The following is a 111,249-nucleotide window of genomic DNA, read 5'->3' as shown; positions in this document are numbered from 1 at the left end:
CGGGGGGCGGCGCGGCGGCGGCCGGGGTCCGCTGGCTCCGCGAACCGGACGGCGGCCGGCCGCTGCCCGAGCCGCTCACCCTCCTGGAAGCGCTGACGGACGCCTGCGCCGAGCTGGCCCGGGCCGAGCGGCAGAGCGGGTCACTCACCCACGGCTGAGGTCACCCCGGTGATCCGGCTCGGTACGGTGATGTCGCCCTGACCGGCCGCCGGTACGAGGGCGGCGTGCATGGCGACCCGTACCAGCGTCACCGACGTCTCGGCGCTGCCCTCCATGAGCGCCTCCACCAGCGGATCGACCACCGGAGTCTCGCCCTCCGCCATCGTCTGCTTCTCGTGGTGCCGGGTCGCGAAGAACACCAGCGCGCCGCCGTCCGTGTCGCGCAGCGCGAGCGGGGCGAAGTCCGGCTCGGTGGGCACCGAGTCCTGGTACTGCATGGCGAAGGCCGGGTTGTTGTTGGACTCCTCACGGCGCTCGACGGCGCCGGTGGTGTACGTGCCGTCCTCGAACGGCCCGGCCTTGGAGCCGAGGAAGTCGTTGTACGTCTCGCTCAGCAGCGCGGGCGGCAGCACGAGCCCGGCATCGTCGTCCTTGTCCGCGGAAATGGGGATGTCCTCGACGAACCCGTCCTCGTCCACGGCGAACTCCGGCACGGCGGACGGCTCCAGCACGGTCAGATACGACGCCAGCCAGTCCTCCTCCAGCCCGCCCCGGGTGAACACCATCAGCCAGCGGTTGTCCCCGCTGCGATTGGTCGCGGTGTCGGCGACGAAGAACTTCGGCCAGCCGGCCTGCTGGGGTATGAGGAACCGGGTGTCGGTGAGCTCCAGCGGCTCGAAGTCCGGGTTCCCGCCCGGGGTCACCTCGCCGCGCGCCACCAGACCGGCGTGATCGATCTGGCCCAGCGGGCCGTTCTCGATCGTCTCGTTCAGCTCGGCGTCATAGGCGGCGTTGGACTCGTTGCTCACCTCGACGAAGTGATCGAGCGCTTCCGCCGCCTCCTCCTGTGAGGCGGCCGGCACGATGGCGGTCTCCCCGTGCACCGTGACACAACCCGACACGGAAGCGGCCGTGGCCACCGCCATGACCACGCCCACGGCGGTCCTGGCCACCCGCGCTCGCACCCGCATGGTTGACGCCCTCCCCATACCTTCTTGCTTTGGCCCAGGCATCGTAACCGTGCCCGCAGGCAGCCCTCGCATGGGAGGATGCGAACCATGGCGGGGACCAGGACCTTCACGGCGGCGTTACGGGAACTGCGCACCGCGCAGAAGTCCGCGAAGGGCGTCTCGCTCTACTCCCGCCACGTCAACCGCCCGCTGGGCCGTGTCCTGGCCGCGGCGGCGTTCCGCACCGGCCGCACCCCCAACCAGGTCACGCTGCTGTCGGCCCTGGTGAGCTACGCCGCCCTGGCGGCGGTCGCCCTGTACCCGCCGTCGTGGGCCCTGGCGGCTTTCGTCTACCCGGGCCTGGTCCTGGGCTTCGCCCTGGACTCGGCGGACGGCCAACTGGCCCGTCTACGCGGCGAGTCGAGCGCGGTGGGGGAGTGGCTTGACCACGTGGTCGACGCCGCGAAGATCACGGCGCTGCACGCGGTCGTCCTGATCACCTTCTACCGCCACTTCGACCTCCCGGCCGAGGGCTGGCTGCTGCTGCCGCTGCTGTTCCAACTGGCGGCGGTGGTGATCTTCTTCGCGGGCCTGCTGCGGGAGAAACTGAAACCGAAGCGGACGGGCGAGCCCGCACAGCCGCCGTCCCCGATACGGTCGGTGGCCCTCCTCCCGGTGGACTACGGCGTACTGTGCGCCCTGTTCCTGCTGCTGGGCGACGAAACCGCCTTCCGACTGGGCTATCTGACGCTGTGCGCCGCGTATGTCCTGTTCTGTGCGGCCTTCCTGACGAAGTGGTACCGCGAACTCCGCTAAGCGGCTTCGGCTTCGGCGTCGGGCCACACGACGTACACGGACTGCTGCCGCATGAACGCCATGAGGTCGGCGGCGGACTCGGGCGAGTCACTGACGATCCGATCCCGGATGCCCTCCTCGACCACCTCCGTGGGCCCGGTGGGAAACGCCAACCCCCACCCCACCACGGAGACCCGGGCGGTGCCGCTGTCATAGGACTCCTCGACCAGTGCGTACATCCTGGGAGCGGACGCTCGGACGAAGGCGTGCAACTTCTCGTCGTAGGGGTCATCGCCAAGCTCGATGCCGTGCTGAGTCACCATGTACTCCCATCAGCCGAAGTGTGATCAGGACGACACTGACGGTAGACCATAATCATGCGACGGCGCAAGGTTATGGTGAGGAGCCTGGATTCAACCACCCGAAGGGAACCGGCAGATGCCACCGAGGAGTCAGCCGACCGCGAGGCAGCAGCGCTTGGGCACCGAGTTGCGGAAGTTGCGTGAGACATCCGGTCTCTCGGCCAAGGAGGCAGCTGGACTGCTGGGGACGAACCCGATTCAGATGAGTCACATGGAATCCGGGCGGTCAGGGGTGAGCGAGGAACGCCTGCGCCGCATGGCGGGGCTGTACGCCTGCCAGGACCGGAAGTTGGTGGACGCCCTCGTGGTGATGGCGGGGGAAGGCGGGCGAGGTTGGTGGGATGCCTACCGTGAGGTTCTCTCGCCCGGTTCGCTGGACCTGGCCGAGCTCGAACATCGTGCCGCCTATCTGCACCTCGTGCAGATCGCGCACGTACCTGGGTTGCTGCAAACCGAAGCTCACGCACGGGCGAGTTTCGCCTACGCGGTCCCGGAACTGGAACCGGGCGAGTTGGACGCCCGGGTGGCCCACCGCATGCAGCGGCAGGTGTTCTTCGAGCGTGATCCCTTCCCGGATGTCGTGGCCATCATCCACGAGGCTGCCCTGCGCATAAGAGTCGGCGGCTCGGAGGTCGCGCGCAAGCAGCTGAGGCACCTGTGTGCGTGCTCGGAGTCGGGGCGGGCCGAGATCCGGGTCATCCCGTTCGAGGCGGACGCTTTCGCCGGAGCCGGTGCCACCATGTACTACGCGGGTGGCCTGGTGCCGCAACTGGATACCGTCCAACTGGACACACCGCACGGCATCGTCTTTCTCGACGCGCTCTCGCAGCTCGCGCGCTATCGGACCCTCTTCGACAGGCTGAGAGAAGACGCACTCGATGTGATTGAGTCGCGGGACCGCATGAGACAGATCGAGCGAGAACTGTGAGGCGATCACCATGCCTGCTGCAACAGGCTGGCAAAAATCAAGCTTCTCGGGCAACGGCCCCGACAACGAGTGCCTGGAGATAGCGACAACCGCCCTCTCCGGTACGCCTCTGCACCTGCGCGAAAGCGACGAACCCGAGGTGGTCCTGACAGCTCGGCGCCCCGCGTTGAGCGCCCTGCTCCTGGCGATCAAAGCCGGCCGCCTGCCCGCCTGATCGGGCGGGCGAGCGGCCTCGGCTACGGCTGCTCGGTCAGCGAGCCCAGCAGCCGGGCCGCGTGGTGGCGCAGGGGGGTGACCAGCTGCGGATGGTCGCCGAGTTCGGCCCGGCGGACGAGCGGGCGCCGCGTCGCACCTCCCCAACGCTGTCGGCGATGTGGACCGAGGTTGGCGAAGACTTCCATCCTGACATTTTCCGGTGATCTCCAGCCAGGCACGGCCTCCCGCCCCTCGGCTTCAGAAGGAGATGGCTGCCCCTTTTCGTGCATGGGGAACGCCTGTTGGTCGGAGGTCAGCGGGCCCCGCCGCCGCCCACCGCCACGGCGTTGGCCGCCACGATCACCGTGATGGCCGCCCAGGACCACACGTCCAGGTGCTGGTTCAGGACCAGCAGGCCGATCAGGGCGGCGAAGACCGGGTTGACGCTCATGAAGATGCCGAAGAAGTGGGGCGGGACGCGGCGCAGGGCCAGCAGGTCGGCCAGCAGGGGGACCGCCGAGCAGAGGATGCCCGCCGTCAGCGCGTACAACAGGGCGTGCGGGGTGGGCTCGCGCAGGCACAGGATCGTCACGCCCACGGGTATGTACAGCAGGCCGGACACCGCCGCCGCTGCCGCCGAGCCCTCCAGGCCCGGTATCCGTCGGCCCACCGTGCGGTTCAGCAGGATGTAGCAGGCCCAGCACACCGCGGCCACCAGGCCCAGGGCGATCCCGGCGTAGTCGGTGCTCGGGCGCGGGCGGACCAGGACGACCACCGCGGCCGTCGCGACCAGCGCGCACACCAGGTCCGTCCGGCGGCGCGAGGCGAGCAGCGCCACCGTCAGCGGGCCCAGGAACTCCAGGGTGACCGCGAGACCCAGCCCGATCCGGTCGATCGCCGCGTACAGGGTCACGTTCATCGTCGCGAACACCACGGCAAGACCCAGCACCGGACGCCACTGCGCCGCGCCGAACCCGCGCAGCCGGGGCCGGGCCACGCCCAGCAGCACCACGGCGGCCACCCACTGCCGTACCGCCACCACGCCCACCGGCCCCAGCACCGGGAAGGCGAGCGCGGCGACCGAGGCGCCGACCTGGTTGGACAGGCCGCTGCCCACCATCAGGCCGATTCCGGACGCACGCGAGGGGAGAGACATGGCACGACCCTGCGGCGTGCCGGGTGCCGGACAAAATGTGTTCGGCGCCGCATCTATACGCTGAGCGTATGGAAGGACCTCACGACATCGAGCTGCGGCACCTGCGCTGCCTGGTCGCGATCGCCGACGCCGGCACCTTCACCGACGCCGCCATCGAACTGGGCGTCTCCCAGGCCGCCGTCTCCCGCACCCTGCGCGCCCTGGAGGGAATCCTCGGCGTGCGGCTGCTGCACCGCACCAGCCGCACCGTCGCCCCGACCGCCGCCGGGGTACGGGTCCTCGCCCGCGCCCGGCAACTGCTCGCCGACGCCGACGAACTGGTCCGCGAGGCGACCACCGGCCACACCCGGCTGTACCTCGGCCACGCCTGGTCCGCGATGGGCCGCCACACCGCCGAGTTCCAGCGCCGCTGGCACGACCGCCACCCGGACGTCGAACTGCATCTGGTCCGCACCAACACCCCCACCGGCGGGCTCGCCGAGGGCAAGTGCGACCTGGCCGTCGTCCGTACCCCGGTCGACACCCGCCGCTACGCCCACGCGCTCGTCGGGCAGGAGCCCCGCATGATCGCCCTCGCCTCCGACGACCCGTGGGTGACGCGCCGCAGCGTCCGGCTGGCCGAGGTCCGCGACCGTACGCTGATCGTGGACCGGCGCACCGGGACCACCACCCTGGACCTGTGGCCGGACGGCGCCCGGCCGGCCGTCGAGTACACCCAGGACATCGACGACTGGCTCGCCGCCATCGCCACCGGCCGGTGCGTCGGGGTCACCCCCCGGGCCACCGCCGCCCAGTACCGCCGCGACGGCATCACCTACCGCCCGCTGCGCGACGCCCCGCCGGTCCCCGTCCACCTCATCTGGCGCCACCCCGACCCGCACCCCGCCACCCGGGACGCAGTAGCGCTGCTGACCGAGCTGTACGGGCCGCGGGCGGCGTCCGCACGGTAACGGCAGAGCCTTCTCGGAGGGCGCCCCGACCTGACACCATCGTGCTGTGTCCATGCGTACGGGGGCGTCGGAACAGGGCGTCACAGCGGACGGTGCGGTGGTGGCGGTGGACGCCGACGCCATCCCCGCGCCGGAGCGGTTCGGCTGGTGGTCCGACCTGGTCGGCCGCGAGGTCATGTCCCTGTCCATCCGCAGCGCGCACACGGCCGGATTCCACGGCCGGATGGAGGCCGTGCAGTTGCCGTACGGACAGGTGTCCACCTTCAGCAACTCCCCGTTGACGGCTCGCCGTTCGCCGGTGCAGATCCGCCGCCGGGATGCCGAGGAGTACTTCCTGATGCTGGTCCGGGACAGTTCCCTCCGGCTGGAACAAGCCCGCTCGGTCGCCTGCCTGGCCGCGGGCGGCATGGCCCTGTTCTCCACCTCGCACCCGGTGGCCTGCGAGTTCCACGACCGGGGCCGGCCCGTCACGGTGACGCTGTTACGGCTGCCGCGCACCGTCCTCCCACTGGCGGGTGGCCGTGCGGACCGGCTGCTGGCCGAGCCGCTGCCGGTCCGTACGGGGTCAGCCGCCCTGCTCGGCCCCTATCTGAAGGGGCTGCCGGACGCCGCGCGCGCCTGCGGACCGGCGGAGCTGGCCCGGCTGGGCGCCATCGCGGTCGATCTGACCGCCTCCCTGCTGGCGGCCCGGCTCGGCGCCGAGGACGAACTGCCGGTCGAAACACGCAAAGCGGCACTGCTGGCCCGGATCAACGCTTTCATCGGTCACCATCTGGCCGACCCCGGGCTGAGCCCCACCACCATCGCGGCGCACCATCATCTCTCGGTGCGCTCGCTCCATCTGCTGTTCCGCGCGGAACCGGAGACCGTGGCCGCCGCGATCCGCCGCCGCCGTCTTGAGCACTGCCGCGCCGAACTGGCGGACCCCGCACTGCGGCACCGGACGATCGGCGAGATCGCCGCGCGGTGGGGATTCCGCCATGCCGCCGATTTCAGCCGGACCTTCCGTGCCGCTTGCGGGGTCCCCCCGAGCGAGGTCAGGGCCGCTGCGCGGAATGCGCGGGAGGCGTGCGCCTCCTGCTGAGGACGGGGCGGACCCGGGCAGGCGACAGTGGGATCACCACCGACCGGCCGGCTGATGTCAGGGGGGAACGCCTCATGTCCGTTCTGTACGCGATCGTCGCGGGGGGTCTCCTGCTGTGGCTGCTGATGGCGAGTGCGCCGGTGCGGGCCAGGGGGGTACGGCTGTCCTATCTGTCGGTGATCGTGGCGGTCTCGGTCCTCGGCATCGCCTCGGTGTGGATCGGCCTGCTCGCGGAGAACGGCGGCACCAACCTGCGGAGGGAGGTGGCGGGGATCCTCACGGTCGTGCTGTTGCCGGGCGGGGTGGTCGCGCTGGTCCGGCTCCTGGCCACCCGGCCCGCCACGCATCCTTGATCCGTGCGTGGCCGGTCGGGCGGTCGGGCGGTCGGTCGGCCGTCCGGCGGGCGCGGGCGCGGGCGGGCCGCCCGCGAGGACTGCTGAACGACAGGGCGCCCGGTGCGCTCAGTCCGCGCGGCCGGTCGCCGCCACCGTTACCCCCAGGCCGATCATGGCCAGCCCGCCGGCGCCGCCCACCATCGACAGCCGGCCCGGGGAGCGGGCGAACCAGTCGCGGGCGGTGGCCGCCGTCAGGCCCCACAGGGTGTCGCAGGCCAGCGCGATCAGGTTGAACACCAGCCCCAGCAGCAGCATCTGGAGCGCCGCGTGCTGCTGGCCACGGTCCACGAACTGCGGCAGCACGGCGGCGAAGAACACGATCGTCTTGGGGTTGGTCACCCCCACCACGAACCCCTCCCAGAACGTGCGCCGCCGCCCCGGGCCCGCCCCCTGACCGCCGTCGGTGTCCGCGCCCGGGCCCGCGGCGAACGCGGCGGCCAGGACCCGCCGCTCCCGCCACGCCCGCACCCCCAGGTACACCAGATACGCCCCGCCGGCCAGTTTCAGCGCGGTGAACACCAGGGCCGAGCGCTCCACGAACTCCCCGACGCCGAACGCCACGGCCACGATCAGCACATACGCGCCGGCCGCGTTGCCCACGACCGTGGTCACCGCGGCCCGGCGGCCCTTGGCCAGGGCCCGCCCGATGACGAACAGCACGCTCGGGCCGGGGATGATGATCAGCAGGAACGACATGGCCGCGAAGGCCAGCAGCCGGTCGGTGGACACCATGGGCTCATCAAAGCAGCACCGCGCGGGCCGTGTCAGCCCTGTTCCGCCCGGGTCGCCAGGGCGTCCAGCGCGCCGCGCAGCTGGGTGCTGGAGGTGTGCACGGTGTACGGGAAGTAGACGACCTCGACGCCCACCCGCCGGAAGTCGCGTTCCAGCTTCTCCCCCTTGGCCGTGCCGCGCCAGTCGTCACCCTTGAACAGCATGTCGAACCGCACCTGTTGCCACGTGGTCACCTTGTCCGGCACCGTCTCCACGAACGCCGCGTCCACGTACCGGATCGACCGTACGATCTCCAGCCGCTCCACCAGCGGTATCACCGGCGGCCTGCCCTTGGCCAGGGCGGCCATCTCGTCCGAGACGACCCCCGCCACCAGATAGTCGCAGCGGCTGCGCGCATGCCGCAGGATGTTGAGATGGCCGATGTGGAACAGGTCGTACACCCCGGGGGCGTAGCCGACGACGTGCCCCGCCCGCTGCTGCCCCTGACCCTGCCCGTGTCCCTGCGGCATGACTCGTGACCCCCACGCGGTCGCTGGCCGGCCCGGCCGGCTGGCGCGGGCGGCGAATCCACCCGACCCTAGCCCCAAATCCTCACTCCCCGGGCCTGATTGATGACATGTGGTGCAGGTTCTGCGGATAGGGTGGACACTGAGCGCTGTCGGGAATCCCGTTTCAGGGGGGAGAAGTTCGACTGTGGGCGAACGTCATGAACGGCTGCTGCTGGTCTCCACCAACTACGCGCCCGAACAGGCCGGCATCGGCCCGTACGCCACCCAGCTCGCCGAACACTGGGCGCACGCACGCGGCGCCGAAGTACACGTCCTGGCCGGGTTACCGCACTACCCCGCCTGGCGCCTCGACCCCGCCTACCGTGGCGTGTGGCGCACCGTCGACGAACGCGCCGGCGTCCTCATCCACCGCCGCCGGCACACCGTGCCCCCGCACCAGACCGCGCTGCGCCGCGCGCTGTACGAGGCCACCATCCTCGGGCACGGCCTGCTCGCACCGCCCCGGATGGGGCGCCCGCACGCGGTGATCGCCCAAGTGCCCAGCCTGGCAGGCGGATTGCTCGCCGCCCGGTACGCCCGCCGGCACCGGGCGCCGTACATCCCCATCATCCAGGACCTGATGGGCGCCGCCGCCGCGCAGAGCGGCATCCGCGGCGGCGGCCGGGCGGCCACCGCCGCAGCCGCCGCCGAACGCCGGATGCTGCGCGCCGCCACCCTGGTGGGGATCATCCACGACACCTTCCGGGACCGGGTCATGGCGCTCGGCGTCCCGGCGGACCGAATCCGCCTCGTACCCAACTGGGCACACGTGAGCGGACCGGCCACCCCACGCGCCGCCGTACGGGCCCGGCTGGGGTGGCCACCGCACCAGACCGTGCTGCTGCACTCCGGAAACATGGGCCTCAAACAGGGACTTGAGGTGCTGATCGGCGCGGCCCGCGAGGCCCCCGAGATCCGGGTGGTGCTGATGGGCGACGGCAGCCAGCGCGAACGACTGCGGCAACTCGCCGCCGGAATACCCAATGTGGAGTTCCTGCCGCCCGCCGACGACACCGACTTCCCCGACGTGCTCGCCGCCGCCGACGCCCTCGTCGTCACCCAGCGGGCGGCCGTCCTCGACATGAGCGTGCCCTCCAAACTCACCTCCTACTTCACCGCCGGCCGCCCCGTGATCGCCTCCGTCGCGGCCGAAGGCGGCACCGCCCAGGAGATACGGGACTCCGCCGCCGGCTGGCTGGTACCCCCCGAACACCCCGCCGCGCTCGCCGCCGCCGCCCGCGAACTCGCCGCCGACCCGGCCGCCGCCGACGCCATCGGCACCCGGGGCGCCGACTACGCCCGCGACCGGCTCGGCCGCGCCACCGGACTCGCCCGACTCGACGCCCTGCTGGACGAGGCCCTGGCGATCACGGACCATCAGCCGGCCCCGGTCCCCGCGCTCAAGGAGTCCCGTTGAAGGAGTCCCGTTGAAGGAGGCCCCCGCCGGCCACACCGCCGCCGCCCCGTACGACGAACCCGACCTGCTGCGCGACCAGTTCCGCCAACTGCTGCGCTACCGGCTGCTCATCGTCTGCGGCATCCTCCTCGGCCTGGCGGGCGGCGGCTGGCTCGGCCTCACCGCCAACGAGACGTACGTGGCCACCGCCGAGATCACCGTACGCACCCCCACCGCCGACCCCTTCACCGGCGGCACCGTCGACCGCGTCGCCATGGGCTCCGAACGCCGCACCGCCGTCAGCGACATCGTCGCCCACCGCGCCGCCGACGCCCTCGGCGAACCCGACCGCGCCCAGCAGCTCAAACGCGGCCTCCAGGTCACCAACCCGCCCAACACCGAAGTGCTGCGCTTCGCCTACTCCGCCGACGACCCGCACCTCGCCGCCGAACGCGCCAACGCCTTCGTCCACGCGTACCTCGACAACCGGCAGGCCGACGCCGACGCCACCATCGCCGCCGGCGTCACCTCCCTGGAGACCCAGCGCGCCCCCCAACTGGAACGGCGCGACGAACTGGAGGACGAACTCAGCACCCTCTTCGAAGGCACCGCAGCCTACGACAACGCGCTCGCCGACCTGTCCACCGTCACCAGCACCATCTCCGACTTCAACGCCGCCATCGCCCGCCTCACCTCCCTGGACACCACCGGCGGCCGGATCATCACCGAGGCCACCCCGCCCGGCAGCCCCTCCGGCCCCGGACTGCCACTGCTGCTTGCCCTCGGCTACGTCGTCGGCATCGGCATCGGGCTGCTCGCCGCCTGGGTACGGCTGGTGTTCGACCCCACCGTCCGCTCACCGGGCGATGTCACCCGCGCCCTGCACGCGCCCGTACTGGGCGTGCTGCCACGCCCCGCGCGCGGCGACGGGCCCGAAGAGCTGCTGGCCCAGGGGCGGTTGGCCGAGGAATACCGCTCGGTGGCGTTCCGGCTCGCCTACGACGAATCGTTCGCGCAACGCCGCCGGCTGCTGGTCGTCGCACCGCGCGGCAGCATCGAGACCCCGCTGGCCGCCGCCGTCAACCTCACCGCCGCCTTCGCCGAGATGGGCATGGACGCCCTGCTGGTGGAAGCCGACCTGCGCACGCCCACGCTGACCGATCAGCTGCGGCACGCGGACGGCGTACGGCCCGGGTGGGCCAGCTCGCCCGGCGGGCGCGGCGGCGACGGCGACTGGCCCAGCGGGCTACGGGTGCCGATCGACGCCGAGGAGTCCGGCATCTTCGACCTGGTGCCGGGCCGCCGGGTGCGCAACGTACCGCGCGCCCTGACCTCCCCGGCCGCCACCCAGCTCATCAGCCACGCCGACACCAAGGGCGCGGTGGTCGTGGTGCTGGCACCGGCCGTGCTGTCGTACGCGGACGCCATCGCGCTCACCGACCGGGTGGACGGGGTGCTGGTGGTCTGCGACCCCAGCGAGGTGCACCGCGATGACCTCACCCGGGTAAGGGAGTTGGTGGTCGGCGCGGGCGGTGTGCTGCTCGGGGCGGTGCTGCACTCGTGGGGGACCGGCACCGACCGGCGCGAGGGCGAGGGCGAGGGCACCGACCCGGGCCGCGACCGGTCCGCGGTGGCGGTCCGTCCGGCGGCCGGCCACGGCCACGGCCAGGGTCAGGGCCAGGGTCAGGGTCAGTCGCCGGGTCAGGGCGCCGTCGCCAGGCACCGCTTGTCGCAACCGGGCGGCGCCGGACGGGAGCCACAAGGGAGCAATTCGGAAACCATGGGCCTGCGGATCCTGGACCCGAGCGAGCTGGGCGATCATGAGGGGCACCACTAAGAGAAAGCCGTGAGCCAACCGCAGTGATACGACCCGGGCGCGCCGTCGCCTTCTCCATCGCCGACCAGGGGGTGGCGGCCCTCACCAACATCGCGGTGGTGGTGTTCGCCGCCCGCCAGTCCTCCGCCGGGGCCTTCGCCGACTTCGCCATCGTCTACGCCGTCTTCGCCGTCCTGCTGGGCGCGTGCACCGCGTACGTCGGCCAGTCGCTCGTGCTGCGCGGGGGCGCGGACCGCGACCGTACCGAACTCGCCCGGGACTGCCGCTCCGCCGCGCTGTTCGCGCTCGCCGCCGCCGGTGGGGTGGGCGTGGTGCTGGCCGGGCCGGCGTACGCGCTGTCCGCAACCGCCCTCGCCGCGCTGGGGGTGGTACTGCCGATCGTGCTCACCCAGGACACGCTGCGCTACGCCTTCTCGGTGCTGCGGCTGCCGCAACTCGCCCTGGCCGCCGATGTGCTGCGGCTGGCCGTGGCCGTACCGGCGCTCGCGCTGCTGCCCGCCGGGTCGCACGGGCCCGGCGCGGGAACCCTCGTACTGGCCTGGGGACTCTCGGCGCTGCCCGCGCTGTTGCTCGCCGGGTGGCTGCTGTACCGGGCCACGGCCGACGCGGCCGGGCCGCCGCGCCCGGCGGCGCTGCTGGCGCGCGGGCATCTGGGGCAGCGGTTCGTGGTGGAGTTCGGGGTCGGCAACGCCTCGTCGCAGCTGGCGATCATCGGACTCGGCGCGCTGGCCAACCCGCTGGCGGTCGGCGCGCTGCGCGGCGCCAGTACGGTATTCGGCCCGCTGAACGTGCTGTTCAACGCGGCCACGGGTTTCGGCCCGCCGCTGCTGACCGAGCGGACCGGCGCCGCCAAGGCCCGGCTGGCCGCGCTCGCCGGCGGCACGCTGGCCGCGCTGGCGGCGGGGTGGGCGCTGGTGCTGTCCGTCCTGCCGGACGGGTGGGGCCGCCAACTGCTCGGTGACACCTGGCAGTCGGCATCCCAACTCATCCCGGCGACCGGCACCCAGTACGCGGCGATGGCCATGGGCACCTGCGGCCTGCTGGCGCTGCGGGTCCTGAGCCCGCGCGCCACGCTGCCGATCCAGCTGGTGTTCTCGCTGGTATCGGTGGCGGCACTGCTGACCGGCTACGCCCTCGGCGGCATCCTCGGTGCGGCCTGGGGCCTGTGCGCCGGCTCTGCGGCGAAGGCGGTGGCGGCCTGGACCAGGGTGGCCTTCGAGGTCCGCGTCGCCCACGACCGGGGCCCGGACCCGTCCCGGGAGGCGGCGGCGACGTAGCCGGCCGGGACGGGGCGGGCCGGGACGGGCCGGTCGAGGGTGAGGGTGAGGGTGGCCTGGTTCGGGCGCGTTCCGGGGTGGGTCGGGCCGGGCGGTCCCGGTGTTGTGGCCGGCCGGGCCGGCTGAGGGGCCACGCCGCGCGCCGCACGCGGCGTCGGCCCCCGTTGGCCCCGGACGGGCCCGCCCGTCCCGCCCGGCCCGTCCCACCCGCGATGGGCCCGTGTGGGTGCCGGTGCCCGACCGGGGTACCCCTGTGGTCCGGCCGGCCGTGTTCGGCCGCCCGTGCTGCCGGCCGGGCCACGTGTTCGGTCAGCCGAGGATCGGGATCAGGCCCAGGGCGAAGACGACGTAGAAGCCGGCCGTCACCGCCAGCCGGGCCGGGGTCAGTCGGTGGCTGCGCATCGTCAGCAGCAGGTAGCCGATCGCGGCCATCGTGATCAGTCCGGACCACAGGAGCGCGCCGTCGAAGTGCCAGCGGGTGAAGATCAGCCCGATCCCGCTGGGCACGGTGGCCTGGATCATCATCGAGCCCGAGATGTTGGCGAGCGCCAGCTTGGTCTTGCCCTGCCGGACCCAGATCACCGCGTTCATGATCTCGGGGAGTTCGGTGGCGATCGGCGACAGCAGCAGTGCGGTGACCGTGGCGGACAGCCCCAGCATCGGGCCGATGCTGTCGAGTTGCTTCACGAACGAGTGGGCGGCCACGAAGATCACCGCGAGGCTGGCCAGGGTCTGGAGGACCACGGCCCAGGTCGCCGGGGAGGCCGCCTTGGGCTGGAGCTTCAGCGGCTCCAGCTCGTCCTCCTCCGCGCCGTCCAGCGGACCCTCGGCGGCACGGCTGCTGCGGATCTCCCGCCAGAAGTACGCGGCGTACGCGGCGAAGAACAGCACACCCAGGGCGGGCTTGAACGCGAACGCCATCAGGCCGAGCGCCACTTTCACCACGAAGATCGGCAGGAACCACTTCTGGTCCTTGGCCAGCCGCCGCATGTCCCGCTCGTCACCCAGCGCCTCGCGCCCCGTACCCGTGCCCGTACCGGCGCCCGCGCCCGTACCGCTTCCGGCGCCCACCAGGGCGCGGTCCCGGCGGCGCTTGAGCAGCAGCATCGTGCCGGTCACGCCGTACGCGACGGTCGCCAGCGCGAGCGGGCCGCCCATGGCCGCGCCCACGCCGATGTCCTTGGCCTCCTCGGTGGCGCCGGTCGTCACGGCGACCAGCGTCACGACGGACTCCGGCAGCGCGGTACCGAAGGCGGCGAGGATGGTCCCGACCGCCATCTTCCCGACGTTCAGGCGTTCGCCCAGCCATTCCACGGCGTTGACGAACCACTCGCAGGAGAGGTAGATCGCCACCGCGCACGCGATGAGCAGCACGAAATGGATCATGGCTTCGTTCGGCCTTCCCGCGACGGCGGGGGCTTCGAGAACGTCCGGCGCGGGGAGCGGCAGCAGCTTCGACCCCGCCGACGCACCGTATGAAAAACGTCGTCGACAATGGGCCGAAGGTCTCGCCCACCCGCCTGCCGGCTCCGGCCGGTCAGCGGGCCCGGCCACCGGGAACCCGGGGGTTCCAGTGTGTCGACGACCGGTATCGCGGGGCTACTCCCCTTCGCAGCCGCCCACTGTACCCGACCCGGCCGACCGACCGGACCGGCCCGGGCGGCGGGCTATCCGTGCAGCCAGATCCGCAGCGGGCCGATCGGTTCGAAGCCGTGGCCCAGCGCGGCGGCGAGGTCGGCGCCGTGTTCGTAGCCGACCACCGGCAGGCCGGGGTGCAGCCGGTGCGCCGCGTCCAGGGCGAGTGGCCACGCGGCGCCGAAGACGTTGGAGACACCGACGACCCCGGCCGCACCGCCGCTGACGCTCGCCACCGCCCCCGCCGCCACCCGGCCGTCGTCGGGGTGCCGTCCGGCGAGGACGTACGTATCCGGGTCCGCGCACAGCGCCGGCCGGAAGAGGTCGGCGTCGCCGGCCCCGTCGTCCCAGGCCAGGGCCCACTCGCGGAGCGCGGCGGGGTTGTCCGCGACCTCCCACCCGGCATCCGGCGCCGTGGCCGGCGGACCCGCCGGCCGGTGGATCCACCGCGCCTCGAACAGCACCCGGAAGCCCGCCCCGCTCAGATCGAGGTCGGCGAAGCTGTCCTTGACCGTGGCCCCGGGCGCGGTCGTGTCGATCCGCGCCAGCAGCGCGGCCGGGTCGGCACCCGGCACCAGCGTCACCGCGTCCGGGTAGTACGGCGGGGTACGGGCGGGAGCGGCCCACGCCTGCGGGCCGAAGCCGCCGCCGCCCGGCAGTACGCCGTGTGCCGCGCTCATCACCGCGCACCACTCGGCGTTGTTACGGGCGGCGGCCCGGACCAGGGATTCCTTCGTCGATGTCACAACCCCGGATCCTGACCGGTCGGCTGTCCGCCCGTCCAACGGGTTTGTCCCCGCGGGTCAGGCGCGCCACGCCCCCGTGGCGGCGGTCTCCCGCGCGTACTCGGCGAAGTCGCGCGGCTCGCGCCCCAGCGCCCGCTGGACGCCGTCCGCCAGGGTGGCGAACAGGCTGTCGCCGATCCAGCCGAAGAGTTCGTTGAGCAGATCCGCGTACCCCGGGTCCATGCCCCGCCCCGTCGCGTACGCCTTGAACTCCTCGGCGGTCACGGGGCGGTAGCCGATGTCCCGGCCGGTGGCCTTCGCGATCTCCGTGGCCACGTCCCCCGTGGTCAGCAGGCGCGGCCCGCTCAGCTCGTACGCCTGCCCGGCATGGCGGCCCTTCTCGGTCAGCGCGGCGATCGCCACGTCGGCGATGTCCTGGGCGTCGATGTACGGCTCCAGGCCCTGCCCGGTGGGCCACGCGATCTCGCCGTCCACGACCTGCTGCCGGAAGAACGCCTCCTCGCCGAAGTTCTGCGCGAACCACGCCGGCTTCAGGATCGTCCACTCCGCGCCGGACTCCCGCACCGCGCGCTCGCCCGGCAGCTTCTCCTCGCCCTCCGGTACCACCCAGTTCCGGGCGGACAGGTACACCAGGCGCCGCACCCCGCGCTCGGCGGCCAGCCGGCTGAAGGCGCGCAGCGGCGTCGCCGCGTCCGCGAGCTGCGAGTCCACCAGGTAGGCGGCCCCGACGCCCTCCAGGGCCGGTTCCCAGGTGTTCCGGTCGTACCAGTCGAAGCGGACCTGCCCGCTGCGGGAGGCCGCCCGGACCTCGTGGCCGCGCCGCCGCAGCCCGGCCGCCACCCGGCGCCCGGTCTTGCCGGTGCCGCCCAGGACCAGGATCGGCCGTGTTGTCGCTGTTACCGCCGCTGTCGCCGCTGTCGCCGCTGTCGTTGTGCTCGATGTCATGGGAACCATCAAACGCGGCGGCCCTGAGCCCGGGAATGGCTCATCGGCTCAGTTCCATGTCTGAGCGTCTAAACTCGGCCGCCATGGATGCGCTCGCCCAGCTGCTGTACGAAGTGCGGTCCGACGGTGCCCTCTTCGGCCGCAACCTGATGACTCCGCCCTGGTCGGTCCGGTTCGCCGCCCGGACCCCGCTCACCCTGCTCACCATGGTGCGCGGCACCGGCTTCGTCCTCCCGGAGGGTGCGGCCGGGGCCGAGCCGGTCGCGCTCGGCACCGGCGACGTGGCCATTGTGGTGGGCGGCGAGCCGTTCACGGTCTCCGACACCGCCGGGCAGGCGGTCGACCCGCTGTACGTCGTCCACGGCCCGGACCACTGCACGACGGCGGACGGCGCGGCGATCAGCGACGAGCTGCTGCTGTCCCTGCGCACCTGCGGCAACTGCCTGGAGCGGCCGGAGGCCGTGCTGCTCACCGGCTCGTACCAGGTCGGCGGCCGGGTCTCCGAGCGGCTGCTGGAGGCGCTGCCACGGGTACTCGTCGTACGGCACGGGGGCGAACCCGGCCCGATCCTCGACCTCGCCGAGCTGGAGATCGCCCGCGACGATCCGGGTCAGCAGGCGGTCCTCGACCGGCTGCTCGATCTGCTGCTGCTCGCCACCCTGCGCGAGTGGTTCGCCCGCCCCGAGGCCGCTCCACCTGGCTGGTACCGGGCGTTCGGCGACCCCGTCGTCGGTCCGGCGCTGCGGATGATCCACGACCGGCCGGCCCGGCCGTGGACGGTGACGGCGCTGGCCGCCGAAGCCGGGGTGTCCCGGGCGACGTTCGCCCGCCGGTTCGGCGAACTCGTGGGTGAGCCGCCGATGACGTATCTGACCGGCTGGCGGCTGGCGCAGGCGGCCGACCTGCTGGCGCGTACCGATGCCACGGTGGAATCGATCGCCCGGCAGGTCGGCTACCGCAGCGCGTTCGGGCTGAGCGTGGCCTTCCAGCGGGTGTACGGGGTCCGGCCGAGCCGGCATCGTGAGGCCGTCTCGGCCGGTCAGCGCCTCAGCGGGTCATGAGCCGAGTTCCCAGATCGCGTACGCGAGCGCGTCCGTGTTGAGGTCGAGCGCCGTCACCTCGAGGTTGTTGAGGTCGTCGCACGCCCGGTGGTAGCAGGGATCGAACGGTGCCCCCGCCGTACCGTCCCATTTCGCCGCCTGGGCCGCCGACATGATGTATCCGGCCCCGGTGAACAGGCCGCCCGCCGGGATGCCGGCGTTCACGAAGCCGTAGTGGTCGGAGCGGTTGCGGGCCTCGACGGCCGGCTCGGTGGCGATGCCGCGCTCGGCGAACCAGTCCTTGAACAGCGCCTCGATCTCCGGGTCGTCGTCGTAGACGAAGTAGCCGGCGTTGGGGGAGCCGATCATGTCGAAGTTCAAGTACGCGCTGAACCGGGCCCGTTCGGCGGCGCTCAGGGCGTTCACGTAGGAGCGCGAGCCGACCATGCCCATCTCCTCCGCGCCCCACCAGCCGAACCGCAGCTGCTTCTCGGGCCGCAGATCCGCGTCGGCCACGGCCAGCGCCACCTCCAGGACGGCGGCCGAGCCGGTGCCGTTGTCGTTGATGCCCGCCCCCTGCGGCACCGAGTCCAGGTGGGCCCCGGCCATCAGCACCTCGTCGGTGGCGGCGTGCGGCCACTCGGCGATGAGGTTCCAGCCGCTGATGCTGCCGAGTGTGAACGGGTCGCGGGTGGTCTCGTAGCCGGCCTCGTCCAGCAGCTCCTCGATGTAGGTGAGCGCGGCGAGGTAGCCGGGCCAGCCGTGCGCGCGGTTGCCACTGTTCGCGGCGGCTATGGACTCCAGTTCGGTCAGATGGCCGAGCACCCGGTCCACATCGATGTCGGGTGCCGCCGCCGTGCTGGGCGGTGCCGGGGCGGCGGTCGCGCCGCCGGTGAGGCCGGCGGCGAGGGCGATGGCGACGAAGGAGACGGCCAGCGGACGGTACGGGCGGTACGAACGGTACGGGCGGTACGTCGTCATGGATGAACGCTCCAGAAGTGTGGGGAACTTATGACGCGTGCACGCACATCAGACAGATGTGCGGACGGTCCGTCAAGTGCCCCCCACCCCACCGCCCTCAGCGCAACTGCGTGCGCGGATCGCCCCGGAAACTCGTCACCAGCGCCAGACACAGCAGCGCGATCCCGATCCGCCCCGACGCCTGGAGCAGCGAGCCGCGCAGCAGAATGAAGCTGTACCCCGCCAGCACCGGCGCCACCACCGCCAGCACATTGCCCGGCGAGGGATCGTCCAGCGTACGTTCCACGTAGCGCCGGTCCGTGCGCGCCGCCAGATAGCCCACCGCCACAAACCCGGCAGCCATCCCCAGCGGGCCGAAATCCAGCCACAGTTCGGCCCACAGCGGGGACGACAGATTGGCGCTGGATGTCCCCATCCAGCCGCCGACCAGAAACCCGGTGTCCTCCGGCTTCGACTCCCACACCGAACGCGGCACGAAGAACAGCGCCGCCCCCACCACCTGCCGGCCGAACGTATGGCCGTTGCCGTCACCCGCGTACGTCACCGTGTTGGCGAACATCCCCACCTGGTCGTAGTCCTTGATCACCAGCGGCTCCATCAGCGAGCCGGTCTCCACCGGCCGCCGCCCCTCCTCGTCGTAACGGAACCGGTCGGTGAACGGGAAGATCAGCAGCGCCACCACCAGACCCAGCGCCAGCGCCGCCCGGTACATCACGCTGCTGCGCGGGAACAGCGTGAACAGCAGCGCGAAGAGCACCGTCAGAAACCAGTAACGGGGATTGGAGATCGGATTGTTGACGATGACATTGACGACGACCAGACCGCCCCAGCACAGCACCAGCGACAGCCGCCGCCGCGCCCGCCGCGAGGTCACCAGCCAGCGGGTGAGAAACAGCAGCGCCAGCAGCGCCGGCACGGTGCCGAACCCGCGCAGCAGCGCGTTCCCCGCCTCACCGTCCGAAGTGGTCGCCTCGCTCAGCGCGGCGCCCACCTCCTGCCGGCTGCTGAAGAACACCGCCGGTCCGCCCAGCCGCACGATCAGCAGCCCGCTCGCCAGGTACGCGACCGCGATCAGTACGAACAGCCTCCGCCGGTGGACGGTGGCGGCGGGCGCCAGCCTGCTGCGCAGCGAGGGCCGGTGCCGGGCCAGCAGCGCGCCCACATCGAAGGCCACCATCCCGGCCAGCACCAGCACGGTGGCCAGCAGGGTGTCCGAGCGCGGTCCCAGCACCGGGGTCGGATCGCGGCCGAGCACGCTCTGGGCGAGCGGGGCGATGCCCATCGCCAGATAGCAGAACAGCCAGAACGCGCCCTGGATCAGCCGGCGCCGCCCCGACAGCACCATGGTGCACAGCCGCACCCCCGCGTACCCGGCGACCACCAACTGGAGCCAGAACGCGGTGTCCCGCATCCCTTCCCCCGGCTGTGCGGCCACCGCCAGCGGTAGCAGCCCCACCACCCCGGCCACCAACGGCACGGACAACGGCCGCGACAGCACGGCCCGCTGGCCCGGGCCCGTCATCAACGCCACCTGGCCCCCCAGCCGATGGGCGCGAGGCCCGCCGGATGCTCCGGGTGCGGCACCCAAGTGCTGTCGTACCGCTGGCAGGTGAGCAGCGGAACCGGTTCATGGGCACGGCGAGGCGGCGGCACGGGCCCAGGCTAGCCGCAGTCGTACGTCATCCGCCGTACTCCGCGAAGATCTCCGCCAGGACCTGCCGGGGCTCCGCCGCCGTCGCAGGGTCGGTCTCCAGCCTCCCCGCCAGCACGATCAGCGCTTTCCACAGCGCCCAGCCGCGGGCCCGCGCCCAGGTGGCGTCGTCCACGGCCAGCGCCTCGCGGAAGGCGCGGCGGCTCTCGCCGGTGAACAGGGTCCAGGCGATCACCGACTCGCACGCCGGGTCGCCGACACCCATGCAACCGAAGTCGATGACCGCCGACAGCCGGCCGTCCCCGTCGACCAGCAGATTGCCCCACGCGATGTCGCCGTGGAACCACACCGGCGGGCCCTGCCAGTCGGCCTTGAGCGCGGTCTCCCAGATCTCCGTGGCCAGGGCCGCCGGCACCTCGGCCGCCGCGCCCTCGCCCAGCGCGCGGATCGCCGTACGGGCCTCCGTGTCGTACGTGGTCAGCGGCCCGCCCCGGAACCCGGTGTGCAGTGCCGGGGCCGGACCGCCGGTGGGGTCGATCGCCTGGAGCGCGGTGAGGAAACCGGCCAGGTCGAGCGCGAAGGCGCGCAGGTCGCCGATCCGCTCCCCGGCTGCCGCATGGCCGTCCAGCCAGCGGTTCACCGACCACGCGAACGGAAACCCCTCGCCCGGCACCCCCGCGCCCACCGGCGCCGGGATCGGCAGCGGCAGCCGTGGCGCCAGCACCGGCAGCCACCGCTGCTCCTTGGCGACCTGTCCGGCATAGCCGGAGGCGCTCGGCAGCCGTACGCTCATGGCCTCACCGAGCCGGAATGTGCGGTTGTCGTTGCCGCCGGGCAGGACCGGCGCAACGGGCAGCCCGCGCCACTGCGGGAACTGCGCGCCGATCAGGCGGCGGACGAGTGCGTCATCGATGTGGGGGCGTTCTTCCGTGCTCACCGCCCCACCATCGCGCCCGCGCGGGTGTGCCGCCAACCGATTTACCGCTCCCGTCGACGCGATCGTCGAAGCGGTTGTCGAAGCGTTGTCGAAGCGGTGTCGATGCTGTCCTCTCTCTTGTCACTGGGCGGGCGCACTTCTATCGTCCAGTTCAGAAAGCGCTTTCTCGACGGTCTGGCAAGGCACGACGAGCCCTGTCGGACACGCCACCCCTGTTCCGCGTACGAGCCCTGCTCACCTGCGCGACCGCCCGGCACCCACGTACGCGGCGACAGCCCCCCACGATGTGGAGACGAAAGGCGAGCGGAGCATGACACGATCAGTCGCCCCTCTGCGACTTTATGTGACCTTGGCGCTCACGGCCCTGGTGATCGCGACCGGTGCGTTCCTGACGATGCCCCGGGCAACGGCGGCGGCGGGCAACGCCTCCGGCTACGCGTCCCAGAACGGCGGCACCACCGGCGGCGCCGGCGGCCAGACCGTACGGGCCACCACGGGCACCGAGATCCACGCGGCCCTGTGCAACCGGGCCGGCAGCAGTACCCCGATCATCATCGAGGTTCAGGGGACCATCAACCACGGCAACACCAGCAAGGTGTCGGGCGGCAGTTGCAACACCGCCGACGGCGTGATCGAACTCAAGCAGATCAGCAACGTCACCATCATCGGCGTGGGCAGCGGAGCCCTCTTCGACCAGGTCGGCATCCACGTCCGCGAGTCCCGCAACATCATCATCCAGAACGTGACGGTCCGGAACGTCAAGAAGTCCGGCTCGCCCACCTCCAACGGCGGCGACGCCATCGGCATGGAGCGCGACGTACGCAATGTCTGGGTCGACCACGTCACCCTGGAGGCGTCGGGCGGCGAATCGGAGGGCTACGACGGCCTGTTCGATCTGAAGGACAACACCCAGTACGTGACGCTGTCCTACAGCATCCTGCGCAACTCCGGGCGCGGCGGGCTGGTCGGATCGAGTGAGAGCGACCAGTCCAACGGCTTCATCACCTACCACCACAACCTGTACCAGAACATCGACTCCCGGGTGCCGCTGCTGCGCGGCGGCATCGCCCACACCTACAACAACCACTTCGACACGATCAATGAGTCCGGGATCAACTCCCGGGCCGGAGCCCGGGTCCGGGTGGACAACAACTACTTCCAGAACTCCAAGGACGTCCTGGGCACCTTCTACACCTCCGAGGCCGGCTACTGGCAGGTCAGCGGCAACACCTTCGACAATGTGCGCTGGTCCACCCCCGGCGGCACCACCAACCCGGCCGGGCCCAACCCGACCTCCAACACCTCGGTCTCCATCCCCTACGCCTACACCCTGGACGCCGCCGGCTGCGTGCCGAGCGTGGTCAGCCAGACGGCGGGCGCCAACAAGGGGCTGCGGGAGTCGGACGGCAACTGCACCCCGCAGAACCCGGACCCGGGCAACCCCGGCAACCCCGGCAACCCCGACCCGGGCACGCCGGACCCCGGCACCCCCGGCGGCACCAACCTCAGCATCGGGGCCGACTCGGACGGCAGCAGCAAGGCAAGCGGTACGAGCTACGGTGACGTGCGGGACGGCAACATGAACACCGCCTGGTCGCCCAACGGCACCACCGGCGCCATCTCCATCAAGTGGGGCTCCGCCACCACCGTTTCCACGATCAACATCCGGGAGGCGGCGGACGCCACCGGCCGCATCGGCTCCTGGCGGGTGCTCAACGCCGACTCCGGCACCGTCCTGGCCACCGGAAACGGCGCGGGCGTCATCACCTTCCCCGCCACCTCGGTACGCAAGATCACCTTCGAGATCACCAGCGCCACCGGCACCCCGCGGATCGCCGAGTACGAGACGTACGCCGGATAGCAGCGGCGGCAGCGGCAGCGGCGGCGGCAGCAGCGGCCACGGCGGTGGCACGCCACAGGGCCGGTACAAGCACGGTACGGGCCGGGGGCACCACCCCCGGCCCGTACCACTTGCCCAGCGGTACCGCTCAGCGCGGCGTCAGCCGCAACACCGTCCCCTCCCCGTTCGCCGACAGCAACAGAGCCCCGTCCGGCGCCACCGCCAGCCCCGCGAACCGCCGCGGCCGGCCCGCCAGCCCCGGAACCGGCTCCGGCTCCACCCGCTCCACCCCCGGCGGCAGCCCCACCGGCAGCCGCTCCACCTCCACCCGCCGGCGCCCCGTCTCCAGACAGAACGACACCAGCCGCCGCTGCTCCGCCTCCACCGTGAACAACTCCGAGCCGCGCACCACCAGACCCTGCGGCCCGCCGAGACCACGCGCGAACGTCGTCAGCACGCCGTCCGACTCGATCCGCAGCACCGCGCCCAGCCGCTCCTCGCTGACATAGCAACGGCCCTCGTCGTCGAACGCCACATCCACCGGATGGTTGAGCCCCGCCGCCAGCACGGTGACCCCACCCGCCGCGTCCACACCCACGATCCGCCCGGCACCGGTCTCCGCGACCACCAGCGCGCCGCCCGCGCCCACCGTGATCCCGGTGGGCAGCGTCAGCCCGGACGCCCGCACCCGGGTGGTGCGGTCCTTGGTGTGGAAGGTGAGGATCTCGCCCCACTCGGTGGCCAGATGCAGCAGCCGGCCCTCCGCCACCACCCCGTGCGCGCCGTTGAAGATCTCCAGCGTGTCCACGCCGCCGTCCACGCCGCCGTCCGGCCGGCCGCCGACCCGGCCGATCCGGTAGTGGTCGGCCGCGTACACCGTGCCGCGCGCGTCCGCCGCCACCCCGAACGGCCCGTTCAGGCTCTGCGGCACCAGCACCGACGACCGCCCATCGGGCCGCAGCACCGTGACGCCGCCGCCCGCGTAACTGGAGAGGTACATCCGGTTCGCCGCGTCGATCGCCAGATTGTCGATGCCCGGCACACCCGTGTCCACCGTCGTCCGCGCACCGTCACCGAACACATCGATCCTGGTGAGCCGCCCGGACATGCCGCTGGACACCCCCACCAGCACCCCGTCCCGGTCGAACCGCGCCCCGACCGGGCCCGGCACGCCCGACGCCACCAGCTCCGGCACGCCGCCCCCGTCGGGGTGGACCCGCCACAGCTCGCCGGTCACGATCTGCGGGTAGTACAGCAACCCGTCCGGGCCCTGCTGCATCGCGTTGCCCATGGCCAGCCCCTCGGCCAGCACCTTCGGGCCGCGCGAGCCGTCCGGGAACAGTTCGAGCAGCCGGCCGCCCATCTTCATCTCATTGACGAACAGCCGGTCGCCGACACAGGTGATGCCGTTGGGCACCTCCACCTCGTCCGACACCAGGTGGTACGCGCCGGCCGGAGTGCGCCGCCACACCCGCCCCGGCGGCAGATCCGCGATGTACATCGACCCGTCCGCGCCGAACGCCAGATCGTCCGGCGCCTCCACCGGGCCGTCCAGCGGCACCACCGTTTCCATCTCACCGGTGGCCGGATCCACCGCGCTGATCGGCCCGGCCAGGAACTGCGCCACATACAGCCGCCCGTCGGGGCCGAACGCGATCCCGTTCGAACCCCACAGCGGATTCGGCCGGTTCAGCCGCTGGACCGCGAAGCGCGCACTGTACGGTGGCCGGCCCCGCCCGGTCGGATCGAACCGGTTCGGCCCCGCCATCACTTGACGAACACCTCGCCGATGCCGCTGTCGGCACGCCACGCGCGCAGCATGTCGTAGAACGCGATCGGCCCGGCGCCGTACGACTCGATGATCTTCGGCACCTTGCCCTCGTTGTTGTAGTAGCCGGGCGTGCACTCGGCAAGGAACTCCAGCCGCTGCGGCGCCGGCTGACGCAGCGCCGCCACCCACGCCGCCTCCGCCTCCGCCGACGGCTCGATCCGCCGCGCCCCGCGCGCCCGCGCCTCGGCGATCACCTCCGCCACATGCACCGCCTGCTCGTCCAGCACATGCGCGAAGTTGACGGACACCGCGTTCTGGAGCGTGCCGAGATGGAAGAGGTTCGGGAAGCCGTGGCTGTAGACGCCGTGCAGCGTCCGCGCCCCCGCCCGCCAGTACTCGGCGAGCGTGACCCCGCCCCGGCCGCGTACCTCAAGCCCCGCCCGGGCGGCCGGGTGCACGGCCGTCTCGAAGCCGGTGGCGAAGATCAGACAGTCCAGCTCGTACGCCGTGCCCGCCACCACGACCGCGTCCTCCGTGATCCGCTCCACCCCGTGCCCGCCGGTGTCCACCAGCGTCACATTGGGCCGGTTGAAGGTGGGCAGATAGGTGTCGCTGAAGGTGGGCCGCTTGCACATGTAGCGGTACCAGGGCTTCAGCGTCTCCGCCGTCCCCGGCTCGGTGATGATCTCGTCCACCCGGGCCCGGATCTCGTTCATCTTCCGGAAGTCGGCCAGCTCGGCCGCCTCCTGCGGGCTCTCCGCGCCCGCCACCGGCATCATGGCGCGGTGGAGGTCGGCCGCCGACGTCCAGCCGTCCGCCACCAGATCCTCCGCCGCGTCACCACCGGTGACCACGGTGAGGAAGTTCGCCCGCCGGTGCCGCTGCCAGCCCGGCGTCAGGGACGCCGCCCACTTTGGGTCGGTGCGGCGGTTGTCCCGCACATCCACCGAGGACGGGGTGCGCTGGAACACATACAACTGCTGCGCGTCCGCGCCCAGATGCGGCACGCACTGGATGGCGGTCGCGCCGGTGCCGATCACCCCGACCCGCTTGTCCGCCAGCTTGTGCAGGTTGCCGTTCGCGTCGCCGCCCGTGTAGCCGTAGTCCCACCGACTGGTGTGGAAGGTATGCCCCTTGAACGACTCGATGCCCGGAATGCCCGGCAGCTTGGGGCGGTTGAAAGGACCGCTGGAGACGACCACGTAGCGGGCCGCTATCCGGTCGCCGCGATCGGTGCGCACCGTCCAGCCCTGCGCGTCCTCGTCCCACTCCAGACCGGTCACCTCGGTCTGGAAGCAGGCGCCCTCGTACAGGTCGAAGTGCCGCCCGATGGCCCGCGCGTGCTGCCGGATCTCCTCACCGGGGGAGTACTTCCAGGCCGGCACGTAGCCGATCTCCTCCAGCAGCGGCAGATAGACGTACGACTCGATGTCGCAGTGGATCCCGGGATAGCGGTTCCAGTACCAGGTGCCGCCGAAATCCCCGGCCTTCTCGATGATCCGGATGTCCCGCAGCCCGGCCTGCCGCAACCGCGCCCCGGCCAGCAGCCCGCCGAACCCGCCGCCGATGATCACCGCGTCGGCGCGGCCGGTGATCGGCTCGCGCTCCTCGGCGGCATCCGGGTCGAGGTACGGGTCCTCCTCGTAGTACCCGAACTCGCCGGTGGTGCGCAGATACTGCCGGCTGCCGTCGGGCCGGATCCGGCGATCGCGTTCGGCCCGGTACTTGGCGCGCAGGGCGTTCGGATCAAAACCCAGCTTGTCAGTGTGTGACACTCGTCGTCCTTCGGTGCTGTGATGAAAGGTGGGCGGTGGGAAGGGCTTCGCACCAGGGGGTACGGGCGGCGATGGCCTGCCGCCACGGGCGGATCGCCTTGGGGGGCATGCCGACCGCCAGCGCCCCGGTCACGTGATCCCCGGAGCGGTAGACGGCCAGGAAGCGGCGTTCGGCGAGATCCCCGGCCACCACGGCGAGTTCGTCGTGGCCGCGCAGCTGCCCGTACGCCTGGAGCTTCATGTCGTACTGGTCGGACCAGAAGTACGGCACCGGCGCGAACTCCCGGCGTGCGTCCGGGTTCAGGAGATTGCGGGCGGCGGCCATGCCCTGCTCGGCGGCGTGCGTACGGTGCTCGACGCGCATCGCCGTGCCGAACAGCGGGTTGTGCCAGCGGGCCACATCGCCCGCCCCGTACACGCCGGGCGCGGCGGCGCAGTACGCGTCGCACACCAGGCCGTCGCCCAGCGGCAGGCCGCTGTCGGCCAGCCAGTCGGTGTTGGGCCGGGAGCCAATGGCGATCAGGACATCGTCGGCGGTGACGAGTTCGCCCTCGCCGTTCGCCAGCCGTACCGCGAGCCCGCCGCGCTCATCGGTCGTCACCTCGCTGACCGTGACATTGGTGCGCAGCGTGACGCCGTGTGCCCGGTGCGCGTCGGCGAGCAGCGCCCCGATCTCGGTGCCGATGGCGTGCGCCAGCGGCACCGGGGCCGGTTCGAGGAGTGTGACCTCGGCGCCGAGGCCGCGCGCCACGGCGGCTGCCTCCGCGCCCAGGAAGCCGGCACCGACGACGACGAGATGGCGCCCCGGCCGCAGCCGGCCGCGCAGGGCGAGCGCGTCGTCCAGGGTGCGCAGCACGTGGACGCCGGGCGTGCCGGGGGCAGCGGGCGTATCGGGGGTGCCGGGGGTACCGGGCGAGCCTTGCGGGCCGTACGTACGGTCCGGGCCGTCCGCTCCCGGCAGGCGGCGCGGCTGCACCCCCGTGGCGATGATCAGCCCGTCGTACGGCAGGGCGCCGCCGTCGGACAGAAACACCGTACGGGCCACCGGATCGAGCCCGGTGGCGGCGGTGCCCAGCCGCAGATCCAGGCCCAGCGCGGTCAGTTCGGCGGGCGCGCGCAGCGCCAGCCGCTGCGGCGCCCACTCCCCGGCGAGCAACTGCTTGGACAGCGGCGGCCGGTCGTACGGCAGATGCGGTTCGTCGCCGACCAGGGTGAGGGTGCCGTCGTACCCCTCGCGGCGCAGCGTCTCGGCCGCCGCGAGCCCGGCGGCCGACGCGCCGATGACGGCGATCCGGGTCACGCCGTCACTCCTGAATCAGCCGGATCGCCGCCGCCGGACACACGGCCGCGGCTTCCCGTACCTCGCCGTGGAGGGCGGGGCCGGGGGAGTCCGCCAGCAGGATCACGACACCGTCCTCGTCACGCTGGTCGAACACGTCGGGGGAAGCCACGACGCACTGACCGGACGCCACACATTTCGGCACGTCAATTTCCACACGCATGTCGCTACTCCTCGGCTGTGGGGTGCACCGGGGGATCAGGATGAGTTCAGGCAACCCGATGGAGCTGACGCATTGCGGTCAGTTACCTGACGACAGCCTGACGTGACACAGGTCACAGACAGTGGGCGTCTCCTCGGTGCGCCGCCCGAGCCAGTAGCCGAAGCCGCGACGGGTGTGGATCAGGGCGGGGTCCTCCCGGTCCACCTTGTGCCGCAGTCGGGACACAAGCTTCTCGATGGCGTTGCCGGCCCGGAACTCCCCCCAAACGTGCCGGCAGATCTGCTCCTTGGACAGCACCTGCCCGGCGTTGACCAGGAGTTGGCGCAGCAGCCGGTACTCGGCCGGGGTCAGGTGCAGCGGCCGTGGCCCGCGCCGCGCCTGGCAGATGCCGTCGTCCAGGACGAGATCGGCGTAGTGCGGGGCCAGTTGCTCCGGCCGCCCGGGGCTCCGGCCGTGGGCCCGGCTGCGCAGCAGCATCTGCGCCCTGGCCAGGACCTCGGGAATCCGGAGTGGCTTGGTGACGTAATCCTCCGGGGAGAGGCGGGTGTTGAGCCCGGGCAGCAGATGGAACAGGGTGTCGCAGTCGGTGAGGAACAGCACCGGCGGCCGTACGGGCGCGGGCCGGCGCTGTTCGCCCAGCCGGTGGATCTGGGGGAGCGCGGTGTCGAGGACCAGCAGGTCGTAGCGGCGGCGGGTGAGGTACGACAGCGCGTCGGGTCCGTTGCCGGCGGTGTCGATCCGGTAGCCGGCCAGTTCGAGGGTGGTGTTGAGGAGTTCGGCGCTGGCCGGGTCGCCCGCGAGAACGAGAAGCCGCTCCCCGTCCCCGCGTACCGGCGGCGCCTTGTCGTGTGTGCTTGCCGGGGGTGCCTGAGGTGTCTGAGGTGCCAGCATGAAAGACCATTCAGAAGTGCGCTTGGACTGGACTTCACGGCGAAATGGGGCAGCGGCGACACAGCGGGAGGCGAGGCGGGGAGTGAGCGGCTCTCCGGTGAATCAGCCGGGCTGGGTGTTCTCTTCCTCCTCCTTCTCCTTCTCCTCGCTGTCGACATCGATCGGGTCTTCGGTGTGGGCGAGGAAATCGTCCACCATCCGGTTGAACAGGGTGGCGAGCTGGGTGAGTTCCTCCGGCGACCAATCGGCCAGTGCCAACTCCATTCCCCGGCCGCTCGCCTCGCGAATCCGCCGGACCGCGTCCTGGCCGAGCGGAGTGATCTGGATGAGCTGGGCGCGCCGGTCCTCCGGGTCGGCGACCCGGGTGAGATAGCCGGCCCGCTGGAGCTGCTGGGCCTGTCTGGTGACGTGGGACGCCTCCACGGACATCCGGGAGGCCAGCTCGCTGGGCCGCATGGGATCGGCGTCCGCCACATGCCGCAGCAGCGCGGCGGCGGCCCGGTCCAGGGGGACCCCGGCCAGGGCCATCAGCCGGGTGTGCTGACGGGCGCGGGCGGTGAGGTAGGAGATGCGGTTGAGGGCGCTCTCGATGGCCAGCACCTCGGGGGACGGGGTCGGGTGCGGGGTCGGGGTCGGGTGCGGGGAGGGGGTGGAGCCGGGGACTGTCATGACACCACTTTACCCTCTCTTTGCCTAAGTCAAGCAAGGTGGTGGTTGTGATTGTTTGACTTAGGCAACCTCATTATGTTTGCCTAAGTCAAGTAAGGCCGGGCCGTCCAAGAGCGGGGGCGGCCCGGACGCCGAACCCGTGGGGACGGGAATCGGCACCCGCTCCCGGGCCCGATCTGCGCGGGCCCGGGGGCCCACACACCCCCACCCCGCTCACCAGGAGGAGAAACGATGACGACGACGGGCCTCACCGACAAGAGCGTGATCATCACCGGCGCCGGCTCCGGCATCGGCCGGGCCACCGCCCTGCGCTTCGCCGAGGAAGGCGCGCGGGTCATCGTCGCCGACCTGAACGCGGAAGCGGCCCAGGAGGTCGTCAAGACCATCGAGAGCACGGGCGGCACCGCCCGCGCCGTCATCGGCGACCTCAGCGAACAGAGCGTCGTGGACGAGGTCGTCACCGCCGCCGTGGACACGTACGGCGGCCTGGACATCCTCGTCAACAACGCCGGAATCATGGACCGCATGTCCGCCCTCGGCGAGACCGACGACACCGAATGGAACCGGGTCATCCGTATCAACCTCACCGCCCCGTTCCTCCTCACCCGCGCCGCCCTCCCGCACCTGCTGAACCGGGACAGCGCCGCCATCGTCTTCACCGCCTCCGAAGCGAGCCTGCGCGGCAGCGCGGCCGGCGCCGCCTACACCGCCGCCAAGCACGGCATCGCCGGACTGACCAAGTCCCTGGCCGTCATGTACCGCGAGCACGGCATCCGCACCAACGCGATAGCCCCCGGCGGCACGGCCACCGGCCTGCGCGTCCAGGCCGACCCGGACGCGCTGGGCCCGAAGACCCTCGGCCGCTATCTGGGCCTGGTGGGCAAGGTGTCGGACCCGGCCGAACAAGCCGCAGCCATCGTCTTCCTCGCCTCCGACGCCGCCAGCAACATCAACGGCGCCATCCTCCCGGTTGACAACGGCTGGGCAGCCATCTGAGAACGAAAGCGGGCAGCAGCCGATGAAAACCCTCCGGACGGGCAAGACCCCCGGCACCATCGAGATCATCGACACCGAACGGCCGGCCCCCGGCCCCAAGGACGCGGTGGTGCGCATCAGGGCGTGCGGCATCTGCGGCACGGACGTGATGTTCCTGCACATGGGCGGCACACCCAGCGGCCAGGCAGCGGGGGCACCGCCCCGGGCGATCCCACTGGGCCACGAACCGGCCGGTGAGATCGTCGAGGTGGGCGCCGAGGTACGGGGCCTCACGGTGGGCGACCGCGTCGTGGTCAACCCACAGGGCGCCCCGTCCGGCATCATCGGCTGCGGCGGCCCGCTGGGCGGCATGCAGGAGTTTCTGCTGATCGAGGACGCGGAACCGGGCAAGAGCGTGGCGCTCATCCCCGACGGCGTCCCCTACGACGTCGCCGCCCTCAACGAACCACTCGCGGTCGCCCTGCACGGCGTCAACCGCTCGGAGGCCGGCCCCGGCGACAAGGTCGTCGTCTTCGGCGCCGGCCCGATCGGCCTCGGCGCCACCATCTGGTTCAAGCTGCGCGGCGTCGAACATGTGACAGTCGTCGACATCATCCCCGAACGCCTCGAATCCGCCCTGGCCATCGGCGCCGACGCCGTCATCAACTCCGCCGAGGAGGACGTGCCCACCCGCCTGACCGAACTACACGGCCCCAGCACCAACGCCCTGGGCCAGCCCCGCCCCGCCACGGACATCTACCTGGACGCGGCCGGCGCCCCGGCCGTCTTCGCGACCGTCACGGCCTCGGCGAAATGGCACGCGAAACTGGTGATGGTGGCCGTCCAGAAGCCCTCCGACAAGATTGACCTGGGCGCGATGCTCCGCAGCGAACTCACCCTGATCGCCTCCCAGGGCTACCCCACCGAAATCTTCGAGGTCACCCCACAACTGGCCGCCCACCAAGCGAAATTCTCCCGCCTGATCAGCCACCGCATCCCCTTCACGGAAGCAGCAGAAGCCTTCCACCTGGCCCTGACCCCCGGCGCGGCAGAAAAAATCGTGGTGACCTTCCCGGACAACTGACCAGGGCTGGACCGGGCTGGGGGAGTGGAGGAAAGGAACCCCGCGCGTGCGGGGAGGACCCTTTTTGAGCTGGGGTTTTGTGGGGGCTTTGCTGTTCCTTTACCGTTGCCCGTTGGGTCTTGGGTTGAGCGTAGTTGCTCTGTTCTGCGGGTGTGTGGGTGGGGCCCGGTGGGGCCGGTGGGTGCGGGTTACGGCGGCACGGGTTCGTTGTGGGTTGTTGTTGCGCTTTCCCATGCCCTGTTCGCCGCCCGCGAGACCATGTCATCCGGTCTCGCTGCCAGGCAGCGGGGAAGATCATCGATCACCACGACGGCCTGCCATCTCACACAGCGACCCGCCAGGGGGCCACGCCGCCGACCGGGTATGCCCCCGGGATGCCGTCCGGGGGCGTATGTGCGGCGCGCGGTTTCATCCCACGGTGGCTCGGCAACGTCCGCGCCGCTTCCTAGCGTTGGGCTCGCAACCATCGACACCCACCATCGACGGGAGAACGATCGTGCGACGCAGATCCCTCACCGGGGCCATGGCCGCCGCCGTGGTCCTGACCAGCACCCTGTTCGCCGGGTCCGCGCGGGCCGTCGAGGCGCCGGACCCACCGCAGTTGGCCGAGCCTGGTGGTTCCCACGCGATCGGCATGCTGAACCTGCACCTTGAGGACGAGAACCGCGCCGACCCCTGGGTAGCGGGCGAGCAACGCGAACTGATGGTCTCCGTCTGGTACCCCACCGCGAAGCCGTCCAGCACCCCCGCGCCGTACATGACGGCCGCCGAGTCCAGGACCTACCTGGAAGCGGGCGGCATCCCGCTGCCGCCGGAGATCCTGACCACCGTCGTCACCCATTCCACCCTTGACGCCAAGCCGTTGAAGGCCCGGGGCGGCCGTCCCGTGGTGATCCTCTCCCCGGGCTTCGGCATGCCGCGCGCCACCCAGACCGGGCTCGCCGAGGAACTGGCCAGCCGTGGCTACGTCGTCGCCGCCATCGGCCACAACTACGAGGCGGACGGCATCAGCTTCCCCGATGGGCGCACCACCGAGTGTGTGGTGTGCCGGAACCCCGACTACGCTCGGGTCGGTGACGTACGCGCGGCGGATGTCTCCTTCGTGCTGGACGAACTCGCCGGAGAAGCAGCCGGTGAGCTAAGCGGTCTGATCGACACGGGCCGCGTCGCCATGGTCGGTCACTCAGCAGGCGGGTTCAGTACGGTCCCGGCCCTGCTGGCCGACCCGCGCATCACGGCCGCGGTCAACATGGACGGTAACTTCCGCTATCCCAATGACGAATCCCTCAACCGCCCCATGCTGCTGCTGGGCCAGCCCAGTCACGTACCCGGTGGCCCGGACCCCACCTGGGACGAGACCTGGGCCCAACTCACGCAGTGGAAGCGCTGGCTGACCGTCGACGGCATGGAACATCTCTCCTTCACCGACGTCGCCCCGCTGGGCCAGCAACTCGGCCTCCGGCTCCAGAACCTCGACGGCGACCGCTGCGACGAGATCACCCGCTCCTACATCACCGCGTTTGTGGATCGGCAGCTGCGGCAACGGAACGGGGCCCTTCTTGATGGTCCGTCAGTTCAGTATCCGGAGGTGGGGTTCCACCAGCCGTAGCAGTGGGGGCGGGAGTCACGGCCAGGAGGTAGTGAACGGTCCGGTCATCGACCAGCAGGAAATAGCTCTCGCCCGCCCGCAGCCGTTCCAGCGCGTCCTGGATCTGCCGGCGATCCGCCAGCCACTCGCGGATCGCGCTCCGGGCCGGATCGTCCAGCTGATCGGCGATGTTCGCCGCCCGGTGGCTCACCCACAGCAGCGCGCCCCACTCCGAGGGCGCCTGGTGAGCGCCGAGGCGGTACGCCGTGCCGTCCGCCATCCGGTACGCGAGGCATACGCAGCGGATCACCGTGGCAGATCCAGCTCGGCCCACACGATCTTGCCGCCCGGTGTACGGTCACACACTCCCCAGCGCGAGGCGAACGCGTCCACCAGCGGCAGCCCCCATCTCGACTCGGCCTCGGGGGAGGGGAACGCCATCGGCCCGGACACCTCCGGCCGGCGCTCGCCGGCCGCGTCCGCCACCTCGATCCGCAGCGGCAACCCAGGCCAGAGCACCAGCCGCACCTGGAAGTCCCGCCCCTGCACCCGCCCATGCAGGGCGGCATTCGCCGCCAGCTCGGCCACGATCTGCCCGCAGGCCACCGACAACGAACAGTCGTACGGCCACCCCCACGCCTCCAACTGCTGCGCCACGAGCAACCGAGCGAGCCGGGCCCCACGCCGTGTTGACGACAGCAGCACACTGAAGTCCTGGGTGAACGCGGGCGGCGGGGCGGGGGGAGTCTCGGTCTTCATGCGCCACAGAGTGGACCCCCGGACGGGTCTCTGACCAGCACCTTTGCCAGGACGGTTACCCACAGTCCTGGCCGGTGCGAGTCCTGTCCGACCCGTGTCCGGTGGCGAAATCCGCTGTACGGCAAGGGAAGTTCCGACAGCAGTAATAACCCGTGTGGGGTAATTCCCCCTCTCAAGCCACCAGAAGGATGAGAGCAGTTCTAGTCTGACAAAACGTCAGGTACTCGACTGTGAGGCGGGAGAATCATGGGTGCTGAGGAGCGCGAAGTCCCCGAGATCGAGGGTGGAGAGCAGGGGAACCACGAGGGCCGGGAAGGAATCGATCCTCTACTGCGGGTCGTCGGCAAGCAGATCAAGCGGCTGCGCGAGGCAGCGGGGCTGACCCAGCAGGAGTTCGGCGAGCGGATCGGGTACGGGGTGGACCAGGTCTCCGCTGTCGAACGTGGACGCCGCGCGCCGAAGGCTCAGTTCATTGACGGCGTTGAGTTGGTGCTGAACGCCGGGGGCATCTTGAAGGCCATCCAGGACGACATCGACCGTGCACGGTTTCCCGCCCGTTTCCGGGACTTCGCCAAGTGGGAGAAAGAAGCGTTCAGCCTCTACTCATATGAGCCCATGGTGGTTCCAGGACTGTTGCAGACCGAGGGCTATGCCAGGGCCCTCATCAGCGGGCAGTGCCCACCCATCGATGATGAAGTGGTTGACGAACTGGTTGCCGCACGTATGGAACGTCGCGGGATCTTCGAGAGCCACAAGGCCGTAGTCACGGCCTTCGTGATCGAGGAATCAGTCCTGCGCCGACCGGTCGGTGGCCGCCACACGATGAAGGAGCAGTGCGACTGGCTGCTTCAGATGGGGGCGCTGCGCAATGTCTCCATCCAAGTCATGCCAACCACTCAGTGGCGGCACCACGGTATCTACGGCTCCATCACCCTCTTGGAGACCAAGGATGGGCGCAGCGTTGCCTATACCGAGTCGCAGGACATCAGCGGTGTGATCACCGACCGGATGAGGGTCAGTGTTCAGGCCCAGCGACATGGCATCATCCGTATGCAGGCGCTGGACACGGAGAGGTCGGCGCGGTTCATCAAGCGATTGGCAGGAAAGCTATGAACGGTGAGCGGCTCGCTTGGTTCAAGAGCAGTTACAGCGACGGCTCCGGTGCCAACTGTGTCGAGGTCGCCGCCAGCTCTGATGTGGTTCATGTCCGGGACACCAAGGTTCAGCAGGAAGCACAGTTGTCCTTTACCCGTGATCACTGGGCGGAGTTCATAGCAAGGACGGTGGGCTCATGAAGTGGTTCAAGAGCAGCCACAGCGACGGCGAGGGCGCGAACTGCGTCGAGGTAGCCGCCACCCCCGCGCTCATCCATGTCCGAGATTCCAAGGCTACCTCCCACCCCCACCTCCGCTTCCCCCCAACACCCTGGGTGGCGTTCGTGCGGTTTGTTGCTCTGCGGTAAGTGTCCGGTTTGTTAGGTTCGGGGGATGGCTCGCCATCATTCGCATCAGCAGCATCTCCAGCCGCGGTGGACCGACGTGGATGACTACTTCTCCGGTTTGTTCGCTCCGGAGGACGACACGCTCAGGGCGGCGTTGCTCAACAGTGATGCCGCCGGGTTGCCGCCGATTCAGGTGGCGCCGAATCAGGGGAAGCTGCTTCAGCTGCTCGCCCAGATCCAGGGGGCGCGGCGGATTCTGGAGATCGGGACGCTGGGGGGTTACAGCACCATCTGGCTGGGCCGGGCGTTGCCGCGTGACGGGAGTGGGCGGCTGGTGACGCTGGAGTCCGATCCGGTGTTCGCCGATGTCGCCCGGCGGAATCTGCACCGGGCCGGGCTGGCGGAGACCGTCGACGTACGGGTCGGGCCCGTGCTCGACTCGCTCGCCGCGTTGGCCGACGAGGGCGGGGAAGCGTTCGATCTGGTCTTCATCGACGCCGACAAGCCCAACAATCCGCGCTATCTGGAGTGGGCGCTCAAGCTCACCCGGCCCGGGTCGCTGATCATCGGGGACAACGTGGTCCGGGACGGCGCCGTCACCGACGCCGGCAGCTCGGACCGGTCGGTCCAGGGCGTCCGGGAGTTCCTCGAACGGATCGCTGAGGACGACCGGCTGTCCGCCACCGCGCTCCAGACGGTCGGGGGCAAGGGGTACGACGGCTTCTCCCTCGCACGTGTGATCGGTTAGACGCTCAAAGGGCCTACCTCCCAACGCCTTTCTCCTGATTGGGTGTGCTCCGGCACCACACCGTCACCTCTCGCGCACCCAACCCGGAGCGGTCATGTTCATCGCCTATGGCGTCGTCAGCGCCCTGCTCGCCGCCATCCTCCTCGGCACGGCCGCCGTCTCGCTCTCCGGCAATGCCCAGTACCGCGCCAATCTCCGGGCGCTGCGGGTGCCCGACTCCTGGCAGACGCGGCTGGCGCTCACCAAGCTGGCCGGCGGGGTCGGGCTGCTGGTCGGGCTGGCGGTGGTGCCGCTGGGGGCGGCTGCCGCGTTCGGGGTGATCTGCTACTTCGTCGGAGCCGTGTTCATTCACCTCCGCGCCGACGACTACGGGCTCGTGCCGCCCATCGTCTCCGGCCTGCTCGCCGTCGCCGCCCTGATTCTGCGACTCGCCTCCGCCTGAGTGGCCCGTCTGCTTGACTGATCCCCGTGCGGGTTCTTCATGTGGTCACATTGCACACCCCGACGCATGAGTTCGGCGGCCCCACCCGGGTGGCGCTCAATCTCTGCCGGGGGGTGCGCGAGCGCGGGCACCAGGCCCGGCTGCTGGCGCTCGGCGACGGTTTCCCGCCGGGCGTGCCCCTGCCGCGCCAGGTGGACGGGGTGCCGGTACGGCTGTTCCAGGCCCGGCACGTGCTGCCCCGGTTCGAGGTCAGCGGCATCACCTCCCCGGCCCTGCTCGCCCGCTCCCGGTCCTACATCCGGTCCGCCGACCTGGTCCATGTACACCTGATGCGGGACCTGATCACGCTGCCCTTCGCGCTGATCGCCCTCCGGGCCGGCCGGCCGCTCGTCGTGCAGACCCACGGCATGGTGGACCCGACCGAGAAGCGGGTCGCCCAGCTCGTGGACGTGCTCGGGATGCGCCGCGTGCTGCGGCGCGCCGACGCCGTACTGCACCTGACCGAGCGGGAGCGCCGCGAGACCGCCGCCGTGGTGGCGCCCGAGGCCATCGCGCCCGCGCACCGGCTGGTCAACGGCGTGCCCGGCCAGGAGCGGCCGGAGCGCCGCCAACGCGCCGACGGTCCGCCGACCGTGCTCTATCTGGCGCGCGTGCAGGAGGGGAAACGGCCCCAGGACTTCGTACGGGCCATCCCGACCGTGCTCGCCCGGCACCCGGACGCGCGGTTCGTGCTGGCCGGGCCCGACACCGGGGCGCTGGCCGGCACGCTGGCGCTCGCCGACGAGCTGGGGGTACGCGGGTCGCTCGATGTCCCCGGCGGGCTGGACGGGCCCGAGGTGCTGAGGCAGCTGCGGGCGGCCGATGTGTTCGTGCTGCCGTCCGTCCAGGACGCGTTCTCGGTGTCGGTCCTGGAGGCCATGTCGGTGGGCACCCCGGTTGTCATCACGGCCACCACCGGGCTCGCCCCGGATGTCGCCGCCGCCGGGGCCGGTCGGGTCGTGGCACGCCCGGAGGACGTGGGCGGCGCCGTGCTGGAGTTGCTCGATCCGGCGGCCAACGAGCGCGCCTCGCTGGCCGCCTGGGATCTGGTGCGGCGGCAGTTCACCCTCGACGCCGTCGTGGATGAACTGCTCCGCGTCTATGACGGGGTCCTGGGCGGCTACCCGCGGGACTCCGCCAGCTCCCGCGCCTTCACCCCGATCTGCCACCGGTAGAAGCTCATCGCCAGCGCGTAGTCGAGACCGGCCCGGCCGTCCAGGAAGCCGCGCTTGTACACGTACGCGTAGCCGAAGGACACCAGCGGCTTGAACGGCGCCCGGTGGAACAGCTGCCCCTGCCGGGTCTTCGCCACCCGGATCTGCTCGCGCACCTCCGGGTTCTGCTCCAGCCACGCCTCCCAGTCGGAGTAGCGGTTGTGCCGCTCGAACCAGGTGGTCACCGGGTCCAGGTCCCGGTGCTCGATCGGGGCCCGCAGCCGGTACGCGGGGTGCGCCAACGGCTGGTAGTGGCCCTCCTGTTCGCCCATCCCGGGGGCGTCCAGGTCGTTCGGCTCCGGGAACCGGCTGCGGGTCCGGTCCAGCAACGCCCGCTTGACGATGGTGTATCCGTGCCGCAGCCGCCGGCCGCCGAACCAGTAGCCCAGCGGTATGTCGAACGCCGCCGGCTTCACGGTCCGCCCGTCGAGGAAGATCCGCCGCAGCTCGGCCAGCAGCTCGGGGCTGGGCGTCTCGTCGCCGTCGAGGAAGAGCACCCAGTCCCGCTCGCGGTGCACGTGGTCCAGGCACCACTGCTTCTTCTTGGGGTACTTGCCGTTCCAGGTGTACGGGACGACCTCGGCGCCGGCCGTCTTCGCCAGCTTGCGGGTGTTGTCGGTGCTGTCGGAGTCCACGACGACCACCGCGTCGAAGTGGTGGATGACCGAGCGCACGGTGGAGGTGATGTTCTCCGCCTCGTTCTTCGTCGGGATCACCACGACGATGGGTAGTTTCCGCCCCACTGTGTTCAACGCTCGCCTTCTTTCGCCTGGTTCAGCAGCTCCCCGTACTCGGGGCACAGGTTGTCGATCGCCGCTGCCGCCTGCGGGATCTCGTCGTCGCGCAGGATGGCCACGATCTCGGCCTCGGTGGCGTGCCGGTCGAGGTAGCCGAGGCGGTCGCACGCCTCGGTGCCGATCTCCAGGACGGCCGCGGGATCGGTGCCGGCCGGGATCCCGGGGGTGTTGGACAGCTGGGTGACGAAGTCCCGCTGTTCCTCGGTCAGTCGGGGCCCGCGCCCGTCCGTGTCCGGTGCCGTCTCCGGAGCCGCCGCCGGCTCCTCGGGCTGTCCGGCCGGCGGTGCGTCCGCCGCAGGCGGCGGCTCCGCTTCCGTTCCCCCCTCGGCTTCCTCTTCGGCTTCCTCCGTGGTCGGCTCTCCTGTCTCCGGCGCGGGAGTGCCGGCCGCCTCCGGCTCCGTCGTCCGTTCCCCGGCGGCGAACCCCGTGCCGCTGTCGCCGCCCGGCACGCACCGGTTGAGCACGGTGAAGAGCACCGCCACCGTCAGCAGCCCCAGCGCGAACGCCACCCGGTACTTGCGCAGCCAGGCCATCACGGCGCCCCGAAGGTCAGGATCAGCTGCGGCCGGTTGGCCTCCGTCCCCGACTCACGCGCGTACAGCCACAGGCTCTCCGTCCCGTCGCTCACCAGCGCCAGATTGAGCTGCCCGCCCAGTGAGCCGCGCACGGTGTCCGTCGTCAGCGGCACCGTGTGCGTGGCGCCGATGACGTTCGGGGAGCGCAGTGTGCCCAGCGTGCCGGTGCCCAGCGCCGGCCGGCTGCTGTACATGGTGCCCGTCTCCGTCCAGGCCCCGGTGATCGGCACCACCCGGAAGTCGTCGTTCGACGCGGCCACCGGGTCCGTGGTGACCCGCACCCGCAGCGCCGCGCTCTTGAGCACCGTCCCGCTCGGGGCGGCCGGCAGCTGGAAGCGCAGATAGGTCTCGTAGCCGGGGGTGCCGCGTACGGCCAGGTTCTGGTGGGTGCCGTAGTTGGCGCTCACCGCCGCCGCGTTGACGTAGGTGTCGGCGATCGGCGTCAGCTGGGTGATGGTGTCCACCGGCTGGGACGCCGCCTGGTAGTGCGCGGTGACCCGGGCGGCCGACAACTGCGTGCCGTAGATGGCTGTTTCGTCCAGCTGCCCGTTGAAGAAGTCGCTGGACGGCCGCGACGCGAGGCTGGCCGTACTGTCGCCGCCGGTGCGCCACCACCCCGTGCGGTCCCGGACCTGGGTGATCGCCGTGTTGCTGGCGACCTGCGCGCCGTCCACGTACAGCCGCATGCCGTTCGCGCCGACCGAGGCGACGACATGGTGCCAGCGGCCGTCGTTGTAGCGGGTGGTTCCGGCGCTGGTGATGGTGCGCAGCGCCGTGTCGTACACCCCGAAGGAGAGCCGGCCGTCGTTCAGCATGTACAGGTTGTTGTCGCGCACCGTGCTCGGCTGGAGGGTGCGGTTGCCGAGCCCGATGATTTTGCCGCCCTGGTTGGTGGTGGTCTTGAACCAGGTCTCCACGGTGAACCGGGTCAGCCCGGAGTAACTGCGGTCGCTGTAGGTGTACGTGGTGGCGCCGTCGTAGCCGACGCCCGCCGCGCCGGGGCCGGGTACGGCGCCGGGGGTGACGCCGCGCTGCGGGCCGTTGCGGTGCACGCCGTTGGCGCGGTTGTTGACCGAGGCGTCGGTGACCAGGTTTCCCCAGGTTTCGTCGTACCGCCAGTACAGCAGCGGGTTGTCCGCCCGGATCGCCTGGACGTACGGCTGGGTGCCGGAGGCGACGGTCGCCGACACCGGGGTGGACAGGGCGGTGGTGTTGCCGGCGCCGTCGGTGGCGGTGATCCGGTAGCTGTGGGTCTCGCCGGCCGTCACCGCCGTGTCGATGAAGGTCTGCTGCGGGCGGCGCCACGGGACGGACTCCGCCTCGCGGGTGTGGATGGGGGTGGTGGATCCGTTGCGGTAGACGCGGTAGGTGAGCAGGCTGTCGTCGAGGTCGATGCTGGGGCGCCAGTTCACCTCGATCTGGCCGGGGGTGTGCGAGGAGGCGTACACCTCGGGCACGGACGGGTTGCCGGTGTCCGGGCGGTTGGCGAACCGGGTCAGGCCCCACTGCGGCTGCCCGTTGACGGTGGTGAAGCCGCCGCCGACCCACAGGAAGTCCCGGCCGTCGGTGGGGTGGTCGCGGGTGGCCAGCAGCACGCGCGGGCCTAGCGCCTCACCGAGGCCGTCGTTGGTGTTGGGGAACCAGCCGAGCAGCTTCGGGTGGTTCACCGACTGGGCGAACAGGTGGTAGCGCTCCTGGTCGGGGAACTCGCCCAGGCTGGAGCAGTCATGGGCGTGATGCCCGCTGTACAGCACGTCCTGGTACACCTCCACCGCCTGGGTGGCGCCCAGGCAGGTGTCGCGCCAGCGCTCGTTGAGATCGCTGTGGTTGAGCGCGATCCGGCCGTCGAACACTCCGGAGCCGGTGCCCTCGTTGCCGGTGTAGAAGCCGGTGGCGTCCACCGCGATGTCCTGCACCGTCGAGTTGCGTTCGATGAAACCGAGGGGGTAGGTGCGGACGGTGGCGCCGGTGTCGGCCCGCACCACGGCCAGGGCGTGCGAGTTGGCGCCGTTGATGGTGAAGAAGTCGCCGCCCAGCAGTACCCGGCTGCCGTCCGGGGTCAGTTCGACGGCCTTGCCGGGCTCGTCGGCGTTGGCCACCCAGCTGGTGAGGGCGCCGTCCGGGGTCACGGCCGCGAACCGGGACCGGGCGGTGCCGCTGATCTGGGTGAAGTTGCCGCCCAGATAGATCCGGTCGGCGCTCACCGCCATCGACTGCACCATGCCGTTCGCCGCGACCGGGAAGTTCTTGCGGGTGCAGCCGGGCAGGTCGAATGCCGCGACGGACGACGTTCCCGCGCCGTTGACCGAGCCGAAGGTGCCGCCCACGTACAGCGTCCTGCCGTCCGGGGAGACCTCGATCGCTCGCACGGTGGCCGTGCCGGAGCCGACGGTGAACCGCAGATCGCACGCCACCGGCTCTCCGCTGGCCGCGTCCAGTGCCACGAAGTTGTCCACCGGCCGCTCCTGGGTGCCGGAGGCCGCGCCGGGCGGGCGGATGGTGGAGAAGGTGCCGCCCACGAAGACGGTGCCGTCCGCCTCGGCGAGGGCGTGCACGATGCCGTTCGTCTGCCAGGTCGGCAGCTCATTGGCGGTGAAGCCGACCGGTGGGGTCAGCGCCCCCGCCCTACCGCCGCCCCCGCCGACCGTGCCGCCGACACCGACCAGCGCGCCGGCCGTCAGTGCCAGGGCGGTGCCGTACACCGTCGCTCTTCTCCACCACCGGTGGTGGCGTCCCGCTGCCGTGTCATGCCGTGTCATCGCACCCATTCCGCCTCGCCCTGTCCCTTCACCGCTCACCGACTACCGACTGCCGCTCACCGACTGCCGCTCACCGACTGCCGCTCACCGACTGCCGCTCACCGACTGCCGCTCACCGACTACCGGTCCACCCGTACCCGGGCCCCGCTCAACTCCTCCTCCAGCGCCGCGATATCGGCCGCCACCATCAGGCGGGCCAGCTCGCGCCAGCGCACCGCGGGCTCCCAGCCCAGCAGTTCCCGTGCCTTGCCCGCGTCACCGATCAGCGCGTCCACCTCGCTGGGGCGCTCGTACTTGGGGTCGAACCGCACATGGTCGGCCCACTCCAGATCGGCCGCCGCGAACGCCTCGGCCAGGAAGTCCCGCACCCGCGCCGCGTCGCCGGTGGCCACCACGTAGTCGTCGGGCACCTCGCGCTGAAGCATCCGCCACATCGCCTCGACATACTCCGGCGCGTAGCCCCAGTCCCGCACCGCGTCGAGATTGCCCAGATACAGCTTGTCCTGGAGCCCGGCCCGGATCCGGGCCACGGCGCGGGTGATCTTGCGGGTGACGAAGGTCTCGCCACGGCGCGGCGACTCATGGTTGAACAGAATCCCGTTCACCGCGAACATCCCGTACGCCTCGCGGTAGTTGACGGTCGACCAGTAGCTGAACACCTTGGCGCAGCCGTACGGGCTGCGCGGATGGAACGGCGTCCCCTCGTGCTGCGGTGGCGGGGCCGCGCCGAACATCTCCGAGGACGACGCCTGATACACCCGGGCCGGTACCCCGCTGGCCCTGATCGCCTCCAGCAGCCGCAGCGAGCCGAGCCCGGTGACGTCGCCCGTGTACAGCGGGGCGTCGAAGGACACCCGCACATGCGACTGGGCGCCCAGGTTGTACACCTCGTCCGGGCTCACCTCGCGCAGCAGATTGACCAGCGCCACCCCGTCCGACAGGTCGGCGTGGTGCAGGACCAGCTGCCGCCCGAAGTCCTGCGGGCCCTGGTAGATGTGGTCGATCCGCTCGGTGTTGAAGGAGGAGGAGCGGCGCACCAGACCGTGCACCAGATACCCCTTCCCCAGCAGCAGTTCGGCCAGATATGAGCCGTCCTGGCCGGTCACCCCGGTGATCAGCGCGGTTTTCGGCATCAGCGATCCCCCCAGTGGGATATGAAGTCGACCTGTGCGAAATGGTGTTGGTGCCGCGATCCGAGCTGGCAGAATCCACAGGCGTGACGTCCCCCGCGCTGTTGTTGCCGCCCGCCGCCCGGATCTTCGTCGCCGGCCATCGCGGCCTGGTCGGCTCCGCCCTCACCCGGCTGCTGACGGCCGAGGGGTACGAGGTGCTCACCCGCACCCGCGACGAGCTGGATCTGCGCGACGCCGACCGCACCGGCGACTTCCTGCGCCGTACCCGCCCCGACGCCGTCATCCTCGCGGCGGCCAAGGTCGGCGGGATCATGGCCAACTCCCGCTTCCCGGTGCCCTTCCTGGAGGACAATCTGCGCATCCAGCTGTCCGTGATCGCCGGCGCGCACGCGGCCGGCATCGACCGGCTGCTGTTCCTCGGCTCCTCGTGCATCTACCCCAAGCACGCCGCCCAGCCGATCACCGAGGAGGCCCTGCTCACCGGCGCGCTGGAGCCGACCAATGAGCCGTACGCGCTCGCCAAGATCGCCGGGATCACCCAGGTACGGGGCTACCGGCGGCAGTTCGGGCGCGCGTACATCTCGGCGATGCCCACCAACCTCTACGGCCCCGGCGACAACTTCGACCCGGAGACCTCGCACGTCCTGCCCGCCCTGATCCGCCGTTTCCACGAGGCGCGGACGGCCGGCCGGGACAGCGTGACGCTGTGGGGGAGCGGCACCCCGCGCCGGGAGTTCCTGCACAGCGACGACCTGGCGCGCGCCGCGCTGCTGCTCCTGCGCCGGTACGACGGGGACAGCCCGGTCAACGTCGGCTGTGGCGAGGACCTTTCCATCGCCGAGCTGGCGGCGGCGGTGGCCACGGCGACCGGGTTCACCGGCGCCATCGGCTGGGACACCGGCCGCCCGGACGGCACCCCGCGCAAGCTGCTGGACATCTCCCGGCTGCGCGCGCTGGGTTTCGCCCCCGCCGTGCCGCTGCCGGACGGCATCCGGGACACGTACCACTGGTGGCGGTCGCAGCCCGCCGCCGCGTAGCGCTGGCGCTGTCACCCCGGCCCCGCCCCCTCAGTACGCGCCCCGGCCGTCGACGACGGCGCGGAACGTCCTGGCCAGCACGTCCAGATCGCCGGTCAGCGACCAGTTGTCGGTGTAGGACAGGTCGAGCGCCAGGCTCTCGTCCCACGACAGCTCCGAGCGCCCGCCCACCTGCCAGGGCCCGGTGATGCCCGGCTTGACGGAGAGCCGGCGCAGCGCCACCGAGCCGTAGCGCGCCACCTCGTCCGGCAGCGGTGGGCGCGGGCCGACCAGGGACATCCGGCCTGCCAGTACGTTGAGCAGCTGCGGCAGTTCGTCGAGTGAGCTGCGGCGCAGCCAGCGGCCGACCCGGGTGACGCGCGGATCGCGGCGCATCTTGAACAGCGGTCCGGCGAGGTGGTCGTTGGTGCTCTCCAGCGCGGGGCGCAGCCGCTCGGCGTCGGCGACCATGGTGCGGAACTTCCACATGGTGAACGGGGTGCCGTGCAGCCCGACGCGGGTCTGCCGGTAGAGGACGGGGCCGCGCGAGTCGAGCCGTACCGCCAGGGCGACGGCGGCCAGCAGCGGGGCGAGCAGCAGCAGGCCGAGCGCCGCGCCGGTACGGTCCAGGGCTGTTTTGAGGAGCGGTTGCGGGCCGTGCCGCAGGGGTGGGGCGACATGCAGCAGGCTGAGCCCGGCGGTGGCCTGGATCCGTACCCGGCCCGGGGCGACCTCGCTGAGCCCGGAGGCGATGACGAAGCCGAGCCCGGCGTCGTGCACCGCCCAGGACAGCCGGCGCAGCCGGTCGCCGGTGAGGAGTGAGCCGGGGGCCACCAGGACGAGATCGGCCTCCAGGCGGTGGGCGGCGGCGAGCACGGTGGAGCCGTCCGGGCCTTCGGGCAGGACCTCGGAGAGAGCGAGGGTGAGGGTGGGTTCGTCGGCGGTGAGCCGGCCGGTCTCGGGGGCTCCGCAGGTGAGGTGGCCGCCGCCGACCGGGACGGTGCCGATGACGACGTAGGCGTGGTCGGTGCGGGCGGCGAGCTGTGCGGTGACGGCGTCCACCGGGCCCGGCTCGCCGACGATCAGGACCCGGCGCAGGGCTTGGGCGTGGCGGCGGCTTCGGGTGAGGTGGCGGTGGGTGAGGGCGGTGGTGAGCGCGGTGAGGAGTGGGGCGGCGGCGAGGGCGCCGCCGGCGGTGAGGAGGGTGGAGGACTCGCCGGTGAGGACGCGGAGCGCGGCGAGCAGGCCGAGGAGGATCAGCCAGTCGTGGAGGGCGATGAGCAGGCCGCGGGTTTCGCCGAGGGTGCGTAACGCGTAGCGGTGGTGGGCGGCGCGGATGCCGGTCCAGGCGGCGGTGGCGGTGAAGGCGGCGGCCAGCGGGCGGGGTTGGCCGGTGGCGGTGAAGGCGGTGAGGACGGGGAGGAAGACGCCGAGGGCGTCGGTTGCCAGTGCGGTGGGGGCGTACCAGGCGGGTTTGTCGCGGCGCCGCCCGGTGGGCGGGCCGCTCGCGGCGGACGGTCTTCGGACGGTTCCGGAGCGTGAGGTACCCAGTGGACGCATGGACCCCCCAGGTGATGCGCGGTGGCGGACGCGGTACGTGATGTGGTGGTACGGCGGTGGCGCGATGCGGAGTGCGGCGGTGCGGTTGTGCGGGTGTGGTGAACTGTCCGTGAACAGGGCGCGTCCTCAACTCCCCGTGAGTCGTGCCCGTGCAGCAGCAGAGAGCTTAGGGGAAACCGCCATCGTTTGGCGGTTGTTGGTTGAATCTTTCCCGATGTGCCGTGTTCAGCGCCCGGATTCGGCTACTCTGCGCGGAATCACCAGCCGCACACCCGTATGGGGGTGAGGCAGTACTTCGACCGGGTACTGATAAACGGAGGACAGCAGTCCGGTTGTGAAGACCTCATCGGGCGGGCCCTCCGCCGCGATCCGCCCACCGTGCAGCACAGCCGCCCGGTCCGCGTACGCCGCCGCCAGACCCAGATCGTGCAGCACCACCACCACGCCCTGACCGGCCGCCGCCCGCTCCCGGCAGACCCGCAGCACCAGCTCCTGATGGCGCAGATCCAGCGCGGCCGTCGGCTCGTCAAGCAGCAGCAGCGGGGCGCGCTGCGCCAGCACCCTGGCCAGCGCCACCCGCGCCCGCTCCCCGCCGGACAGCGCCGAGAACGGCCGGGCGGCGAACGCCGTCACCTCGGTGGCCGCCATCGCCTCCGCGACCGCCCGCTCGTCGTCGTCCGCCTGCGGCATCCCGGCCCACGGCGCCCGCCCCATCGCCACCACCTCGGCCACCGCGAACGGGAACGACAACTCGGCGGACTGCGGCAGCACGGCCCGGCGCAGCGCCAGCTCACGGGCGTCCCAGTCGGCGGCCGGGCGGTCGCCGATCAGCAACTCGCCCGCGTCGGCCCGCAGATCGGCGGCGAGCGCGGCCAGCAGGGTGGACTTGCCGGCGCCGTTCGGCCCGACCAGCGCCACCACCTCGCCGGCGGCCACCGACAGCTCCACGCCGTCCAGCACCGCGCGCCCGCCGAGCCGGACCGTCAGCCCCCTGGCGTGCGCCAGCGGCTCCCCGGGCGCGGCCGGCGCCGGGGCGAGCGGCGGGCGGGTACGGAAACCGATGAGCCGGCGCATCATGCCCAGCCTCCCTGCCGGCGACGGGTCCTGCGCAGCAGCCAGAAGAAGAACGGGCTGCCGATCAGGGCGGTCAGCACCCCGAGCGGCAGCTCGGCGGGTGCTACGAGGGTACGGGCGCCGAGGTCGGCGGCCAGCAGCACGAGGGCGCCGCCCAGCGCGCTGCCCGGGATGAGGAACCGGTGCCCGGGGCCGGCCGCCATCCGCAGCAGATGCGGAACGAGCAGCCCGACAAAGGTGATCACCCCGGCCACCGCGACGGCGGCGGCGGTCAGCAGCGCCACGACGAGGATGAGGGTGATCCGCAACCGTTCGACATCCACGCCCAGATGGCGGGCGGGGCGCTCGCCCAGCGCCAGCAGATCGAGCCGGCGCGCGTACAGCGGGGCGATGATCAGCCCGGCGAGCGCGCAGGGCAGCACGGCCAGCACCTTGGGCCAGGTGGCCTGGGCGAGCGAACCCAGCTGCCAGAAGGTGATCTGGGAGACCTGGGAGTTGTCGGCGTAGAAGGTGAACAGGCCGACCAGGGCGCCCGCGAAGGCGTTGACGGCGATGCCGGTGAGGATGAGGGTGACCACCTCGGTGCGGCCGGCGGACCGCGACAGCGCGTACACCAGCAGCACGGTGAACAGCCCGGTGACGAACGCGGCGGCCGTCACGGTCCAGTTGCCGAGGAAGGTCCAGCCGAACGCGATGGTGGCGACCGCGCCCACAGCGGCGCCGAGCGAGATGCCGATCACGCCGGGCTCGGCGAGTGGATTGCCGAACACCCCCTGCATCAGGGCCCCGGCACACCCCAGTGAGCCCCCGACCAGGAGTGCGAGCACCACGCGCGGCAGCCGCACGTCCCACAGCACGCTCTCACTGGTGCGCTCCATGGCCTGCCCGCCGAGACCGATCCGGTGCGCGACGGAGGCCAGGATGTCGGGCAGGGCGATCTGATACGCCCCGGTCCCGGTCGCCACGAGCGCGAGCACCAGCAGCCCGCCCACCAGCCCCCCGGTGAGCAGCGCGGCCCGGCTGCGCCGGCCGACCGCCGGGCGGTTGCCCGCCCGGGCTGGCCCGTCCACGATCGGGTCGGGCGGTCCGGTCGGCGAGGTGTCGGCGCGGTCCGCCGTCGTCGTCGTTGCGGAGCCGGCCCCCGTACGGGCCGCCGGCTCCGCTCCGTTCGCCGTCCGGTCGGGGCCGGCATCGGTTCCGGCCGGGCGTTCGCGCTCGCTCATGCGCCGTCGCCGCTCTCGCCGCCCTCGCCGCTCTCGGCGTCGCGGTGGATCTGGCTGGTCAGGTCGGCCAGCACCGTGTCCGTGCGGGGGCCGTAGTTGAGGAGGACGCCGTCCTCGATGTCGGCGACGCGGCGGTTGGCGCCGGCCGGGGTCTGGGCGATGCCGGGGATCTCCAGCAGGCCGTCGACGCCGCCGACCGAGTCCAGGCCCTTGGTCATCACCAGGATGACATCGGGCGCCGCCGCCACCAGTGCCTCGCTCGTGATCGGGGTGAAGTCCTTGTCCAGACCGGACTCCTTGCCCGCGTCGATACCGCCGGCCGCCTCGATCAGCGAGGACGCGCCCGACTCGGCGCCGCCGATCAGATAGACCGACGCCGTCCCGCGCAGATAGAGGAACGCGACCCGGGGCCGGTCGCCGTCCGCCGGGATACCGGCCTGCACGGCGGCGATCCGCTGCTCCGTACGGTCATTCAGCCGCTGTCCGGCGTCCGGCACGCCGAGCGCGGCGGACACGGCCGTGATCCGGCTTGCCACATCGGCCAGTTCCTTCGCCGCGTCGAAGACCACCACCGGGACCCCGGCGCCCCGGATCTGGTCGATGGCCTCGGCCGGACCGGTGGTCGACTCGATCAGCACCACATCGGGGTGCAGGGACAGCACGCTCTCCGCCGACACCTCATGGCCCCGGGTGACCACCGGCAGGTCCGCCGCCTCCTCGAAGGTGGCGGTCACATCCCGCCCCACCACCCGCTCGCCGAGTCCCAGGGTGTAGACGATCTCGGCGATCGATCCCGACAGCGGCATGATCGCCTCGGCGGTCCCGACGGTGATCTCCGTGCCGTCCGCCGAGTCCACGGTGACCGGGAGTACGGGGGTGGGGGCGGGCCCGTCCAGCGGTTCGAGGCGATCGGCGGCGGACTCCGTGCCCGTACCCGCCCTCTCCTCCGCTCCGCCGCCGCCCCGCGTCGTGCTCGCGCATCCGCTGAGGGCGAGCGTGGCGAGCAGCAGCAGCGCGGCAAGTGGGGCGCGCAGTGGGTGCCGTTGTGTCACGGGGAGTCCGCCTTCCGGGCCCGGGGTTTCCGATCTGGCCGAATGTAGCTTAGGTTAGCCTAACCTCAGTCCATGACCCCGGGTCTGCTGGAAGGAACCCTTCGATGCTGCCCAGATCCCAGCGCAAGCGCGTATCCCTCCTCGCGCTGCTCACCCTGCTGCCCTCGCTGCTGGCGGTGATCCTGCTGCCGAGCACGGCCCAGGCCACCGAACGCACCGTCTCCGGCGGCCGGCTGGACTGGGGCATCCGATCCTCCTTCCTCACCTACATCACCGGTCCCATCGCGCAAGGCAGTTGGTCCCTGAGCGGCGGCGCCTCCACAGTCGGAACCAGTCAGTTCCGCTTCCACACCGCCACCGGCACCTACGACCCGGACACCGGTACGGTCACCGCCGGCTACTCCGGCGGCGTCCGCTTCCTCGGCCACCAACAGGCGGACGGCTCCTACAAACTGGACCTGACCGTCGCCAACCCCACCCTCCGCATCTCCGGCAGCACCGGCACCCTCTACGCCGACATGCGCAGCAAGGCGCGCGGCACCGGCCAGATCAGCGACCGCGCCCAAGTGCCGCTCGCCTCCCTCAACCTGTCCGGCGTCGACCTGCGCGGCGGCACCCAGCTGTCCGTCTCCGGCATCCCGGCCACCCTCACCGGCGAGGGCGCGACCGCCTTCGCCGGCTACTACGAGGCGGGCGACGCGCTCGACCCGGTGACCTTCACCGCCGACACCCTGGAGCCGAGCACTCCGCCCGCCGACCCGGAACCGGACCCGGAGCCCGAGCCGGACCCCGACCCCGAGGACGAGCCCGAAGCGGAGCCCGCCGCCCACGAGATCACCGACGCGGCGGTCGACTGGGGGGTACGGCGCACCTGGCGCGAGTACGTCACCGGCGACATCGCCGCCGGCCGGTGGCAGCTGACGGACGGGGCACAGGACGGCGGCGCGCTGTTCCGCTTCCCGGCGGGGCAGGGCACCGTGGACCCCGAAGCGGGCACGGCGGAGGCGGACTTCACCGGCTCCGTCCACTTCACCGGCAACGGACTCGACCTTGAACTGAGCGCCGTACGGGTCAGCATCGCGGACGGCACCGGCACCCTGTCGGCCGATGTCACCACGGCGGACGGCACCGAGGACCGCCTGCCGCTGGTCACCTTCGCCGCCGACAGCGACCAACTGGCCCCGGCCAACGGCCTGATCCTCATCGAGGAGGCGCCGGCCGAGCTGACCGAGGAGGGCGCCGCCGCGTTCGGCCTCTACCAGCCGGGCACCGGGATGGACCCGGTCACGGTGGCCATCGCCGTCACCGAGGACGCCGAACTGCCCGCCCTGCCCGACATCGGCAGCGATCCGGTGGACACCGAGACCGCCGCCCCCGACCCCGACCCCGAGCCCGAGGCCGTGGACAACGAGCCGGCCGCCTCGTCCTCCTCCCAGACCCCCCTCATCGCGGCAGGCGCCGGCACGCTCCTCGTGCTGGCCGCCGTCGCCGCCCACCTCATCGCGAGGCGCCGCACCGCGCGGCACACGAAAGATCCTTCCGGAACCCCCGAGGAGTCAACGCGATCATGACGACCGCAACCCGAGCCCGTACCCGTACCGTACGGCGGGGCGGCATGCTGCTGGCGGCGGCGACCGCCACCGTGCTGTACACCACCAGCTTCGCCGCCCCCGCGTTCGCCGACGAGCGAGCGGGTGCCGCGAGCACCTTCGAGCTGGTCGACGGCACGCTGGACTGGGGCGTCAAAGCCTCGTTCAACAACTACATCTCCGGGCCGATAGCCGGCGGTACGATCACCACCGCCGACGGCGCCGAGCGGAACGCGGACTCCAGCTTCCGCTTCGGCAACGGCACCGGCAGCTACGACCTCACCCGGCACGCCGTGAACACCGCCTTCGACGGCAGCGTCCACTACACCGGCCACCACGGCGCGCTCGACCTGAAATTCTCCGAGCTGCGGGTCGTCACCGAGGGCACCTCCGGCACCATCGTCGCCGATGTGACGGTCGCCGGTGAGCTGACCGAGGACGTGGCGGTCGCCTCCCTTGACCTGTCCGGCGTGAACCCCGGCTCCGGGGCCGGTGGCGCGATGGTGTTCGCCGGCATCCCGGCGACCCTGACCGAGGACGGCTCGCAGGCGTTCGCCTTCATGGGCAACCCCATGTATCCGGCGGGTACCGCGCTGGACCCGGCGACCCTGACCGTCACCGCGAAGACACCCGAGCCCGAGCCCGAGCCCGAGCCGGGGAACCCGGGCGACCCCGGGGAACCCGGCAACCCGGAGAACCCCGGCGACCCCGAGAACCCGGGTAACCCGGGCACCCCGGAGAACCCCCATGAGCCGGAGAACCCCGAAAACCCCGAGAACCCCAACAACCCCGACAACCCGGACGACGAGCCCCCCGTCGACGACGAGCCGGACGCCGAGGACCCGATCCTCGCCGGCGTGATCCACGACGGCACCCTCGACTGGGGCGTCAAGGAATCCTTCCGGAACTACGTGACCGGCCCCATCGCGCACGGCGAGGTGAAGCTGGCCGACGGCGCCGTCCAGAACGACGCCGGCTACCGGTTCACCAACGCCGAGGGCGAGTTCGACACCACCGAGGAGACCCTGGGCGCCGCCTTCGACGGCAGCGTCCGCTTCCTCGGCCACGCCGACAGCACCGGCGGGTACGCCCTGGACCTGACCTTCTCCGACTTCGCGGTGGAGATCGACGGCACCAAGGGCGAGCTGATCGCCGACGTCACCACCAACGACGGCACGTACGACGCGATCACGGTCGCCTCGCTCGACATCCCGGCCGGCGCGCTCACCGCCGACGGCGATGTCATCGTCCTCACCGGAGTCCCGGCCACCCTCACCGCCGAGGGCTCCGAGGTGTTCGCTTACAACGGCACCCCGATGTACCCGGCCGGCACCGAACTGGACAAGGTCACCGTCGCGGTGGCGCTCAGCGAGGACGCCGAACTGCCCCCGACCGGCAACCCCGGCGGCACCGACACCCCCATCACCACCCCGGCCGGCACCACCCCCCAGGGCGGCGCCTCGGGCGGTGCCCTCGGTGGCGCACTGGCCAGCACCGGCAGCGGCATCCCGCTCGCCGAGCTGACCGGTGGCGCCGCCGCCCTGAGCGCGGCCGGCGTGGCGGCCTACTTCGCCGCCCGCCGCCGCACGCTGTCGCTCGGCTGACGGTCCAGCCCCGCGACAGTCCGCGTGCCCGCCGGTCAACGCCCGGCCGGCGGGCACGCACACCCACCGGCCGTCATGGCCCCGGCCGGTAGGTCACCGACGGCCGAGCAGCTTCTCGATGTCAACCAGCTGCTCGGCCGTCAACGGACCGAACTCCATGGCCGCCGCGTTCTGTTCGGCCTGCGCCACGGTACGGATGCCGGGGATCGGCACCGTCACCGGGCTGCGCGCCCACAGCCACGCCAGCGCGCCCTGCGCCGGGGTACGGCCCCCGCTGGTGAGCACGTCGCGCACCGCGTCGAACTTCGCCCGCCACTCGGGCGCCAGCCGACCGTCCACGAAGTACCGCAGCCACGCCGGGGGTTCCGCGCGGATGTCGCCGGGCGCCAGGCTCGCCCCGCCACCCGGCGCGCTGTCGTACTTCCCCGTCAGCACCCCCATCGCCAGCGGCCCCCGGTTGATCGCCGCCAGGCCCTCCGCCTCGCACAGCGCCAGCAGTTCGGGGGCGTCCTCCAGCACATTGCAGTTCAGCTGCACACTCGCGCAGTGCGGCCCGGCCGCGAACACCTTTGCCCGGTCCGGGAAGTCGGTGGACCACCCGTACGCCCGGATCAGCCCCTCGGCCACCAGCTCCTCGCACACCTCGCGCAGCGGCTCGCCCACCGCCGGCTCTGCGTGCCCCACATGGAACTGGTAGAGGTCCAGATAGTCCGTGCCCAGCCGGCGCAGCGTGCGGGTGAGCGCCTGCCGTACGTACTCCGGGCTGACATCCGGCTCCCGCAGCATGGTGCGGGTGGCCGGCTCGAAGACATTGCCCCACTTGGAGGCGATCACCACCTCCTCCCGGCGCCCCTGGAGCGCCCGGCCCAGCACCTCCTCGCTGCGCCCGGTGCCGTAGCAGTCGGCCGTGTCGAAGAAGGTGACGCCCAGCTCCAGCGCCCGCCGTACCGCCCGCACCGACTCCTCGTCGTCCACCTCGCCCCAGCCCAGCGGCAGGCCATCGGTGTCCTGCCAGGGGCCGCCGATCGCCCAGCAGCCGAAGCCGAGCGCGCTGACCTTGATCCCGGAGCGCCCCAGCGCCCGCTCTCGCGTTGTCGTCATGCCGGCGAGTCTGCACGCTGGAGTGGGCTCCAGCGGAAGGGGCGGCGGGGAAAACGTCAGAGCCGGAAGATCCCGAACCCGAAGCCGTCCGCCTCGATCCGCCCCTCCCTGATCCGTACCCCGCGTACCTCCACCGGCCGGGGCGTGCCCTCGTACGGGAAGGTGACCGGCGCCAGCCGTGGATTGACCACCACCAGATAGCGCCCGCCGCGCACGTACACCAGTGGATAGCCGTCGCCGAGCACCTCCACCGAGCCGCCCCCGCCCAGCTCCGGGGTGCCGCTGCGCAGCGCGATCAGCCGCCGTACCAGATGCAGCAGCGAGCCCTCGTCGGCCCGCTGCGCGGCGACATCGGGGCGCTCGTGATCCGGGTCGAGCGGCAGGTAGAACCGGTCGGCGGGCGCGCTGGAGAACCCGGCCCCCGGTGTCGCGTCCCACTGCATGGGGGTACGGGAGCCGGCCCGGTTGTAGCTGGCCTCCAGCACGCTGCCCTCGTGCTCGGGCAGCCCGGGCACGTAGCGCATGCCGATCTCGTCGCCGTAGTAGATGGCGGGCAGCGTCGGCCAGGTCAGCTGGAACGCGAACGCGGGCGGCAGTTGCTCGGCGGTGCGCGGGCCGCAGCACAGCCGGGAGAAGTCGTGGTTGGCGGTGGGCAGCGAGATGAACCCCTTGTCACCGATGAAGCCGGCCGCCGTGCCCCAGGCGTCGATGAACGTGCGCGCCGTGCCCCGCCCCTCGGCGTCGAAGTAGCAGCTGTCCGGCTGCTCCCAGTGCTGGTGCACGGTGCCGTGGCCGTTGTTCCACAGCGAACGCATCGGCAGCCCGTCGGACGGGCCGCCGAACTGGAGCAGGAAGTCGGCGTGGAAGCCGGCCGGCACCGACATCTGCGGGTCGCCCCACTCGGCGAGCAGCGCGGCCTGCCGGTGGGTGGTGTCCAGCCAGGTGCGCAGCTCGCCCCACAGCCGGCAGGTCTCCACCAACCCCGGGTCGTCCTTCACGAGTGAGTGCGCCATGTCCACCCGGAACCCGGCCAGGCCCAGCCGCAGCCAGTGGTCCATGACCTCGCGCAGCGCGGCCCGGTTGGCGCGCGGGCCCTCGGCGTCCACCGGCTGCCGCCAGGGCTCGGCGGCGTCCTGGCGGGCATAGCCGAAGTTGAGGGCGGGCTGGCTGTCGAAGAAGTTCGGCAGATAGCCGCCGGGGCGGGTGCCGGGGGAGGGGACGAAGCGGGGCGGCAGCGCGCCGCCGGCCCCGGGCTCGGCCCAGATGTAGCGCTGGTCGCCGGGGTTGTCCGCCGAGGCCGTGAACCACGGGTGCTCGTCGGAGGTGTGCCCGGCGACCAGGTCCAGCATCACCCGGATGCCGAGCCGGCCCGCCTCGTCCACCAGGTGCGCCAGGTCCTCGTCGGTGCCGTAGCGCGGGGCGAGGGAGAGATAGTCGCTCACGTCGTAGCCGGCGTCGCGGAACGGTGAGGCGAAGCACGGGTTGAGCCATACGGTGTTGATGCCCAGCCAGGACAGATGCTCCAGGCGGCCGGTGATGCCGGCGAAGTCGCCGATGCCGTCCCCGTTGGAGTCGGCGAAGCTCTGCGGATAGATCTGGTAGAGAACGGCGTCGGCCAGCCAGGACGGTGGGGGGCTGAAGGGCGGCATGCCCCTCACGTTAACGGCAGGCCGTGGCCAGGTCCTGGAAGACGGCGGAGTTGAGCGCGAAGGCCCGCTTGCACTCCTCCACGATGCGCAGCCGCTCCGGGCCGTCGGCGGCGATGGCGTCCAGGGTCTCGCGGTACTCGCGCTTGAAGGCGGCCGGGTTGCCGATCGCCTCGAAGACGTAGAAGTGGACGCCGGGGCCCTTGCGTTCGAAGCCCCAGATCTTCTCGGCGGTGCCGCGGATGATCTGGCCGCCGGAGAGGTCACCCAGGTAGCGGGTGTAGTGGTGGGCGACGTAGCCGGCCGGCCAGTCGGTGGCCACCTCGGTGACGCGGGCGGCGTACGCCTGCGTTGCGGGCAGCGGGGTGATGACGGTGCGCCAGCCGGGGCCCTCGTGCAGGTGGTCGAGGTCGGCTTCGAGGGCGGCGGTACGGGCCAGCTCGGGCCGGATGAACGGTCCGGCCACCGGGTCGGCGGCGAGGTCGGCGGACCTGGCCTCCAGCGCGCGGTAGACGAACCACAGCTGCTCGGTGTAGCGGCGGAAGGCGGTGACGCCGAGCTTCCCGCCGAGCAGATCGCTCATGAAGGTGGAGTTCTCGGCCTGGGTGTGCGCTTCGTGGGACGCCTCGCGGATCTGGGCGGAGAACGGGGTGACGGCGAGCGGCGTGGTCAAGGGAGCCTCCGGGGACGCGGGCGGCGGGGCACGGCATGCTGCCGTGCCCCGCCATACTCCCTACTTAGGCTTACCTAAGTCAAGCTCTTGCCGACATGGTGTCGGCAACCTCGTCACGGAAGGGTGAGCACCTCGGCGCCGCCGTCGGTGACCACCAGGGTGTGCTCGAACTGGGCGGATCGCTTGCGGTCCTTGGTGACCACGGTCCACTGGTCCTCCCACATGTCCCACTCGTGGGTGCCCAGATTGAGCATCGGCTCGATGGTGAAGGTCATCCCGGGCTTCATCACGGTGGTGGCGCCCGGGTCGTCGTAGTGCGGGACGATCAGCCCGGAGTGGAAGGACCGGTTGATGCCGTGCCCGGTGAAGTCCCGCACCACGCCGTAGCCGAACCGCTTGGCGTACGACTCGATCACCCGTCCGATCACATTGATCTGCCGGCCGGGGCGTACCGCCTTGATGGCGCGGTTCAGGGCCTCCCGGGTGCGCTCCACCAGCAGCCGCGACTCCTCGTCGACGGCCGCCTCGCCGCCCACGTAGTAGGTGGCATTGGTGTCGCCGTGCACGCCGCCCACATAGGCGGTGATGTCGAGATTGATGAGATCGCCGTCGCGCAGCACGGTGGAGTCCGGGATGCCGTGGCAGATCACCTCGTTCACGGAGGTGCACAGCGACTTGGGGAAGCCGCGGTAGCCCAGGGTGGAGGGGTAGGCGCCGTGGTCGCACAGGAAGGTGTGCGCGATCTCGTCCAGCTTGTCGGTGGTGACACCGTCCGCGATGTGCGCGGCGGTCTCGGCCATGGCCTGCGCGGCGAGCCGCCCGGCCAGCCGCATCCGCTCGATGGTGGCGTCGTCCTGCGCCTCGGGCCCGGTGTACGGGGTGGGCCCCTTCTTGCCCACGTACTCGGGCCGGGGAATGACGGAGGGCACGGACCGCTGCGGCGAGACCGTACCGGGAACAAGAAGTGACTGGCCAGACATGCCAGCGAGTCTACGGGCGGGCAGGATGAACGTATGGCTGCGCTCTTCCGACGACGGACCCCGGCCGGCAAGCCCGGCGAGTGGTACTACTGCCTGAAGCACCAGAAGGTGGAAGAAGGCCCCGAATGCCCGGCGAAGGACCGCCTGGGCCCCTACGCGACCCGCGAGGAGGCGGCCCGGGCGATCGAAACGGCCCGCGACCGCGAAGAGGAATGGCGCGAGGACCCGCGCTGGCGGGACAAGGAGGCAGAGCCTCCGGAGAGCGACGAGAACCCCCCAAGCTAAGGCCAAAGGTCAACCCGATGCCCGGGCCTTGCCTGATCGAATGAAGATCAGGCAAGGAAGCGCTTTCTGTGGTGCTGCTGATGCCAGAGTGACTCTCACGGCGGAAGTCAGCGCTCGAAGGAGGAGGCGTAGCCTGTGGCCGGTGACGATGACTACATGAGGCGAACAGTGATCCTGGAAGAGGAGGTGCCGAACGCGGAAAGCTATATCAGTCAGTACAAGGTCGGTATCGACCACCAGCAACGCCGTTTGCAACGCCTCAACTACGAATTGGGACGCCTGAATGAAAGGATCGGGGACCTTGGAGATCACGCCTGAACAGCGAGAGCAGATGGGGATTGACTCCATCACTCGCCTCATCGAGATGGACCACGCCGAGACACTGCGCCGCTGGTACGCCCTCGCGGGCGAACCCAGGCGGTCAGTGGCCGAACGGCAGCGGATCCAGGACTACATCGACTCGCTCAGTGCCGTCCGGCTTCCCGGCTCGGCCCAGCAGGCCGAAGCTGCCTGAACCAGGTGAGGGCCGGGGAGAGCGCATGACCCACTTCGACGGCTGGGTGAGTTTCGTCCAGAGCACCAGTGAGATCCCGCGCAGCGCCCGGCTTCGGCTCACCGATCGTGGGCTGGTGATGGTGCCGGTGCCCCAGGGGGCCAAGTTCGCGGAGCGGCGAATCTGGAATCAGATCGAGGCGCAGCTGCCCGGCTGGGAATCGGTCGGCGGATTCTCCGTCACCCCGGCTCGTGAGGGCCATCTGCCGGAGCCCGATGTGTCGGCTATTCCGTCGGAGAAGGTCGTACCGGCGGACAGCGCGATCGATGAAAGCCTCCTGGAATTCGTCATCGAGATCGGCTTCCCGGAGAGCCCCGCGCACGAATACCACACCAGGCCCGGCCACTACGCCCTCCGAGGCATCCCGTCCTCCCTCGTGGTGAACGTCAGCGCCGCCCGCTGGATCCTCCACCGTCACCCCGAGGACGGCGCCTACCGGCGCACCGTTTCCGGCGACTTCGGCGAGAAGATCGAGATCCCGGTGGCTGATCGGACGCTGGTTCTGGACTCGGCTCAGTTTCGGCGGGTCTGACGCCCCGCCACCCCACCCGTCCCCCGGGGCGGGGTGGCAGGATCGGGGGCATGACTTCTCATGATGCCGCCGCTGCTCCCAAGCCCACCCCCAAGGATCCCTGGGTGCTGCCCGATGTGTCCGGGCTGGTGGTCGGGGTGCTGGGCGGGACCGGGGATCAGGGGCGGGGGCTGGCCTATCGGCTCGCGCGGGCCGGGCAGCAGGTGATCATCGGGTCGCGTGCCGCCGAGCGCGCCGAGGCCGCCGCCGCCGAGCTGGGGCTCGGCATCCGGGGGCTCGACAACGCCGGCTGTGCCCGGGAGAGCGACATCATCATCGTCGCGGTGCCCTGGGAGGGCCACGCCAAGACGCTCACCGCCCTGCGCACCGAACTCGCCGGCAAACTCGTCGTCGACTGCGTCAACCCCCTGGGCTTCGACAAGCAGGGGGCCTTCGCCCTCGTCCCCGACGAGGGAAGCGCCGCCCAGCAGGCCGCCGCCCTGCTGCCCGACGCCCGGGTCACCGCCGCCTTCCACCATCTGTCGGCCGTGCTGCTCCAGGATCCCGAGGTCACCGAGATCGAGACCGACGTCATGGTGCTGGGCGACAGCCGGGCCGACTGCGAACTCGTCCAGGCGCTGGCCGCCCGCATCCCCGGGATGCGCGGCGTCTTCGCCGGGCGGCTGCGCAACGCCCACCAGGTGGAGTCGCTGGTCGCCAACCTGATCTCCGTCAACCGCCGCTACAAGGCGCACGCCGGGGTCCGGCTCACCGACATCTGACCTGCTCGGGGACAATGGGGCGCATGTCCTCCAGCTCACCCGGCTCCGCGCCCGCCCCCACCGCCGCCCCCGATGCCGCCGCCGCCCGCTCCTCCCGGCGGCTCGCCCTGTACGCCCTGGCCGTCTGCGTCCTGGCGGTGATCGCCGCCGTGGTCTCCTTCGGCCGGGGCAACTTCCTGGGCATCATCTGGGTGCTGATCGCCGGGCTCTCCTCCAACATCTCCTGGTTCGCGTACAAAAGGGCCGCCGCCATCCGCTGATCGCGGACCGCGGCGGCCCTTACGACACGCCCCGCGCCTACACCTTCTTGCGGAACTTGGAGATCGCCATCGGCGCCGTCACCAGCGTGATGCCGATCGACCACAGCACCACGGTCAGCGCCGGGCCGGCCACATCACCGGTGCCGTTGATCAGGTTCCGCGACGCCTCCGCCAGCTGCGACAGCGGATTGACGTTCGCGAACGCCTGGAGCCAGCCGGGCATGGTCTCCGTCGGTACGAAGATCGACGAGCCGAACTGCAACGGCATCATCACCATGAACGCCATCCCCTGGATGGCCTGCGCACTGTTCATCGACAGGCCCAGCAGGATGAAGATCCAGGTCAGCGAGGCCCCGAACAGTGCGGACAGACCTATCGCCGCCAGCAGCTGCACCCAGCGGCCGTTCAGTTCGAGCCCCACCGCCAGCCCGACCACCAGCAGCACCATCATGGTCACCAGCAGCCGGCCGAGCTCCACGATCACCTTGGCGATCAGCACCGAGGAGCGGGCTATCGGCATGGACCGGAAGCGGTCCATCACGCCCTTGCTGAAGTCCTCGTGCACCCCGGTGCCCACCGCCATCGCGATGCTCAGGCCCATCATGGCCATCAGCCCCGGCACGATCCAGTTCGGATAGCCGCCGCCCTCGCCGGCGATCGCCCCGCCGAAGACGTACACGAACAGCAGGGTGAACACGATCGGCATCAGCAGCACATCGGCCATCGATTCCGGGTTCTGCTTGATCTGGAGCGTGTTGCGGCGCACCAGTGCCGCGATGTGCCGCAGGTTCGCCCGCAGCCCGATCCGGCCGTCGTCCGTGCCGTGCGGCTCCCGCACGGGTACGGCCGCTTCCCTCGTCGTGGTCGTGCTCATGCCGTCGCCGCCTCTTCCGCTTCCGCTTCCTCTTCCGCTCCGGCTTCCGTCTTCGCCGCCGGCTTGCCCGTGATCGACAGGAACACCTCGTCCAGGCTCGGCAGGTGGGTGGAGATGTCCGCGATCCCGAAGCCGCGGGCCCCCAGCAGCCCGACCACCGCCGTCAGCTGCTCGTCGCTGATGATCGGCACGCTCAGCGCCTCGCCCGCCGGGTCCGTGCCCACCCCCGCGATGCCGTCCAGGCCCGCCTCGGTCACCGCCGCCGCCATCAGCGGCAGCTGACCGTGATCCATCGGCCGCACCAGCAGCGTCCGCCCGCCGACCTTCGCCTTCAGCTCGCGCACCGTGCCCTCGGCGATGACCTTTCCGTGGTCCACCACCGTCAGCTCGCTCGCCAGCTGCTCGGCCTCCTCCATGTACTGGGTGGTCAGCAGCACCGTGTTGCCGTCCGCGACGATCCGCTTGACCTCGTCCCACACCTCGATGCGGGTGCGCGGGTCCAGGCCGGTGGTCGGCTCGTCCAGGTACAGCACCCGGGGTCGGCCGATCATCGACGCCGCCAGGTCCAGGCGTCGCCGCATCCCGCCCGAGTACTTGCCGACCGGCCGCCGGGCCGCGTCGGTCAGGGAGAACCGCTCCAGCAGCTCATCCGCCCGCTTGCGGGACTCGGCCCGGGAGAAATCGAGCAGCCGCCCGATCATGTACAGGTTCTCCCAGCCGGAAAGCTTCTCGTCCACCGAGGCGTACTGACCGGTCAGTCCGATCGTGCGGCGCAGCTGGCGCGGCTGCCGCACCACGTCGTAACCCGCCACCACCGCCGAACCGGCATCCGGTATGAGCAGGGTGGACAGGCAGCGCACCAGCGTGGTCTTGCCCGCCCCGTTCGGGCCGAGCACGCCCATCACGGTGCCCTCGCGGACGTCGAGATCGATGCCGTCGACCGCCTTGGTCTCCCCGAAATGCTTGACCAAACCGCGGACCTCGACGGCGTTCCGCCCGCGGCCGGGGGTATTTTCTCGCGTCATGTGACCCAGCCTGCCAGTAGCCACCGACAAGTCACCGACATTTACCCGACAACCGGCCGCGGACGGTCGGCGGACCGTCAATGCGTCAGCAGGCCCTCAACCGGACATCAGGACGGGAAGCTGTGCTCCGGGGCCGGATATGTGCCGGACACCACATCGTCCGCGAACGCCTTCGCCGCGTCCCCGAGCGTCTCCCGCAGCCGCGCGTACTCCTTGATGAACCGCGGCTTGCGACCGCCCGGCCAGTCCGTCATCCCGGCCATGTCGGTCCACACCAGCACCTGCGCGTCACACTCCGCACCCGCGCCGATCCCCACGGTCGGAATGTGCAGCGACCGGGTGACCTCGGCGGACAGCTCGGCCGTCACCAGCTCCAGCACCACCGCGAACGCCCCGGCGTCCTGCACCGCCTTCGCGTCGCGCAGCAGCTGCTGCGCCGCCTCCTCGCCGCGCCCCTGCACCGGGTGGCCGCCGAAGGCCAGCACCGACTGCGGGGTGAGCCCCACATGCGCCATCACTGGGATACCGGCCTCCACCAGCAGCCGGATCTGGTCGGCCGAGCGTTCGCCGCCCTCCAGCTTCACGGCGCCGACCCCGGCCTCCTTCAGCAGCCGGGTGGCGCTGCGCAGCGCCTGCGCCGGGCCCTCCTGGTACGAGCCGAACGGCAGGTCGCCGACGATCAGCGCCCGCTTGGTGCCGCGTACCACGGCCGCCGACAGCATGGTCATCTCGTCGAGGGTGACGGGCACGGTGGAGTCGTACCCGAGGTGGGTGTTGCCCATCGAGTCGCCGACCAGCATCACGGGGATGCCGGCCTCGTCGAATACGGAAGCGGTCAGCGCGTCGTACGCGGTGAGCATCGGCCACTTCTCGCCGCGCCGCTTGGCGGCGGCAATGTCACGGACGGTGATACGGCGGCTGCTCTTGCCCCCGTACAGTCCCGGCTCGCGCGGGGTCTGGGCAGCGGTGTGCTGCGTCATGTCGTGCTCCATTCATCGTCTCGAAGCGCCGTACGGCGTCCCCGGATCGCCTTCCATGGTCGCACCGATCCCACGGCACGGGAAGCAGATCCGGCGGAACCCGGCACCGGCTCCCGAACGTCCCTGCCGTTAACCGGAGATACACCCGGGCGGCCTGCACGGATGCGCTTGCGGGGGTCCTGGTTCGCGTAAGGTTCCGGGGGCGGAGAGCGACGGTTGGTGAGGGCGGCGCATGGCATTGGTGGACACCCCGGGGGACGACGACGAGCGGTCGGCCAAGCCACCCGAGCCGACCGGTCAGTCGGAGCGGCCGGAGTCGTCCAGTCCGTCGGAGCCACCCAAGCCGTCCCGGGCGCGTGCGCGCTGGAGCGACCGGGTGGGCCGCTGGCGGCGTGGTGTGATCATCGCCTCGGGCGCGGTGCTGCTGGCGCTGGTGATGGTGCTGCACTCCCGCATCCCCAACCGGATCGGCAACCTCGGCAGCCTGCTGGAAACGTTTCTCCCGTGGGCCGGGCTCGGCATCCCGGTGCTGCTGCTGTGCGCCGTGCTGCGCCGCTCGCTCACCGCGCTGACCGCCCTGGTGCTGCCCCTGCTGGTCTGGCTCAACCTCTTCGGCGGGCTGCTGCTGGACAAGACCGGCAGCGGCGGCGCCCTGATGGTGGTCAGCCACAATGTGGACGCCGACAACCAGGACCCGGCCGGTACGGCGAAGGACCTGGCGGGCACCGGTGCCGATCTGATCGCGCTCCAGGAGCTGCCGCAGCGGCACGTCGCCACCTATGAGGCGGCCCTGGCCGAGGCGTACCCGTACCACACGGTGGCCGGCACGGTCGGGCTGTGGAGCAAGATGCCGCTGAGCGAGACCACCGAGCTGGACACCGGCATGGGCTGGACCCGGGCGCTGCGTACCTCGGTGCACACCGACAGTGGTGAGGTGGCGGTGCTGGTGGCACACCTGCCCTCGGTACGGGTGCAGTTCCGGGCCGGCTTCACCGCCGAGCAGCGCGACCGGGCGGCCGAGATGCTGGGCCGGGCCATAGCGGACGAGCCGCTGAGCCGGCTGCTGGTGCTGGGCGATCTGAACGGCACGGTGAACGATCGCGCGCTGGCCCCGCTCACCTCGCAGCTGCGGTCCACCCAGGGCGCGGCGGGAGCGGGCTTCGGCTTCAGCTGGCCGGCGGATTTCCCGGTGACCCGGATCGACCAGATCCTGGTGCGGGAGCTTGAGCCGGTCTCCTCCTGGACGCTGCCGGGCACCGGCAGCGACCACCTCCCGGTGGCCGCCCGGCTGGACTTCTGAGCCGCCACGTGCCCCTCGGCGGTCCGATGCCGATCGCCTTTACTCCGATCGTCGGGTCATCGGTCTATGTTTGAGGTGTGGGGGACCAGCCCCATCAGGAGGAAGCGACAGACATGGCCCGTACCCGTTTCGCCCCGGACCGTGGGCTCACCAACCGCATGGTGACCACGATGTTCCTGATCGGGCTGCTGTATGTGGTGTTCGTCGGCGTCATGATCGTCCTGCTGGGCAAGGCGTGGCCGCTGATCGTGATCATCGTCGGGGCGGTCTTCATCGCCCAGTTCTGGTTCAGCGACCGGATCGCCGCCTACAGCATGGGCGCCCGCGAGGTCACCCCCGAGCAGGCCCCGGAGCTGCACGGCGCCGTGGACCGGCTGTGTGCCCTGGCCGACATGCCCAAGCCCAAGGTGGCGATCGCCGACACCGACGTGCCCAACGCCTTCGCCACCGGACGCAGCCAGCACAAGTCCCTGGTCTGTGTCACCACCGGGCTGCTGCGCCGGCTGGAGCCCGATGAGCTCGAAGGGGTGCTGGCACACGAGATGTCGCACGTGGCGCACCGCGATGTCGCGGTGATGACCATCGCCGGCTTCCTGGGTGTGCTGGCCGGGCTGATCACCCGGATGGCCCTGTTCAGCGGCATCGGCAGGTCCCGCAACAACCAGAACATCGCCCTGCTGCTGATCCCGCTGATCAGCGCCCTGGTGTACGTGCTGAGCTATCTGCTGACCCGGCTGCTGTCCCGCTACCGGGAGCTGGCCGCCGACCGGGCCGGCGCGCTGCTGACCGGCCGCCCCTCGGCGCTGGCCTCCGCGCTGACCAAGATCTCCGGGCAGATGGCCCGGGTGCCCACCCGTGATCTGCGGCAGGCCGAGCCGTTCAACGCCTTCTATTTCGCCCCGGCGATCTCCGGCGAGAGCCTGAGCAATCTGTTCTCCTCGCACCCCAGCCTGGAGAAGCGGCTGGACCAGCTGGGCCGGATCTCCGCGGAGCTGGGCCGGCCGTAGGCCGCGGGGCCGTAGGATCGGCAGCGCCGTTCGACCGCCTCCTCCTGACCGCCGAAGGTGCTGATCCTCCCGTGGGCTTCCTCGACATCATCCTGGGCCGCAGCAAGCCGGTGAAACCCGATCTCGACCAGCTGTTCGGGGTGCCGTCCGCCGCGCTGACGCTCCAGGCCGGGGCCGGGTTCACCCCCACCGGGCTCGGCTCGGTGTGCTTCGCGAGCGTGGAGGGCGGCGCGTTCTCCCGGATCCAGGACGATGTGCGCGGGCTGCTGGACGCCGACACCTCCACCGGCGGGGTGCCCGTGGAGTTCAGCCAGGACAGTTACGGGTACACCTGGCTGCTCGCCGAACACGACCCGTCCGACGCGGCCGGCCTGGTCAATGATCTGCACGCGGTGAACACCCTGCTCCAGGACGGCGGCTTCGGCCCGCAGCTGCTGTGCTCGCTGATCGGCTTCAAGGACGACCGCGACCGTCCGCTGGCCCTCGTCTATCTCTACAAGCGCGGCACCTTCTACCCCTTCGCCCCGGTGCCGGGCGGCGGCGAGAAGCGCGACACCGCGCTGGAACTCCAGATGCGCGGGCTGCTGGAGAACGATCTGCGGCTGGAGAAGGACCTCAGCCGCTGGTTCCCGGTCTGGGGCGCCCCCGGCCTCTGACCGGACCCGATCCGATCCGCCACATAAGCGGAATGATCCATTCCAAACGCAAATATTCGGTCAGGATCATGCGGGTACAGATTGCCGGAAAAGGCGGCAGGGCAAGGAACTCCACGCCCCGGAAATGAACAGATGTTCATGAGAGGGGCTGGAGAGAGGAGGTCTCATGCCACAGAACGTCACCTTCTTCCTGCCGTTCGAGGCCGGATCGAATCCCGAGGCAGCCCGCGCCGGGACGCACCACCTCAGCTGGATCCGCGCCCACGGTCTGGTCCGCGGCGAGCACGCCCTGCGCCGCTACCGCGACTGGCTGCTCACCGATCTCGCCGGATACGCCTACCCCGACGCCCGCGGCGCCGACCTCGACCTGGTCACCGACGCCGTCTGCATCGGCTTCCCGCTGGATGACCAGTTCGACGGACCGTACGGCAGCCGCCCCGACCACGTCGCCCGGCTCAGCACCGAACTCGCCGCCATCCCCTACCGCGCCCCCGGCACTCCACCCGCCCTGGACACCCCGCTCACCCGCGCCTACACCGATGTGTGGCAGCGCAGCGCCCACGGCATGTCCCACCCGTGGCGCCAGCGGGCCGCCGCCACATACACCCGGTTCTTCCGCGCCTACGTCGAAGAGGCCCACAACCGCCGCTCCGGCGCCTTACTGGACGAGAAGACCTACCTCACCCTGCGCCGTGAAGCCGTCGGCACCGGCCCCTGCTTCGACCTCATCGAACGCGCCGGACACTTCGAACTGTCCCAGCCGCTCTACTGGAGCACCGCCGTGCAGACCCTGCTGCGCTGCGCCACCGACGTGATCTTCCTGTGCAACGACGTGCACTCCCTGGAACGCGAGGAAGCCCAGGGCGACCCGCACAATCTGGTGCTCATCACCCAGCGCACCCGCGGCTGCTCACGCGCCGAGGCCCTGGAGCGGGTCGGCGCCCTGGTGCGCGAGGCCGTCGACCGCTTCCAGGACACCGCCCGCACCCTCGACGAGGACCGCGCCGTCGCACCCGAACGCGAGCAGCTGGCCCGCCTCATCGCCGGGCTGCGGCACTGGATGATCGGCAACCAGCGCTGGGGCACCGTCTCCGCCCGCTACGCCGCCGAGAACATCGGCATCGAGGTGATCCCCGGCGACATCGGCTCCACCCAGCGGGACGACGCGTCGCTCAGCGGCCCCACAGCCGGCTCCACCAGCCGCGCCGCCCTTCCCTGACCACCCCGGACCCGGACCCCGACCCATCAGCGGCCGGACCGCGGACCGCCGTCAGCACCCCCGACCCCGTACGCGCCCCCTGCGCCAGCCGGTCCTGCGCCGCCGCGTGCTGCACCGCGATCCGCCCCAGCTCCTCCGGCGTGAACCGGATCGGCGCGATCGGCGTCGGGGAGTCGCGCGGGGTGAACCGTACCGGCAACCGGTCCAGATGCCGCGACCAGGTGGACGCCGACCAGCTCAGCTCGTCCGCCTCGATCGTCAGATGGATGTCCGGCAGCCGGTACAGCAGCGCCTCGATCGCCGAACCGGTGATCGCCCGCCCGATGTCCGCGCCCGGACACTCGTGCGCGCCACTGGTGAACGACAGATGCGAGCGATTGCCGTACATCATGGCCCCCGGCGAGGGACGGACCACCGGGTCCACATTGCCCGCCGTCAGCCCCAGCAGCATCGCGTCGCCCTTCTTGATGTGCTGCCCGCCCAGCTCCATGTCGAACATCGCGAAGCCACCCGGGCACACCGAGATCGGCGGCTCGTCCCACAGCACCTGCTCCACCGCCGCCGGCAGCGTCATCCGTCCGCCGTGCAGCGAACCCCGGAACCGGGGATGGGTGAAGACCACCCGCAGCGTATTGACGATCAGATTGGTGGTCGTCTCATTGGCGGACACCAGCACCAGCCGCAGATGGTGCAGCACCTCCTCGTCCGTCAGCCCGGCCGGGTGCTCGATCAGCCAGCTCGCCAGATCCGAGCCCGGCGCCTCGTGCTTGGCCGCCACCAGCTCCCGCAGCCGCCGCTGGATGAACTGATCCGCCGTCACCGCCTTCTCCGTGCCCATCAGCAGCTGCCTGGCCGCCTCCGTCATCGGCGGCCCGTCCTCCTCGTCGAGCCCGGCCAGCCGCCCCATCACCCGCATCGGCACCTGCTGCGCGTACTGGCTCAGCAGCTCCGCCTCGCCCGCGTCCACGAACTCATTGATCAGATGGTTGGCGTACCGGGCCACCAGCCGGCGGATCGCCCGCCGGTCGAACCGCTCCAGCGACTCGTTGACCGCGCCGCGCAGCCGGTGGTGCACCGAGCCGTCCTGATGGGTGGCGTCCGGGCCCCAGGCCAGCACCGGGGCGATCGGATCGTGCGGCCCCACCACCCCGTTCTGCCAGTCCCGCCAGTTACGGCCGTCCCGGCTGTAGCGGCGCGGATTGCGGCACACCTCCAGGATCTCGTGATAGCCCAGCACCAGCCAGGCCGGCACATCGCCCTCCAGCAGCACGGGCGCCACCGGACCGTGCTCGGCCCGCAGCCGCTCGTACAGACCCACCGGATCGGCCGACGCCTCGGGACCGAACAGCCGCGCCACCCCACCGGGCCCGAACGCCCCGGCGGCGCGCCCCGCCCCGGCCGCTGCCCCGGCCGGGGAACCACCCCCCGCGTGCGCCGGACAGCCGGGCGGCGGCTGCGCACCCGGCGGCCGAAAACCGGACGAATCAGCAGCTGGCGCGCTCATCGCGTGACCTCCGACGGTGCTTGGGTGGCTCGGGTGGCGTTGGTGTACAGGTAGCGCATCAGGGTCAGCAGGACGTCGCGGCTGGACTCCAGCAGGCGCGCGTCGCAGTTGACCAGCGGAACGTCCTCGCCCAGATCGAGCGCCGAACGCAGCGCCGCCACCGAATGCAGCGGCGCGTCGGGGAAGTTGTTGACCGCCACGACAAAGGGCACATTGCCCGCCTCAAGCCGGTCCATCGCCTGGAAGCTGTCTTCGAGGCGGCGGGTGTCCACCAGCACCACCGCGCCCAGCGCGCCCTCGATCACGCCGTTCCACAGAAACCAGAACCGCTGCTGCCCGGGGGTGCCGAAGAGATAGAGCACCAGCTGCTGATTGAGGGTGATCCGGCCGAAGTCCATGGCCACGGTGGTCTCGGTCTTGTGCTCCACCCCGCGCAGCGAGTCGACGCCCACGCTGTCGCGGGTCATGGTCTCCTCGGTGGTCAGCGGGCGGATCTCGCTCACCGCGCCGACCATGGTGGTCTTGCCGACGCCGAAGCCGCCGACGATCACCACCTTGACGGACTTCTCCGTCGAGGCGGGCAGCAGATCCTCCTGCCGTGGGCCCAGGGAAAGGTCAGAGCCGTTGTAGTCCATCGATCAAAGCCTTCAGGGTGTCGATATCGGGATCCGTCGCGGAGCGCTGCGGCGCCGCACTTCTCGCTTCCCTGACCTCCACATGGGAGTTGGCCAGCAGATCCGCCAGCAGCACATTGACCGCGCTGAACGGCAGATCGATGTACGCGGAGATCTCGGCCACGGACAGGGGGTTGCCGCACATCCGCAGAATGGCCGCCTGCTCGGGGTGCATGCCGGAAGTGGGAGCGGATCGGGACACGACCAGCGTGACCAGATCCAGGACTAAGTGGTCCTCCTTGTCGCCGCCCCGCCCGCCGGTGATGACATACAGCGGTACGGGGGCTTCCTCCTCCTGGCCGCCCGTCCCACCGTCGCCCCGCTGCCGTTTCCGGCTCATGGCGCCGCCTGTTCGGGGGCACGCACCGCGCTGGACAGGTGCTCGCCCAGGCGCAGCACCAAATCCCGCATCCGCTGGCTGACCATGGTGGCGCTCACCTCGGCGCTGGCGGTGACCGCCAGATACGAGCGGGAGCCGGCCGACATCAGATAGAAGAAGCCGCCGGTCAGCTCAAGCACGACCATCCGTACGTCTTTGTCCTCGTCGTCGAACTCCATCGCCACGGACTGGGCCAGGGACTTCAGACCGGACGCGGCGGCGGCCAGCCGCTCCCCGGCGTCCCGGTCGTCTCCGTGCTGGGCCATGCACAGGCCGTCCGCGGACAGCAGCACGATGTGCCCGATGCCGGGGACCGTGGCCGCCAGGTCCTTGAGCATCCAGTCCATGTTCATCAGCCGCTGTGTCACGTGCTCTACCACCTGTTACACCCTTTACTTCCGGAGGTCATTGCCGGTCGGCTGATCGGCGGAGGAATGGTCGGTGCCGCTGGGGTGCTCTCCGTCCGCCGCCGCGAGGCCGGCGAAGAAGTCGGAGACCCACAGCCCCGACTCGACCCGGCGGGCGGGCTTGCCGGCCGGCTGCTGCCGGTCGGCCGCCGGGGCGGGCGGCTGCTGCCGGGCGGCCTGCGCGGCGGCGGCGCGCCGGGGGTTGTCGAAGGCCCGATTGCGGTGCCGTTGCGGCAGCCCGTTCTCGTTGCGCTCGTACTCGATCTCTTCGTCCTCGTCGACGGGCCGGGCCAGACCCGGCGCCATCACCGGGTGCGGCTTGGGGCGCATGCCGGGGATCGGGTACTTGGGCTCGGGGAGCTGGGTGAGCAGTTCCTGCGGTACGAAGACCACCGCCCGGACCCCGTTGCCGGTGGAGGGGCGCAGGGTCAGCCGCAGCCCGAACCGGTTGGACAGGATGGAGGCGACCCGCAGGCCGACCCGGGCGGTTTCGCCGAGGTCGGACAGATCCAGGCCGTCGGCGGCCTGCTTCATCAGGAACTCGGCGTGCTTGCGGGACTCCTCGGTGAGCCCCATCCCCTTGTCCTCGATGGAGATCTCGACCCCGGCGGCGACCTCCTCGGTGTTCATCACCACGGAGGTGCTGGGCGGGGAGTAGCGGCAGGCGTTGTCCAGCAGTTCGCTGAGGACGAGGATCACGGACTCGGCGGCCGGGCCGATGACGGCGACCTCGGCGACGTGGTGCTGTTCGACGCGCAGATACTCCTGGATGGGGGCGCTGCCGGCCCGCATCACGTCGTAGAGGGAGATCGGCCGCTGCCAGCGCCGCATCGGGGCGCCGCCGCCGAGCACCGCCAGCGAGACGGCGAACCGGCCGGTGACGTTGATGCCGTGCTCCAGATGCATCAGATCGCCGAGGATCTCCGGCCCGCCGTGCCGGTACTGCATCTTGTTGATGTCGTCCTGGAGGCGGTGGATCTCGGACTGGATGCGGCAGGAGATGTTGACGATGGCGCGGTTGGCGGAGTCCTTGGCGTGCTCGCGCTCCTGGACCGCGATGCCCGCCTTGAAGAGCGCGGTGTAGTAGGAGGCGCCGATCTCCGGGTCGCTGGACAGCTCGCTGTGGTCGCGGGGCGCCACCTCGGAGGGCGAGGCCCCGTCCTGCACCTTGTCGAGCACCACCGGGAAGATCTTCCAGGCGAGGTGCTGGGCCTCCTTGCGGCGGGCCGCCCGCTCGGCGGCCAGCTGCTCCTTGAGCGCGGCCAGGGCGAGCCCCCGGCGCGCGGCCTCGGCGGACAGGAGGGTCACCAGGGTGGTGGCCACCACCGCGCACCAGGCCACCGCCGGCCGCTGTCCGCTGCTCGCCAGCAGCAGCGCCACGACGGCACCGATGACGGTCAGGACGGGAGGGAGGAGCCACGCTCCCGGGCGCGGGGGGCGCTCACTCCGCTGTAATGAACCGGCTCGCACCATGGGCTTCCTCACTGGGCGTTGCGATGGACAGTGGCGATGGACAGTGGCGACGGACGGGGGAGGACAGGAGTTGCGGATGAGGAGGGGGTATGCCTCTGACATACCTGCGTCCGTTCGCGGGCAGCGGCGACTCAGCCGCGACTAGCTGTAGTGGCCGCAACTCGCTACGTGACAGGGAGAGTACGGGGCCGCAAGCCCCCGGCGCAGCGAGTTCGGAAAACGTCCCCCGAACGAGTCCGTGAGCGGGGGCGCGTGAGGGGGTGACAAGCCGATGAGCTGTGCATATGCGCCAGCGCGCAGCATGGAATACGCGCCGCACAGCCATGGCCAAAGCTTGGGGTTCCGCACCGGCAATGCCACCGAAACCGGCTGCCGCGATACTGGGGGCGACGGATGAGCTTCCGTGCGCCAGAATGAGCGCTGTGACCTGCGAGGATGGTGGCCATGGATAAGCAGCAGGAGTTCGTGCTCCGCACACTGGAGGAGCGGGACATCCGGTTCGTCCGGCTCTGGTTCACCGATGTGCTCGGCTTCCTCAAGTCCGTCGCCGTCGCCCCCGCCGAACTCGAACAGGCATTTGACGAAGGCATTGGCTTCGACGGCTCCGCGATCGAGGGCTTCGCCCGCGTCCATGAGTCCGACATGATCGCCAAACCCGCGCCCAGCACCTTCCAGATCCTGCCCTGGCGCGCCGAATCACCCGGCACCGCCCGCATGTACTGCGACATCCTCATGCCGGACGGCTCCCCCTCCTACGCCGACCCCCGCTACGTCCTCAAGCGCGCCCTCGCCAAGAGCTCCGACCTCGGCTTCACCTTCTACACCCACCCCGAGATCGAGTTCTTCCTGCTCAAGGACAAGCCCGCCGACGGCACCCGCCCCACCCCCGCCGACTCCTCCGGCTACTTCGACCACACCCCGCAGAACATCGGCATGGACTTCCGCCGCCAGGCCATCTCCATGCTCGAATCCATGGGCATCTCCGTGGAGTTCTCCCACCACGAGGGCGCCCCCGGCCAGCAGGAGATCGACCTGCGCTACGCCGACGCCCTCTCCACCGCCGACAACATCATGACCTTCCGCCTCGTCATGAAGCAGGTCGCCCTCGAACAGGGCGTCCAGGCCACCTTCATGCCCAAGCCGTTCTCCGAATACCCCGGCTCCGGCATGCACACCCACCTCTCCCTCTTCGAGGGCGACCGCAACGCCTTCCACGAGACCGGCGCCGAATACCAGCTCTCCAAGATCGGCCGCTCCTTCATCGCCGGACTCCTGCGGCACGCCGGCGAGATCTCCGCCGTCACCAACCAGTGGGTCAACTCCTACAAGCGCATCTGGGGCGGCACCCAGCGCACCGCCGGCGCCGGCGGCGAGGCCCCCTCGTACATCTGCTGGGGCCACAACAACCGCTCCGCCCTCATCCGCGTCCCCATGTACAAGCCCGGCAAGACCGGCTCCACCCGCATCGAGGTCCGCTCCCTGGACTCCGGCGCCAACCCCTACCTCGCCTACGCCCTGCTGCTGGCCGCCGGCCTCAAGGGCGTCGAGGAGGGCTACGAGCTGCCCCCCGGCGCCGAGGACGACGTGTGGGCGCTCACCGACCGCGAACGCCGCGCCCTGGGCATCGAACCCCTCCCGCAGAACCTCGGCGAGGCCATCAACCTCATGCAGCACAGCGAACTCGTCGCCGAAACCCTCGGCGAGCACGTCTTCGACTTCTTCCTGCGCAACAAGCGCCAGGAATGGGAGGAGTACCGCTCCGAGGTCACCGCCTTCGAACTGCGCAAGAACCTGCCCGTGCTGTGACCGGACCCGGCATCCCCTTCGGGCCCCGGCGGCCCGGCCGCTTCACCCAGCTGGCGCGGCGCGGGTTCACCGACCCGCGCGCCGCCGGCCTGCTGCTGGACCGCGCGGCACTGCGCCCGGCCGGCGACGACGGCGTACTGCTCGACGCACTCGCCGCCACCGCCGACCCCGACCTCGCGCTCGCCGCCCTCACCCGGCTCGCCGAGGCCCAGCCCGAAGGGGAACGGGCCGTCCTGCTGGACACCCTCACCGCCGCCAAACCGCTGCGCGACCGGCTGCTCGCCGTACTCGGCGCCTCCGAGGCCCTGGGCGACCACCTCGCCCGGCACCCCGTCGAATGGCGCACCCTCGCCGCCTTCGACACCGCCGACCTGCACCCCGGCATCGAGGAATTCACCGCCGCCCTCGCCGACGCCACCGACCCCGACACCCTGCGGGTCGGCTACCGCCGCGCCCTGCTCACCATCGCCGCCCGCGACATGACCGGCACCACCGGCTTCGCCGAGACCGCCGCCGAACTCGCCGACCTCGCCACCGCCACCCTGCGCGCCGCCCTGCGGATCGCCGCCGCCGAAGCCCCCGCCGACGCCGCCGGCTGCCGGCTCGCCGTCATCGGCATGGGCAAATGCGGCGGCCGGGAGCTGAACTACGTCTCCGACGTCGACGTCATCTTCGTCGCCGAACCCCCCGAGGGCGCGCAGGACGGTACGGAGCCCGCCGCGCTGCGCGCCGCCACCCGGCTCGCCGCCCGCATGATGCGGATCTGCTCCGACACCACCGCCGAGGGCACCATCTGGCCCGTCGACGCCAACCTGCGCCCCGAGGGCCGCAACGGACCCCTGGTCCGTACCCTCAGCAGCCACCTCGCCTACTACCACCGCTGGGCCAAGACCTGGGAGTTCCAGGCCCTCCTCAAAGCCCGGCCGGTGGGCGGCGACGAGGAACTGGGCGACCGCTACGCCCGCGCCGTCGCCCCCCTGGTGTGGCAGGCCGCCGAACGCGACAACTTCGTCCCCGACGTGCAGCGCATGCGCCGCCGCGTCGAGGAGTCCATCCCCGCCGACCGGGTCGAACGCGAACTCAAACTCGGCCCCGGCGGACTGCGCGACGTCGAGTTCGCCGTCCAGCTGCTCCAGCTCGTGCACGGCCGCACCGACCCCGCGCTGCGCCACGTCGCCACCCTGGACGCCCTGACGGCGCTCGCCGAGGGCGGCTACATCGGCCGCAAGGACGCCGCCACCCTGCACGACTCGTACCAGTTCCTGCGCACCGTCGAACACCGCATCCAGCTGCACCGGCTGCGCCGCACCCACCTCATGCCCGACGACGAGGCCGACCTGCGCCGCCTGGGCCGCTCGCTCGGCTTCACCGCCGAGCCGGTCACCGAGGTCACCGCCGCCTGGCGCCGGCACACCACCGCCGTACGCCGGCTGCACGAGAAGCTCTTCTACCGCCCGCTGCTGGAAGCCGTCGCCGGCCTGGAGGGCGGCGGGGTACGGCTGGCCCCCGAGGCCGCCAGGGAACGGCTGGTCGCCCTCGGCTACGCCGACCCGGCCGCCGCCCTGCGCCACCTCACCGCCCTCGCCTCCGGCGTCACCCGCAAGGCCGCCATCCAGCGCACCCTGCTGCCCGTCCTGCTGGACCGGTTCGCCGACTCCGCCGACCCCGACGCCGGACTGCTCGGCTTCCGCAAGGTCTCCGACGCGCTCGGCACCAGCCCCTGGTACCTGCGGCTGCTGCGCGACGAGGGCGCCGCCGCCGAGAACCTCGCCCGCGTGCTGTCCGCCGGCCGGCTCGCCCCCGACCTGCTGCTGCGCGCCCCCGAAGCCGTCGCCCTGCTCGGCGACCCCGAAGGACTCGCCCCGCGCGGCGCCGCCGCCCTGCGCCAGGAGGTCCTGGCCGCCGTCGGCCGCGCCGCCTCGCCCGAGGCCGCCACCGTCGCCGCCCGCGGCGTGCGCCGCCGCGAACTGTTCCGCACCGCCGCCGCCGACATCGTCGGCGCCTACCGCCCCACCGGCGCCCCGCCCGGCGAAGGCCAGGGCCCCGCCCTCGACCTGGTCGGCGACGCCCTCACCGACATCAACGCCGCCACCCTCGCCGGCGCCCTGCGCGCCGCCGTCCAGGGCCGCTGGGGCGCCGAACTCCCCACCCGGTTCGCCATCATCGCCATGGGCCGGTTCGGCGGCCACGAACTGGGCTACGGCTCCGACGCCGACGTGCTCTTCGTCCACGAGCCGCGCGAGGGCGCCGACCGCGCCGAGGCCGACCGCGCAGCCCTCACCGTCGCCGGCGAACTCACCCGGCTGCTCCAGCTGCCCTCCACCGACCCCCCGCTGCTCATCGACTCCACCCTGCGCCCCGAGGGCCGCGGCGGCCCCCTGGTGCGCACCCTCGACAACTACGCCGCCTACTACCGCCGCTGGTCACTGGTGTGGGAGAGCCAGGCGCTGCTGCGCGCCCAGCCGATCGCCGGGGACCCGGAGCTGGGGGAGCGGTTCACCGCACTGATCGACCCGCTGCGCTACCGCGCCGACGGGCTGACCGACACCGACATCCGCGAGATCCGCCGGCTCAAGGCCCGGATGGAGGCCGAACGGCTGCCGCGCGGCGCCGACCCCACCACCCACACCAAACTGGGGCGCGGCGGGCTCTCCGACGTCGAGTGGACCGTCCAGCTGCTCCAGCTGCGGCACGCCGCCGAGGTGCCCGCGCTGCGCACCACCCGTACCCGCCGCGCGCTGGCCGCCGCCGAGGCCGCCGGACTGCTGGACGCCGAGGACGCCGCCGTCCTGGACGCCGCCTGGATTCTGGCCTCCCGGGTGCGCAACGCGGTGATGCTGGTACGCGGCCGGCCGCAGGACACCTTCCCCACCGACCCGCGCGAGCTGGCGGCCGTCGCCCGCTATCTGGGGTACGAGCCGGGCGCCGCCCGCCAGCAGGACACCGGCAGCGGCGGCCAGATGATCGACGACTACCGCCGTACGACGCGCCGCGCCCGCACCGTGGTGGAGCGGCTGTTCTACGACGGGGACTGAGCGCGCTTCGTGCGCGGCGGGGTGTCGGGCACCAGCTGGGGCAGCCGGTACGGGGACTCGCCGTACCACAGCCGGGCCACCGTGAGCCCGAACGCCAGGCAGACCAGGCCGCCGACCGCGTCCAGCCAGAAGTGGTTGGCGGTGGCCACGATCACCAGCAGCGTCAGCGTCGGGTACAGCACGCCCAGGATCTTCACCCACAGCGGCTTGGCCAGCAGCACTATGGCGATACCGCACCACACCGACCAGCCGATGTGCATCGACGGCATCGCGGCGTACTGGTTGGAGACCGACTGCATGCTCTCCGACTGGAACGAGCCCCAGGTGTGGTGTACCCGCCCGGTGTCGATGAAGTCCATGCCCGCCATCAGCCGGGGCGGGGCCAGCGGATAGAAGTAGTAGCCGATCAGCGCCACGCCGGTGGTGGCGAACAGCACCAGCCGGATCGCCCCGTACCGGCCGGGATGCCAGCGGAACACCCACACCAGCACGCCGATCGTCACGATGAAGTGGAGCGTGGCGTAGTAGTAGTTCATCGGCACGATCAGCCAGGTGATGGCCTCGATGCCGTGGTTCACCGCGCGCTCGAAGCCGAGGCTGAGGTGGTTCTCGAAGTCCCAGATCTGCTGTGCGTGCCTCTGCGCCCGCTCCTCGTGGGTGGGCGCGGCGTTGCGGATCATGGAGTAGACGCCGTAGCTGACGGCGATGAGCAGCAGCTCGAACCAGATGCGCGGGCGGCGCGGCACCCTCAGTGCGCCGAGCCGCCTTCTCCGGGACGGGGGCTCGGTGTGCTTGTCGGTCACGCTCCCCGCATCCACTCGCTGTTCGCTGTCCTGCTCGACGCTTGTAGCCCCCATGGACGGACAGTCTGCCAGAGACCGGACGCTGCCCGATCATCCTCCAGTCGGGTTTCCACCCCTGAGGGGCGCGGTGGCGGTGGACCCCCGTACGACCAGTTCGGGCAAGAACACGAACTCACTGTGCGGGGCAGGGGTGCCCCCGATTTCTTCCAGCAGGGCCCGGACCGCGGCCTGGCCCATGGCCGGGACGGGCTGGCGGATCGTGGTCAGCGGCGGATCGGTGAACGCGATCAGCGGCGAGTCGTCGTAGCCGATCACCGACACCTCGGCCGGCACCGCGAGCCCGCGCTGCCGCGCCGCCCGGATCGCGCCGAGCGCCATCATGTCGCTGGCGCAGATCAGCCCCGTGCAGCCGCGCTCCAGCAGCGCGCCGGCCGCCGCCTGGCCGCCCTCCAGCGTGAACAGCGAATGCTCGATCAGCTTCCGCGCCGCCTCCTCGGTCACCCCCAGATCCTCCACCGCCCCGCGCAGGAAGCCCTCGATCTTCCGCTGCACGGGGACGAAGCGGGCCGGCCCCAGCGCCAGCCCGATCCGGCGGTGGCCCAGCGAGAGGAGGTGGCTCATCGCCAGCCGCATCGCCGCCCGGTCGTCCGGCGAGACGAAGGGCGCCCGCACCCCGGGCGCGAACCCGTTGATCAGGACGAACGGCACGCCGTTGCCGCGCAGCCGCTCATAGCGCTCCACATCGGCGGAGGTGTCCGCGTGCAGCCCGGAGATGAAGATGATCCCGGCCACCCCGCGCTCGACCAGCATCCCGGTCAGCTCGTCCTCGGTGGAGCCGCCCGGGGTCTGCGTGGCCAGCACCGGCGTATAGCCCTGCCGGGTCAGCGCCTGCCCGATGACCTGTGCGAAGGCCGGGAAGATCGGGTTCTCCAGCTCGGGGGTGATCAGCCCGACCAGGCCCGCGCTGCGCTTGGCGAGCCGCGCCGGCCGCTCGTAGCCGAGCAGGTCGAGGGCGGCCAGTACGGATTCACGGGTGGCGGCGGCCACGCCCGGCCGGCCGTTGAGCACCCGGCTGACGGTCGCTTCGCTGACCCCCGCCTGGGCTGCGATGTCAGCTAGCCGTGCGGTCACCCAGTGGACCTTACCGGCCGCCCCCGTACGTGCCCACCGGGCCGGGGGAACTGTACCGGGATGTGCATATTCGGGCAGCGGCCCCGGCGGACTCTTTCACCCGGACGGCCGCTGCCGGCCGCCGGAGCGCACGCGGTTCGCGCGGTGGTCCACGCCTCCCGCCGGAGCCGCCGGATCGGTTGTGCCGACAGGCTTGCAGAAATTTGCCGCAAGGCCTTTCCAAAGGATGACGCCACTGTTACGTTCCTGATCGGCCCGGCGTGGCGAAGGAGCCGCGCCTAGGGTGGAACACAGCCCCCTAAACCGGGCGGAACGCTTGAAGGAGTTCACATGCGGCGCAGCATAGGGACGACGACAGCCGCTCTCGCGGCACTGGCGCTTGCGGTAACCGCTTGCGGCGGTGGCGACGGCGGCGACGGGGGTGGCGGCGCCGCCGCGGACGGAGAGCTGACCGGCACCATCACCTACTGGGACACCTCCAACGAGACCGAGGCCCAGGTCTTCAAGGCCGTCGCCGAGGCATTCGCCGACCAGCACCCGGGCGTCACCGTCGACTACGTCAACATCGGCTTCGACGACGCGCAGAACCGCTTCAAGAACGCCGCCGCCGCCAACGAGGCCCCCGACGTGATGCGCACCGAGGTCGCCTGGGTCGCCGACTTCGCCAGCCTGGGCTACCTGTGGCCGCTGGATGACACCCCCGCCCTGGAGAACCAGGAGGACTTCCTCCCGCAGGCGTGGTCCAGCACCCAGTACGAGGGCACCACCTACGCCGTGCCGCAGGTCATCGACACCCTGGCGCTGTTCTACAACAAGCAGCTGCTGGCCGACGCCGGCGTGGAGGTGCCCACCTCGCTGGAGGACGTCAAGGCGTCCACCGCCGCCTTCCAGGGCGTCGGCGCCGTCCCCCTGTACATGCGCGGCGACGACCCGTACTGGTTCCTGCCCTTCCTGTACGGCGAGGGCGGCGACATGGTCGACGCCGAGAACAAGAAGGTCACCATCGACAACGAGGCGGGCGTCGCCGCCTTCACCCGGATGAAGGACATGGTCGACTCCGGCGCCGCCATCACCGACACCAGCGACGGCTGGGAGAACATGATGGGCGCCTTCTCCCGCGGCGACGTGGCCATGATGATCAACGGCCCGTGGGCCATCAACGACGCCGTCACCGCCCTCGGCGACAACCTCGGCGTGGCCCCGGTCCCCGGCGGCTCCGTCGCCCAGGCCGCCCCGCAGGGCGGCTGGAACTACGCCATCTACGCCGGCACCCCCGAGAAGGAGTCCCCGGCCGCCTTCGAGTTCGTCAAGTACATGTCCTCCGCCGCCACCCAGCAGCGGATCACCGAGGAACTCAGCCTGCTGCCCACCCGTACCTCCGTCTACGACGTCGACTCGGTGCGGAACAACGAGATGGTGCAGTTCTTCAAGCCCGCCGTCGAGGTCTCCCACGAGCGCCCCTGGATCCCGCAGGCCCAGTCCCTCTTCGAGCCCATCGGCGACAACGTCGAGGCCATGCTGATCGGCTCCGTCCCCCCGGAGAAGGCCGCCAAGCAAACCGGCGACGCCTACCGCGACGTCCTCGACAACTGGCTCGACTGAGCGAGCGGTCCGGTGCGAAACCCACGGACGCGCAAGACGAAGGGCGGCGAGCGATCCCATGGCTGCTGAAGCGGTGATGTCCCGGCTCGGGAAGGGCGCCAGGCTGCGCCGTACCCTGGCGAACTACTGGTACGCGTGGGCCATGATCGCCCCCGTCGTCATCGTGATCGTCGGCATCATCGGCTGGCCCCTGGTGCGGGGTGTCTTCCTCTCCCTCACCAACGCCACCGAGGCCAACGTCGAGCGCCAGATCGGCGTCAACAAGATCGACGCCAGCTACGACTTCGTCGGCCTGGAGAACTACGTCGACATCCTCACCGGCAGCAAGTTCTGGGACCGGCTCGGCTGGACCATGGTGTGGACGATCTCCTGCGTGGCCATCACCTTCCTGATCGGCCTGGGCCTGGCCAACATGCTCAACCGCACCTTCCGGGGCCGCACCCTGTACCGGATGGCGCTCATCCTGCCCTGGGCGATCCCCGCCTTCGTGTCGGTCTTCGCCTGGCGGATGATCTTCAACGAGCGCAACGGCATCCTCAACAACCTGCTGGAGGGGCGGGGCATCGCCGGCGTGCACTGGCTGAGCGACCCCACCTGGGCCAAGCTCGCCGTCATCGGCGTCAACGTCTGGCTGGGCGTGCCCTTCATGCTGATCGCCATGCTGGGTGCCCTCCAGTCCATCCCCGCCGAGCACTACGAGGCCGCCGAGATGGACGGCGCCGGCCCCTGGCAGCGGTTCTGGAACATCACGCTGCCGGGGGTGCGCTCGGTGTCGATGACCGTGGTGCTGCTGAGCACCATCTGGACCTTCAACATGTTCCCGGTGATCTTCCTGCTCACCCGGGGCGGCCCGGCCGGCTCCACCGACATCCTGGTGACGGAGGCGTTCCGGCTGGCGTTCATCAGAAGCCCGCGCGACTTCGCCAACTCCGCGGCCTGGGGCGTACTGATCCTGCTGCTTCTGGTGCTCTTCGCGATCTCCTACCGGCGAGCACTGCGCAAGCAGGGAGAGGTGTGGTAGCGATGGAAATCGAGACGACCCGCTTCACCTCCGGCACCACCACCGCCGGCACCGGCACCGAGAAGGGCACCGGCACCGGCACGGGCGACACCCCGCAGTGGGGCGGCGCGGGCGGTGGCGGCGGCAAGCGCCCCCGGCGGCGCGGCGAACGCGGCCCGCTCGCCTCCTTCGGCCTGCACGCCACCTTGCTGCTCGCCGCCTTCATCGCGGTCTTCCCGCCGCTGTGGCTGCTGGTGACCTCCTTCAAGCCCAAGAGCGACACCTTCACCGTGGCGCTGATCTCCAACTTCACGCTGGACAACTACGACCATGTGCTGAACAACACCAAGTTCCTCACCTGGTTCGGCAACTCGCTGCTGATTGTGGTCACCACCACGATCATCGGGGTGTTCATCTCCTCCACCACCGGCTACGCGCTCAGCCGCTTCCGCTTCCCCGGCATGCGCCCGCTCATGTGGACCCTGCTCATCACCCAGATGTTCCCGATGGCCGTGCTCATCGTGCCGCTGTACAACCTGATGTCGCGGTACGGGCTGCTCAACCGGCCCATCGCGCTGATCGTCACCTACCTCACCATCGCGGTGCCGTTCTGCGCCTGGATGATGAAGGGCTTCTTCGACACCATCCCCGTCTCCATCGACGAATCGGGACGGGTGGACGGCCTGTCGCCCTTCGGCACCTTCTGGCGGCTCATCATGCCGCTGGCCCGCCCGGGCCTTGCCGTCACCGGCTTCTACACCTTCGTCACGGCCTGGGCCGAAGTCGCCTACGCCACCGCGTTCATGACCGGTGAGCGGCACCTCACCCTGGCCGGCGGTCTCCAGACCTTCGTCAACCAGCACACCCAGGACTGGCATCTGATGACCGCCGCCGCCGTACTCATCGCCGTACCCGCGACCCTGGTCTTCGGCTACGCGCAGCGGCATCTGCAATCCGGACTGACGGCGGGCGCCACCAAGTCCTGACCGCAGCAACGGGCTTGCCCGCACCACCTCCTTCCCCCATCACCCACACGACGAGCCACAGGGATGACATGACCCAGCACCTCGCCGGCCCCACCGCCCCTGCCACCGAGCCGCCCGGCTGGTGGCGGGACGCCGTCATCTACCAGGTCTACCCGCGCTCCTTCGCCGACGGCGACGGCGACGGCATGGGGGACCTCCCCGGTATCCGGGCCCGGCTCCCGTATCTGGCGGACCTCGGGGTGGACGCCGTCTGGCTGAGCCCCTTCTACGCCTCGCCGCAGGCCGACGCCGGCTACGACGTCGCCGACTACCGGGCCATCGACCCGATGTTCGGCACCCTCAAGGACGCCGACGACCTGATCCGCGAGGCCCACGACCTGGGCCTGCGTGTCATCACCGACCTCGTCCCCAACCACTCCTCCGACCGCCACGAGTGGTTCCGCCGCGCGCTGCGCGAGGGCCCAGGCTCCCCGCTGCGCGACCGTTACCACTTCCGCACCGGCAAGGGCGAGAAGGGCGAAGAGCCCCCCAACGACTGGGAATCCATCTTCGGCGGCCCCGCCTGGACCCGTACCACCAACCCCGACGGCTCGCCGGGCGAGTGGTACCTCCACCTCTTCGCCCCCGAACAGCCCGACTTCAACTGGGACAACGAGGCCGTCCGGGACGAATTCCGCTCCGTGCTGCGCTTCTGGCTCGACATGGGCGTCGACGGCTTCCGCATCGACGTCGCGCACGGCATGGTCAAGGCCCCCGGGCTGCCCGACATGGGCCACCCCGGCCAGCTGAAACTGCTCGGCACCCAGACGCTGCCGTTCTTCGACCAGGACGGCGTCCACGACATCTACCGCAGCTGGCGCACCATCCTCGACGAGTACCCGGGGCAGCGCATCGGGGTCGCCGAGGCATGGACGCCGAGCGCCGAGCGCACCGCCCGCTATCTGCGCCCCGGCGAACTGCACCAGGCGTTCAACTTCCACTATCTGAGCACCCCGTGGGAGGCGGGCGAGCTGCGCGAGGTCATCGACTCCTCGCTGGACTCCATGCGCCCGGTCGGCGCCCCCACCACCTGGGTGCTGTCCAACCACGACGTGGTGCGCCATCTCACCCGGCTCGGCGGCGACCTGGGCCGGGCCCGCGCCGCGACGCTGCTGATGCTGGCGCTGCCCGGCTCCGCCTACCTCTACCAGGGCGAGGAACTGGGCCTGCCCGAGGTCACCGAACTGCCCGACGAGGTACGGCAGGACCCGGCGTTCTACCGCCGCTCGCTGGACGAGGACAGCACCGAGGGGGACGGCCAGGACGGACTGCGCGACGGCTGCCGGGTACCCATCCCGTGGACGAGCGAGGGCCCGTCGTACGGGTTCGGCGCGGGCGGCAGCTGGCTGCCGCAGCCCGGCGACTGGGCCAAGCTCGCGGTCTCCGCGCAGGCCGGCGACCCCGGCTCCACCCTGGAGCTGTACCGCTCGGCGCTGGCCGTCCGGCGCGCACAGCCGGCCCTCGGCGCCGGCGACGCGGTGGAGTGGCTGGACGCGCCCGAGGGCGTGCTGGCCTTCCGGCGGCGTGCCGAAGACGGCAGTACGGTGCTGGTACTGGCCAACACCACCCGGGGCGACATCCCGCTGCCCGCCGGACTGACGGGCGGCGGCGAGCTGGTGCTGGCCAGCGGCCCGGCCCCGGCGGCCGGCGACGTCCTGCCCGCCGACACCACCGTGTGGTGGGCCACGCATGGCTGACGCCGCGCCCGCCCGACTCGCCGATATCGCCGGGCAGGCCGGGGTCAGTGAGGCCACGGTCAGCCGGGTGCTCAACGGCAAGTCGGGGGTCGCGGCCACCACCCGGCAGCGGGTGCTCGCCGCCCTGGACGTCCTGGGGTACGAGCGCCCGCTGCGGCTGCGGCAGCGCAGCGCGGGCCTGATCGGCCTGGTGATACCCGAGTTGACCAACCCGATCTTTCCGGCCTTCGCCCAGGTCATCGAGCAGGCACTGGCCTCACGCGGCTACACCCCGGTGCTGTGCACCCAGAGCCCGGGCGGGGCGACGGAGGACGAGCTGGTGGACCAGCTGGTGGAACGCGGGGTCATCGGCATCGTCTTCCTGTCCGGACTGCACGCGGACACCACCACCGACCCGGACCGCTACACCAGGCTGGCCGGGCGCGGGGTGCCGTTCGTCCTGATCAACGGCTACAACGACCGGGTGGAGGCCCCGTTCGTCTCCCCGGACGACGCGGCGGCCACCCGGATGGCGGTGCGGCATCTGCGGGACCTGGGCCACGAGCGGATCGGCCTGGCGGTCGGGCCGGCCCGCTTCGTACCGGTGCTGCGCAAGGTGGCGGGCTTCACGGCGGAGTTGGGGGAGGGGGCACCGGTGCGGCACTCGCTGTTCAGCGTGGAGGGCGGCCAGGCGGCGGCCACCGCCCTGCTGGACGCGGGGTGCACGGGCATCGTGTGCGGCAGCGACATGATGGCGCTGGGCGCGATACGGGCCGCCCGGCAGCGCGGGCTGGAGGTGCCGGCGGATGTGTCGGTGACCGGCTACGACGACTCGGACCTGATCGCCTTCACCGACCCGCCCCTGACCACCCTGCGCCAACCCGTCCGCGCGATGGCGGGCGCGGCGGTCAGCACACTCCTCGAAGAGATCAACGGAAACCAGGTCCCGCACACGGAGTTCGTCTTCCAACCCGAGCTGGTGGTGCGGGGGAGCACGGCGGTGGCGCCGCGGGTGTCCGGGGGCTGAGGGGGGACGGGTGTGCGGCCGGGGTATGGGGGTTGCCCCCGGGGGGATGCAGTTAGCCGGAGCTGGTGGTGCCCGGGCGCTGACGGCGGGGGGAGGGTCTCACGTCGTGAGGGTGTCGGGTTGCAGGAGTCCGGTGAGGACGCGGGTGAGGATGCGGTCGAAGAGCGCGTCCGGTGACTCCCCGGCCGTTGCCGGCTGCTGTGCGGTCAGCACGGCGGCGAGGTGCGGGTGGTGGCCCGCCCCGGCGACCCGGGCGAGGTACTCCGTCTGGTCCCGCTGCCACTGCGGGACGCTCTGCCCGGCCAGCCGCTGGGCGATCTCGGCGCGGGTCAGGCTGGAGACAACGGCGTTGAGGACGGCGATCGCCTCCAGCTTGGTCCGGCTGCTGACATCGAGGCCGGCGAGCACGGCCAGGGAGTGTTCCAGGTAGCTGATCGCGTGCGGCCCCATGGGGGTGCCGGTCTCGGTCGTGTCGAGCAGCCACGGGTGGGCGAGGAAGACGCTTCTGCTCTGCCGGGCGAGCGCGAGCAGGTCATCGAGCGGGCGGCCGGAGCCGAGCCCGGCGTAGGAGATCTCCCCCCTGGCCCGGTCGATCATCAGTTCCAGCAGTTCGTCACGGGTGGCGACATACCGGTAGAGGGATGCCGGTCCGGCCCCGAGAGCGACCGCCACGGCCCGCATGGTGACGGCGGACAGGCCGTCCGCGTCGGCCAGGGCCATTCCGGCGGCGGCGATGCGGTCGCGGTTGTACGCCGGAGCCGGGCCGCGTCCGGCGCGTTCGGGGCGCAACCAGATGCTGTGGGCGGACTGCTCGGCCATGACCCTCCCTGTTCTGCGAACGATGTTTGCAGTATCTTAGGTCACCCAAGTACTGCGAACGCCGATCGCAGTAGGGGGAAAGTGAGCCGACATGACCCAGGTACCGCCGCACCAGGAGTGGACGCCGACCCGCTACGCGCACAACGGGAACGTACGGGTGGCCTTCGACCGGCTGCGCGGCTCGGAGGGCAGACCGCTGCTGCTCATCATGGGCCTGGCCACCGCCCGGTTCTGGTGGCCCGGCGGACTGTGCCGGGCGTTCGCCGACGCCGGGTTCGCCGTCGCCCGCTACGACCAGCGCGACGCCGGCCAGTCGACCCGGATGCCGGACACCGCCACCACCAATCCCTTCAAGGCCCTGTTCGGCAGGCGAGGGGACGCCTACACCTCCGAGGACATGACCGACGACGCCATCGCCGTGCTGGACGCACTCGGCTGGGAGCGGGCCCACGTCTTCGGGCACTCCCTGGGTGGCGCGATCGCCCAGCGGATCGCGCTGCGCCACCCCGACCGGGTGCTCAGCGTCACCTCCTCGGCGGCCCTGCCCAGCGATGTCTCGGGGCTGGGGGTCCTTCGGCACCTGCGGTTCGGCCTGCTCGCCAAGCTGGCCCGCGCCAGGTTCCCCGAGGGACGCGAGGGCGACATCGAGGCCGCCCTGACGGTCTGGCGCGGCATCGCCTCCCCCGGCCACCCGTTCGACGAGGCCGCCGCCCGGGCCTGGGTCGAGGCCGACGTGGACAGCGGGCCGCGCGACAAGAAGGCGCAGAGCCGCCAGATCGGCTCCCAGTGGCACGGCCCCCGGCTCAAGGAGCTGCGCAGGCCGACCCTGGTGCTGCACGGTGAACAGGACCCGATCCTGCGGGTCAGCGCCGGCCGCGCCACGGCCGGGGCCATCGACGGCGCCCGGCTGGTGACCTACCCGGGCGTCGGTCATGACCTCCCGGCCGGCCTGTGGGGCGACATCGCCCGCCGGCTGAGCGAGTTGGCCGACGACGCGGAGGGGCGGGCCACCCCCGTTCTCTAGGGTCCATGGCGCCGGCATCAGCGGCCCGCAACTTCTTGTGGAAGAGGTTGCGGGCCGGGGACGTCAATATTTCCGGGGTGTGTCACGGGCCTTGACCGTCCCTGGTGGCAGATCTACGGTCAGGCGTGCAACTTACTTGCTGAAAGTTCCAACCACCTTCCGCAAGAAGTGCTCTTCCGGTCACCCCCACCCGCGAGGAGATGTCATGCCCCTGATCCGTACCGCACTGGCCGGCCTGACGGCGGCCGTCGCCGGCATCGCGGTCTCCCTCGGCGCGCCGAGCGCCACCGCCACCGCAGCCCCGCCCGGCGGCAAAGATGTCACCGCCGTGCTGTTCTCCTGGAACTTCGACTCCATCGCCCGCGAATGCACCCAGCGCCTGGGCCCGGCCGGCTACGGCTACGTCCAGGTCTCCCCGCCCCAGGAGCAGATCCAGGGCAGCCAGTGGTGGACCGCGTACCAGCCGGTCAGCTACACCATCGGCAGCCGGCTCGGCAACCGCGCCCAGTTCCAGAACATGGTCAACACCTGTAGAAACGCCGGCGTCGGCGTGGTCGTGGACACCGTCATCAACCACATGACGGCCGGCTCCGGCACCGGCACCGCCGGCAGCCGCTACACCAAGTACGACTACCCGAACGCCCCCTACAGCGACTGGGACTTCAACGACTGCCGCCGCGAGATCGGCAACAACTACGGCGACCGCTACAACGTCCAGAACTGCGAACTCGTCGGCCTCGCCGACCTCAACACCGGCAAGGACTACGTCCGCCAGCGCATCGCCGACTACCTGAACGACCTGCTCTCCCTCGGTGTCGCCGGCTTCCGCATCGACGCCGCCAAGCACATGCCCGCCGCCGACCTCGCCAACATCAAGTCCCGGCTGACCAACCCCAGCGCCTACTGGAAGCAGGAGGCCATCTACGGCGCCGGCGAGGCCGTGTCCCCGACCGAGTACCGGGGCACCGGCGACGTCCAGGAGTTCCGCTACGGCACCGACCTCAAGCGGGTCTTCCAGAACGAACGCCTCGCCTACCTCACCAACTACGGCGAGGGCTGGGGCTACATGCCCAGCGCCGGCTCCGCCGTCTTCGTCGACAACCACGACACCGAGCGCAACGGCTCCACGCTCTCCTACAAGAACGGCGCCGACTACACCCTCGCCAACGTCTTCATGCTGGCCTGGCCGTACGGCTCACCCGACGTGCACTCCGGCTACGAGTTCACCGACCACGACGCCGGACCGCCCAACAACGGCCAGATGAACGCCTGCTGGTCGGACGGCTGGAAATGCCAGCACGCCTGGCCGGAGATCTCCGCCATGGTCGGCTTCCGCAACACCACCCGGGGCCAGGCCGTCACCAACTGGTGGGACAACGGCAACAACGCCATCGCCTTCGGCCGCGGCAACCAGGGCTATGTCGCCATCAACCACGAGAGCGGCTCCCTCACCCGCACCTACCAGACCTCGCTCCCGGCCGGAAACTACTGCGATGTACAGAGCAACCGCACCGTGACGGTCAACGGCTCCGGCCAGTTCACCGCCACCCTCGGCAGCAACACCGCCCTCGCCCTGCACACCGGCGCCCGCACCTGCTGAACCGAGCCGAAGCGGTGCCGCCCCGTACCCACGGGGCGGCACCCGTTCAGCGCAGCGACCGCAGCGTCTCCCCGCTCTCCAGGACCGCCGTCAGCTCCGCGTCCGCCTCCTGCCCCGGCGCCGGCAGCGCCATCACCCGGCCCCCGGCCCCGCCCTCCACCTCGCCCTCCGCCGCGATCGACGCCACCTCGGCGCTGCCCGCCGCCAGCAGATACCACTCGTCCGCCGGCGACTTCCACAGCACCCCGGTCAGCACCCGCGGCTCCCGCGCCCCGCACGCGGTGCCCTCCTCCTGCCGCGCCACCAGCGCGCCCGGCTCACCGGCCCGCTCGGCCGGGATCTGGAACTGCGCCATCGCCCGGCTGCCCGCGCCGCGCCAGGTCTCCGCCCGGGTGCACAGCCACTGCGCGGTGCCCGCCCCGTCCGGCAGTTCCTGCTCCGCGAAGCCCCAGGTGTTCACCGTACGCACCCCGATCGCCGTCACCCCGGACAGATGACAGGCGGTACGCGCCCACCGGGCGGCGGCCGTACTGTCGCTCAGCGCCCCGGCCGGCTGACCCGGCGCGCCGTACGTCAGCAGCGCCGGGGTCAACTCGCCCAGATCCGCCATCGCGTAGGGCGCCGCCGCGCCCGCCGCCGTGAACTCCAGTACCGCGTACTGTGCGCACTGCTCCTGCGTGCCGCTTCCGGCGGGGGTACGCAGCGGGGCGCTCACCCCGCGCTCGTCGATCTCGGTGGCCATCCCCGGCCGACCAGGCGTCAGCAGATCGGTCATGGCCAGCGATTCGACCCACGGCGCGGTCAGATAGCGGGTGTTGCCGTCCGCCCGGTCCAGTACGACGGCGGAGGCGGCGGTGGCGTCGGCGCCGTCCACCCGGGCGAAGTCCAGCACCGCGCCGCCGTCGCCCGCGCCCGCCAGCTCCGCGTACCGCACCAGCCGCATCCCGTCGTACAGCAGCACCACCGTGGACTCGCCGACGTCCCCGGCGAACAGCAACTGCGCGGGCCCGGGGGCGGGCCCGGTCTGGGTACCGGGCGTCGCGGAGATGCCCACCGACTCGCCGGGGCGTGCCCACACCGCCAGCGCGCGGCGCAGCAGCGCCTGGTCGTTGACCGACTCGCCCCGGGCGGGCCACACCGCGAAGTCCACCCGCGAGGAGCCCTCCCACACCTCGGCGGGCATCCGGCGCAGCGTCTTGGGGTCGAGCGCGGCCTGGGCCTGCGGGTTCTCGGCGTAGGGCGGGGCGGCGGCGCCGTCCGGGCCCCAGCCGCCGGGCAGCAGCGCCACGGTGCCGGCGGCCAGCGCGAGCACGACGGCGCCGGCCAGGGCGGTGCGCTGCCGGCGGCGGCGCCGGGCGAGGTCGGTGGGGCGGGCGGTCAGGGCGCAGGGGTCGACGAGTTCGCCGCCCTCGGGGAGGGTGTCGGCGCCGCGCAGCGCCGCGCGGATGGCGTCCTCGCCGATGCCCGCGGCGGCGAGCAGGGTACGGATGCCGGGCGCGTTGAGCCCGTCGAGGCGGCGCAGCGCGTAGGCGGCGCGGCCGGCTCCGGTCAGCCGCTTGAGGGCCTGTTCGAGGGCGAGTTCGGAGGTGTCGCCGGCGGCCAGCGGGAACAGCCGCAGCCCGGCGACCCTGGGCAGCCCGTAAGGACCCTTGCGCAGCCACCGCAGCTCACGCCCGGCCAGCCGTACGGGGCGGGCGGCGGTCAGCGCGGCGCGCAGCACGCGCTGCCGCAGATAGAGGTAGCCGGGGTCGGCGGCCGGTCCGGCCCCGGTGCGCGGGACGGGTACGGCGCCCGGGTCGCCCGGGGCGCCGGCGCGTTCCTCCGCCGCTGCCCGGCCGCGCGGCACGGAGCGCTGGACCAGGGCGTGCGCGGTGAGCACCCGGCGGTGCCGGCCGAGGGCGTCGGGCAGCGCCAGATAGGCCAGCCGGACCAGCCGGGGGTAGTGCTCCACCAGCGCGATCGCCGCCTGATCGGGGCCGACACCGGGCGCGGTCTCCGGGCGTCGGTGGCTGGTGGGCTTTACATCGGGGGATGACAGATCGCTGGAGGACACAACCGGCGCAACGAGCGGGGGGCGGCGAAGGACACGCGGCTGTCGGGTGCGGTCGGGGCGTGGTCGGGATCGGCCCGGAGCCGGTCGGTATCGCTCGCCAACGCGTCAACGCCGTTCGAGATATGCCAGTACGGCCAGCACCCGCCGGTTGTCGTCGTCGGAGACCGGCAGGCCGAGCTTGGCGAAGATGTTGGAGGTGTGCTTGGCGATGGCGCGTTCGGTCACCACCATCCGCTCGGCTATGGCGGCGTTCGAACGGCCCTGCGCCATCAGTTCGATGACCTCCAGCTCGCGCGGGGTGAGCCGTTCCAGCGGGGAGTTCTGGGCCCGCTGGGCGAGAAGCTGCTGGATGACCTGCGGATCCATCGCCGTACCGCCGCCCGCGACGCGACGTACGGCGTCGATGAACTGGTCGGCGTCGAAGACCCGGTCCTTGAGCAGATAGCCGACCCCGCCGTGACCGTCCGCCAGCAGCTCGCGGGCGTAGAGCTGTTCCACATGCTGGGAGAGCACCAGCACCGGCATGCCGGGGCGTTCACGGCGGGCGGTCAGCGCGCACTGGAGGCCCTCGTCGGTGAAGGACGGGGGCAGCCGGACGTCCACGACGGCGACGTCCGGCCGCAGTTCGGCGAGCGCCCGGGTGAGCGCGGGGCCGTTGTCGACGGCCGCCGCGATCTCGAAGCCGTGCGCCTGGAGGAGCCGGGTGAGGCCGTCCCGCAGAAGGAACAGATCTTCGGCGAGAACGACGCGCACCCGGTACCTGCCTTGGCTGTGTGTTGCCGGTCTGGAGCCGTTCAGCCTACCGCCGGGTGCCTACCGCCGGGTGCCGGGTGCCGCTGCCGGCGGTCAGCCGCGCGGCAGGACGGTGCCCAGCACCCCGGGCAGCGCGTGCCAGTCGGAGCTGACCACGCTGGCGTGCGAGCCGGCCAGCCGCCGTACCCGCTCCAGCGCCTCGGCCTCGCCCGGGTCGGTGGGGCTGATGGCGGGCGGTACGGCGTGCCCGTCGGTCATCACCAGCAGGTAGTTGTTGCGGGCGTACCAGCCGGTGTCGATGGTGCCGTCGGCGTAGGCGGCGGCGTCGCCGTCGAAGACCACGAACCACGGGCGCAGGGTGGTGTCCGCGTAACGGGTGCGCGGGTCACCGGCCGCGGCGTGGTGCACGGCGGGGAAGGCGGTGGCCGTCTCCAGCCGCCCGGCGGCGGCCAGGTCACGCAGATGGCGGCCGTACTCCACATCGGTCCACAGATTGTCGAACGGGTTGCCCTCCTCGACGGTGCCCGGGATGAGATGGAACAGGAACTTGCCGGCCAGCTCGTCGCGGGTGGGCCAGCCGTCGGCGCGTACCGCGTCGTCCAGGTTGGCGTGCCCGGCGGCCAGTTCGCCCGGCCGGTACACGGCGTCGCCCAGGATCCGGTTGACCAGTGCGTCGAACTCGGCGGGCCCGCGCCCGAGGTTGGCGGCGAAGCCGTCCTTCATCTCGATCTTGATCAGGATCGGCCGGTGCCCGGGGTTCCCGTCGTGCCAGGCCCGCAGGTCCGCCAGGCAGCCGGCGAACCCCTGGTTGCGGGGCTTGGTGCGCAGCTCGGCGGGGGAGGAGGCGTTCTCGCAGTTGTTGTCGTTGCCCAGCGGGTTGCTGTGCGAGACCCGCCAGGTGCCGCCGAAGAAGTTGGTCCAGACATCGAGTTCGAGCATCCCGGCGCCGGAGTCCAGGCCGTCGGCGAGGTAGCTGAAGGTGCTCTTCTCGTACGCGTTGTGCACTCCGACCGTGGTGCCCGCGTCGAACGCGAGCGCGCCATCGGCGCGGGCCGCGGAGTGGGGGAGGGTGAGGGCCAGTGCGGTCGCGCTGATGAGCAGGAGGTTACGGAGGTTCCTGATGCGTCGCATACGTCGCCGCGCTCTCTTGTGGGGGAGCAAGTCGACGCCAGGGTATGCGAGTTGACCCGTGATTGGTCTACACCTGGATGAGGTGGGGGTGAACGCGGAACCTCGGCACGGCGCCTCAGCGCGGGGCGGCCGGCCCGGGCGGGTCGCAGGGCACCTCGATGGTCACCAGCGTCGGCCCGCCCGGCGGGCTGGACACCGCCAGCACCCCGTCGAACGGACCGAGCCGCCGCTCGATGCCCCGCAGCCCGGTGCCGCCGTCGAGGGAAGCCCCGCCGCGCCCGTTGTCCGTCACCGCGATCTTGAGGGTGCCCTCGCGCTCTCCGTAGTAGATGTCCAGCCAGACGCGGTCGGCTCCCGAGTGCTTGGCGGCGTTGGTGAGCACCTCACTCACCGCGAAGTACGCCGCCGTCTCGACCGGTTCGGCCAGCCGCCCCGCCAGCTCCACGTCCACGTCCACCGGGATGCGGGTCCGCAGCGCCAGGGCCCGTACCGCGTCCCCCAGCCCGCGCTCGGCCAGCACCGGCGGATGGATGCCCCGTACCAGATCGCGCAGCTCGGTCAGCGCCTCGGCGGAGGAGGCGCGGGCCTGCGCCAGCAACTCCCGGGCCTGCGCCGGGTCCTTCTCCAGCAGCGCCTCGACGGCGCCCAGGCTCATGCCCATGGCGACCAGCCGGGCCTGCGCCCCGTCGTGCAGATCGCGCTCGATGCGGCGCAGTTCGGCGGCGGAGCTGTCCACCGCGTCGTGCCGGGTCTCGGTGAGCCGGGCCACCCGCCGGGCGAGCTCCTGCTTGTGGCTGGCGCCGATGAAGACCCGGCACAGCAGGAAATGGCCGCGCACGATCAGCGGGTTGACGTACAGCGCGAGCACGAAGAAGCCGATGCCGGTGAGGGCGCCGAGGACCGCCGTGAACCAGGAGCTGATCGGCACGAACGCGAACCAGATGGTGCCCGCCGCCTGGTGGATCGGCTGCCAGACGCCGGCCAGCAGCACCAGCCCGTACACCCCGTAGGCGAGCAGCGCGGGCGCGAACACCACGACGGTGAAGCCGATGACGGCGTCGACCAGCAGCCACAGCATGTCCCGCCAGGTGGCCGGGTCACGCAGCAGTTGGACGGTGTCCCGCGCCTGCCCGGCCGGCCCGCCGCGCCGGGGGCCGTCCGGCGGCCGGTAGCCGGCCCGGATGGTGACCTGGGACCAGTCGTGGGCGAGCAGCCGGCGCTGGTTGGCGTGCGCGCGGGTGAGGGCGATGACCCAGGGGGTGGTGAGGAAGCCGAGGCCCAGCGGCAGAAAGGCCAGCGTCAGCACGGAGAAGACGAACAGCAGCAGCGAGCCGATGAGGGATGCCGGCATCAGCAGCAGGGCTCTGGCCGCCGCCAGCAGCGCGTCGCGCGCCCGTTCGGTGCTCATGGTGTCCGTGTCCTCCGCCGCATCGGGCCGTGCCGTGGGTGCGTGTGTACGAAGGACAGTCTCGCCCAGTGACCCGGGACCGATCACTGGGGCCGCGGCCCGGAGCCGCGGTGTACCTGGGTACACCACGGCTCCGGGCCGGGCGGGGTCGCCCCGGGCCGCGTCCGAGCTGCCAGCCACGGACCGGGGACGATGGGGGGCGGCTCAGACCTGGCCGGCCTCGGCGAGCGCGGTGCCGCAGGTGTCGGTGATCAGCCGGGTGACGACGTACGGGTCGACGTTGGCGTTGGGGCGGCGGTCCTCGATGTAGCCCTTCTTGTCCCGCTCGACCTGCCACGGGATGCGGACCGACGCGCCACGGTCGGAGACGCCGTAGCTGTACTGGTCCCACGGGGCGGTCTCGTGCGCGCCGGTGAGACGGTCCTCGACCCCCACGCCGTAGTTCTTGATGTGCTCCAGCGGCTTGCCGTCCTTGCCCATGGACTCGGCCGCGGTGATGATCGCGTCGTAACCCTCGCGCATCGCCTTGGTGGAGAAGTTGGTGTGCGCACCGGCACCGTTCCAGTCGCCCTTGACCGGCTTGGGGTCCAGGGTGGCGGAGATGCCGAAGTCCTCGGCGGTGCGGTAGAGCAGCCAGCGGGCCACCCACAGCTGGTCGGCGACCTCCAGCGGGGCGAGCGGGCCGACCTGGAACTCCCACTGGCCCGGCATGACCTCGGCGTTGATGCCGGAGATGCCCAGGCCCGCCTTGAGGCAGTTCTCCAGGTGTGCCTCGACGATCTCCCGGCCGTGGATCTCGTCCACGCCGACGCCGCAGTAGTAGCCGCCCTGCGGGGCGGGGAAGCCGTTCTCGGGGAAGCCGAGCGGACGGGAGCCCTCGAAGAAGGTGTACTCCTGCTCGATGCCGAAGATCGGCTCCTGCGCGGCGAACTTCTCGGCCACCGGGCGCAGCAGGGCACGGGTGTTGGACTCGTGCGGGGTGTCGTCGGTGTTGTACACCTCGCACAGCACCAGGATGTCGTCGCCGCCCCGGATGGGGTCGGGGTAGCTGGCGACCGGCTTGAGGACCCGGTCCGAGGCGTGGCCCTCGGCCTGGTTGGTGCTGGAGCCGTCGAAGCCCCAGACCGGGGGCTCGGCGCCGTCGGCGAGGATCTTCGTCTTCGAACGCAGCTTCGCCGTCGGCGAGGTGCCGTCGATCCAGATGTACTCGGCCTTGTAGCTCACGGTTGTGCTCCTTGAGGAGTTCATCGCAGATGTCGCAATGGCGTGTGGGGGAGTGCGGGGTGTGTCCATACGCTGTCGACACCCTCGCCACCTGCGGTTTCTGGTCAGTTGCCCGCTTGTTAACGACCTGTGAACGAGGTTTGCGGCGAAACACGCCGTATCGGTGAGGCGGCCCGGGCGCTTACCCTGTGTCCCATGTCACTTCCTCTGCGGATGCGCTTCGGACTGTTCGGCACCGGCCCGTGGGCCCAGTTGACCCAGGGCCCGGCCCTGGCCGGCCACCCCGGTGTGGACTTGGTGGGTGTGTGGGGCCGCCGCCCGGACGCGGCGCGGGAGTTGGCCCAGCGGCTCGGCACCCGGGCCTACGAGGACGCGGACGCGCTGATCGCCGACTGCGACGCGGTGGCGATCGCCCTGCCGCCGGATGTCCAGGCCCCGCTGGCGGTACGGGCCGCGCGGGCCGGCCGTCATCTGCTGCTGGACAAGCCGCTGGCCACGACCGTACCGGCGGCCCGTCAGGTGGCGGAGGCGGCCGAGGCGGCCGGGGTGGCCTCGGTGGTCTTCTTCACCCTGCACTTCACCCCCGGGTCGGCGGCCTGGCTGGCGGAGCAGCGGGAGAGCGACGGCTGGGTGACCGGCCGGGCCGAGTGGTTCTCGGGCATCTTCGCCGAGGGCGGCAGCGACAGCCCGTACGCGGCGTCGCCGTGGCGCCGGGAGAAGGGCGGCCTGTGGGACATCGGCCCGCACGCCCTGTCGGTGCTGCTGCCGCCGCTGGGCGATGTCACCGGTCTGGACGCGGTCACCGCGGCCCGGGGGCCGGGGGACATGGTGCATCTGGCGCTGCGTCACGTCAGCGGTGCGTCCAGCACCGTCACGGTGAGTCTGACGGTGCCCCCGCAGGCGTCGTCGATGTCGGCGGAGTTGCGTGGCCGGCCTGGCATCGTGGTGCTGCCGGACCGGGGCGGGGAGTCCGGCCCCGCGGAGGCGTTCGGCGCGGCGATCGATGCCCTGGAACAGGCGGCCCGCACGGGCGACCCGCACCCCTGCGACGCCCGTTTCGCGCTGCGGGTGACGGAGATCCTGGCGACGGCGGAGTCCCGGCTGAACGAGGCGCCGGCCTGAGCGCTACTCGCCGGGCAGCCGCTTGCGCCACCCCGGGACGGACACCACGATGGCCACCTTCGGCGAGCCGTTCCACTCCACCGCAAGGCCGCGATCGGTGAGCGCGGCGCGGACCCGCTCACCGATCGCGGCGGCTTCCCCGGCGGGCGGGTCGTAGGCGCCGTAGCGCAGACACAGCTCACCGCCGTGCACGGCGTACTCCAGGTCCTGGTGGTGGAAGAAGACGTAGCCGCGGTCCCCGTCCGCCGCCTCCGCGCCGATCTCCGCGAAGCCGCAGGTGCTACAGCAGCTGAAGTCCGGCCGGACGGTGATGCCCTGCCGGGCCAGCGTCTCGAAGGCGGCCTCCAGCCGGTCCACCTCGGTGACCGGCGGCCAGGTCTGCTGTTCCGCGCGGCGCTCCCGCCACAGCCGCTCGACGACGGCCCGCGCGGTGGCCTCGGTCAGGGCTGTCTCGTCGTCGTCCTCGTACTGCTCAAGAAGCTCGCCGACCGCCTCTTCCCGGCTCAGAAACCCGCAGTGCACGAGGGTGGTGGCCGTTTCGTCGATCTCATCGATCTCATCGATGCCGCTGGTCGTCATGGGTGTCACCCTGTCACGGCCCACTGACAGCGCCGCCGGTGCTCCGAACGGACCTGGGCGGTGGTGAGAGGTGCGACGACATGAGATCCGTTAATCATGTCATCGGAAGTACAGCGGAATTCCGCCCTGCCACGTCGCATCCTGCTCGGCGCCACCGCCTGCGTCAGCCTCCTCGGCCTCAACCGCCTGCTGACCGCCTGCTCAGGACCGGGCACCGGCGCCGCCACCGGCCCCGGCACGGGCGCCGCCCCCGGCCCCGCCGCCGTACCGGCCGCCCCGGCCGCCGACTCGTACCGACTGCGCCCCTTCACCCCCGGCAGCGCCGCCCGCGCCGCGCCACCGAGGCAACCCGTACCCGTACGCGCCGAGGCCGCCCTCACCCTCAGCGTCCCCGGCAAGAAGATCGCCCTCACCCTGGACGACGGCCCGCACCCCACCTACACCCCGCAGGTGCTCAAGCTGCTGCGCAAGTACAAGGTCCCCGGCACCTTCTTCATCATCGGCGAGAACGCCCACTCCCACCCCGACCTGGTACGCGCCATCGCCGACGAGGGCCATGTCGTCGCCAACCACTCCTGGAGCCACCCCCAGCTGGACACCCTCTCCACCAAACGGGTCCGCCGCGAGCTCGGCGACACCAGCGACCTCATCCACGACATCCTCGGCACCCCACCCGCCCTCGCCCGCGCCCCGTACGGCGCCTGGGACAAGGCATCACTCACCGTCTGCGCCGAACTGGGCATGGAACCGCTGGGCTGGTCCATCGACACCAACGACTGGGCCAGGCCGGGCACCTCCAGCATCTCCACCTCCGTGCTGGACGGCGCCCACGCCGGGGCCATCGTCCTCACCCACGACGGAGGCGGCGACCGCTCCCAGACGGTCACCGCCCTCGGCCAGGTCCTCCCCAAGCTGCTGGACCGCGGCTACGAGCTGGTCCTGCCCGCCTGAGCCGCTACGACCGCGGCTCATGGCCCAGCGCCGCCGCCAGCGCCTGCACATTCGGGTAGCTGCTCCGCCGGGGCAGCGACCGCACCTGATCGATCAGCTCATCGGGCGCCCGCTCCTCCAGCAGGGTGCGCAGCAGCTCCGACCGCCTGGCCGGGAAATCCGCCCGCCGCAGATGCCGCGCCAGCTCAAAACGGAACGTTTCGTCACGCGTCTCCCGCTCGTCCGCCGCCGCCCCGGGCGGCGGGCCCGCCGCGTCCGTCCCCTCCACCGGCTCCGGGTCCCGCCAGGCCGCCACCCGGGTCGGCCGGTCCGCCCGCAGCATCCCCGCCACCTCGTGCTTCAGCCGATCGTCCTCGTGCGCGCTCAACCTATTGCTGCCCCGCTCCTGCATCACAGGTCCCTCCTTCACTGCCGGAAAGAGCGAGTACCCGGGGTTTGAGACCGAAACCAGCGGAAACGCGGTGCGGGAGCCGCGACCCAAGAAAATATCCCTCCCGAAATGCGCCAAATGGGGCAATGGGTACACACTGGGAGCAAGGTCTGCAAAGACTGAGACAGCGCGGTCGCACGAATCCCATAGAAGGAGGCGAGTCGCATGGCCGACGTCTCACACCACAGGGGAACGGACGTCTCGCACCGCAGAGATGCGGGCATGGCGGACCACCCTGACGCACGTGAGATGCGGGAACGCTACTCCCGTGTGACGGGCGGCACGACAGTCCCGCTCGTTGACGCACCGGTATTTCTCGCCGGTCTGTATCTGGCAATCTCCGCCTGGCTGGTGCCGACGTTCTTCGCCGCCCAGCCGCGACTGGGCATACACAACCTGATTCTCGGAATCGCGGTGGCCGTGCTGGCCCTGGGCTTCGCCCTGGTGCCGGAGCGGATGCACGGCATGGGTCTGGCCCTGTGTGTGATCGGGGCGTGGACGGTCGTTGCCACCTGGGTCGTCGGCAGTGGTCCGTCGGCGGGCATCATCATCAGCAACATCGTGGTCGGTGCCGTCATCTTCCTCCTGGGACTGGCGGCCACCGGAGCGGCACTGACGATGCGCCGCAAGTCCCACCACCGCGAGAGGCTGACCACCTGACAAGGAGCCGCACATAGCCACAACAGCACAACCCCAAAAAGCCCGGCGGGCAGCCCCACAAGGGACTGCCCGCCGGTGCGTGCGCGCGTGCGCGGGTGCGTACGCAAAGACTGCGTACGCGGGCCGGCTACACGTCGAAGTAGAGCTCGAACTCGTGGGGGTGGGGGCGCTGGGCCATCGGCGCGATTTCCTTCTCGCGCTTGAAGTCGATCCAGGTCTCGATCACGTCCGAGGTGAAGACGCCGCCCGCCTGGAGGTAGTCGTTGTCCTCCTCCAGGGCCTCCAGCACGGCCGGCAGGGAGGTCGGGACCTGGGCCAGCTCCGCGTGCTCCTCGGGGGCCAGCTCGTACAGGTCCTTGTCGACCGGCTCCGGGGGCTCGATCTTGTTCTTGATGCCGTCAAGACCGGCCAGCAGCAGGGCCGAGAAGGCCAGGTACGGGTTGGACGACGGGTCCGGGGCGCGGAACTCGACGCGCTTGGCCTTCGGGTTGGAGCCCGTGATCGGGATGCGCATCGCGGCGGAGCGGTTGCGCTGCGAGTACACCAGGTTCACCGGCGCCTCGAAGCCCGGCACCAGGCGGTGGTACGAGTTCAGCGTCGGGTTGGTGAACGCCAGCAGCGACGGGGCGTGTTTGAGGATGCCGCCGATGTAGTAGCGGGCGGTGTCCGACAGACCCGCGTAGCCCTGCTCGTCGTAGAACAGCGGGGAGCCGGCCGTCCACAGCGACTGGTGGACGTGCATGCCGGAGCCGTTGTCGCCGAAGATCGGCTTGGGCATGAAGGTGGCGGTCTTGCCGTTGCGCCAGGCGACGTTCTTGACGATGTACTTGAACAGCATCAGATCGTCGGCGGCGGCCAGCAGGGTGTTGTACTTGTAGTTGATCTCCGCCTGGCCCGCGGTGCCCACCTCGTGGTGCTGGCGCTCGACCTCAAGGCCGGCCTTCATCAGCTCCAGGGTGATCTCCGCGCGCAGGTCCGCGAAGTGGTCGACCGGCGGGGCGGGGAAGTAGCCGCCCTTGTAGCGGACCTTGTAGCCGCGGTTGCCGCCCTCCTCGATGGCGCCGGTGTTCCAGGCGCCCGCCTCGGAGTCGATGTAGTAGTAGCCGGCGTTCGACCGGGTCTCGAAGCGCACGTCGTCGAAGACGTAGAACTCCGCCTCGGGGCCGAAGTACGCGGTGTCGGCGATGCCGGAGGACGCCAGGTACGCCTCGGCCTTCTTCGCCACGTTGCGCGGGTCGCGGCTGTACGCCTCGCCCGTGATCGGGTCGTGGATGAAGAAGTTGATGTTGACCGTCTTGTCCTTGCGGAACGGGTCGAGGCGCGAGGTGGACAGGTCCGGTACGAGGGCCATGTCGGACTCGTGGATGGCCTGGAAGCCGCGGATCGACGAGCCGTCGAACATGAGCTGCTCGTCCGGGTCGAAAGCCTCGACCGGGAGCGTCACATGCTGCATGATGCCCGGCAGGTCACAGAAGCGGACGTCGATGAATTTGATCTCGTTGTCCGCGATGTACTTCTTGATCTCGTCGGCGTTCTGGAACATCCGATCGTCCTCCTTGCCCCACCCTGCGGGCGGGGAATGCGCAGCTCGGGGTGCGGGCCCGGGGCACGGACCTGCCGGGGCCGACCCTAAGAACCGGCCATTACTCGGGCATGACCCTGGTGTTTCGCCGATGTTAACCAGCCAACCGGAGCAACCCCCGGCGACTGGCCGGTACGGACCCCCACCGGGAGCCGCCGCGGAGCCCCCGGGGCCACCGCGCTACCGTGGACGGGTGGACAAAGAGGCGGACAAAGAGTTCGACAATCGACAGGTCATCGGATCATGGCTCTCCGGTCCCCGGGCCACCGCCGAGAGCATGGGCGTCGATTTCGGCTACCGGGGTGAGCGCTTCGGGCTCCCCGAGGACGGCCCCGGCTCCATCGCCCCGCTCGGCCGGCGGGTGGCCGCCCTGTGCGTCGACTGGGCGCTGTGCGCGCTGATCGCATACGGTCTGCTTGCCGACGGCCCCGGCTCGGTCGGCAACTGGACCCTGCTGGTCTTCACCATCACCGGCATCCTCACCGTCGGCACCCTCGGCTCCACCCCCGGCAAGCGGCTGCTCGGCCTGCGCGTCGTCCACCTCAGCGGCGAGCGGCTGAGCTTCCCGCGCGCCACCATCCGTACGATCCTGCTCGCCCTCGCCATCCCGCCGCTCATCTGGGACCGCGACTCGCGCGGGCTGCACGACCGGCTCACCGACGCCGTACAGATCCGGGTCTGAGAGCCGGCCACACCCGGCACACGGAGCACACCCGAGCACACCCGAACACACACAGAACCCGAGCACACACAGAAGGGGCCCGGCGGCAGCTGCCGCCGGGCCCCATCTTCTGTTTCCTTGCTCCGTCTTCTTCTTCTCGCTCGGGCCCCTCCCCGGGGCCCTCGCTCAGCGGCCCTTGCGCTGCTGCGGGCCGCCCTTCGGCATCTTCATGCCCTTGGGCATCGGGCCCTTCGGCAGCGGCATGTTGCTCATCAGGTCGCCCATCGCCCGCAGCCGGTCGTTCACCTCGGTCACCCGGTGGCCGGGCAGCACCCTCGGGAACTTGACGACCTTCGCCCGCAGCTTCTTCAGCGGCACCTGGTCCTCGCCGTTGCCCACGATCACATCGTGCACCGGCACCTCGGAGACCACCCGGTTCATCCGGCGCTTCTCGGCAGCCATGAGCGTCTTCAGCCGGTTCGGATTGCCCTCGCCGACCAGCACCACGCCGCACTTGCCGACCGCCCGGTGCACCACGTCCTGGTTCCGGTTGATCGCCACCGCCGGGGTGAACGCGAAGCCGCGCCGCAGATTCTCCAGCACGGCCGCCGCCGCCCCCGGCTGCCCCTCCATCTGGCTGAAAGCGGCCCGCTCGGCCCGTCGCCCGAAGACGATGGCCGTGGTCAGCAGAGCCACCAGGAAGCCCAGAATCCCCAGATAGACCGGATGCCCGATCAGAAAGCCGACGCCAAGGATCACACCGAAGGTGCCCAGGCCGACAGCAGAGATGACCAGGCCGATCCACCGATCGACCCGCTTGGTCATCTTGTACGTCAGAGCGATCTGCTTGAGCCGCCCTGGGTTCTCGGAATCTTGTTCCTTGTCCTTCCGCGCCATGCCGGTCAGTTTACGGCCGTCTTACGGCCACCGGCGCGTGGGGCGGCTCAGACCGTCCCGGCGCCCGCCGCCCGCCGCTCCAGGGCCTGCTGGTACAGCCGCCCCGCCCGGTACGACGAGCGCACCAGCGGACCCGACATCACCCCGGCGTACCCGATCTCCTCGGCCTCCTGCTGGAGCTCCACGAACTCCGCCGGCTTCACCCACCGCTCCACCGGGTGATGCCGCGGCGTCGGCCGCAGATACTGCGTGATCGTGATCAGCTCGGTGCCCGCCTCATGCATCTGGCGCAGCGCGTCGCTGATCTCCTCCCGCGTCTCGCCGAGGCCCAGGATCAGATTGGACTTGGTGACCAGACCCGCCTCCCGGGCCTTGGTGAGCACGCTCAGCGACCGGTCGTAACGGAAGGCCGGCCGGATCCGCTTGAAGATCCTCGGCACCGTCTCCACGTTGTGCGCCAGCACCTCGGGGCGCGAGGAGAACACCTCGGCCAGCTGGTCCGGCTCCGCGTTGAAGTCCGGGATCAGCAGCTCCACCCCGGTCCCCGGCAGCAGTGTGTGGATCTGCCGCACCGTCTCCGCGTACAGCCAGGCCCCGCCGTCCGGCAGGTCATCGCGCGCCACCCCGGTGATGGTGGCGTACTTCAGCTCCATCTGCTGGACGGACTCCGCGACCCGCCTCGGCTCGTCGCGGTCGTACTCGGCCGGCTTGCCGGTGTCGATCTGGCAGAAGTCGCAGCGCCGGGTGCACTGCTCGCCCCCGATCAGGAACGTGGCCTCCCGGTCCTCCCAGCACTCGAAGATGTTGGGACAGCCCGCCTCCTGGCAGACCGTGTGCAGACCCTCGCGCTTCACCAGGCCCAGCAGATCCTTGTACTCCGGACCCATCACCGCCCGGGTCTTGATCCACTCGGGCTTGCGTTCGATCGGGGTCTGGCTGTTCCGGACCTCAAGGCGCAGCATCTTACGACCGTCGGGTGCGACAGCGGACACGTCCGCCTCCCTACCACTTTTGATTCATCGGCGTATCTCAGCGTACGCCTGTGCTTATGAGGTCAGACAGCGCGGGGGAGGGGGACCGACTCCTCCAGAACCACCCGCAGATGCTTCTCCACCACCGGCAGCACCTCAGCCACCGGCACCCGGCGCCCCAGCTCCTGCGAGATCGACGTCACACCCGCGTCCCGGATCCCGCACGGCACGATCCGGTCGTACCAGGTGTTGTCCGGGTCGCAGTTCAGCGAGAAGCCGTGCATCGTGACCCCCTTCGCCACCCGGATGCCGATCGCGCACAGCTTGCGGTCCTCGCCGCGCTGCCCCGCGTTCGACGGCGCGTACTGGGGGCCCGCCAGCCGCGGATCGAACTCCTCGTCGTTCAGCCGGGGATCGAAGTCCAGCGACAGCGCCCCGCGCCCCGGCAGCGCCCCGCCCAGCACCCACACCCCGCTGCGGCCCTCCACCCGGGTCGTCTCCAGGCCGAACTCCGCACAGGTGCGGATCACCGCCTCCTCAAGCCGCCGCACATGCGCGATCACATCCACCGGACGCGGCAGCTTCACGATCGGATACCCCACTAGCTGCCCCGGCCCGTGCCAGGTGATCTTGCCGCCCCGGTCGATGTCGATGACCGGCGTGCCGTCCAGCGGCCGTTCACTGTCCTCGGTACGGCGCCCCGCCGTATACACCGACTGGTGCTCCAGCAGCAGGCAGGTGTCGGGCACCTCGTCCGCGAAGCGCGCGGTGTGCACCCGCCGCTGCTCCTGCCAGGCCGCGTGATACTCGACGGCCTCGTCCCCGAAGCCCAGATGGACAAAGCGCAGCTCGCTCACTGCCGCTCACTCTCCCGGTGAAGAACCACGACGCGCGAAGCGTCCCGAACCACTGTACGGCCGCCCTCCGACAGGTAAGCGTGTGCCCCGGTCCTCACACATATGGATGAATCATCCGCACACGGGCCGATCAGGTGGGGAGAGACCGTTACATTCACGCCGTTCCAGCCGCACAGCCGTAAGGCAGGAGACCGCATCGCCGATGTCCACGGAACGACCCGGAGGCACCCCCTCCGTACCCCCACCTGCGCACGCCGCGCGAGCCGGTGCGTCCGGCGCCCCGGCGGCGCCCGCGCCGCCCCCGTCACCGCCCTCCGGGCAGCGCACCCCCAACCGGCAGCTGGCGGCCCTGATCGCCGAAGCCGGGTTCTCACACGCCGGGCTCGCCCGCCGGGTCGACCAGCTCGGCCTCGAACACGGGCTTGATCTGCGGTACGACAAAACCTCCGTCACCCGCTGGCTGCGCGGCCAGCGCCCGCGCGGCACCACCCCCGCGCTGATCGCCGAGGTCTTCACCCGGCGCCTGGGGCGCCGGCTCTCCGCCCAGGACCTGGGCCTTGAGGCATGCGCCCCCGTCTACGCGGGGCTGGAGTTCGCCGCCACCCCGGCCGAGGCCATCGACATCGTCGCCGGCCTGTGGCGCAAGGACTCCGGCAGCTACGCCGAACTGCGCAAGATCGCCTTCACCCCGGCCGGTCTCGTGGTGCCCAGCCGGGACTGGCTCATCGGCCGCCCCGACGACCGGGTGGCGCGCGGCGACCCGCCGGACCCGGTGGGCGGCATCACCGGACTGCCCAGCCTGGCCGGCCTCACCGGGCATCCGGGGCAGCCGGGGCAGCTCGGACAGCTGGGACACCCCCGGGTCCCGGAACAGACCCGGCACCGCGCGGCCGGCGCGGTGGCCACCGCCGCGGGCCGGACCGGCTCCGGCGCCGGCACGGACCGCGTCGAACGCGGCCCCGGGCAGCGCGTCACCGGCGGCGACATCGCCGCCCTGCGCTCCGTCGCGGAACTCTTCCGCGCCCTGGACAACGCCTACGGCGGCGGCCACGCCCGGCAGGCCCTGGTGCGCTACCTGGAGCACGAGCTGGAACCGATGCTGCGCGGCACCTACGGGGAGCAGACCGGCCGCCGGCTGTTCTCCGCCGCCGCCGACCTGACCCGGCTGGCCGGCTGGACCGCGTACGACATCGCCGCCCACGGCCTCGCCCAGCGGTACTTCGTGCAGGCGCTGCGACTGGCGCAGGCGGCCGGGGACCGCTCGTACGGCAGCTACGTCCTGGTGTCGATGAGCAGGCAGGCCGTCTACCTGGGGCACGGTCGCGAGGCGGTGCAACTGGCACGGGTGGCCCAGCAGGGCATGGCCAGCTCGGTGCCGCCGACCGTGCAGGCGCTGCTGCACGCCGTGGAGGCGCGCGGGCACGGGCTGCTGGGAGAGGTACGCGCCTGCTCGGCGGCGCTGGCCAGGGCGGAGCGCGCCCTGGAGGCGGCCCGGCCGGGCGAGGAGGTGCCGACCTGGGCCCGGTTCTTCGACGAGGCGCAGCTGGCCGACGAGTTCGGCCACTGCCACCGCGACCTCCAGCAGTACCGCACCTCCGCGCGGTACGCGGAACGGTCGCTGCAACTGCGCGGCAACGGGTTCGCGCGCAGCCGGCTGTTCTGCCGGGTGGTGCTGGCCACGGCGAAGCTGGGGCTCGGCGACGTGGACCACGCGTGCGCCCTGGCGGTGGAGGCGGCCCAGCAGGCGACCGACATGCGGTCGGCACGGGCCCACGAATACCTCCAGGACTTCGAACGCCGCCTGGACCCGTACCGCGACTCCCTGGCCGTCCGCGGCTACCGGGAGAAGGTGGCGGCCCTGACCTGACCCCGCCGCCCGCCCGCCCACGCCCCCCGGCACCACACCGCCGGGGGGCGTGGGCGGGCGTGGGCCGTCAGGCCGCCGCTGTGGTGCTCGGTTCCGCCGTCGCCGGGCGGCCGAAGTCCTCCAGGAGGGCGGTGACCGCCGTGTGTGCCGTGGCCAGGTCGTCCGCGCCCCGGTGGTCGCCGCAGACATACAGGCCGTCCAGCAGGCGGGTGCGGCGCGGGCCCGCGTACGGGGGCGGGTTCAGGGGGACGGCCCGCGGGTCGTGGTGCGCGGCGAGCAGCTGCCAGTCCTGGGTGGGCGTGCCGTACAGCGCGGCCAGCTGGGGCCGGGCCGCCTTGTCCAGGATCTCGGCCGGCTCGGCCGCCGCGTGGCCCAGCACCACCGAGGTGATCAGCGCCGCGCCCTCCGGCGCCCGGGAGGGGTCCGCCGCCGAGGCGACCAGTGTGTGGGTGACCGGGCCCCGGTCCGGCACGGCGTCGATGACCAGCGCCGGGCCGGTCTGCGGTACGGCGCCGGTGCCGCGCACCGCGTGATGCAGCACCGTCACCGGCCGGAAGCGCGGCACCCGCAGCCCGGGCAGCAGCCGGGCCGCCTCCCGGGCGCCGGTGGCGAGGACGACGGCCCGGCAGCGTATGGTCCCGTGCCGTTCCGTCTCCACCCGCGAGGTGGTGACGGCGGTGGCGCGTACCCCGGTGCGCAGGGATTCGGCGGGCAGTCCGGCCGCCAGGGTCCGGGGCAGGGTGACGGAGCCGCCCGCCGAAAGGGCCAGGCCGTCGCGGGCGAAGGCGCGCAGCGCCGCATCGCTCAGCCGGCTGGAGGTGGCGAGCTGCGGGTCGTGCAGCAGGGCGGTGAGCAACGGTCGCAGAAAGGTTTCTGCGATCCGGCCGGGGATACCGCGCGCGGTGAGCGCCACCGCCGCCGGCAACTCCGCCCGCGCGGTCAGCCGCTCCTCCGGCAGCTTCCCGAGCCGGGCGAGGTTGGCGCGCAGCCACGAGTGGTCGAACGCCGCGATCAGCGAACGCCCCGGCTCCGCAGGGTCGTTGGCCGCAACTCCCGCGGCCCCGCTGCCCGGCGCCTCGCCCACCCGGTGGACGTACCCCGCCGCCCCGTGCAGCAGCGCGCCGCCGGTCAGCCGGCACACCGCCTCCTCCGGCAGCCCCGGCGCCGTCAGCCAACTGCCCCGGTCGAGAAGGAAACCGTCCCGGTCCACGGTGGCCATCCGGCCGCCGATCCGGTCGGCCGCCTCCAGGACCGTGACCGTCAGCCCGGCGTCACACACTCTGCGGGCGGCGGCGAGTCCCGCCGTACCGGCCCCTATGACGACGACGTCGGAATCCACTGCTTGCGTACGGCTGCTCAGCACGGGCCCTCCCATGAGGCGGTCGGCGCTTGCCGGGCGGGCCTGGCCTTGGGTGGGCCCGCCCGCAGGGGCTGATGCCCATTCGCGGCCCGGGCAACGCCGCCCGGACCGACGCTGACCCTCTCACGACCGCCACAATGCGGCAGAGCGCACGCACCGGGCACAGGGGCACACAGGTCGCACTATGTGCCTCCGTACGCCCGTACTTCAGCTTTCGGTGTCGAGCGCCGCCCGGACCGCGTCCTCCACCGTGGGGTGCGCGAAGCTGAACCCGGCCTCCAGCAGCCGGCGCGGCAACACCCGCTGGCTCCCCAGCACATCCTCCGAGAACTGTCCGAGCGCCAGCCGCAGCAGCGGTGCCGGGGCGGTGAACACGGTGGGCCGGTGCAGCACTTCGCCCATCACCCGGGTCGCCTCCCGATTGGTGACCGGGTGCGGGCCGGTCAGATTCACCGGCCCGGACAGCCCCGGCTCGTCCGCCAGCAGAAAGCGCAGCGCCGCGATGTGGTCGGGCAGTGAGATCGCGCTCCAGAACTGGTTGCCGTTGCCGAGCCGCCCGCCCAGCCCCGCCTTGAAGAGCGGGAACAGCTTCCCCCACGCCCCGCCGGAGCGCGCCACCACCAGCCCGGTGCGCGCGTACACCGTACGCACTCCGGCCTCGGCCACCGGTACGGCCGCCGCCTCCCAGTCGCGGCACACCTCCGCCAGGAAGCCGCGGCCCGCCGGCGCGTCCTCGTCCACCGGCTCGGTGCCGGTGTCCCCGTACCAGCCGATGGCGCTGCCGCACAGCAGCACCCGGGGCCGCTCGGAGTCCGGCAGCGAGGCGATGGCGGCGGCGATCGCGGCGGTGCCCAGCACCCGGCTGTCGCGGATCTCCTGCTTGTAGCGGGCGGTCCAGCGGTGGTCCGCGACCCCGGCCCCCGCCAGATGGACGACGGCGTCGCAGCCGGCGATCGAGGCGGCGGTGCTCTCCTGCTGCCGCCCGCTGGGATCCCACCACCGCTCGTCGGCCGCGCCGGGCGGGCGGCGTACCAGCCGTACGACGTCCGTGCCGTCCGCGCGCAGCGCGCCGGTGAGGGCCTTTCCGATCAGGCCGGAGGATCCGGTGACGGCGATACGGGCGGTACGGGGGCGGGAGAGGGGCTGCTCCGCTGGCTGCTGTGGCATGGCGGCCATGCTAAGCGCGGAATCGCGCCCACAGCCTGGGGTACGCGGCGGCCAGCACCCCGGTGTCCTCGAAATCCACCGGGCTGCCCTCGGGCTCCTCGGGGGTCTCCTCGATGCCGAGTTCCGGCAGCTCGACGCCGGTCAGCCGCTCGTACGCGTCGTACGCCGCGTAGCCGACCTCCTCCGCCTCGCCGTCCTCCTCCGGGTCGAAGTCGGACGGCAGCAGTTCGGCGAGCGCGTCGGGGTCGTGCAGCGCGCCCTCGAAGACGCGCCGTCCCTGGGCGATCAGCCAGCAGCGGAAGTTCTCGAAGCAGTCGTCGCTTGCGCCGTCCAGCACCACCCAGGCGGCGCCCCACAGGTCCCAGCGATAGGCGCGGTTGAAGCGGGCCTCGAAGTGCCGGGCGAAGTCGGTGACGGACTCCGGATCGAGGTCGCTCAGGCGTTCGACGATGAGGTCGGCGGTCACCACCGGGTCGCCCTCGGCCCCCTCCCGGGCGGCGTCCACGATCTCCCAGAAATCCGTTTCGTCCATCACGGGACAAGGATCCGCCGCCGCGCCGCGACACGCATCCGGAGACCCGTGGAAAGTACGACAGTGGATGTCGGGTTTCGCTGTCAGGGTGAGTCGCGTACGCACGACGGAACGGAAGGACCACCCGTGTCACACGTGGAACCACAGGCCACCCCTACCGCCCCCCTCGCCGGAAGGATCGCCCTCGTCGCCGGGGCCACCCGCGGCGCCGGCCGGGCGATGGCCGTCGAACTCGGCCGCGCGGGCGCCACCGTCTACGCCACCGGCCGCACCACCCGCACCTCGGTCAGCGAGATCGGCCGCGCCACGGAGACCATCGAGGGGACCGCCGACCTCATCACGGCGGCCGGCACGGACAGCGGCAGCGGCGGAACGGGCATCGCCGTACCCACCGACCACCTCGTACCCGAGCAGGTGGCCGCCCTCACCGAGCGCATCGACCGCGAGCACGGCCGGCTCGACATCCTGGTGAACGACGTGTGGGGCGGCGACCACCTCCTCGACCTCTCCTTCGACGTCCCCATGTGGGAGCTGAACCTGGAGCAGGGCCTGCGGATGATGCGGCTGGGCGCCGAGACCCACATCATCACCAGCAGTTACGCGCTGCCGCTGCTGGTACGCAACCCCGGCGGCCTGCTGGTGGAGGTCACCGACGGCACCGCCGAGTCCAATCGCGAGTACCGGCAGAGCTTCTACTTCGACCTCACCAAGTACCTCCCGATCCGGATGGCCTACACCCTCGGCGAGGAGCTGAAGAAGGCCGGCGGCACGGCGGTGTGCGTCACCCCGGGCTTTCTGCGCTCGGAGGCGATGCTGGACACCTACTTCAAGGTCACCGAGGAGAACTGGCGCGAGGGCATCAAGAAGGACCCGGCGTTCGCCATCGCCGAATCTCCCACCTACCTCGGCCGGGGCGTCGCCGCCCTGGCCGCCGACCCGGACCGGGCGCGCTGGAACGGCGCCTCCCTCAGCAGCGGCGACCTGGGCCGGGAGTACGGCGTCACCGACACCGACGGCTCCCGCCCCGACGCCTGGCCGTTCATCAAGGCCCTGACAGAGGGCAAGAACCCGGACGCGGCCGACTACCGCTAGCGCCCCCGCGCGGCGGGCAACAGGGAGTCGGTGAGCCGACTCCCCGGCCGGTACGCCACACACATGACGTCCCGGTCCCCGATCTCCCAGGTCGCGGCGGTCGGCAGCACGGGATAGAAGCCGATCCCGGTCGCCGCCGCACCGGGCCAGTACGTACGGAATCCGCGCCCGCAGCTCTCCCAGCCGAACGCCGCCACCCGCTCCCGGTCGAACGCGCCGTCCGGGGCGGAGACGAAGCCGTACACCTGATTGGCGGCACCGTCCTCCTCGCACGGGGTGTAGTGGACCATGACCTCGCCCGCCTCGGGGGAGTGGGCGGGGTCGGCGAAGCACTCGCCGCCCTCTATGGCCAGTACGCCGCCCGTCTCGGCGGTGAGAAACGTGTCGCCCTTGTGAACGGGCGCCGGCGCCGCCCCCGCATCGCCGGAGGCGGCATCGGCGGCGGGCAGCCACAGCAGCACCACGCCCACCACCGGCCCGGCCAAGAACACCGGCCCCCACCGGCGACGCCCGGCCCGCCCGACTGCCGCCAACCCGGCCTCCGTTCCCATACGGCGCAAACTATCCCGCGCCCGGAACGCCCCGGAGAACAGACGGCAAACGGTCAAGGGCAGTACCGGATCCGGTGTGCCATCCGCCATGAGATGGCAAAGAGTTCACCCGGCGGCAAGCCAGCACCCCGGGAGTGTTCGGCTGATCCTGGCTGAATCCACACGACTTGGGCACCAGGCCCGAACTCCCTCGCCCGTGAAGGGTTCTTCCACACGTGACAGTCAACACCTCGCGCTGGACCATGGCCTCCACCCGTACCAAGGTCGCCGTGCTCGGCGGCGCCACGCTGCTCGCCAGCGGCGTACTCGCCGGCCCGCTGGCCTTCGGCGACTCCCCGACCGCCCCCACCCGGCACCCGGCGGCGGAGATCCACAAGCCCTCGCCGATGCCCGACCGCGTCATGCTGACGCCCACCACCACGCCCGCGACCAGCCAGAACGTCACCTGGCGGGCCGAGGCCCCGGCCGGCTCCTCCCAGGCGCAGATCCTCAAGGCCCCGCGCGGCCTCGGCGATGTGAAGCCCGCGGACGGCGCGGTCACCACCATCAAGGCCGGCGTCGGCACCTCCGTCAACACCAATCTCGGCTACGCCTCGACCTACCACACCGTCGCCTTCACCGATCTCGAACCCGACACCCGCTACACCTACCGGGTCGGCGACGGCGTCAACTGGAGCGAGTGGACCGACTTCACCACCGCCGCCGACGGCCTGGAGCCGTTCTCCTTCATCTACTACGGCGACGCGCAGAACTACATCGACTCGGCCGTACCGCGCGTCTTCCGGCAGGCGTTCGCCGACCGGCCCGAGGCGAAGATGATCGTCAACGCCGGTGACCTCATCAACTCCCCCAACTCGGAGGAGGAGTGGGGGCAGTGGTACCAGGCCGGCGGGTTCATCGACGGCCAGGTCAACAACTTCTCCGTGACCGGCAACCACGAGTACAGCTCCGGCCAGCTGTCCGCGTTCTGGCGGCCCCAATTCCCGTACCCGGACAACGGACCCGGCAACGAGGAACTCAAGCAGACCGCCTACACCGTGGACTACCAGGGCGTGCGCTTCATCGGCCTGGACTCCAACTTCCAGGGCGACGCCACCCTCATGGCCGCGCAGACCGCCTGGCTGGAAGGGCTGCTGCGCGACAACCCCAACCAGTGGACCGTGGTCGCCTTCCACCACCCCGTCTACGCCATGACCGGCACCCGCAACAACGTCGCCGTACGCAACCAGTGGGGCCCGCTGTTCGAGGAGTACGGCGTCGACCTGGTGCTCCAGGGCCACGACCACGCGTACGGGCGCGGCAACCAGGTCGCCAACCGCGACTCGGTCACGGTGCACAACGGCGTCACGTACGCCGTGTCCGTCTCCGGCGGCAAGATGTACGAGCTCAACGACGGCGCCAACTGGACCGACAACGGCGCCGAACTCGTCCGCCAGGGTGAGAACGCCCAGCTCTACCAGATGATCGACGTCACCCAGGACACCATCCGGTACGAGTCGCGGTTCGCCAACGGCGAGCACAACGACGGCTTCCTCATCCGCAAGAACGCCGCCGGCGAGCGCACCGTCAACGAGATCCGGACCGCCGAGAACACCGTCGGCGAGCAGGTCACCGTCGACCGGACCACCGCCCGCAAGGGCGACACCGTCCAGGTGTCGGCGTTCGGCTACGACCCGGACGAGCGCGTCGAGGTGCGACTGCGCACCATCGGCGGCAAGAAGGACGACAGCCGGGTCATCGCCACGGTGAAGGCCGACGAGATCGGCCGGCTGTCCTACGCCCTCAAGATGCCGAGCTGGGTGAAGAAGGACACCTCCTACGAGGTGTACCTGGTCAGCGCCAACCAGCAGATCGACAGCCCCTCGATCAAGATCACCAAGTAGCGCGCGGGGGAGGGGCGCGGCTCCCGCGCCCCTCCCCCCCCGGCACGACGGAGAGCAACGAGACCACCGTGACCCCCCTGATCCACCGCACCCGACTGGCGGCGCCGGCCGCCGTCGCGGCAGCCGTACTCCTGTGGCCCCAGCCGGCCGCCGCCCACCCCTTCGGCCCGCCGTCCACCGCCACCATCGGCGCGGACGGTCCGACCGTCACCCTCGCCTGGCACGCCGCCGAGGACGACTGGGTCGCCCTCGGCCAGGCCCTCGGTGCCCTGGAGGACCCGGCCACCGAGACGGTCTCCACCGAACTCACGGGCGAGCAGAAGCTGCAACGCTCCGACGACGTACGGGCGTACCTGCTCGACCAGATCTACCTCACCCAGGACGGCACCCGCTGCGAGGGCGAGGTGACCTCGATGGAGAACCTCCTCACCGAAGGAGCCCGGCTGACCTACCGCTGCCCCGACGACGTACGGGAGGTGGACGTGACGGTCGGCGCCCTGTCCGACCTCAACGAGGCATATCGGACGATGCTCACCGCCGAGACCCCCGCCGACCCGGGCAGCACCCTGCTCACCGCCACCGACACCACCCGGCGGATGGACTTCTCCGGCTCCGCAGGGCTGCTCGCGACCCCCGGGGTCGCGGTGGCGGCCGGGACCGCCGTGGCCGTACTGGCGGGCGCGGGGGTCTGGGCACTGACCAGAAGGCGGCGGCGGACATGACCGACCTCAACACCCTGGACAACAGGCTGATCGCCCTCTTCGACGGCCGGGCGGTCTTCTGGCTGGCGGTGATCGTCGCCCTGGGAGTGGGCGCCGCCCACGCGGTGGCCCCCGGCCACGGCAAGACCATCACCGCCGCC

General features: G+C 71.4%; 109 protein-coding genes (2 of these 109 cut by a window edge). 52 read left to right on the top strand and 57 right to left on the bottom strand.

Annotation, left to right across the window (positions count from 1 at the left end; translation table 11 throughout):
* Positions 1 to 158, top strand: partial view of a bifunctional DNA primase/polymerase gene (locus tag AC5WRL_RS06060; RefSeq protein WP_496087533.1) — the 3' portion only. The gene continues 571 nt to the left of window position 1, outside the view; the window shows 158 of its 729 coding nt (coding positions 572–729); its start codon lies beyond the left edge, outside the window; it ends in the stop codon at positions 156 to 158.
* Here AC5WRL_RS06060 and AC5WRL_RS06055 read toward each other — a convergent pair.
* The gene (locus AC5WRL_RS06055) at positions 141 to 1,130 is read right to left on the bottom strand and encodes an SCO2278 family lipoprotein (RefSeq protein WP_496087248.1); all 990 of its coding nucleotides are present in this window, start codon (positions 1,128 to 1,130) and stop codon (positions 141 to 143) included. The two genes, AC5WRL_RS06060 and AC5WRL_RS06055, sit on opposite strands and share 18 nt — an antisense overlap.
* Before the next feature lie 87 nt (positions 1,131 to 1,217).
* Between AC5WRL_RS06055 and AC5WRL_RS06050 the strand changes: the two genes are divergently transcribed.
* Entirely contained in the window at positions 1,218 to 1,925 is a 708-nt protein-coding gene (locus AC5WRL_RS06050; RefSeq protein ID WP_496087247.1) for a CDP-alcohol phosphatidyltransferase family protein, read from the top strand.
* On the opposite strand, the gene AC5WRL_RS06045 is transcribed toward AC5WRL_RS06050, so the two are convergent.
* Positions 1,922 to 2,227 carry a hypothetical protein gene (locus tag AC5WRL_RS06045; protein WP_496087246.1) on the bottom strand — a complete coding sequence of 102 codons (306 nt, stop codon included), beginning with the start codon at positions 2,225 to 2,227 and terminating at the stop codon, positions 1,922 to 1,924. The genes AC5WRL_RS06050 and AC5WRL_RS06045 overlap by 4 nt on opposite strands.
* 115 nt (positions 2,228 to 2,342) lie before the next feature.
* Between AC5WRL_RS06045 and AC5WRL_RS06040 the strand changes: the two genes are divergently transcribed.
* Complete coding sequence (locus tag AC5WRL_RS06040; protein ID WP_496087245.1) at positions 2,343 to 3,194, top strand: helix-turn-helix domain-containing protein; 852 nt, start codon at positions 2,343 to 2,345, stop codon at positions 3,192 to 3,194.
* A 10-nt stretch (positions 3,195 to 3,204) separates the two neighbouring features.
* Positions 3,205 to 3,408 carry a DUF397 domain-containing protein gene (locus tag AC5WRL_RS06035; RefSeq protein ID WP_496087244.1) on the top strand — a complete coding sequence of 68 codons (204 nt, stop codon included), beginning with the start codon at positions 3,205 to 3,207 and terminating at the stop codon, positions 3,406 to 3,408.
* Positions 3,409 to 3,430: 22 nt separating this feature from the next.
* On the opposite strand, the gene AC5WRL_RS06030 is transcribed toward AC5WRL_RS06035, so the two are convergent.
* Positions 3,431 to 3,595 (bottom strand): hypothetical protein, encoded by a 165-nt coding sequence (locus AC5WRL_RS06030; protein WP_496087243.1) that lies wholly within the window; start codon positions 3,593 to 3,595, stop codon positions 3,431 to 3,433.
* 107 nt (positions 3,596 to 3,702) lie between these two features.
* Positions 3,703 to 4,545, bottom strand: coding sequence for an EamA family transporter (locus tag AC5WRL_RS06025; protein WP_496087242.1), 843 nt, complete (start codon positions 4,543 to 4,545; stop codon positions 3,703 to 3,705).
* Positions 4,546 to 4,613: 68 nt separating this feature from the next.
* Here AC5WRL_RS06025 and AC5WRL_RS06020 point away from each other — a divergent pair, with 68 nt between their 5' ends.
* The 3 genes from AC5WRL_RS06020 (at position 4,614) to AC5WRL_RS06010 (ending at position 6,932) form a co-directional block, all read left to right on the top strand.
* On the top strand, positions 4,614 to 5,495 hold the full coding sequence (locus AC5WRL_RS06020; protein WP_496087241.1) for a LysR family transcriptional regulator: 882 nt from the start codon (positions 4,614 to 4,616) through the stop codon (positions 5,493 to 5,495).
* Between the two features lie 52 nt (positions 5,496 to 5,547).
* The gene (locus AC5WRL_RS06015; RefSeq protein WP_496087532.1) at positions 5,548 to 6,579 is read left to right on the top strand and encodes an AraC-like ligand-binding domain-containing protein; all 1,032 of its coding nucleotides are present in this window, start codon (positions 5,548 to 5,550) and stop codon (positions 6,577 to 6,579) included.
* Positions 6,580 to 6,653: 74 nt separating this feature from the next.
* A complete protein-coding gene (locus AC5WRL_RS06010) occupies positions 6,654 to 6,932 on the top strand; it encodes a hypothetical protein (protein WP_496087240.1) in 279 nt (92 codons plus the stop codon).
* Between the two features lie 108 nt (positions 6,933 to 7,040).
* Here AC5WRL_RS06010 and AC5WRL_RS06005 read toward each other — a convergent pair whose 3' ends face one another.
* Together AC5WRL_RS06005 and AC5WRL_RS06000 are read right to left on the bottom strand one after the other, a co-directional pair.
* Positions 7,041 to 7,706, bottom strand: a complete 666-nt coding sequence (locus tag AC5WRL_RS06005; protein ID WP_496087239.1) for a LysE family translocator — start codon at positions 7,704 to 7,706, stop codon at positions 7,041 to 7,043.
* Positions 7,707 to 7,738: 32 nt separating this feature from the next.
* Positions 7,739 to 8,215: an FAD synthase family protein gene (locus AC5WRL_RS06000; RefSeq protein ID WP_496087238.1), complete on the bottom strand. Its 477-nt coding sequence runs from the start codon at positions 8,213 to 8,215 to the stop codon at positions 7,739 to 7,741.
* A 184-nt stretch (positions 8,216 to 8,399) separates the two neighbouring features.
* Between AC5WRL_RS06000 and AC5WRL_RS05995 the strand changes: the two genes are divergently transcribed.
* The 3 genes from AC5WRL_RS05995 to AC5WRL_RS05985 are packed head-to-tail and all read left to right on the top strand — an operon-like array spanning position 8,400 to position 12,764.
* Positions 8,400 to 9,671 (top strand): glycosyltransferase, encoded by a 1,272-nt coding sequence (locus tag AC5WRL_RS05995; RefSeq protein ID WP_496087237.1) that lies wholly within the window; start codon positions 8,400 to 8,402, stop codon positions 9,669 to 9,671.
* Positions 9,672 to 9,681: 10 nt separating this feature from the next.
* Positions 9,682 to 11,487, top strand: coding sequence for a lipopolysaccharide biosynthesis protein (locus AC5WRL_RS05990; RefSeq protein ID WP_496087236.1), 1,806 nt, complete (start codon positions 9,682 to 9,684; stop codon positions 11,485 to 11,487).
* A gap of 26 nt (positions 11,488 to 11,513) precedes the next feature.
* Positions 11,514 to 12,764 (top strand): MATE family efflux transporter, encoded by a 1,251-nt coding sequence (locus tag AC5WRL_RS05985; protein WP_496087531.1) that lies wholly within the window; start codon positions 11,514 to 11,516, stop codon positions 12,762 to 12,764.
* A 309-nt stretch (positions 12,765 to 13,073) separates the two neighbouring features.
* Here AC5WRL_RS05985 and AC5WRL_RS05980 read toward each other — a convergent pair whose 3' ends face one another.
* From AC5WRL_RS05980 to AC5WRL_RS05970, 3 genes are all read right to left on the bottom strand, one after another.
* Positions 13,074 to 14,138: a sodium:calcium antiporter gene (locus AC5WRL_RS05980; RefSeq protein WP_496087235.1), complete on the bottom strand. Its 1,065-nt coding sequence runs from the start codon at positions 14,136 to 14,138 to the stop codon at positions 13,074 to 13,076.
* Positions 14,139 to 14,431: 293 nt separating this feature from the next.
* A complete protein-coding gene (locus AC5WRL_RS05975) occupies positions 14,432 to 15,145 on the bottom strand; it encodes a hypothetical protein (RefSeq protein ID WP_496087234.1) in 714 nt (237 codons plus the stop codon).
* Between the two features lie 57 nt (positions 15,146 to 15,202).
* Positions 15,203 to 16,090 (bottom strand): NmrA family NAD(P)-binding protein, encoded by an 888-nt coding sequence (locus tag AC5WRL_RS05970; protein WP_496087233.1) that lies wholly within the window; start codon positions 16,088 to 16,090, stop codon positions 15,203 to 15,205.
* Positions 16,091 to 16,173: 83 nt separating this feature from the next.
* On the opposite strand from AC5WRL_RS05970, the gene AC5WRL_RS05965 reads away from it, so the two are divergent.
* Complete coding sequence (locus AC5WRL_RS05965) at positions 16,174 to 17,151, top strand: AraC family transcriptional regulator (RefSeq protein ID WP_496087530.1); 978 nt, start codon at positions 16,174 to 16,176, stop codon at positions 17,149 to 17,151.
* On the opposite strand, the gene AC5WRL_RS05960 is transcribed toward AC5WRL_RS05965, so the two are convergent.
* From AC5WRL_RS05960 to AC5WRL_RS05950, 3 genes are all read right to left on the bottom strand, one after another.
* Positions 17,146 to 18,111, bottom strand: a complete 966-nt coding sequence (locus tag AC5WRL_RS05960) for a M28 family metallopeptidase (RefSeq protein WP_496087232.1) — start codon at positions 18,109 to 18,111, stop codon at positions 17,146 to 17,148. The two genes, AC5WRL_RS05965 and AC5WRL_RS05960, sit on opposite strands and share 6 nt — an antisense overlap.
* Before the next feature lie 97 nt (positions 18,112 to 18,208).
* Positions 18,209 to 19,633, bottom strand: coding sequence for a hypothetical protein (locus AC5WRL_RS05955; protein ID WP_496087231.1), 1,425 nt, complete (start codon positions 19,631 to 19,633; stop codon positions 18,209 to 18,211).
* 157 nt (positions 19,634 to 19,790) lie between these two features.
* On the bottom strand, positions 19,791 to 20,699 hold the full coding sequence (locus AC5WRL_RS05950) for an aminoglycoside phosphotransferase family protein (protein WP_496087230.1): 909 nt from the start codon (positions 20,697 to 20,699) through the stop codon (positions 19,791 to 19,793).
* Between the two features lie 310 nt (positions 20,700 to 21,009).
* Between AC5WRL_RS05950 and AC5WRL_RS05945 the strand changes: the two genes are divergently transcribed.
* Positions 21,010 to 22,560, top strand: coding sequence for a pectate lyase family protein (locus AC5WRL_RS05945; protein WP_496087229.1), 1,551 nt, complete (start codon positions 21,010 to 21,012; stop codon positions 22,558 to 22,560).
* Between the two features lie 127 nt (positions 22,561 to 22,687).
* Here AC5WRL_RS05945 and AC5WRL_RS05940 read toward each other — a convergent pair whose 3' ends face one another.
* The 6 genes from AC5WRL_RS05940 to AC5WRL_RS05915 form a co-directional block, all read right to left on the bottom strand.
* Entirely contained in the window at positions 22,688 to 24,307 is a 1,620-nt protein-coding gene (locus AC5WRL_RS05940; RefSeq protein WP_496087228.1) for a virginiamycin B lyase family protein, read from the bottom strand.
* Entirely contained in the window at positions 24,307 to 26,085 is a 1,779-nt protein-coding gene (locus AC5WRL_RS05935; protein ID WP_496087227.1) for a flavin-containing monooxygenase, read from the bottom strand. Before AC5WRL_RS05935 ends, AC5WRL_RS05940 begins: the two co-directional genes overlap by 1 nt.
* Positions 26,072 to 27,385, bottom strand: a complete 1,314-nt coding sequence (locus AC5WRL_RS05930) for an NAD(P)/FAD-dependent oxidoreductase (RefSeq protein WP_496087226.1) — start codon at positions 27,383 to 27,385, stop codon at positions 26,072 to 26,074. Before AC5WRL_RS05930 ends, AC5WRL_RS05935 begins: the two co-directional genes overlap by 14 nt.
* A gap of 4 nt (positions 27,386 to 27,389) precedes the next feature.
* A complete protein-coding gene (locus tag AC5WRL_RS05925; protein WP_496087225.1) occupies positions 27,390 to 27,587 on the bottom strand; it encodes a ferredoxin in 198 nt (65 codons plus the stop codon).
* A gap of 78 nt (positions 27,588 to 27,665) precedes the next feature.
* Positions 27,666 to 28,478 carry a response regulator transcription factor gene (locus AC5WRL_RS05920; RefSeq protein WP_496087224.1) on the bottom strand — a complete coding sequence of 271 codons (813 nt, stop codon included), beginning with the start codon at positions 28,476 to 28,478 and terminating at the stop codon, positions 27,666 to 27,668.
* Between the two features lie 102 nt (positions 28,479 to 28,580).
* A complete protein-coding gene (locus tag AC5WRL_RS05915) occupies positions 28,581 to 29,147 on the bottom strand; it encodes a MarR family winged helix-turn-helix transcriptional regulator (RefSeq protein ID WP_496087223.1) in 567 nt (188 codons plus the stop codon).
* 231 nt (positions 29,148 to 29,378) lie between these two features.
* Between AC5WRL_RS05915 and AC5WRL_RS05910 the strand changes: the two genes are divergently transcribed.
* The 3 genes from AC5WRL_RS05910 to AC5WRL_RS05900 all read left to right on the top strand — a co-directional run bounded on the left by AC5WRL_RS05910 (position 29,379) and on the right by AC5WRL_RS05900 (position 32,815).
* Positions 29,379 to 30,143 carry an SDR family NAD(P)-dependent oxidoreductase gene (locus AC5WRL_RS05910; RefSeq protein ID WP_496087222.1) on the top strand — a complete coding sequence of 255 codons (765 nt, stop codon included), beginning with the start codon at positions 29,379 to 29,381 and terminating at the stop codon, positions 30,141 to 30,143.
* Positions 30,144 to 30,165: 22 nt separating this feature from the next.
* Entirely contained in the window at positions 30,166 to 31,206 is a 1,041-nt protein-coding gene (locus AC5WRL_RS05905) for a zinc-dependent alcohol dehydrogenase (RefSeq protein ID WP_496087221.1), read from the top strand.
* A 496-nt stretch (positions 31,207 to 31,702) separates the two neighbouring features.
* The gene (locus tag AC5WRL_RS05900) at positions 31,703 to 32,815 is read left to right on the top strand and encodes an alpha/beta hydrolase family protein (RefSeq protein WP_496087220.1); all 1,113 of its coding nucleotides are present in this window, start codon (positions 31,703 to 31,705) and stop codon (positions 32,813 to 32,815) included.
* 285 nt (positions 32,816 to 33,100) lie between these two features.
* Here the strand turns inward: AC5WRL_RS05900 and AC5WRL_RS05895 are convergent, their stop codons facing one another.
* Positions 33,101 to 33,553: an ATP-binding protein gene (locus AC5WRL_RS05895; RefSeq protein WP_496087219.1), complete on the bottom strand. Its 453-nt coding sequence runs from the start codon at positions 33,551 to 33,553 to the stop codon at positions 33,101 to 33,103.
* 246 nt (positions 33,554 to 33,799) lie between these two features.
* On the opposite strand from AC5WRL_RS05895, the gene AC5WRL_RS05890 reads away from it, so the two are divergent.
* The 6 genes from AC5WRL_RS05890 (at position 33,800) to AC5WRL_RS05865 (ending at position 37,398) form a co-directional block, all read left to right on the top strand.
* Complete coding sequence (locus AC5WRL_RS05890) at positions 33,800 to 34,666, top strand: helix-turn-helix domain-containing protein (protein ID WP_496087218.1); 867 nt, start codon at positions 33,800 to 33,802, stop codon at positions 34,664 to 34,666.
* Complete coding sequence (locus AC5WRL_RS05885) at positions 34,663 to 34,848, top strand: DUF397 domain-containing protein (protein ID WP_496087217.1); 186 nt, start codon at positions 34,663 to 34,665, stop codon at positions 34,846 to 34,848. Before AC5WRL_RS05890 ends, AC5WRL_RS05885 begins: the two co-directional genes overlap by 4 nt.
* The gene (locus AC5WRL_RS05880; protein WP_496087216.1) at positions 34,845 to 35,015 is read left to right on the top strand and encodes a DUF397 domain-containing protein; all 171 of its coding nucleotides are present in this window, start codon (positions 34,845 to 34,847) and stop codon (positions 35,013 to 35,015) included. Before AC5WRL_RS05885 ends, AC5WRL_RS05880 begins: the two co-directional genes overlap by 4 nt.
* A gap of 25 nt (positions 35,016 to 35,040) precedes the next feature.
* The gene (locus AC5WRL_RS05875) at positions 35,041 to 35,742 is read left to right on the top strand and encodes an O-methyltransferase (RefSeq protein ID WP_496087215.1); all 702 of its coding nucleotides are present in this window, start codon (positions 35,041 to 35,043) and stop codon (positions 35,740 to 35,742) included.
* Between the two features lie 94 nt (positions 35,743 to 35,836).
* Positions 35,837 to 36,184, top strand: a complete 348-nt coding sequence (locus AC5WRL_RS05870) for a DoxX family protein (protein WP_496087214.1) — start codon at positions 35,837 to 35,839, stop codon at positions 36,182 to 36,184.
* A gap of 26 nt (positions 36,185 to 36,210) precedes the next feature.
* Entirely contained in the window at positions 36,211 to 37,398 is a 1,188-nt protein-coding gene (locus tag AC5WRL_RS05865; protein ID WP_496087213.1) for a glycosyltransferase, read from the top strand.
* On the opposite strand, the gene AC5WRL_RS05860 is transcribed toward AC5WRL_RS05865, so the two are convergent.
* From AC5WRL_RS05860 to gmd, 4 genes are all read right to left on the bottom strand, one after another.
* Positions 37,344 to 38,156 (bottom strand): glycosyltransferase family 2 protein, encoded by an 813-nt coding sequence (locus AC5WRL_RS05860; protein WP_496087212.1) that lies wholly within the window; start codon positions 38,154 to 38,156, stop codon positions 37,344 to 37,346. The genes AC5WRL_RS05865 and AC5WRL_RS05860 overlap by 55 nt on opposite strands.
* A gap of 29 nt (positions 38,157 to 38,185) precedes the next feature.
* The gene (locus AC5WRL_RS05855) at positions 38,186 to 38,767 is read right to left on the bottom strand and encodes a hypothetical protein (RefSeq protein WP_496087211.1); all 582 of its coding nucleotides are present in this window, start codon (positions 38,765 to 38,767) and stop codon (positions 38,186 to 38,188) included.
* Complete coding sequence (locus AC5WRL_RS05850) at positions 38,767 to 41,511, bottom strand: LamG-like jellyroll fold domain-containing protein (RefSeq protein ID WP_496087210.1); 2,745 nt, start codon at positions 41,509 to 41,511, stop codon at positions 38,767 to 38,769. The genes AC5WRL_RS05855 and AC5WRL_RS05850 overlap by 1 nt, the downstream gene beginning before the upstream one ends.
* Positions 41,512 to 41,687: 176 nt before the next feature.
* Positions 41,688 to 42,701, bottom strand: coding sequence for a GDP-mannose 4,6-dehydratase (gene gmd / locus AC5WRL_RS05845; RefSeq protein ID WP_496087209.1), 1,014 nt, complete (start codon positions 42,699 to 42,701; stop codon positions 41,688 to 41,690).
* A gap of 41 nt (positions 42,702 to 42,742) precedes the next feature.
* Here gmd and AC5WRL_RS05840 point away from each other — a divergent pair, with 41 nt between their 5' ends.
* Positions 42,743 to 43,738: a GDP-L-fucose synthase family protein gene (locus tag AC5WRL_RS05840; RefSeq protein WP_496087208.1), complete on the top strand. Its 996-nt coding sequence runs from the start codon at positions 42,743 to 42,745 to the stop codon at positions 43,736 to 43,738.
* A 30-nt stretch (positions 43,739 to 43,768) separates the two neighbouring features.
* Here the strand turns inward: AC5WRL_RS05840 and AC5WRL_RS05835 are convergent, their stop codons facing one another.
* From AC5WRL_RS05835 to AC5WRL_RS05820, 4 genes are all read right to left on the bottom strand, one after another.
* On the bottom strand, positions 43,769 to 45,277 hold the full coding sequence (locus AC5WRL_RS05835; RefSeq protein ID WP_496087207.1) for an exopolysaccharide biosynthesis polyprenyl glycosylphosphotransferase: 1,509 nt from the start codon (positions 45,275 to 45,277) through the stop codon (positions 43,769 to 43,771).
* Positions 45,278 to 45,502: 225 nt separating this feature from the next.
* Complete coding sequence (locus tag AC5WRL_RS05830; RefSeq protein ID WP_496087206.1) at positions 45,503 to 46,354, bottom strand: heme ABC transporter ATP-binding protein; 852 nt, start codon at positions 46,352 to 46,354, stop codon at positions 45,503 to 45,505.
* Positions 46,351 to 47,574: a FecCD family ABC transporter permease gene (locus AC5WRL_RS05825; RefSeq protein ID WP_496087205.1), complete on the bottom strand. Its 1,224-nt coding sequence runs from the start codon at positions 47,572 to 47,574 to the stop codon at positions 46,351 to 46,353. Before AC5WRL_RS05825 ends, AC5WRL_RS05830 begins: the two co-directional genes overlap by 4 nt.
* Complete coding sequence (locus tag AC5WRL_RS05820) at positions 47,571 to 48,626, bottom strand: heme/hemin ABC transporter substrate-binding protein (protein WP_496087204.1); 1,056 nt, start codon at positions 48,624 to 48,626, stop codon at positions 47,571 to 47,573. Before AC5WRL_RS05820 ends, AC5WRL_RS05825 begins: the two co-directional genes overlap by 4 nt.
* A gap of 104 nt (positions 48,627 to 48,730) precedes the next feature.
* Here AC5WRL_RS05820 and AC5WRL_RS05815 point away from each other — a divergent pair, with 104 nt between their 5' ends.
* A complete protein-coding gene (locus tag AC5WRL_RS05815; protein ID WP_496087203.1) occupies positions 48,731 to 50,197 on the top strand; it encodes an HtaA domain-containing protein in 1,467 nt (488 codons plus the stop codon).
* The gene (locus AC5WRL_RS05810) at positions 50,194 to 51,819 is read left to right on the top strand and encodes an HtaA domain-containing protein (protein ID WP_496087202.1); all 1,626 of its coding nucleotides are present in this window, start codon (positions 50,194 to 50,196) and stop codon (positions 51,817 to 51,819) included. The genes AC5WRL_RS05815 and AC5WRL_RS05810 overlap by 4 nt, the downstream gene beginning before the upstream one ends.
* 93 nt (positions 51,820 to 51,912) lie before the next feature.
* Here the strand turns inward: AC5WRL_RS05810 and AC5WRL_RS05805 are convergent, their stop codons facing one another.
* The 4 genes from AC5WRL_RS05805 to map all read right to left on the bottom strand — a co-directional run bounded on the left by AC5WRL_RS05805 (position 51,913) and on the right by map (position 56,219).
* Positions 51,913 to 52,920, bottom strand: a complete 1,008-nt coding sequence (locus AC5WRL_RS05805) for an aldo/keto reductase (RefSeq protein WP_496087201.1) — start codon at positions 52,918 to 52,920, stop codon at positions 51,913 to 51,915.
* A gap of 56 nt (positions 52,921 to 52,976) precedes the next feature.
* A complete protein-coding gene (locus tag AC5WRL_RS05800; protein WP_496087200.1) occupies positions 52,977 to 54,569 on the bottom strand; it encodes an alpha-amylase family glycosyl hydrolase in 1,593 nt (530 codons plus the stop codon).
* A 10-nt stretch (positions 54,570 to 54,579) separates the two neighbouring features.
* Positions 54,580 to 55,239 carry a biliverdin-producing heme oxygenase gene (locus tag AC5WRL_RS05795; protein WP_496087199.1) on the bottom strand — a complete coding sequence of 220 codons (660 nt, stop codon included), beginning with the start codon at positions 55,237 to 55,239 and terminating at the stop codon, positions 54,580 to 54,582.
* Between the two features lie 113 nt (positions 55,240 to 55,352).
* A complete protein-coding gene (gene map / locus AC5WRL_RS05790; protein WP_496087198.1) occupies positions 55,353 to 56,219 on the bottom strand; it encodes a type I methionyl aminopeptidase in 867 nt (288 codons plus the stop codon).
* Positions 56,220 to 56,252: 33 nt separating this feature from the next.
* Here map and AC5WRL_RS05785 point away from each other — a divergent pair, with 33 nt between their 5' ends.
* The 6 genes from AC5WRL_RS05785 to AC5WRL_RS05760 all read left to right on the top strand — a co-directional run bounded on the left by AC5WRL_RS05785 (position 56,253) and on the right by AC5WRL_RS05760 (position 58,610).
* On the top strand, positions 56,253 to 56,504 hold the full coding sequence (locus tag AC5WRL_RS05785) for a hypothetical protein (RefSeq protein WP_496087197.1): 252 nt from the start codon (positions 56,253 to 56,255) through the stop codon (positions 56,502 to 56,504).
* 135 nt (positions 56,505 to 56,639) lie between these two features.
* The gene (locus tag AC5WRL_RS05780) at positions 56,640 to 56,822 is read left to right on the top strand and encodes a hypothetical protein (protein ID WP_496087196.1); all 183 of its coding nucleotides are present in this window, start codon (positions 56,640 to 56,642) and stop codon (positions 56,820 to 56,822) included.
* A 13-nt stretch (positions 56,823 to 56,835) separates the two neighbouring features.
* Complete coding sequence (locus AC5WRL_RS05775; protein WP_496087195.1) at positions 56,836 to 57,018, top strand: hypothetical protein; 183 nt, start codon at positions 56,836 to 56,838, stop codon at positions 57,016 to 57,018.
* 25 nt (positions 57,019 to 57,043) lie between these two features.
* Positions 57,044 to 57,589, top strand: coding sequence for a Uma2 family endonuclease (locus AC5WRL_RS05770; RefSeq protein ID WP_496087194.1), 546 nt, complete (start codon positions 57,044 to 57,046; stop codon positions 57,587 to 57,589).
* A gap of 50 nt (positions 57,590 to 57,639) precedes the next feature.
* Positions 57,640 to 58,350, top strand: a complete 711-nt coding sequence (gene npdG / locus AC5WRL_RS05765; protein WP_496087193.1) for an NADPH-dependent F420 reductase — start codon at positions 57,640 to 57,642, stop codon at positions 58,348 to 58,350.
* Between the two features lie 23 nt (positions 58,351 to 58,373).
* Entirely contained in the window at positions 58,374 to 58,610 is a 237-nt protein-coding gene (locus AC5WRL_RS05760) for a hypothetical protein (protein ID WP_496087192.1), read from the top strand.
* Positions 58,611 to 58,647: 37 nt separating this feature from the next.
* Here AC5WRL_RS05760 and AC5WRL_RS05755 read toward each other — a convergent pair whose 3' ends face one another.
* From AC5WRL_RS05755 to panB, 3 genes are all read right to left on the bottom strand, one after another.
* The gene (locus tag AC5WRL_RS05755; RefSeq protein WP_496087191.1) at positions 58,648 to 59,484 is read right to left on the bottom strand and encodes an ABC transporter permease; all 837 of its coding nucleotides are present in this window, start codon (positions 59,482 to 59,484) and stop codon (positions 58,648 to 58,650) included.
* On the bottom strand, positions 59,481 to 60,509 hold the full coding sequence (locus tag AC5WRL_RS05750; protein ID WP_496087190.1) for an ATP-binding cassette domain-containing protein: 1,029 nt from the start codon (positions 60,507 to 60,509) through the stop codon (positions 59,481 to 59,483). The genes AC5WRL_RS05755 and AC5WRL_RS05750 overlap by 4 nt, the downstream gene beginning before the upstream one ends.
* Before the next feature lie 107 nt (positions 60,510 to 60,616).
* Positions 60,617 to 61,489 carry a 3-methyl-2-oxobutanoate hydroxymethyltransferase gene (panB, locus tag AC5WRL_RS05745; protein WP_496087189.1) on the bottom strand — a complete coding sequence of 291 codons (873 nt, stop codon included), beginning with the start codon at positions 61,487 to 61,489 and terminating at the stop codon, positions 60,617 to 60,619.
* Between the two features lie 232 nt (positions 61,490 to 61,721).
* Here panB and AC5WRL_RS05740 point away from each other — a divergent pair, with 232 nt between their 5' ends.
* The 4 genes from AC5WRL_RS05740 (at position 61,722) to AC5WRL_RS05725 (ending at position 65,671) form a co-directional block, all read left to right on the top strand.
* The gene (locus AC5WRL_RS05740; protein WP_496087188.1) at positions 61,722 to 62,789 is read left to right on the top strand and encodes an endonuclease/exonuclease/phosphatase family protein; all 1,068 of its coding nucleotides are present in this window, start codon (positions 61,722 to 61,724) and stop codon (positions 62,787 to 62,789) included.
* 113 nt (positions 62,790 to 62,902) lie between these two features.
* Positions 62,903 to 63,796: a zinc metalloprotease HtpX gene (htpX, locus tag AC5WRL_RS05735; protein ID WP_496087187.1), complete on the top strand. Its 894-nt coding sequence runs from the start codon at positions 62,903 to 62,905 to the stop codon at positions 63,794 to 63,796.
* A gap of 71 nt (positions 63,797 to 63,867) precedes the next feature.
* Positions 63,868 to 64,452, top strand: coding sequence for a PspA-associated protein PspAB (gene pspAB / locus AC5WRL_RS05730; RefSeq protein WP_496087186.1), 585 nt, complete (start codon positions 63,868 to 63,870; stop codon positions 64,450 to 64,452).
* A 166-nt stretch (positions 64,453 to 64,618) separates the two neighbouring features.
* A complete protein-coding gene (locus AC5WRL_RS05725; protein ID WP_496087185.1) occupies positions 64,619 to 65,671 on the top strand; it encodes a terpene synthase family protein in 1,053 nt (350 codons plus the stop codon).
* Here the strand turns inward: AC5WRL_RS05725 and AC5WRL_RS05720 are convergent.
* Genes AC5WRL_RS05720 through AC5WRL_RS05700 form a run of 5 tightly spaced genes read right to left on the bottom strand, consistent with a single transcriptional unit; the run spans position 65,625 to position 70,015 of the window.
* On the bottom strand, positions 65,625 to 67,175 hold the full coding sequence (locus AC5WRL_RS05720; RefSeq protein ID WP_496087184.1) for a cytochrome P450: 1,551 nt from the start codon (positions 67,173 to 67,175) through the stop codon (positions 65,625 to 65,627). The two genes, AC5WRL_RS05725 and AC5WRL_RS05720, sit on opposite strands and share 47 nt — an antisense overlap.
* Positions 67,172 to 67,810: a GTP-binding protein gene (locus tag AC5WRL_RS05715; RefSeq protein WP_496087183.1), complete on the bottom strand. Its 639-nt coding sequence runs from the start codon at positions 67,808 to 67,810 to the stop codon at positions 67,172 to 67,174. The genes AC5WRL_RS05720 and AC5WRL_RS05715 overlap by 4 nt, the downstream gene beginning before the upstream one ends.
* Positions 67,791 to 68,189, bottom strand: coding sequence for a DUF742 domain-containing protein (locus tag AC5WRL_RS05710; RefSeq protein WP_496087182.1), 399 nt, complete (start codon positions 68,187 to 68,189; stop codon positions 67,791 to 67,793). The genes AC5WRL_RS05715 and AC5WRL_RS05710 overlap by 20 nt, the downstream gene beginning before the upstream one ends.
* The gene (locus AC5WRL_RS05705; protein ID WP_496087181.1) at positions 68,186 to 68,596 is read right to left on the bottom strand and encodes a roadblock/LC7 domain-containing protein; all 411 of its coding nucleotides are present in this window, start codon (positions 68,594 to 68,596) and stop codon (positions 68,186 to 68,188) included. The genes AC5WRL_RS05710 and AC5WRL_RS05705 overlap by 4 nt, the downstream gene beginning before the upstream one ends.
* 24 nt (positions 68,597 to 68,620) lie before the next feature.
* On the bottom strand, positions 68,621 to 70,015 hold the full coding sequence (locus tag AC5WRL_RS05700; protein WP_496087180.1) for an ATP-binding protein: 1,395 nt from the start codon (positions 70,013 to 70,015) through the stop codon (positions 68,621 to 68,623).
* A 537-nt stretch (positions 70,016 to 70,552) separates the two neighbouring features.
* Here AC5WRL_RS05700 and glnA (AC5WRL_RS05695) point away from each other — a divergent pair.
* Complete coding sequence (gene glnA, locus AC5WRL_RS05695; protein WP_496087179.1) at positions 70,553 to 71,914, top strand: type I glutamate--ammonia ligase; 1,362 nt, start codon at positions 70,553 to 70,555, stop codon at positions 71,912 to 71,914.
* The gene (locus tag AC5WRL_RS05690) at positions 71,911 to 74,949 is read left to right on the top strand and encodes a bifunctional [glutamine synthetase] adenylyltransferase/[glutamine synthetase]-adenylyl-L-tyrosine phosphorylase (protein ID WP_496087178.1); all 3,039 of its coding nucleotides are present in this window, start codon (positions 71,911 to 71,913) and stop codon (positions 74,947 to 74,949) included. Before glnA (AC5WRL_RS05695) ends, AC5WRL_RS05690 begins: the two co-directional genes overlap by 4 nt.
* Here AC5WRL_RS05690 and AC5WRL_RS05685 read toward each other — a convergent pair.
* Together AC5WRL_RS05685 and AC5WRL_RS05680 are read right to left on the bottom strand one after the other, a co-directional pair.
* Positions 74,934 to 75,806, bottom strand: coding sequence for a phosphatase PAP2 family protein (locus AC5WRL_RS05685; RefSeq protein WP_496087177.1), 873 nt, complete (start codon positions 75,804 to 75,806; stop codon positions 74,934 to 74,936). The two genes, AC5WRL_RS05690 and AC5WRL_RS05685, sit on opposite strands and share 16 nt — an antisense overlap.
* A gap of 36 nt (positions 75,807 to 75,842) precedes the next feature.
* The gene (locus AC5WRL_RS05680) at positions 75,843 to 76,883 is read right to left on the bottom strand and encodes a LacI family DNA-binding transcriptional regulator (RefSeq protein WP_496087176.1); all 1,041 of its coding nucleotides are present in this window, start codon (positions 76,881 to 76,883) and stop codon (positions 75,843 to 75,845) included.
* Positions 76,884 to 77,213: 330 nt separating this feature from the next.
* Between AC5WRL_RS05680 and AC5WRL_RS05675 the strand changes: the two genes are divergently transcribed.
* The 5 genes from AC5WRL_RS05675 to AC5WRL_RS05655 all read left to right on the top strand — a co-directional run bounded on the left by AC5WRL_RS05675 (position 77,214) and on the right by AC5WRL_RS05655 (position 83,213).
* Complete coding sequence (locus tag AC5WRL_RS05675; protein ID WP_496087175.1) at positions 77,214 to 78,485, top strand: extracellular solute-binding protein; 1,272 nt, start codon at positions 77,214 to 77,216, stop codon at positions 78,483 to 78,485.
* Between the two features lie 58 nt (positions 78,486 to 78,543).
* Complete coding sequence (locus tag AC5WRL_RS05670; protein WP_496087174.1) at positions 78,544 to 79,506, top strand: carbohydrate ABC transporter permease; 963 nt, start codon at positions 78,544 to 78,546, stop codon at positions 79,504 to 79,506.
* A gap of 2 nt (positions 79,507 to 79,508) precedes the next feature.
* Positions 79,509 to 80,471: a sugar ABC transporter permease gene (locus tag AC5WRL_RS05665; protein ID WP_496087173.1), complete on the top strand. Its 963-nt coding sequence runs from the start codon at positions 79,509 to 79,511 to the stop codon at positions 80,469 to 80,471.
* Between the two features lie 68 nt (positions 80,472 to 80,539).
* Positions 80,540 to 82,207, top strand: a complete 1,668-nt coding sequence (locus AC5WRL_RS05660; protein WP_496087172.1) for a glycoside hydrolase family 13 protein — start codon at positions 80,540 to 80,542, stop codon at positions 82,205 to 82,207.
* Positions 82,200 to 83,213, top strand: a complete 1,014-nt coding sequence (locus tag AC5WRL_RS05655; protein WP_496087171.1) for a LacI family DNA-binding transcriptional regulator — start codon at positions 82,200 to 82,202, stop codon at positions 83,211 to 83,213. The genes AC5WRL_RS05660 and AC5WRL_RS05655 overlap by 8 nt, the downstream gene beginning before the upstream one ends.
* Positions 83,214 to 83,312: 99 nt before the next feature.
* Here AC5WRL_RS05655 and AC5WRL_RS05650 read toward each other — a convergent pair whose 3' ends face one another.
* The gene (locus AC5WRL_RS05650; RefSeq protein WP_496087170.1) at positions 83,313 to 84,032 is read right to left on the bottom strand and encodes a TetR/AcrR family transcriptional regulator; all 720 of its coding nucleotides are present in this window, start codon (positions 84,030 to 84,032) and stop codon (positions 83,313 to 83,315) included.
* Between the two features lie 91 nt (positions 84,033 to 84,123).
* On the opposite strand from AC5WRL_RS05650, the gene AC5WRL_RS05645 reads away from it, so the two are divergent.
* On the top strand, positions 84,124 to 85,056 hold the full coding sequence (locus AC5WRL_RS05645; protein WP_496087169.1) for an alpha/beta fold hydrolase: 933 nt from the start codon (positions 84,124 to 84,126) through the stop codon (positions 85,054 to 85,056).
* Between the two features lie 205 nt (positions 85,057 to 85,261).
* A complete protein-coding gene (locus tag AC5WRL_RS05640; RefSeq protein WP_496087168.1) occupies positions 85,262 to 86,656 on the top strand; it encodes an alpha-amylase in 1,395 nt (464 codons plus the stop codon).
* 46 nt (positions 86,657 to 86,702) lie between these two features.
* On the opposite strand, the gene AC5WRL_RS05635 is transcribed toward AC5WRL_RS05640, so the two are convergent.
* The 5 genes from AC5WRL_RS05635 to glnII all read right to left on the bottom strand — a co-directional run bounded on the left by AC5WRL_RS05635 (position 86,703) and on the right by glnII (position 93,225).
* Positions 86,703 to 88,709, bottom strand: a complete 2,007-nt coding sequence (locus AC5WRL_RS05635) for a hypothetical protein (protein ID WP_496087167.1) — start codon at positions 88,707 to 88,709, stop codon at positions 86,703 to 86,705.
* A gap of 105 nt (positions 88,710 to 88,814) precedes the next feature.
* Positions 88,815 to 89,462 carry a response regulator transcription factor gene (locus AC5WRL_RS05630; RefSeq protein ID WP_496087166.1) on the bottom strand — a complete coding sequence of 216 codons (648 nt, stop codon included), beginning with the start codon at positions 89,460 to 89,462 and terminating at the stop codon, positions 88,815 to 88,817.
* 93 nt (positions 89,463 to 89,555) lie between these two features.
* On the bottom strand, positions 89,556 to 90,593 hold the full coding sequence (locus AC5WRL_RS05625) for a phosphatidylinositol-specific phospholipase C domain-containing protein (RefSeq protein WP_496087165.1): 1,038 nt from the start codon (positions 90,591 to 90,593) through the stop codon (positions 89,556 to 89,558).
* Between the two features lie 115 nt (positions 90,594 to 90,708).
* Positions 90,709 to 92,001 (bottom strand): sensor histidine kinase, encoded by a 1,293-nt coding sequence (locus AC5WRL_RS05620; RefSeq protein ID WP_496087164.1) that lies wholly within the window; start codon positions 91,999 to 92,001, stop codon positions 90,709 to 90,711.
* A 204-nt stretch (positions 92,002 to 92,205) separates the two neighbouring features.
* On the bottom strand, positions 92,206 to 93,225 hold the full coding sequence (glnII, locus tag AC5WRL_RS05615) for a glutamine synthetase (protein WP_496087163.1): 1,020 nt from the start codon (positions 93,223 to 93,225) through the stop codon (positions 92,206 to 92,208).
* A gap of 213 nt (positions 93,226 to 93,438) precedes the next feature.
* Here glnII and AC5WRL_RS05610 point away from each other — a divergent pair, with 213 nt between their 5' ends.
* Entirely contained in the window at positions 93,439 to 94,347 is a 909-nt protein-coding gene (locus AC5WRL_RS05610; protein WP_496087529.1) for a Gfo/Idh/MocA family protein, read from the top strand.
* Positions 94,348 to 94,350: 3 nt separating this feature from the next.
* Here the strand turns inward: AC5WRL_RS05610 and AC5WRL_RS05605 are convergent, their stop codons facing one another.
* Positions 94,351 to 94,926, bottom strand: coding sequence for a DUF6891 domain-containing protein (locus tag AC5WRL_RS05605; RefSeq protein WP_496087162.1), 576 nt, complete (start codon positions 94,924 to 94,926; stop codon positions 94,351 to 94,353).
* Positions 94,927 to 95,022: 96 nt separating this feature from the next.
* Here AC5WRL_RS05605 and AC5WRL_RS05600 point away from each other — a divergent pair, with 96 nt between their 5' ends.
* On the top strand, positions 95,023 to 95,877 hold the full coding sequence (locus AC5WRL_RS05600; RefSeq protein ID WP_496087161.1) for a polysaccharide deacetylase family protein: 855 nt from the start codon (positions 95,023 to 95,025) through the stop codon (positions 95,875 to 95,877).
* Positions 95,878 to 95,881: 4 nt separating this feature from the next.
* Here the strand turns inward: AC5WRL_RS05600 and AC5WRL_RS05595 are convergent, their stop codons facing one another.
* The gene (locus tag AC5WRL_RS05595) at positions 95,882 to 96,268 is read right to left on the bottom strand and encodes a DUF2795 domain-containing protein (protein WP_496087528.1); all 387 of its coding nucleotides are present in this window, start codon (positions 96,266 to 96,268) and stop codon (positions 95,882 to 95,884) included.
* Between the two features lie 204 nt (positions 96,269 to 96,472).
* Here AC5WRL_RS05595 and AC5WRL_RS05590 point away from each other — a divergent pair, with 204 nt between their 5' ends.
* On the top strand, positions 96,473 to 96,967 hold the full coding sequence (locus tag AC5WRL_RS05590) for an SPW repeat protein (protein WP_496087160.1): 495 nt from the start codon (positions 96,473 to 96,475) through the stop codon (positions 96,965 to 96,967).
* 127 nt (positions 96,968 to 97,094) lie between these two features.
* Here AC5WRL_RS05590 and glnA (AC5WRL_RS05585) read toward each other — a convergent pair whose 3' ends face one another.
* Positions 97,095 to 98,510, bottom strand: coding sequence for a type I glutamate--ammonia ligase (gene glnA / locus AC5WRL_RS05585; protein WP_496087159.1), 1,416 nt, complete (start codon positions 98,508 to 98,510; stop codon positions 97,095 to 97,097).
* A 316-nt stretch (positions 98,511 to 98,826) separates the two neighbouring features.
* Here glnA (AC5WRL_RS05585) and AC5WRL_RS05580 point away from each other — a divergent pair, with 316 nt between their 5' ends.
* Positions 98,827 to 99,231, top strand: a complete 405-nt coding sequence (locus AC5WRL_RS05580; RefSeq protein WP_496087527.1) for an RDD family protein — start codon at positions 98,827 to 98,829, stop codon at positions 99,229 to 99,231.
* A 165-nt stretch (positions 99,232 to 99,396) separates the two neighbouring features.
* Here the strand turns inward: AC5WRL_RS05580 and AC5WRL_RS05575 are convergent, their stop codons facing one another.
* From AC5WRL_RS05575 to lipB, 3 genes are all read right to left on the bottom strand, one after another.
* The gene (locus AC5WRL_RS05575; RefSeq protein ID WP_496087158.1) at positions 99,397 to 100,107 is read right to left on the bottom strand and encodes a DUF4191 domain-containing protein; all 711 of its coding nucleotides are present in this window, start codon (positions 100,105 to 100,107) and stop codon (positions 99,397 to 99,399) included.
* A 47-nt stretch (positions 100,108 to 100,154) separates the two neighbouring features.
* Positions 100,155 to 101,099 carry a lipoyl synthase gene (gene lipA / locus AC5WRL_RS05570; RefSeq protein ID WP_496087157.1) on the bottom strand — a complete coding sequence of 315 codons (945 nt, stop codon included), beginning with the start codon at positions 101,097 to 101,099 and terminating at the stop codon, positions 100,155 to 100,157.
* A 62-nt stretch (positions 101,100 to 101,161) separates the two neighbouring features.
* The gene (gene lipB / locus AC5WRL_RS05565) at positions 101,162 to 101,935 is read right to left on the bottom strand and encodes a lipoyl(octanoyl) transferase LipB (protein WP_496087156.1); all 774 of its coding nucleotides are present in this window, start codon (positions 101,933 to 101,935) and stop codon (positions 101,162 to 101,164) included.
* 202 nt (positions 101,936 to 102,137) lie between these two features.
* On the opposite strand from lipB, the gene AC5WRL_RS05560 reads away from it, so the two are divergent.
* A complete protein-coding gene (locus AC5WRL_RS05560; protein ID WP_496087155.1) occupies positions 102,138 to 103,802 on the top strand; it encodes an NsdA family TPR-like regulatory protein in 1,665 nt (554 codons plus the stop codon).
* A gap of 67 nt (positions 103,803 to 103,869) precedes the next feature.
* On the opposite strand, the gene AC5WRL_RS05555 is transcribed toward AC5WRL_RS05560, so the two are convergent.
* From AC5WRL_RS05555 to AC5WRL_RS05545, 3 genes are all read right to left on the bottom strand, one after another.
* Positions 103,870 to 105,165 (bottom strand): FAD-dependent oxidoreductase, encoded by a 1,296-nt coding sequence (locus AC5WRL_RS05555; RefSeq protein ID WP_496087154.1) that lies wholly within the window; start codon positions 105,163 to 105,165, stop codon positions 103,870 to 103,872.
* 204 nt (positions 105,166 to 105,369) lie between these two features.
* Positions 105,370 to 106,338 (bottom strand): TIGR01777 family oxidoreductase, encoded by a 969-nt coding sequence (locus AC5WRL_RS05550; RefSeq protein ID WP_496087153.1) that lies wholly within the window; start codon positions 106,336 to 106,338, stop codon positions 105,370 to 105,372.
* A 1-nt stretch (position 106,339) separates the two neighbouring features.
* Positions 106,340 to 106,861: a DUF4240 domain-containing protein gene (locus tag AC5WRL_RS05545; RefSeq protein WP_496087526.1), complete on the bottom strand. Its 522-nt coding sequence runs from the start codon at positions 106,859 to 106,861 to the stop codon at positions 106,340 to 106,342.
* A 135-nt stretch (positions 106,862 to 106,996) separates the two neighbouring features.
* Here AC5WRL_RS05545 and AC5WRL_RS05540 point away from each other — a divergent pair, with 135 nt between their 5' ends.
* Complete coding sequence (locus AC5WRL_RS05540) at positions 106,997 to 107,953, top strand: SDR family oxidoreductase (RefSeq protein ID WP_496087525.1); 957 nt, start codon at positions 106,997 to 106,999, stop codon at positions 107,951 to 107,953.
* On the opposite strand, the gene AC5WRL_RS05535 is transcribed toward AC5WRL_RS05540, so the two are convergent.
* Positions 107,950 to 108,444, bottom strand: coding sequence for a hypothetical protein (locus AC5WRL_RS05535; RefSeq protein WP_496087152.1), 495 nt, complete (start codon positions 108,442 to 108,444; stop codon positions 107,950 to 107,952). The two genes, AC5WRL_RS05540 and AC5WRL_RS05535, sit on opposite strands and share 4 nt — an antisense overlap.
* Before the next feature lie 275 nt (positions 108,445 to 108,719).
* Here AC5WRL_RS05535 and AC5WRL_RS05530 point away from each other — a divergent pair, with 275 nt between their 5' ends.
* From AC5WRL_RS05530 to AC5WRL_RS05520, 3 genes are all read left to right on the top strand, one after another.
* On the top strand, positions 108,720 to 110,387 hold the full coding sequence (locus AC5WRL_RS05530) for a purple acid phosphatase family protein (protein WP_496087151.1): 1,668 nt from the start codon (positions 108,720 to 108,722) through the stop codon (positions 110,385 to 110,387).
* Positions 110,388 to 110,455: 68 nt separating this feature from the next.
* Complete coding sequence (locus tag AC5WRL_RS05525) at positions 110,456 to 111,109, top strand: hypothetical protein (protein WP_496087150.1); 654 nt, start codon at positions 110,456 to 110,458, stop codon at positions 111,107 to 111,109.
* Positions 111,106 to 111,249, top strand: the start of a protein-coding gene (locus tag AC5WRL_RS05520) for a nickel/cobalt transporter (protein ID WP_496087149.1). 627 nt of this gene lie beyond the right edge of the window; only the first 144 of its 771 coding nucleotides appear in the window; its start codon is at positions 111,106 to 111,108; its stop codon lies beyond the right edge, outside the window. The genes AC5WRL_RS05525 and AC5WRL_RS05520 overlap by 4 nt, the downstream gene beginning before the upstream one ends.

It is taken from the genome of Streptomyces sp. NTD107 (assembly GCF_059510435.1).
Note: the sequence above shows the minus strand (reverse complement) of the source record. Positions and strands in the feature narration are given on the sequence as shown.

Coding starts and splice junctions, on each gene's coding strand:
- AC5WRL_RS06055 (WP_496087248.1), bottom strand. CDS start 1,130: ATGCGGGTGCGAGCGCGGGTGGCCAGGACCGCCGTGGGCGTGGTCATG.
- AC5WRL_RS06050 (WP_496087247.1), top strand. CDS start 1,218: ATGGCGGGGACCAGGACCTTCACGGCGGCGTTACGGGAACTGCGCACC.
- AC5WRL_RS06045 (WP_496087246.1), bottom strand. CDS start 2,227: ATGGTGACTCAGCACGGCATCGAGCTTGGCGATGACCCCTACGACGAG.
- AC5WRL_RS06040 (WP_496087245.1), top strand. CDS start 2,343: ATGCCACCGAGGAGTCAGCCGACCGCGAGGCAGCAGCGCTTGGGCACC.
- AC5WRL_RS06035 (WP_496087244.1), top strand. CDS start 3,205: ATGCCTGCTGCAACAGGCTGGCAAAAATCAAGCTTCTCGGGCAACGGC.
- AC5WRL_RS06030 (WP_496087243.1), bottom strand. CDS start 3,595: ATGGAAGTCTTCGCCAACCTCGGTCCACATCGCCGACAGCGTTGGGGA.
- AC5WRL_RS06025 (WP_496087242.1), bottom strand. CDS start 4,545: ATGTCTCTCCCCTCGCGTGCGTCCGGAATCGGCCTGATGGTGGGCAGC.
- AC5WRL_RS06020 (WP_496087241.1), top strand. CDS start 4,614: ATGGAAGGACCTCACGACATCGAGCTGCGGCACCTGCGCTGCCTGGTC.
- AC5WRL_RS06015 (WP_496087532.1), top strand. CDS start 5,548: ATGCGTACGGGGGCGTCGGAACAGGGCGTCACAGCGGACGGTGCGGTG.
- AC5WRL_RS06010 (WP_496087240.1), top strand. CDS start 6,654: ATGTCCGTTCTGTACGCGATCGTCGCGGGGGGTCTCCTGCTGTGGCTG.
- AC5WRL_RS06005 (WP_496087239.1), bottom strand. CDS start 7,706: ATGGTGTCCACCGACCGGCTGCTGGCCTTCGCGGCCATGTCGTTCCTG.
- AC5WRL_RS06000 (WP_496087238.1), bottom strand. CDS start 8,215: ATGCCGCAGGGACACGGGCAGGGTCAGGGGCAGCAGCGGGCGGGGCAC.
- AC5WRL_RS05970 (WP_496087233.1), bottom strand. CDS start 16,090: ATGACATCGAGCACAACGACAGCGGCGACAGCGGCGACAGCGGCGGTA.
- AC5WRL_RS05965 (WP_496087530.1), top strand. CDS start 16,174: ATGGATGCGCTCGCCCAGCTGCTGTACGAAGTGCGGTCCGACGGTGCC.
- AC5WRL_RS05960 (WP_496087232.1), bottom strand. CDS start 18,111: ATGACGACGTACCGCCCGTACCGTTCGTACCGCCCGTACCGTCCGCTG.
- AC5WRL_RS05955 (WP_496087231.1), bottom strand. CDS start 19,633: ATGACGGGCCCGGGCCAGCGGGCCGTGCTGTCGCGGCCGTTGTCCGTG.
- AC5WRL_RS05945 (WP_496087229.1), top strand. CDS start 21,010: ATGACACGATCAGTCGCCCCTCTGCGACTTTATGTGACCTTGGCGCTC.
- AC5WRL_RS05940 (WP_496087228.1), bottom strand. CDS start 24,307: ATGGCGGGGCCGAACCGGTTCGATCCGACCGGGCGGGGCCGGCCACCG.
- AC5WRL_RS05925 (WP_496087225.1), bottom strand. CDS start 27,587: ATGCGTGTGGAAATTGACGTGCCGAAATGTGTGGCGTCCGGTCAGTGC.
- AC5WRL_RS05920 (WP_496087224.1), bottom strand. CDS start 28,478: ATGCTGGCACCTCAGACACCTCAGGCACCCCCGGCAAGCACACACGAC.
- AC5WRL_RS05915 (WP_496087223.1), bottom strand. CDS start 29,147: ATGACAGTCCCCGGCTCCACCCCCTCCCCGCACCCGACCCCGACCCCG.
- AC5WRL_RS05910 (WP_496087222.1), top strand. CDS start 29,379: ATGACGACGACGGGCCTCACCGACAAGAGCGTGATCATCACCGGCGCC.
- AC5WRL_RS05905 (WP_496087221.1), top strand. CDS start 30,166: ATGAAAACCCTCCGGACGGGCAAGACCCCCGGCACCATCGAGATCATC.
- AC5WRL_RS05895 (WP_496087219.1), bottom strand. CDS start 33,553: ATGAAGACCGAGACTCCCCCCGCCCCGCCGCCCGCGTTCACCCAGGAC.
- AC5WRL_RS05890 (WP_496087218.1), top strand. CDS start 33,800: ATGGGTGCTGAGGAGCGCGAAGTCCCCGAGATCGAGGGTGGAGAGCAG.
- AC5WRL_RS05885 (WP_496087217.1), top strand. CDS start 34,663: ATGAACGGTGAGCGGCTCGCTTGGTTCAAGAGCAGTTACAGCGACGGC.
- AC5WRL_RS05880 (WP_496087216.1), top strand. CDS start 34,845: ATGAAGTGGTTCAAGAGCAGCCACAGCGACGGCGAGGGCGCGAACTGC.
- AC5WRL_RS05875 (WP_496087215.1), top strand. CDS start 35,041: ATGGCTCGCCATCATTCGCATCAGCAGCATCTCCAGCCGCGGTGGACC.
- AC5WRL_RS05870 (WP_496087214.1), top strand. CDS start 35,837: ATGTTCATCGCCTATGGCGTCGTCAGCGCCCTGCTCGCCGCCATCCTC.
- AC5WRL_RS05855 (WP_496087211.1), bottom strand. CDS start 38,767: ATGGCCTGGCTGCGCAAGTACCGGGTGGCGTTCGCGCTGGGGCTGCTG.
- gmd (WP_496087209.1), bottom strand. CDS start 42,701: ATGCCGAAAACCGCGCTGATCACCGGGGTGACCGGCCAGGACGGCTCA.
- AC5WRL_RS05840 (WP_496087208.1), top strand. CDS start 42,743: ATGGTGTTGGTGCCGCGATCCGAGCTGGCAGAATCCACAGGCGTGACG.
- AC5WRL_RS05835 (WP_496087207.1), bottom strand. CDS start 45,277: ATGCGTCCACTGGGTACCTCACGCTCCGGAACCGTCCGAAGACCGTCC.
- AC5WRL_RS05830 (WP_496087206.1), bottom strand. CDS start 46,354: ATGATGCGCCGGCTCATCGGTTTCCGTACCCGCCCGCCGCTCGCCCCG.
- AC5WRL_RS05825 (WP_496087205.1), bottom strand. CDS start 47,574: ATGAGCGAGCGCGAACGCCCGGCCGGAACCGATGCCGGCCCCGACCGG.
- AC5WRL_RS05815 (WP_496087203.1), top strand. CDS start 48,731: ATGCTGCCCAGATCCCAGCGCAAGCGCGTATCCCTCCTCGCGCTGCTC.
- AC5WRL_RS05810 (WP_496087202.1), top strand. CDS start 50,194: ATGACGACCGCAACCCGAGCCCGTACCCGTACCGTACGGCGGGGCGGC.
- AC5WRL_RS05805 (WP_496087201.1), bottom strand. CDS start 52,920: ATGACGACAACGCGAGAGCGGGCGCTGGGGCGCTCCGGGATCAAGGTC.
- AC5WRL_RS05800 (WP_496087200.1), bottom strand. CDS start 54,569: ATGCCGCCCTTCAGCCCCCCACCGTCCTGGCTGGCCGACGCCGTTCTC.
- map (WP_496087198.1), bottom strand. CDS start 56,219: ATGTCTGGCCAGTCACTTCTTGTTCCCGGTACGGTCTCGCCGCAGCGG.
- AC5WRL_RS05785 (WP_496087197.1), top strand. CDS start 56,253: ATGGCTGCGCTCTTCCGACGACGGACCCCGGCCGGCAAGCCCGGCGAG.
- AC5WRL_RS05775 (WP_496087195.1), top strand. CDS start 56,836: ATGGGGATTGACTCCATCACTCGCCTCATCGAGATGGACCACGCCGAG.
- AC5WRL_RS05770 (WP_496087194.1), top strand. CDS start 57,044: ATGACCCACTTCGACGGCTGGGTGAGTTTCGTCCAGAGCACCAGTGAG.
- npdG (WP_496087193.1), top strand. CDS start 57,640: ATGACTTCTCATGATGCCGCCGCTGCTCCCAAGCCCACCCCCAAGGAT.
- AC5WRL_RS05760 (WP_496087192.1), top strand. CDS start 58,374: ATGTCCTCCAGCTCACCCGGCTCCGCGCCCGCCCCCACCGCCGCCCCC.
- AC5WRL_RS05755 (WP_496087191.1), bottom strand. CDS start 59,484: ATGAGCACGACCACGACGAGGGAAGCGGCCGTACCCGTGCGGGAGCCG.
- AC5WRL_RS05750 (WP_496087190.1), bottom strand. CDS start 60,509: ATGACGCGAGAAAATACCCCCGGCCGCGGGCGGAACGCCGTCGAGGTC.
- panB (WP_496087189.1), bottom strand. CDS start 61,489: ATGACGCAGCACACCGCTGCCCAGACCCCGCGCGAGCCGGGACTGTAC.
- AC5WRL_RS05740 (WP_496087188.1), top strand. CDS start 61,722: ATGGCATTGGTGGACACCCCGGGGGACGACGACGAGCGGTCGGCCAAG.
- htpX (WP_496087187.1), top strand. CDS start 62,903: ATGGCCCGTACCCGTTTCGCCCCGGACCGTGGGCTCACCAACCGCATG.
- AC5WRL_RS05725 (WP_496087185.1), top strand. CDS start 64,619: ATGCCACAGAACGTCACCTTCTTCCTGCCGTTCGAGGCCGGATCGAAT.
- AC5WRL_RS05720 (WP_496087184.1), bottom strand. CDS start 67,175: ATGAGCGCGCCAGCTGCTGATTCGTCCGGTTTTCGGCCGCCGGGTGCG.
- AC5WRL_RS05715 (WP_496087183.1), bottom strand. CDS start 67,810: ATGGACTACAACGGCTCTGACCTTTCCCTGGGCCCACGGCAGGAGGAT.
- AC5WRL_RS05710 (WP_496087182.1), bottom strand. CDS start 68,189: ATGAGCCGGAAACGGCAGCGGGGCGACGGTGGGACGGGCGGCCAGGAG.
- glnA (WP_496087179.1), top strand. CDS start 70,553: ATGGATAAGCAGCAGGAGTTCGTGCTCCGCACACTGGAGGAGCGGGAC.
- AC5WRL_RS05685 (WP_496087177.1), bottom strand. CDS start 75,806: ATGGGGGCTACAAGCGTCGAGCAGGACAGCGAACAGCGAGTGGATGCG.
- AC5WRL_RS05675 (WP_496087175.1), top strand. CDS start 77,214: ATGCGGCGCAGCATAGGGACGACGACAGCCGCTCTCGCGGCACTGGCG.
- AC5WRL_RS05670 (WP_496087174.1), top strand. CDS start 78,544: ATGGCTGCTGAAGCGGTGATGTCCCGGCTCGGGAAGGGCGCCAGGCTG.
- AC5WRL_RS05665 (WP_496087173.1), top strand. CDS start 79,509: ATGGAAATCGAGACGACCCGCTTCACCTCCGGCACCACCACCGCCGGC.
- AC5WRL_RS05660 (WP_496087172.1), top strand. CDS start 80,540: ATGACCCAGCACCTCGCCGGCCCCACCGCCCCTGCCACCGAGCCGCCC.
- AC5WRL_RS05655 (WP_496087171.1), top strand. CDS start 82,200: ATGGCTGACGCCGCGCCCGCCCGACTCGCCGATATCGCCGGGCAGGCC.
- AC5WRL_RS05650 (WP_496087170.1), bottom strand. CDS start 84,032: ATGGCCGAGCAGTCCGCCCACAGCATCTGGTTGCGCCCCGAACGCGCC.
- AC5WRL_RS05645 (WP_496087169.1), top strand. CDS start 84,124: ATGACCCAGGTACCGCCGCACCAGGAGTGGACGCCGACCCGCTACGCG.
- AC5WRL_RS05640 (WP_496087168.1), top strand. CDS start 85,262: ATGCCCCTGATCCGTACCGCACTGGCCGGCCTGACGGCGGCCGTCGCC.
- AC5WRL_RS05625 (WP_496087165.1), bottom strand. CDS start 90,593: ATGCGACGCATCAGGAACCTCCGTAACCTCCTGCTCATCAGCGCGACC.
- AC5WRL_RS05620 (WP_496087164.1), bottom strand. CDS start 92,001: ATGAGCACCGAACGGGCGCGCGACGCGCTGCTGGCGGCGGCCAGAGCC.
- AC5WRL_RS05610 (WP_496087529.1), top strand. CDS start 93,439: ATGCGCTTCGGACTGTTCGGCACCGGCCCGTGGGCCCAGTTGACCCAG.
- AC5WRL_RS05605 (WP_496087162.1), bottom strand. CDS start 94,926: ATGACGACCAGCGGCATCGATGAGATCGATGAGATCGACGAAACGGCC.
- AC5WRL_RS05600 (WP_496087161.1), top strand. CDS start 95,023: ATGTCATCGGAAGTACAGCGGAATTCCGCCCTGCCACGTCGCATCCTG.
- AC5WRL_RS05595 (WP_496087528.1), bottom strand. CDS start 96,268: ATGCAGGAGCGGGGCAGCAATAGGTTGAGCGCGCACGAGGACGATCGG.
- AC5WRL_RS05590 (WP_496087160.1), top strand. CDS start 96,473: ATGGCCGACGTCTCACACCACAGGGGAACGGACGTCTCGCACCGCAGA.
- glnA (WP_496087159.1), bottom strand. CDS start 98,510: ATGTTCCAGAACGCCGACGAGATCAAGAAGTACATCGCGGACAACGAG.
- AC5WRL_RS05580 (WP_496087527.1), top strand. CDS start 98,827: ATGGGCGTCGATTTCGGCTACCGGGGTGAGCGCTTCGGGCTCCCCGAG.
- AC5WRL_RS05575 (WP_496087158.1), bottom strand. CDS start 100,107: ATGGCGCGGAAGGACAAGGAACAAGATTCCGAGAACCCAGGGCGGCTC.
- AC5WRL_RS05560 (WP_496087155.1), top strand. CDS start 102,138: ATGTCCACGGAACGACCCGGAGGCACCCCCTCCGTACCCCCACCTGCG.
- AC5WRL_RS05550 (WP_496087153.1), bottom strand. CDS start 106,338: ATGGCCGCCATGCCACAGCAGCCAGCGGAGCAGCCCCTCTCCCGCCCC.
- AC5WRL_RS05545 (WP_496087526.1), bottom strand. CDS start 106,861: ATGGACGAAACGGATTTCTGGGAGATCGTGGACGCCGCCCGGGAGGGG.